96 protein-coding genes, 10 pseudogenes, 4 riboswitches and 1 other annotated feature (1 of these 111 cut by a window edge) are annotated in these 115,343 nt (G+C 38.6%); of the genes and pseudogenes, 32 read left to right on the plus strand and 74 right to left on the minus strand.

Annotation, left to right across the window (positions count from 1 at the left end; genetic code table 11):
• Positions 1–512: 512 nt before the first annotated feature.
• The 4 genes from C0966_RS06470 to C0966_RS06485 all read right to left on the minus strand — a co-directional run bounded on the left by C0966_RS06470 (position 513) and on the right by C0966_RS06485 (position 5,994).
• The gene (locus C0966_RS06470) at positions 513–1,760 is read right to left on the minus strand and encodes a glutamate-5-semialdehyde dehydrogenase (protein ID WP_274854405.1); all 1,248 of its coding nucleotides are present in this window, start codon (positions 1,758–1,760) and stop codon (positions 513–515) included.
• Positions 1,761–1,776: 16 nt separating this feature from the next.
• Complete coding sequence (gene proB, locus C0966_RS06475) at positions 1,777–2,874, minus strand: glutamate 5-kinase (RefSeq protein ID WP_274854407.1); 1,098 nt, start codon at positions 2,872–2,874, stop codon at positions 1,777–1,779.
• Between the two features lie 214 nt (positions 2,875–3,088).
• Positions 3,089–3,310: a binding site (T-box leader), on the minus strand.
• Positions 3,311–3,435: 125 nt separating this feature from the next.
• Positions 3,436–4,803, minus strand: coding sequence for an aspartate kinase (locus tag C0966_RS06480; protein ID WP_274854408.1), 1,368 nt, complete (start codon positions 4,801–4,803; stop codon positions 3,436–3,438).
• 186 nt (positions 4,804–4,989) lie between these two features.
• On the minus strand, positions 4,990–5,994 hold the full coding sequence (locus C0966_RS06485) for an NAD(P)H-dependent flavin oxidoreductase (RefSeq protein WP_274854409.1): 1,005 nt from the start codon (positions 5,992–5,994) through the stop codon (positions 4,990–4,992).
• 432 nt (positions 5,995–6,426) lie between these two features.
• Between C0966_RS06485 and C0966_RS06490 the strand changes: the two genes are divergently transcribed.
• On the plus strand, positions 6,427–7,425 hold the full coding sequence (locus C0966_RS06490) for a MerR family transcriptional regulator (RefSeq protein WP_274854410.1): 999 nt from the start codon (positions 6,427–6,429) through the stop codon (positions 7,423–7,425).
• Positions 7,426–7,559: 134 nt separating this feature from the next.
• On the opposite strand, the gene C0966_RS06495 is transcribed toward C0966_RS06490, so the two are convergent.
• The 5 genes from C0966_RS06495 to C0966_RS06515 form a co-directional block, all read right to left on the minus strand.
• Complete coding sequence (locus C0966_RS06495; protein WP_274854411.1) at positions 7,560–8,633, minus strand: ABC transporter substrate-binding protein; 1,074 nt, start codon at positions 8,631–8,633, stop codon at positions 7,560–7,562.
• The gene (locus C0966_RS06500; RefSeq protein WP_274854412.1) at positions 8,630–9,430 is read right to left on the minus strand and encodes an ABC transporter permease; all 801 of its coding nucleotides are present in this window, start codon (positions 9,428–9,430) and stop codon (positions 8,630–8,632) included. The genes C0966_RS06495 and C0966_RS06500 overlap by 4 nt, the downstream gene beginning before the upstream one ends.
• A complete protein-coding gene (locus C0966_RS06505; protein WP_274854413.1) occupies positions 9,427–10,230 on the minus strand; it encodes an ABC transporter permease in 804 nt (267 codons plus the stop codon). Before C0966_RS06505 ends, C0966_RS06500 begins: the two co-directional genes overlap by 4 nt.
• Before the next feature lie 11 nt (positions 10,231–10,241).
• On the minus strand, positions 10,242–11,327 hold the full coding sequence (locus C0966_RS06510; protein ID WP_274854415.1) for an ABC transporter ATP-binding protein: 1,086 nt from the start codon (positions 11,325–11,327) through the stop codon (positions 10,242–10,244).
• A 301-nt stretch (positions 11,328–11,628) separates the two neighbouring features.
• Positions 11,629–12,588 carry a dipeptidase gene (locus C0966_RS06515; protein ID WP_274854416.1) on the minus strand — a complete coding sequence of 320 codons (960 nt, stop codon included), beginning with the start codon at positions 12,586–12,588 and terminating at the stop codon, positions 11,629–11,631.
• A gap of 568 nt (positions 12,589–13,156) precedes the next feature.
• Here C0966_RS06515 and C0966_RS06520 point away from each other — a divergent pair.
• Positions 13,157–13,666, plus strand: a complete 510-nt coding sequence (locus tag C0966_RS06520; protein ID WP_274854417.1) for a hypothetical protein — start codon at positions 13,157–13,159, stop codon at positions 13,664–13,666.
• 78 nt (positions 13,667–13,744) lie between these two features.
• On the opposite strand, the gene rbsK is transcribed toward C0966_RS06520, so the two are convergent.
• The 14 genes and pseudogenes from rbsK to C0966_RS06590 all read right to left on the minus strand — a co-directional run bounded on the left by rbsK (position 13,745) and on the right by C0966_RS06590 (position 28,349).
• Positions 13,745–14,650, minus strand: a complete 906-nt coding sequence (gene rbsK / locus C0966_RS06525) for a ribokinase (protein WP_274854419.1) — start codon at positions 14,648–14,650, stop codon at positions 13,745–13,747.
• 125 nt (positions 14,651–14,775) lie between these two features.
• Entirely contained in the window at positions 14,776–16,533 is a 1,758-nt protein-coding gene (locus tag C0966_RS06530) for an FTR1 family iron permease (RefSeq protein WP_274854421.1), read from the minus strand.
• A 222-nt stretch (positions 16,534–16,755) separates the two neighbouring features.
• On the minus strand, positions 16,756–18,054 hold the full coding sequence (efeB, locus tag C0966_RS06535) for an iron uptake transporter deferrochelatase/peroxidase subunit (RefSeq protein ID WP_274854422.1): 1,299 nt from the start codon (positions 18,052–18,054) through the stop codon (positions 16,756–16,758).
• A gap of 3 nt (positions 18,055–18,057) precedes the next feature.
• Positions 18,058–18,906: an iron uptake system protein EfeO gene (gene efeO / locus C0966_RS06540; RefSeq protein ID WP_274854423.1), complete on the minus strand. Its 849-nt coding sequence runs from the start codon at positions 18,904–18,906 to the stop codon at positions 18,058–18,060.
• Between the two features lie 307 nt (positions 18,907–19,213).
• Positions 19,214–19,699: a nitroreductase family protein gene (locus C0966_RS06545; protein WP_274854424.1), complete on the minus strand. Its 486-nt coding sequence runs from the start codon at positions 19,697–19,699 to the stop codon at positions 19,214–19,216.
• Positions 19,700–19,872: 173 nt separating this feature from the next.
• Positions 19,873–20,646, minus strand: coding sequence for a Cof-type HAD-IIB family hydrolase (locus C0966_RS06550; protein ID WP_274854426.1), 774 nt, complete (start codon positions 20,644–20,646; stop codon positions 19,873–19,875).
• A 502-nt stretch (positions 20,647–21,148) separates the two neighbouring features.
• Positions 21,149–21,391 (minus strand): annotated as a pseudogene (locus C0966_RS06555) (zinc ribbon domain-containing protein); the annotation flags it as partial.
• Between the two features lie 306 nt (positions 21,392–21,697).
• Complete coding sequence (gene menC / locus C0966_RS06560) at positions 21,698–22,804, minus strand: o-succinylbenzoate synthase (RefSeq protein ID WP_274854427.1); 1,107 nt, start codon at positions 22,802–22,804, stop codon at positions 21,698–21,700.
• Positions 22,805–22,822: 18 nt separating this feature from the next.
• A complete protein-coding gene (locus C0966_RS06565; RefSeq protein WP_274854428.1) occupies positions 22,823–23,653 on the minus strand; it encodes a GNAT family N-acetyltransferase in 831 nt (276 codons plus the stop codon).
• On the minus strand, positions 23,637–24,791 hold the full coding sequence (locus C0966_RS06570) for a M20 peptidase aminoacylase family protein (RefSeq protein WP_274854429.1): 1,155 nt from the start codon (positions 24,789–24,791) through the stop codon (positions 23,637–23,639). The genes C0966_RS06565 and C0966_RS06570 overlap by 17 nt, the downstream gene beginning before the upstream one ends.
• 12 nt (positions 24,792–24,803) lie before the next feature.
• Positions 24,804–25,190 (minus strand): MurR/RpiR family transcriptional regulator, encoded by a 387-nt coding sequence (locus C0966_RS06575; RefSeq protein ID WP_274854430.1) that lies wholly within the window; start codon positions 25,188–25,190, stop codon positions 24,804–24,806.
• Between the two features lie 336 nt (positions 25,191–25,526).
• The gene (locus C0966_RS06580) at positions 25,527–26,132 is read right to left on the minus strand and encodes a YitT family protein (protein WP_274854431.1); all 606 of its coding nucleotides are present in this window, start codon (positions 26,130–26,132) and stop codon (positions 25,527–25,529) included.
• A gap of 551 nt (positions 26,133–26,683) precedes the next feature.
• Positions 26,684–27,175, minus strand: coding sequence for a CBO0543 family protein (locus C0966_RS06585; RefSeq protein WP_274854432.1), 492 nt, complete (start codon positions 27,173–27,175; stop codon positions 26,684–26,686).
• Positions 27,108–28,349, minus strand: a complete 1,242-nt coding sequence (locus tag C0966_RS06590; protein WP_425535935.1) for a DUF2515 domain-containing protein — start codon at positions 28,347–28,349, stop codon at positions 27,108–27,110. The genes C0966_RS06585 and C0966_RS06590 overlap by 68 nt, the downstream gene beginning before the upstream one ends.
• On the opposite strand from C0966_RS06590, the gene shc reads away from it, so the two are divergent.
• On the plus strand, positions 28,341–30,224 hold the full coding sequence (gene shc / locus C0966_RS06595; protein WP_274854433.1) for a squalene--hopene cyclase: 1,884 nt from the start codon (positions 28,341–28,343) through the stop codon (positions 30,222–30,224). The genes C0966_RS06590 and shc overlap by 9 nt on opposite strands.
• 94 nt (positions 30,225–30,318) lie before the next feature.
• On the opposite strand, the gene C0966_RS06600 is transcribed toward shc, so the two are convergent.
• A complete protein-coding gene (locus C0966_RS06600; protein ID WP_274854434.1) occupies positions 30,319–32,550 on the minus strand; it encodes a putative bifunctional diguanylate cyclase/phosphodiesterase in 2,232 nt (743 codons plus the stop codon).
• Positions 32,551–32,942: 392 nt separating this feature from the next.
• Here C0966_RS06600 and C0966_RS06605 point away from each other — a divergent pair, with 392 nt between their 5' ends.
• Positions 32,943–33,881 (plus strand): ABC transporter ATP-binding protein, encoded by a 939-nt coding sequence (locus C0966_RS06605; RefSeq protein ID WP_274854436.1) that lies wholly within the window; start codon positions 32,943–32,945, stop codon positions 33,879–33,881.
• A complete protein-coding gene (locus C0966_RS06610; protein WP_274854438.1) occupies positions 33,878–34,822 on the plus strand; it encodes an ABC transporter permease in 945 nt (314 codons plus the stop codon). Before C0966_RS06605 ends, C0966_RS06610 begins: the two co-directional genes overlap by 4 nt.
• Before the next feature lie 135 nt (positions 34,823–34,957).
• Here the strand turns inward: C0966_RS06610 and ssuE are convergent, their stop codons facing one another.
• The 4 genes from ssuE to C0966_RS06630 all read right to left on the minus strand — a co-directional run bounded on the left by ssuE (position 34,958) and on the right by C0966_RS06630 (position 37,329).
• The gene (gene ssuE / locus C0966_RS06615; RefSeq protein WP_274854439.1) at positions 34,958–35,488 is read right to left on the minus strand and encodes an NADPH-dependent FMN reductase; all 531 of its coding nucleotides are present in this window, start codon (positions 35,486–35,488) and stop codon (positions 34,958–34,960) included.
• 42 nt (positions 35,489–35,530) lie between these two features.
• Positions 35,531–35,701 carry a YezD family protein gene (locus C0966_RS06620; RefSeq protein WP_274854441.1) on the minus strand — a complete coding sequence of 57 codons (171 nt, stop codon included), beginning with the start codon at positions 35,699–35,701 and terminating at the stop codon, positions 35,531–35,533.
• Between the two features lie 45 nt (positions 35,702–35,746).
• Positions 35,747–35,899: a Fur-regulated basic protein FbpA gene (locus C0966_RS06625; RefSeq protein WP_274854443.1), complete on the minus strand. Its 153-nt coding sequence runs from the start codon at positions 35,897–35,899 to the stop codon at positions 35,747–35,749.
• A 202-nt stretch (positions 35,900–36,101) separates the two neighbouring features.
• Positions 36,102–36,202, minus strand: a riboswitch (SAM riboswitch).
• A gap of 179 nt (positions 36,203–36,381) precedes the next feature.
• Positions 36,382–37,329: a carbon-nitrogen hydrolase family protein gene (locus tag C0966_RS06630; protein ID WP_274854445.1), complete on the minus strand. Its 948-nt coding sequence runs from the start codon at positions 37,327–37,329 to the stop codon at positions 36,382–36,384.
• 483 nt (positions 37,330–37,812) lie between these two features.
• Here C0966_RS06630 and C0966_RS06635 point away from each other — a divergent pair, with 483 nt between their 5' ends.
• Entirely contained in the window at positions 37,813–38,580 is a 768-nt protein-coding gene (locus tag C0966_RS06635; RefSeq protein WP_274854447.1) for a DUF3891 family protein, read from the plus strand.
• 147 nt (positions 38,581–38,727) lie between these two features.
• Here C0966_RS06635 and C0966_RS06640 read toward each other — a convergent pair whose 3' ends face one another.
• Complete coding sequence (locus C0966_RS06640) at positions 38,728–40,116, minus strand: LLM class flavin-dependent oxidoreductase (protein WP_274854450.1); 1,389 nt, start codon at positions 40,114–40,116, stop codon at positions 38,728–38,730.
• 109 nt (positions 40,117–40,225) lie between these two features.
• A riboswitch (SAM riboswitch) is annotated at positions 40,226–40,329 on the minus strand.
• 260 nt (positions 40,330–40,589) lie between these two features.
• On the opposite strand from C0966_RS06640, the gene C0966_RS06645 reads away from it, so the two are divergent.
• On the plus strand, positions 40,590–41,180 hold the full coding sequence (locus C0966_RS06645) for a hypothetical protein (RefSeq protein WP_274854451.1): 591 nt from the start codon (positions 40,590–40,592) through the stop codon (positions 41,178–41,180).
• 194 nt (positions 41,181–41,374) lie between these two features.
• Here the strand turns inward: C0966_RS06645 and queE are convergent, their stop codons facing one another.
• Genes queE through queC form a run of 3 tightly spaced genes read right to left on the minus strand, consistent with a single transcriptional unit; the run spans position 41,375 to position 43,242 of the window.
• Positions 41,375–42,103 (minus strand): 7-carboxy-7-deazaguanine synthase QueE, encoded by a 729-nt coding sequence (queE, locus tag C0966_RS06650; RefSeq protein WP_274854452.1) that lies wholly within the window; start codon positions 42,101–42,103, stop codon positions 41,375–41,377.
• Positions 42,096–42,578 (minus strand): 6-carboxytetrahydropterin synthase QueD, encoded by a 483-nt coding sequence (gene queD / locus C0966_RS06655; RefSeq protein ID WP_274854453.1) that lies wholly within the window; start codon positions 42,576–42,578, stop codon positions 42,096–42,098. The genes queE and queD overlap by 8 nt, the downstream gene beginning before the upstream one ends.
• A gap of 4 nt (positions 42,579–42,582) precedes the next feature.
• Entirely contained in the window at positions 42,583–43,242 is a 660-nt protein-coding gene (gene queC, locus C0966_RS06660) for a 7-cyano-7-deazaguanine synthase QueC (RefSeq protein WP_274854454.1), read from the minus strand.
• 51 nt (positions 43,243–43,293) lie between these two features.
• A riboswitch (PreQ1 riboswitch) is annotated at positions 43,294–43,337 on the minus strand.
• Between the two features lie 180 nt (positions 43,338–43,517).
• On the opposite strand from queC, the gene C0966_RS06665 reads away from it, so the two are divergent.
• Positions 43,518–45,548, plus strand: a complete 2,031-nt coding sequence (locus C0966_RS06665) for a molybdopterin oxidoreductase family protein (RefSeq protein ID WP_274854455.1) — start codon at positions 43,518–43,520, stop codon at positions 45,546–45,548.
• A 1,056-nt stretch (positions 45,549–46,604) separates the two neighbouring features.
• A pseudogene (locus C0966_RS06670) lies at positions 46,605–47,769 on the plus strand (oxalate decarboxylase family bicupin).
• A gap of 91 nt (positions 47,770–47,860) precedes the next feature.
• Here C0966_RS06670 and C0966_RS06675 read toward each other — a convergent pair.
• Together C0966_RS06675 and C0966_RS06680 are read right to left on the minus strand one after the other, a co-directional pair.
• Positions 47,861–49,393: a multicopper oxidase family protein gene (locus C0966_RS06675; RefSeq protein ID WP_274854457.1), complete on the minus strand. Its 1,533-nt coding sequence runs from the start codon at positions 49,391–49,393 to the stop codon at positions 47,861–47,863.
• Positions 49,394–49,677: 284 nt separating this feature from the next.
• The gene (locus C0966_RS06680; protein ID WP_274854458.1) at positions 49,678–50,850 is read right to left on the minus strand and encodes a C40 family peptidase; all 1,173 of its coding nucleotides are present in this window, start codon (positions 50,848–50,850) and stop codon (positions 49,678–49,680) included.
• A 437-nt stretch (positions 50,851–51,287) separates the two neighbouring features.
• Between C0966_RS06680 and C0966_RS06685 the strand changes: the two genes are divergently transcribed.
• On the plus strand, positions 51,288–51,422 hold the full coding sequence (locus tag C0966_RS06685) for a hypothetical protein (RefSeq protein ID WP_274854460.1): 135 nt from the start codon (positions 51,288–51,290) through the stop codon (positions 51,420–51,422).
• A gap of 92 nt (positions 51,423–51,514) precedes the next feature.
• Here C0966_RS06685 and C0966_RS06690 read toward each other — a convergent pair whose 3' ends face one another.
• The 5 genes and pseudogenes from C0966_RS06690 to C0966_RS06710 all read right to left on the minus strand — a co-directional run bounded on the left by C0966_RS06690 (position 51,515) and on the right by C0966_RS06710 (position 57,093).
• Entirely contained in the window at positions 51,515–51,844 is a 330-nt protein-coding gene (locus tag C0966_RS06690) for a hypothetical protein (protein WP_274854462.1), read from the minus strand.
• A gap of 441 nt (positions 51,845–52,285) precedes the next feature.
• Positions 52,286–53,614, minus strand: a pseudogene (locus C0966_RS06695) (PD-(D/E)XK nuclease family protein); the annotation flags it as partial.
• A gap of 106 nt (positions 53,615–53,720) precedes the next feature.
• Positions 53,721–56,138 carry a DEAD/DEAH box helicase family protein gene (locus C0966_RS06700; protein WP_274854464.1) on the minus strand — a complete coding sequence of 806 codons (2,418 nt, stop codon included), beginning with the start codon at positions 56,136–56,138 and terminating at the stop codon, positions 53,721–53,723.
• A complete protein-coding gene (locus C0966_RS06705) occupies positions 56,131–56,457 on the minus strand; it encodes a nucleoside triphosphate pyrophosphohydrolase (protein ID WP_274854465.1) in 327 nt (108 codons plus the stop codon). Before C0966_RS06705 ends, C0966_RS06700 begins: the two co-directional genes overlap by 8 nt.
• Positions 56,458–56,652: 195 nt before the next feature.
• The gene (locus C0966_RS06710; RefSeq protein ID WP_274854466.1) at positions 56,653–57,093 is read right to left on the minus strand and encodes a hypothetical protein; all 441 of its coding nucleotides are present in this window, start codon (positions 57,091–57,093) and stop codon (positions 56,653–56,655) included.
• A 628-nt stretch (positions 57,094–57,721) separates the two neighbouring features.
• Between C0966_RS06710 and C0966_RS06715 the strand changes: the two genes are divergently transcribed.
• From C0966_RS06715 to tnpC (C0966_RS06730), 4 genes and pseudogenes are all read left to right on the plus strand, one after another.
• A protein-coding gene (locus C0966_RS06715; protein WP_274855725.1) for an IS3 family transposase occupies positions 57,722–58,863 on the plus strand; the annotation gives its coding sequence in 2 pieces (ribosomal slippage) (positions 57,722–57,953 and positions 57,953–58,863; 1,143 coding nt in all).
• A 508-nt stretch (positions 58,864–59,371) separates the two neighbouring features.
• Entirely contained in the window at positions 59,372–59,698 is a 327-nt protein-coding gene (gene tnpA, locus C0966_RS06720) for an IS66 family insertion sequence element accessory protein TnpA (RefSeq protein WP_274854468.1), read from the plus strand.
• Positions 59,692–60,048, plus strand: coding sequence for an IS66 family insertion sequence element accessory protein TnpB (tnpB, locus tag C0966_RS06725; protein WP_274854469.1), 357 nt, complete (start codon positions 59,692–59,694; stop codon positions 60,046–60,048). Before tnpA (C0966_RS06720) ends, tnpB (C0966_RS06725) begins: the two co-directional genes overlap by 7 nt.
• 70 nt (positions 60,049–60,118) lie before the next feature.
• Positions 60,119–61,660: pseudogene (gene tnpC, locus C0966_RS06730) on the plus strand (IS66 family transposase).
• Between the two features lie 239 nt (positions 61,661–61,899).
• On the opposite strand, the gene C0966_RS06735 reads toward tnpC (C0966_RS06730), so the two are convergent.
• Positions 61,900–63,576: an ATP-binding protein gene (locus C0966_RS06735; RefSeq protein WP_274854471.1), complete on the minus strand. Its 1,677-nt coding sequence runs from the start codon at positions 63,574–63,576 to the stop codon at positions 61,900–61,902.
• On the minus strand, positions 63,569–64,792 hold the full coding sequence (locus C0966_RS06740; protein WP_274854472.1) for an SIR2 family protein: 1,224 nt from the start codon (positions 64,790–64,792) through the stop codon (positions 63,569–63,571). The genes C0966_RS06735 and C0966_RS06740 overlap by 8 nt, the downstream gene beginning before the upstream one ends.
• An 85-nt stretch (positions 64,793–64,877) precedes the next feature.
• On the opposite strand from C0966_RS06740, the gene istA reads away from it, so the two are divergent.
• The 5 genes from istA (at position 64,878) to tnpC (C0966_RS06765) (ending at position 69,739) form a co-directional block, all read left to right on the plus strand.
• Positions 64,878–66,434, plus strand: a complete 1,557-nt coding sequence (gene istA / locus C0966_RS06745; protein ID WP_274854474.1) for an IS21 family transposase — start codon at positions 64,878–64,880, stop codon at positions 66,432–66,434.
• Complete coding sequence (gene istB, locus C0966_RS06750) at positions 66,431–67,201, plus strand: IS21-like element helper ATPase IstB (RefSeq protein WP_274854476.1); 771 nt, start codon at positions 66,431–66,433, stop codon at positions 67,199–67,201. The genes istA and istB overlap by 4 nt, the downstream gene beginning before the upstream one ends.
• A gap of 207 nt (positions 67,202–67,408) precedes the next feature.
• Positions 67,409–67,735, plus strand: coding sequence for an IS66 family insertion sequence element accessory protein TnpA (gene tnpA, locus C0966_RS06755; RefSeq protein ID WP_274853329.1), 327 nt, complete (start codon positions 67,409–67,411; stop codon positions 67,733–67,735).
• Positions 67,729–68,085, plus strand: coding sequence for an IS66 family insertion sequence element accessory protein TnpB (tnpB, locus tag C0966_RS06760; RefSeq protein WP_274853330.1), 357 nt, complete (start codon positions 67,729–67,731; stop codon positions 68,083–68,085). Before tnpA (C0966_RS06755) ends, tnpB (C0966_RS06760) begins: the two co-directional genes overlap by 7 nt.
• A gap of 70 nt (positions 68,086–68,155) precedes the next feature.
• On the plus strand, positions 68,156–69,739 hold the full coding sequence (gene tnpC / locus C0966_RS06765; RefSeq protein WP_274854477.1) for an IS66 family transposase: 1,584 nt from the start codon (positions 68,156–68,158) through the stop codon (positions 69,737–69,739).
• A gap of 733 nt (positions 69,740–70,472) precedes the next feature.
• On the opposite strand, the gene C0966_RS06770 is transcribed toward tnpC (C0966_RS06765), so the two are convergent.
• From C0966_RS06770 to C0966_RS06785, 4 genes are all read right to left on the minus strand, one after another.
• Positions 70,473–71,018 (minus strand): transposase, encoded by a 546-nt coding sequence (locus C0966_RS06770; RefSeq protein ID WP_274854478.1) that lies wholly within the window; start codon positions 71,016–71,018, stop codon positions 70,473–70,475.
• The gene (locus tag C0966_RS06775; protein ID WP_274854479.1) at positions 70,996–71,430 is read right to left on the minus strand and encodes a hypothetical protein; all 435 of its coding nucleotides are present in this window, start codon (positions 71,428–71,430) and stop codon (positions 70,996–70,998) included. The genes C0966_RS06770 and C0966_RS06775 overlap by 23 nt, the downstream gene beginning before the upstream one ends.
• 250 nt (positions 71,431–71,680) lie before the next feature.
• A complete protein-coding gene (locus C0966_RS06780; RefSeq protein WP_274854480.1) occupies positions 71,681–71,848 on the minus strand; it encodes a hypothetical protein in 168 nt (55 codons plus the stop codon).
• A gap of 137 nt (positions 71,849–71,985) precedes the next feature.
• The gene (locus tag C0966_RS06785) at positions 71,986–72,228 is read right to left on the minus strand and encodes a hypothetical protein (RefSeq protein ID WP_274854482.1); all 243 of its coding nucleotides are present in this window, start codon (positions 72,226–72,228) and stop codon (positions 71,986–71,988) included.
• 272 nt (positions 72,229–72,500) lie between these two features.
• Here C0966_RS06785 and C0966_RS06790 point away from each other — a divergent pair, with 272 nt between their 5' ends.
• The 3 genes from C0966_RS06790 (at position 72,501) to C0966_RS06800 (ending at position 76,133) form a co-directional block, all read left to right on the plus strand.
• Positions 72,501–73,694 carry an ISL3 family transposase gene (locus C0966_RS06790; protein ID WP_274854484.1) on the plus strand — a complete coding sequence of 398 codons (1,194 nt, stop codon included), beginning with the start codon at positions 72,501–72,503 and terminating at the stop codon, positions 73,692–73,694.
• 296 nt (positions 73,695–73,990) lie between these two features.
• On the plus strand, positions 73,991–75,061 hold the full coding sequence (locus C0966_RS06795; protein WP_274854485.1) for a DNA cytosine methyltransferase: 1,071 nt from the start codon (positions 73,991–73,993) through the stop codon (positions 75,059–75,061).
• The gene (locus C0966_RS06800; protein ID WP_274854486.1) at positions 75,021–76,133 is read left to right on the plus strand and encodes a hypothetical protein; all 1,113 of its coding nucleotides are present in this window, start codon (positions 75,021–75,023) and stop codon (positions 76,131–76,133) included. The genes C0966_RS06795 and C0966_RS06800 overlap by 41 nt, the downstream gene beginning before the upstream one ends.
• Before the next feature lie 299 nt (positions 76,134–76,432).
• On the opposite strand, the gene C0966_RS06805 is transcribed toward C0966_RS06800, so the two are convergent.
• The 3 genes from C0966_RS06805 to C0966_RS18650 form a co-directional block, all read right to left on the minus strand.
• The gene (locus tag C0966_RS06805; RefSeq protein WP_274854487.1) at positions 76,433–76,669 is read right to left on the minus strand and encodes a hypothetical protein; all 237 of its coding nucleotides are present in this window, start codon (positions 76,667–76,669) and stop codon (positions 76,433–76,435) included.
• Positions 76,670–76,744: 75 nt separating this feature from the next.
• Entirely contained in the window at positions 76,745–76,873 is a 129-nt protein-coding gene (locus tag C0966_RS06810) for a hypothetical protein (RefSeq protein ID WP_274854488.1), read from the minus strand.
• Between the two features lie 119 nt (positions 76,874–76,992).
• Positions 76,993–77,124, minus strand: a complete 132-nt coding sequence (locus tag C0966_RS18650) for a DNA methyltransferase (RefSeq protein ID WP_425535936.1) — start codon at positions 77,122–77,124, stop codon at positions 76,993–76,995.
• 584 nt (positions 77,125–77,708) lie between these two features.
• On the opposite strand from C0966_RS18650, the pseudogene C0966_RS06815 reads away from it, so the two are divergent.
• Positions 77,709–78,829: pseudogene (locus C0966_RS06815) on the plus strand (IS3 family transposase).
• A gap of 277 nt (positions 78,830–79,106) precedes the next feature.
• On the opposite strand, the gene mutT reads toward C0966_RS06815, so the two are convergent.
• From mutT to C0966_RS06870, 12 genes and pseudogenes are all read right to left on the minus strand, one after another.
• Positions 79,107–79,505 (minus strand): 8-oxo-dGTP diphosphatase MutT, encoded by a 399-nt coding sequence (mutT, locus tag C0966_RS06820; protein ID WP_274854489.1) that lies wholly within the window; start codon positions 79,503–79,505, stop codon positions 79,107–79,109.
• A gap of 165 nt (positions 79,506–79,670) precedes the next feature.
• Positions 79,671–80,441 carry a hypothetical protein gene (locus C0966_RS06825; protein WP_274854490.1) on the minus strand — a complete coding sequence of 257 codons (771 nt, stop codon included), beginning with the start codon at positions 80,439–80,441 and terminating at the stop codon, positions 79,671–79,673.
• A 21-nt stretch (positions 80,442–80,462) separates the two neighbouring features.
• Positions 80,463–80,720 carry a hypothetical protein gene (locus tag C0966_RS06830; protein ID WP_274854492.1) on the minus strand — a complete coding sequence of 86 codons (258 nt, stop codon included), beginning with the start codon at positions 80,718–80,720 and terminating at the stop codon, positions 80,463–80,465.
• 278 nt (positions 80,721–80,998) lie between these two features.
• Positions 80,999–81,400: a hypothetical protein gene (locus C0966_RS06835; protein WP_274854493.1), complete on the minus strand. Its 402-nt coding sequence runs from the start codon at positions 81,398–81,400 to the stop codon at positions 80,999–81,001.
• A gap of 2 nt (positions 81,401–81,402) precedes the next feature.
• Positions 81,403–82,254, minus strand: coding sequence for a hypothetical protein (locus C0966_RS06840; protein WP_274854495.1), 852 nt, complete (start codon positions 82,252–82,254; stop codon positions 81,403–81,405).
• A gap of 809 nt (positions 82,255–83,063) precedes the next feature.
• Positions 83,064–84,638 (minus strand): SagB family peptide dehydrogenase, encoded by a 1,575-nt coding sequence (locus C0966_RS06845; protein ID WP_274854496.1) that lies wholly within the window; start codon positions 84,636–84,638, stop codon positions 83,064–83,066.
• Between the two features lie 22 nt (positions 84,639–84,660).
• A complete protein-coding gene (locus C0966_RS06850; RefSeq protein ID WP_274854498.1) occupies positions 84,661–86,607 on the minus strand; it encodes a TOMM precursor leader peptide-binding protein in 1,947 nt (648 codons plus the stop codon).
• The gene (locus C0966_RS06855; RefSeq protein ID WP_274854500.1) at positions 86,604–88,568 is read right to left on the minus strand and encodes a putative thiazole-containing bacteriocin maturation protein; all 1,965 of its coding nucleotides are present in this window, start codon (positions 88,566–88,568) and stop codon (positions 86,604–86,606) included. Before C0966_RS06855 ends, C0966_RS06850 begins: the two co-directional genes overlap by 4 nt.
• 145 nt (positions 88,569–88,713) lie before the next feature.
• Positions 88,714–88,905, minus strand: a complete 192-nt coding sequence (locus C0966_RS18555; protein WP_342456724.1) for a hypothetical protein — start codon at positions 88,903–88,905, stop codon at positions 88,714–88,716.
• A pseudogene (locus tag C0966_RS18560) lies at positions 88,844–89,032 on the minus strand (heterocycloanthracin/sonorensin family bacteriocin); the annotation flags it as partial. The pseudogene C0966_RS18560 and the gene C0966_RS18555, both read right to left, overlap by 62 nt.
• A gap of 390 nt (positions 89,033–89,422) precedes the next feature.
• Positions 89,423–90,337: a nucleoside hydrolase gene (locus C0966_RS06865; protein WP_274854502.1), complete on the minus strand. Its 915-nt coding sequence runs from the start codon at positions 90,335–90,337 to the stop codon at positions 89,423–89,425.
• 349 nt (positions 90,338–90,686) lie between these two features.
• Positions 90,687–91,418, minus strand: a complete 732-nt coding sequence (locus C0966_RS06870; RefSeq protein WP_274854503.1) for a DsbA family oxidoreductase — start codon at positions 91,416–91,418, stop codon at positions 90,687–90,689.
• A gap of 204 nt (positions 91,419–91,622) precedes the next feature.
• On the opposite strand from C0966_RS06870, the gene C0966_RS06875 reads away from it, so the two are divergent.
• A complete protein-coding gene (locus tag C0966_RS06875) occupies positions 91,623–91,880 on the plus strand; it encodes a hypothetical protein (RefSeq protein ID WP_274854504.1) in 258 nt (85 codons plus the stop codon).
• Between the two features lie 118 nt (positions 91,881–91,998).
• Here the strand turns inward: C0966_RS06875 and C0966_RS06880 are convergent, their stop codons facing one another.
• A complete protein-coding gene (locus tag C0966_RS06880) occupies positions 91,999–93,414 on the minus strand; it encodes an amino acid permease (protein ID WP_274854505.1) in 1,416 nt (471 codons plus the stop codon).
• A gap of 614 nt (positions 93,415–94,028) precedes the next feature.
• Between C0966_RS06880 and C0966_RS06885 the strand changes: the two genes are divergently transcribed.
• Positions 94,029–95,381: an amino acid permease gene (locus C0966_RS06885; RefSeq protein ID WP_274854506.1), complete on the plus strand. Its 1,353-nt coding sequence runs from the start codon at positions 94,029–94,031 to the stop codon at positions 95,379–95,381.
• Between the two features lie 270 nt (positions 95,382–95,651).
• On the opposite strand, the gene C0966_RS06890 is transcribed toward C0966_RS06885, so the two are convergent.
• The 6 genes from C0966_RS06890 to C0966_RS06915 form a co-directional block, all read right to left on the minus strand.
• Complete coding sequence (locus C0966_RS06890) at positions 95,652–96,803, minus strand: cation:proton antiporter (protein WP_274854507.1); 1,152 nt, start codon at positions 96,801–96,803, stop codon at positions 95,652–95,654.
• Between the two features lie 340 nt (positions 96,804–97,143).
• Positions 97,144–99,558 (minus strand): heavy metal translocating P-type ATPase, encoded by a 2,415-nt coding sequence (locus C0966_RS06895; protein ID WP_274854508.1) that lies wholly within the window; start codon positions 99,556–99,558, stop codon positions 97,144–97,146.
• Positions 99,559–99,628: 70 nt separating this feature from the next.
• Entirely contained in the window at positions 99,629–99,850 is a 222-nt protein-coding gene (gene copZ / locus C0966_RS06900) for a copper chaperone CopZ (RefSeq protein ID WP_274854510.1), read from the minus strand.
• A 15-nt stretch (positions 99,851–99,865) separates the two neighbouring features.
• Entirely contained in the window at positions 99,866–100,210 is a 345-nt protein-coding gene (locus tag C0966_RS06905) for a metal-sensitive transcriptional regulator (RefSeq protein WP_274854511.1), read from the minus strand.
• Between the two features lie 348 nt (positions 100,211–100,558).
• Positions 100,559–101,875 carry an ammonium transporter gene (locus C0966_RS06910; protein ID WP_274854512.1) on the minus strand — a complete coding sequence of 439 codons (1,317 nt, stop codon included), beginning with the start codon at positions 101,873–101,875 and terminating at the stop codon, positions 100,559–100,561.
• A 5-nt stretch (positions 101,876–101,880) separates the two neighbouring features.
• Complete coding sequence (locus C0966_RS06915) at positions 101,881–102,240, minus strand: P-II family nitrogen regulator (protein WP_274854513.1); 360 nt, start codon at positions 102,238–102,240, stop codon at positions 101,881–101,883.
• Between the two features lie 106 nt (positions 102,241–102,346).
• On the opposite strand from C0966_RS06915, the pseudogene C0966_RS06920 reads away from it, so the two are divergent.
• The 6 genes and pseudogenes from C0966_RS06920 to C0966_RS18565 all read left to right on the plus strand — a co-directional run.
• A pseudogene (locus tag C0966_RS06920) lies at positions 102,347–102,768 on the plus strand (winged helix-turn-helix domain-containing protein); the annotation flags it as partial.
• 213 nt (positions 102,769–102,981) lie between these two features.
• Positions 102,982–103,281 carry a hypothetical protein gene (locus tag C0966_RS06925; RefSeq protein WP_274854514.1) on the plus strand — a complete coding sequence of 100 codons (300 nt, stop codon included), beginning with the start codon at positions 102,982–102,984 and terminating at the stop codon, positions 103,279–103,281.
• Between the two features lie 296 nt (positions 103,282–103,577).
• A riboswitch (cobalamin riboswitch) is annotated at positions 103,578–103,771 on the plus strand.
• Positions 103,772–103,911: 140 nt separating this feature from the next.
• Positions 103,912–106,200, plus strand: coding sequence for a ribonucleoside-diphosphate reductase subunit alpha (locus C0966_RS06930; RefSeq protein WP_274854515.1), 2,289 nt, complete (start codon positions 103,912–103,914; stop codon positions 106,198–106,200).
• Between the two features lie 61 nt (positions 106,201–106,261).
• On the plus strand, positions 106,262–107,308 hold the full coding sequence (locus C0966_RS06935; protein WP_274854516.1) for a ribonucleotide-diphosphate reductase subunit beta: 1,047 nt from the start codon (positions 106,262–106,264) through the stop codon (positions 107,306–107,308).
• Positions 107,309–107,318: 10 nt separating this feature from the next.
• Positions 107,319–107,753: a flavodoxin domain-containing protein gene (locus C0966_RS06940; protein WP_274854517.1), complete on the plus strand. Its 435-nt coding sequence runs from the start codon at positions 107,319–107,321 to the stop codon at positions 107,751–107,753.
• Positions 107,754–107,808: 55 nt separating this feature from the next.
• Positions 107,809–107,999: pseudogene (locus tag C0966_RS18565) on the plus strand (YnfA family protein); the annotation flags it as partial.
• Positions 108,000–108,032: 33 nt separating this feature from the next.
• Here C0966_RS18565 and C0966_RS06945 read toward each other — a convergent pair.
• The 5 genes and pseudogenes from C0966_RS06945 to C0966_RS06965 all read right to left on the minus strand — a co-directional run.
• Positions 108,033–108,713: pseudogene (locus C0966_RS06945) on the minus strand (FAD-dependent oxidoreductase); the annotation flags it as partial.
• Positions 108,668–109,600 (minus strand): hypothetical protein, encoded by a 933-nt coding sequence (locus C0966_RS06950; RefSeq protein ID WP_274854518.1) that lies wholly within the window; start codon positions 109,598–109,600, stop codon positions 108,668–108,670. The gene C0966_RS06950 and the pseudogene C0966_RS06945, both read right to left, overlap by 46 nt.
• 464 nt (positions 109,601–110,064) lie before the next feature.
• Positions 110,065–110,484: an arsenate reductase (thioredoxin) gene (gene arsC, locus C0966_RS06955; RefSeq protein WP_274854519.1), complete on the minus strand. Its 420-nt coding sequence runs from the start codon at positions 110,482–110,484 to the stop codon at positions 110,065–110,067.
• A gap of 31 nt (positions 110,485–110,515) precedes the next feature.
• Positions 110,516–111,811, minus strand: a complete 1,296-nt coding sequence (locus tag C0966_RS06960) for an arsenic transporter (RefSeq protein WP_274854520.1) — start codon at positions 111,809–111,811, stop codon at positions 110,516–110,518.
• 20 nt (positions 111,812–111,831) lie between these two features.
• Positions 111,832–112,164 (minus strand): ArsR/SmtB family transcription factor, encoded by a 333-nt coding sequence (locus C0966_RS06965; RefSeq protein WP_425535937.1) that lies wholly within the window; start codon positions 112,162–112,164, stop codon positions 111,832–111,834.
• Positions 112,165–112,388: 224 nt separating this feature from the next.
• On the opposite strand from C0966_RS06965, the gene C0966_RS06970 reads away from it, so the two are divergent.
• A complete protein-coding gene (locus tag C0966_RS06970) occupies positions 112,389–112,892 on the plus strand; it encodes a DinB family protein (RefSeq protein ID WP_274854522.1) in 504 nt (167 codons plus the stop codon).
• A gap of 175 nt (positions 112,893–113,067) precedes the next feature.
• On the opposite strand, the pseudogene C0966_RS06975 reads toward C0966_RS06970, so the two are convergent.
• Both C0966_RS06975 and C0966_RS06980 read right to left on the minus strand, forming a co-directional pair.
• Positions 113,068–113,496, minus strand: a pseudogene (locus C0966_RS06975) (helix-turn-helix transcriptional regulator); the annotation flags it as partial.
• A 366-nt stretch (positions 113,497–113,862) separates the two neighbouring features.
• On the minus strand, positions 113,863–115,343 hold the 3' portion of the coding sequence (locus C0966_RS06980) for a heavy metal translocating P-type ATPase (protein ID WP_274854523.1). 658 nt of this gene lie beyond the right edge of the window; the window shows 1,481 of its 2,139 coding nt (coding positions 659–2,139); its start codon lies beyond the right edge, outside the window; the stop codon is at positions 113,863–113,865.

The raw sequence follows: 115,343 nt of genomic DNA on the forward strand, positions 1-115,343 counted from the left end.
TTCTTGTTATATGGGCAGTTTTTTATGTTAATAGAATTTTAATATTTTAGAAGAATATTATTTTAGAAGACGAATTAATATTATTCTTTGGTCGATAAATCTTGAATAGTGGTCGTTATATTCGTAATCTGGTCGATATACCTTGAAATGTGGTCATTATATTCAGAAAGTGGTCGTAAACCTGAAAGAAGAAGTCGTTATATTCAAATAAGAGTGGTCAAAGCGTTGGAAAAATCTGATTTTGATAGAAACCCTACAGAAAAATCGTTCATGAATTTAAAACTCCCAACCCTAACATGGAAATAGCTATCCTTATAAAATAGAACCAAAATAATAAGGCGGTGTGAGCGAAGCAAAGCTCTAAATATTTACAAAGCTAAACAAGTATCTTGCTAAAGATAAGTTCGCATTTTTTATTTTTGTTAGCGTAGATCCGCCCCTTTTCCACAGAAAAGCACTGCTTCTCTTTTAAAAGCAGTGCTTTTTTTCTCTATGAAATAGACAATCAATTATTATTTGCGTATCTGGCCATTCCCGTAAATGAAATATTTGCTGGATGTTAAAGCAGCTAATCCCATCGGTCCTCTGGCGTGCAGTTTTTGTGTACTGATTCCGATTTCCGCACCGTAGCCGAATTCAAATCCGTCTGTAAAACGGGTTGATGCATTATGGTAAACGGCAGCAGCATCGACATTGTTTAGAAAAATCGATGCATTCTCGCTGTTTTCAGTAATGATTGCTTCCGAATGCTTCGTTCCATATTTATTAATGTGGCTAACGGCATCCTCAACACTTTTTACAACTTTTACACTGACGGTCAAAGCTAAATATTCAGTATACCAATCTTCTTCCGTCGCCTTTTTCGCGATAGGTAACACATCGCAAACTGCTTGATCCCCAATGATTTCAACCCCGCTCTTGACGAGAGCCTGTAACAAAGATTCTCCATGTCTATCAAACCATGTTTCATGAATTAAAATTGTCTCGATTGCATTGCAGACAGACGGTCGCTGCGTTTTTCCGTTAAGAACAATCTGCTCCGCCATTGCCGGATCAGCTGTCTCGTCAACAAAGACATGGCAGTTGCCTGCACCTGTTTCAAGAACAGGGACGGTTGATTCTCTTACGACCGTTTCAATCAAGTTTTTTCCGCCTCTTGGAATCAACACATCTATATATTCGTTGAGATGGAACAGTTCTTTGGCTGTCTCTCTGCTTGTATCTTCGATGAGTTGGACAGCATCCAGAGGAATCGCAGTTGATTCCAACGCTTGGTGAATCGACTGAATAAGAGCGATGTTTGAAAATTTCGCGGAAGAACTCCCTCTTAAAATGACGGCATTACCTGTTTTAAGCGAGAGCGTCGCCGCATCAACCGTTACATTCGGCCGTGCTTCATAGATCATGCCAATTACACCAATCGGTACACGCTTCTTTTGAATCAAAAGCCCATTTTCTTTTTCGATTGTCTCCAATGTTTCACCAATCGGATCCTTAAGGCCAATTAACAACCGTATCCCTGCAGCCATGTCCTTGATCCGCTTTTCATTTAACAAAATCCGGTCAAGTACAGCGTCTGACAACCCTGTACGTCTTCCTTGCTCAAGATCTTTTTCATTTTCTTGAAGCAAGAAATCCTTATCTTTTAATAATTGAACTGCGATTTTTTCTAATGCTTCATTTTTTGCCTCTGTGGATAAATTCACCAATGAATAGCTTACTTGTTTTGCAGCTTTGCCTTTTCTTTTCACTTCATTCATCTTACTTCCTCCATTTCTATGCTTTTACCCACTTATCACGGTGAATCACTTCGATGGCTATAACTGTATCTTTTTTCAATTCATCACTTCGTTTGCCCATCACTTTTTTCAGTTCCTCTGAGGAATAAAGCACTTCGCCTTTTCCAAGTAAACCAGTTGTGCCAAACACTTCAACAACGTCGCCTCGTTTAAACGTACCTGTTATTTTATAAATTCCTGCAGGAAGAAGGCTTTTGCCGTGAGAAAGAAGCGCATCCTCCGCTCCTTTGTCAACATAGATTTTTCCGGAAACTTCTGAATGAAAAGCGATCCATTGCTTGCTGTTCTTAATTTGTTGTGAGACATTTGTACCGACATATGTTCCATCACCTCTGCCCTCCAATATATCCAGCAGCTTTCTTCTTCCTTTTCCCCTCCCGATAAACACTTTTACACCGAGAGCAAGCGCTGTTTTTGCCGCCGTTAATTTTGAAAGCATGCCGCCGGTTCCCACTTTGGATCCTGTTCCTTCCGCAGCAGCCATCATTTCATCGGTAATCTCATGAAGGATGTTAATCCTTTTGGCAAACCGGTTTTTCTTTGGATTCGAATCATATAGCCCATTAATATCCGTTAAAATAATCAGCATATCAGCATGCACCATTCCGCTGACAAGTGCTGAAAGCATATCATTATCGCCAAATGTCAATTCTTCGACGGAAACCGTGTCGTTTTCATTAATAATCGGCACTATTCCGCGTTCCAACAGCTCCGTAATTGTTGAGTATGCATTTCGGTAACGCTCTTTTTTAGAGAAATCGTTTCGCGTCAGCAAAATTTGTGCCGGAAGGATACCGTATTCTCCAAACTTCTCCATATAAGCTTGGATTAGAAGACTCTGGCCTACTGCTGCTGCAGCCTGCTTCCCTTTAATCGTGACAGGTCTTGACGGGTAACCAAGGCGTTTAAAACCGGCCGCCACAGCACCTGACGAAACGAGTAAAACCTCATGTCCTTCCGAGCGCAAAGCCGCTATTGCCTCTATATGATCCGAAAATTTCTCGTGGTCAATTTCTCCTTTTGAATTTGTTAACGAACTGCTTCCAATCTTAACGACAACTCGCTTTTTATCCATAACGACTTCCTCCCGATTGCAGAAAGTTACGTGAATGAGATTGCTATCACTTTAATGTATTAACACATTAACGCGGAGCGGGCCAGGCCCTCAATGCTTTAATGCGTTAACGCGGAGCGGGCCTGACCCTCACCGCTTTAACGCGTTAACCTGGAGCGGGCCAGGCCCTCAAAAGCTGGGGCCCTCATCAAAAAAAGCCCTTTTTCATCCTTTAGAAAAGGACGAAAAGGACTTCATTTCCATTTCCGTGGTACCACCTTTTTTGGATGCATATGCATCCCGCTCTTCATGATAACGCTCTGGCAGCGCCCGTGTTTTTGCACAGGACTCTGGAGGCAGGTTCTGCGGCTTTGCAGCGGCGAGGTCTTCCAGCTAATAAACCCCGCTCTCTGTCGCACAAAGTGCCCGCATACTAATCCTCCGTCAACGTTCATTTTTTTCTATTATGTAAATGAAACTATGATTCTGTCAATAGAGAAAAGTGTAATTTTTTAAAAAACTTTCGTTAAATTATACCTGTTTTCGTCTAAAATGAAATATTTCACAACTTTATTTCAAAAACTAAACATTCAAAGGAACTGAAGCAAAAAACTCTTCGTATAAAGCTTTCACTGCCCGTTGTTCTTCTTCTGCTTTCACACCGAACATCATACTCACTTCTGAGGAGCCCTGGTTGATCATTTCAATATTGACACCAGCATCGGCCAGCGCCTTTGATGCTCTTGCCATTGTCCCAACATTTTGGCGCATCCCTTCGCCCACGATCATAATAAGAGCCAAATTTCGTTCAATTTTCACTTCATCTGCCTCTAGCTCTGTTTGAATTCGTCTAACAATCTCCTCTTCCAACGCACGATTCAGCTGGCTTTTTCTTAGAATAATAGAGATGTCATCAATTCCGGACGGAATGTGTTCATACGACAATCCATACTCTTCTAAAATCTGCAAAATTTTCCGACCGAATCCAATTTCACGGTTCATCAAATATTTGCTGACGTAAATGCTGCAGAATCCTTTGTCACTGGCAATTCCGATCACAGGACCATTCGAATTTGTCCGCTCATGCACGATTTTCGTTCCGGGTGCCGAAGGATTGTTTGTGTTTTTAATATTAACAGGAATACCGGCGCGGAAGGCAGGAATAAGAGCTTCATCATGAAGCACAGTGAATCCGGCATAGGAGAGTTCCCGCATTTCTCTGTATGTCAATTCACGGATCTCCTTCGGTTTTTCCACAATATTCGGATTGACAGAATATACCGCATCTACATCCGTAAAATTTTCATAAAGCTCAGCCTTCGTTCCATTCGCTAAAATCGCTCCGGTTATGTCAGAGCCGCTGCGCGAAAAAGTTACCAATTCACCTGTTTTTGTAAAGCCGAAAAATCCAGGGAAAATAATAATTCCAGGCAAATTCCGAAGCTCATAAAGCCGTTCATAAGATTCCGGAAGCACTTGTGCATTCCCGGGCTCATCGCTTACAATCAGTCCTGCATCTTTCGGATTTATATAGCGCGCCTCCACTCCTTCATGCTGGAAGTAAGCGGCCATAAGCTTTGCATTGTTGTCCTCACCGCTTGCTTTAACAGCATCCATAAATCGTTCAGGATTGCTCTTATCTCCGTTTAACACTGCAAGAAGATCGTTGCGAATCAAATTTGAAATGCTGCTTGAAAGTCCAAGCTCCCTTGCAATACTCGCATATCGTTCGATGACAGCTTCCACTAAGTCTTCAGCCGATTCGTTTATTAAATATTTTTCTGCGCATGCAATGAGTAAATCGGTTACCTTTATATCACTCGCAAAACGCTTGCCCGGTGCCGAAACGACAACAATTTTTCTCTTTGGATCAGACATTACAATTTTAAATACCTTTTCAAACTGTTCTCCTGATGCTAACGAAGAACCTCCAAACTTCACTACTTTCATGTGACATCCCCTGCTCTTTTAGATTTTCAATAATTATAAACATAATTATTACTCTAAAGGGGAAAAGAATCAAGAACTTTTTCTACACATGGCGCACAAATGTATTTTTACAGTGTACGTTCTTCTTTAATTTTCCATCTCTCTATAAAAAATATTGGGATCATTCAAATATGACCCCAATCTGATCTATTCTTGTTTAATTTCACTCAAAGTCGAACTTTGACTATGTTTTGCAGTTATGTGCGTAAGGGTTTTTTCATAGGATTGCTTGAGCTCTTTCACAATTTCAGCAACTGGCTGAATCTTCTTTATGGAATGTACACCATGCCCTGCCGAACAAATATCTTTCCATGCTTTTGCCCCCGGCTGATTTATTTTTGAAAAATCCATCTCTGCTTTCTTTTTAAGCTTGTCAGGATCATGACCTGCTTTGCGAATACTTGGGATTAAATAATTGGCATTTACACCGCTGAAAGCATCAGTATAAATGACGTCTTCAATGGTGGAATCGATCAGCATGTTCTGGTAGTCTTTGCTCGTTAAGCTTTCCTCAGCTGCGATAAATCTTGTTCCCATATAAACAAAATCAGCACCAAGCGCTTCCGCTGCAACGATATCATTTCCATCCGATATCGAACCGGCAAGAATCGTAATCCCATTCCAAAATTCTTTTACCGCACTGATAAAAGCAAAAGGATTATATGTACCTGCATGTCCGCCAGCACCGCTGGAAACAAGAATTAATCCATCGGTTCCTTTTTCAGCTGCTTTTCGGGCATGGACTAGATTAATAACATCCGAAAATACAAGGCCACCATATTCATGAACAATTTTAACAACCTGGCTCGGATCGCCTAAGGAAGTTATCACGATCGGCGGCTTGTATTTCTTAATTAATTCAAGATCCACTTCATATCGTTTATTTGACCGGTGAACAATAAAGTTTACCGCCCATGGTGCAATCTTTTGGTTCGGTTCTTGGATCCTAGCTTGTTCCAGTTCGTTCGTTATCTGCCGCATCCATTCTTCAAGAATATCTCCTGTCCGCGCATTTAGGAGGGGAAAAGAACCGATAATTCCAGCTTTGCAGCCTTCAATAACAAGTTGAGGGCCGGACACTAAAAACATCGGGGCCATTATCACAGGCAAAGTAGTTTCGTATACAATTTGAGAAAGCAGTTTATTTTGCATCATTTCCTCCTCTATTAGAATCTCTAAGAAGACTTATCATTTAATATTTTTCAAGAATAAGGGAAATCCCTGTCCTCATATAGTCCAAATTTCAAACCCCCATGATTATTTTTAGAAAACGCTTTCATCTTGTTTTTTAAACATGAGCATTCACTTATTCTACTATAAAGTATACCTGCCATTTCTGAGGGAGGTCAAATTTATTTTTGAATATTTTGAAAAATTAATCGAATAAAAGTGCTCAGATTCTGAACATCAAAAAAGGATATGATTCACCACAAGCTTGTTGTTTTTTCAGGTGTTCTGCAGAATCCCGTCTTGTTTTGATAGGTTTTGTCTGCAGGCAGGAAAATGTGATCATCAATGATGAATAATTAACATAAACACTGAAAATCTTTTCAAAACTGTGTTAGAAAGGACTGGATAATAAACATGGATAACCGTTTTATGAGGGCATATACGATAAAGGAAGTTTCGAAAAAGATCAACGTCCCGCCGGGTACGATCAGACAATGGGAGAAAGATTTGGATGGGATTCTCTTCATCTCCCGTACGAAGCAAGGTGCAAGGTATTTTACTGATCAAGAAATCTCACTTTTAATGAAAATCAAGGAAATGCGGGACAAAAATTTAAGCAAAGAAATGATCCGTGAGCTATTGCAAAAACATTTGAATCAAAATTCGGAAGCTGATTCCGAAACAATCGAAACTTCTATGCTGTCTGTTTCTGAAAACAACACCCCTGAACATACAGAAAATTCAGATCCTAGATTCGAGAACTTTTTGGAAGCCATGGAGGCATTTAAAGAAAACTTATTGGAGGAGATCAAGGGTGAAATACGTAATACCGCTCGAAAAGAAATATTAGAAGAAGTGAAAAAAGAAATATCAAAAAGTACCGTTCATACCGTTAAAAGTCTCTCCCACTCTATTTATACATCAAGTGAAAAAACAAAATCGGAAATTCAGGACCTTTCGGGGCGGATTGCAAAAGCTTCGGAACATAATTCCGAAGAGTTCAAAACCTTGAAAAACAGTGTTGCGAAAGCTTCGAAACTCACTTCTGAAACTTTCAGAACCTTATCCAACAGCATTGCGAAAGTTTCAGAAGATGCTTCCGAAGAAATTGCTATACTTTCGAACCGTCTTTCCGAATCATCCGAAGCTTCCGCAGAAGAATTCAAGACCTTGGTTCACTACATTTCTAAGTCAACCGAAGTCACCAATCACGAGATAAACAATCTAATTAACAACATTAATAAAGACCGAGATATCCTGTTAGAAACTTTGAATCAAGAACGGGAACAATACCTCCAGGAAATCAAACATAGAGAAGCAGCTTTTCAAGATTTAATCGCGGGCTTTCGAAATGTAGCCGCAGACGAAGAAAAACCCGCCAAAAAATGGTGGAGGCCTTGGAAAAAACAATGATGAAGGGTCTGGCCCGCATTGCATTAACGCTTTAAAGCATTGAGGGTCTGACCCTCAATATGTTAATGCGTTAACACTTTAAAACAAGAAAGAGTGGCCGGCCATATAACAATGAACCAGTCACTCTTTGAGACTTACTTTTTATGCATTTTAAACTGAAGGAATAGCTCGTTATAGTACGCAAGCATTTTTTTTCCGAGATTCTCATAGACTTCCAGCTTTCCCGTCATTTCTTCGTCGGGATAAAAACGTTTATCATTGACGATTTCTTTATCCATATACTTCAGTGCTTCTTTATTTGGAGTGGAATATCCGACATACTCGGTATTTTGCGCTGCAACTTTTGGATCGAGCATAAAATTGATAAACTTATGTGCTGCCTCTATGTTCTTGGCGGTTTTTGGGATCACCATATTATCAAACCACAGATTGGAGCCTTCTTCAGGCACCACATATTCAAGATTGTCTTTTTTCCACATTAATTCTGCTGCGGTCCCTGACCAGACAACACCGATCGCAGCTTCATCATTTTCCATCAGCATTCTGATTTCATCTCCAACGATGGCCTTGATATTCGGAGTCAGTTTGTCCAGTTTTTCTTTCGCCTCGAGCAAATGGGATTTATTCGTATCATTCAGCGAATAGTGCAAGCTGTTCAACCCCATTCCCATTACTTCACGTGCACCATCGATAAGCAATATCTCATTTTTTAATTCCGGATCCCATAAATCATTCCATTTCGTAATCTTTTTATCTCCCAGAATGTCTTTATTGTAAAGGATTCCGACCGTTCCCCAAAAATAAGGAATCGAATATTTGTTGCCCGGATCAAAAGGTAAATCCAAAAATCTCGGATCAATGTATTTTAAATTCGGTATTTTAGAATGATCAATCGGAAGCAGCAAGTTTTCTTCTTTCATTTTGTGAATGGCATATTCGGATGGAACGGCGATATCATATGCTGTGCCGCCCTGCTCAATTTTTGTCATCATCGCTTCGTTTGAATCAAATGTTTCATAGATGACCTTGATGCCTGTTTCTTTTTCAAACCTGTCAATTAATTTCGCATCAATATAATCGCCCCAATTATAAATGGTTAACGTATTTCCGCTTGTGTACCCTTGGGCTGAATTCAGTTTAAAAACAACATAAAGCAAAAGAAAAGATACTAGCAAAACTGCAGCAAATGCCCGAATAAGCTGCTTCATTTCCGAACCCCCATTCCGTTCGGCCGGTTACGCTTTGCAATGTAATAATAACCGATCACAAGAATCATCGTGAAAATAAATAACAAGGTTGATAAAGCGTTAATATTTAACGACACGCCCCTGCGTGCCAGTGAATAGATTTCAACCGACAGTGTCGAAAAACCATTCCCCGTCACAAAAAACGTAACGGCAAAGTCATCGAGCGAATAGGTCAGCGCCATAAAAAAGCCCGCAAAAATGCCGGGTGTAATATATGGAAGCACAACCTTTGAAAGAACATCCCAGCGACTCGCTCCCAAATCAAGGGCTGCATACATCATCGTCGGGCTCATTTCCTCAATCTTTGGAAGCACCATAATAACAACGATCGGTACACAAAAAGCGATATGGGAAAGCAAGACGGAAATAAATCCTAGTTTTATCCCGATCATCGTAAATAAAATTAAGAAGGAAGCGCCAATAATTACGTCAGGGCTGACAATCAGGACATTATTTAAAGACAAAAGCGTATTTTTTACACGCCGCTTTCTTGAATAAGCGATTGCTAGTGCTCCTGCCACTCCAATAATGGTCGAGATCGCGGCAGACAAAAGCGCAATAATGATTGTATTTAATACAATGATCAACAGCCGGGAATCTTTGAACAGCTCTTTATACCAGTCAAGCGTAAATCCTTCAAACTGATACATCGTACCGCCGCTATTAAAAGAATAAAATATTAAATAGAAAATCGGGGCATAAAGGATAAAAAAGACGACAATTAAATACACAGTTGACCATTTCGACATTTTTTTCATATGATCCCCCGCCTCCTTTTCCCAGTGACAATCATGATGATCACCATGGCAATGATCAAGAAGACGGCAATCGTTGAACCCATTCCCCAATCCTGTGTCACGAGAAAATGCTGTTCAATCGCTGTTCCGAGCGTAATGACCCGGTTTCCGGCAATCAGCCTCGTAAGCATAAAAAGTGATAAAGCAGGAATAAAGACAACCTGGCAGCCCGATTTCACGCCATCAAGCGTCAAAGGAAAAATAACGCGCCTGAACGTTGTCCATGATGAGCCGCCTAAATCATGGGCCGCATCCACAAGTGAAGGATTCAATTCATTTAGTGCATTAAAAATTGGCAAAATCATAAATGGCAAAAAGATATAAACCGAAACAAATACAAAGCTGAAATCGGTAAACAACAGCTGCTTGCTTCCGATGCCAATTATTTCAAGGAAGCTGTTTGCTGCTCCGTATGTACCAAAAATACCCAGGAAGGCATATGCTTTTAACAATAAATTGATCCATGACGGTAAAATAATCAAAAGCAGCCAGAGCTGTTTATGTTTCGTTTTCGTAAGCAAATAAGCTGTTGGATATGCAATAACAAGTGTGATCAAAGTGATTAAAAATGCATACCAGAAAGAACTCAGCGTCATCCTCAAGTAAACGGCTGTAAAAAACTTCTTGTAATTATCCAGTGTAAAATGGCCTTCAATGTCAAAAAATGAATAATATAGAACCAGGAACAGCGGCGTAACCACGAAAAGAAAAATCCACAAAACATAAGGAATCAAATAAAAATTACGGGAATTATTTTTCATGGCCATACCTCTCAATAATTTTCTAACCGTTTGTCAAATTCTTCTTCGGTTTCGCCAAGGCGCATGACGTGGATCGCTTCCGGATCAAAATGAAGGCCAATTTCATCACCGACTTTCACTTTTTTCGTTGAATGGACAAGCCATTCGTTTCCATCCTGGTCATAACAAATAATTTCATAGTGAACCCCGCGGAATAATTGGGAGTCAACTCGCACCTGAAGTTTGCCCTTGTCTTTCGTTGTAATTTCCAGGTCTTCTGGACGGATCACGATTTCAACGGTTTCATTAGGGTTAAAACCTTTGTCCACACAATCAAATGTCTTTCCTGCAAACTCTACGACGTAATCTTTAATCATTTTTCCTGATACAATATTTGACTCACCGATGAAATTTGCAACAAAGCGGTTAATCGGCTCATCATAAATGTCTGTCGGTGTTCCGCTTTGTTCAATTTTTCCATTGTTCAAGACAAATATTTCATCAGACATGGCAAGGGCTTCTTCCTGATCATGCGTGACAAAAATAAATGTAATACCTAACCTGCGCTGCAGTTCACGCAATTCGTACTGCATTTCTGTCCGCAGCTTCAAATCAAGGGCTGATAGCGGCTCATCCAGAAGCAGTACTTCGGGCTCATTGACGATTGCCCGCGCAATCGCCACACGTTGGCGCTGACCGCCGGACATTTCCCTTATTTCTCGATTTTCATAACCTTCAAGATTGACAAACCTTAAAGCTTCTCTTACTTTTTCGGTTATTTCTTCATTCTTCAGCTTTTTTATTCGTAATCCAAATGCGACATTTTCAAATACATTTAAATGAGGAAACAGGGCATAATCCTGAAAAACTGTGTTGACCTGGCGCTTATTCGCAGGAACATGGTTTATTATTTTCCCGTTAAAATAGATGTTGCCCTGTGACGGCTCGATAAAGCCCGCAATTAAACGAAGGATCGTCGTTTTTCCGCATCCCGAGGGCCCGAGCAGCGTATAAAATTTTCCTCTTTCAATTTCAAAGCTGACATCATTCAAAACCGGAGGATCATTGTCATATTGTTTCGTGACATGCTCAAAGCGAATGATAATATTATCTTTCATCTTTCATCTTTCTCCCTCTAACACCTATTTTCTAAGTTAAATCACATCTTTTCGTTGCATTTCAAAGAAAATGCAATCCATGGGTCATTTAATTGCAACTTTCTAACCGTTATCATAACACAGAATACATATTTCTTAACAAAAATGTCAAAAAAATAGGTTCGTTGAATGAGGTGCCGGCACGCACCGCATCACTGTGTTAACGCTTTAAAGGGTTGAGGGCCTGACCCGCACTACGACACCGCGTTAACGCTTTAAAGGATCGAGGGTCTGACCCGCACTACGATACCGCGTTAATGCTTTAAAGGGTTGAGTGGCTGTTCCCCACGGCACGAGGCCCCGGCCGATGATTCAGGAAGTTTTGATAGGCAAAGCCTCTCACTTCTTCTTCGGAAAAATGCTTCAATAATTCATTGATGAGATGTTGGCTTTTGGATGCATCCTCAAGCCCGACGACAAATTTAGAAATGCCGTCAAAATCTGATCCTAACCCAATTTGTTTTTCACCTCCAAGAGAACAGAAATGCTCAATATGTTTGATTACATCCGATATTGCTGCTTCTCCATTTTCCTTTAAAAACGGAGGGTGATAGACAACGTGGATCATTCCTCCTTTTTTAAACATGGCAATCGCTTGCTCATCTTTTAAATTACGAGGATGATCGCACAGTTTTCGAGAATTAGAATGGCTGGCAATCGGATAATCCGCAAGTTCCATCACATCCCAAAAAGCTTTTTCACTTAAATGCGAGACGTCCGTAAACATTTGATGTTTATTGTTAAAGCGAACAATCTCCTCTCCAAACAAAGTAAGACCTGCACCGCGCGGTTCTTCTGCCCCATCTGCTGCCAAGTTGGCATAATTCCAAGTCAATCCGACTGACCTCACACCAAGCTGGTAAAGGATATGAAGCTTCGTCAAGTCATTGCCGATCGCATCGACACCTTCAAGCGTCAGCATAGCTCCGATTTCACCGTCTTTTAAGCTGTCAAAATCAGACCATTCTCGAATCTGCTTCATTTCAGGATTTTTATCAAGCACTTCCGAATAAAATAAATCGACTTGATCGAGAGCAATCGTAAATTTCTCATCTGTGTTTATTTCAGGATCAACAAAGATTGCAAAACATTGGACCTTAATTTTTCCTTGCTTGAGGCGCTGTTTATTAGCATGTAACTCAGGGGCATCTGCAAACCTTAACGTTCTTTTAGATTCTGACAGCTTTAGTAAAACATCGCAGTGCAAATCAATAATGTTCATTGTCTCTCTCCTTGAGTTTATTTTCTCCAAAATAAGGGCAAGATGAGAAATTAGGAAGAAAATTAATTCTTAGATAAAAAGTTTGTGAGTTGATCAAATGAAGTTAGTGATTTTTCTTGATATTACCATTATTTTAATGATAAGCTTTATACTTTCTCGAAAGACTCTGCATATTTTTGAAAATATTTTTTTGTTCTTTGTAAACGACATATTATTTTTGAGTTATATGGCTGTATTATACAATAATACAGATTTTTTGGAACTCTCACAGGAAATAGATCTCCACATTATTTTTCGGGCTGTACGAGGTCATCAATATCCCTTTATTAACCATATGGTACTTTAATAATTATTTGAGCGCATTAAAGAATACATTTGGGAAATGGGTGTTAACGATATGTTATCTTTTCGCAGTATATGCAGTGGAATATTTATTCCTAAAATGGGAAGTTATTTCATACAATGGCTGGAATGCCTGCCTGTCAATCATTGGAATGATCTTGATGCTTCTAATAATAGGCATTTTGAAAAATATCTTTAAACGCACTCTTCGAAAAGAGGAAATACAATGATATCTCTCCCAAAATCTTTTGATGAAAATGAATGGTTTGTTCTTATCTCATTATTCATCATGCTGACATTAACAATGAAATTACCGCGGCGATTACCTATAAGTTTGACAGTTCTTGTTTGTCTCTTTGCAATATTCATTGCAAGTTTGTTCGATCACTTGCTTGCAACGTCAATTACTGATTATTACAACATCATGGACTCGGGCAAATATGAATTTTTTGATTACTTGCTTTATCTATTGTACGCGCCCTTTGCCTACCTGTTTGTCTATCTATATGAAGAATGGAACTTAAAAGGGTATGGTATTTTGCTTTATATTCTTGTATGGTCCATAGTTGGAACGATCTTTGAATGGATTTCCCATTTATTTTACGTATTCAACTATAAAGGTTGGAAAATTGGCTATTCTTTTACGGTATATTTAATTATACAACCGTTAACATTACTCTATTTTAAATTTCTAAAAAACAATTACAGTACAAAAAAGATTCCTAAAATAAAATAGGCCGGCAAATGTTCGCCAGCCTATTCCCTTTCCGAACTATTTAAATCAGGAATGGATTCTTCAATTTTAATTTTACCTTTATCGCCCGTTCTGCATTTCTAAAAATTGGTCCACCTCTTGTTTAGTCGGCATCCCGACTTGAGCTCCCAATTTTGTGACAGATATTGCAGCTGCAACGTTTGCAAACCGGCAAGCTTCTTCCAATTCCATGCCAAGACTTAATGAATAAGCAAGGGCTCCATTAAACGTATCACCGGCACCTGTTGTATCAACAGCTTCTACTTTATAGCCAGAAATTTCTCTTTCACCGTTTTGAAAAATTATTACACCCTTTGAGCCTCTCGTCACAATACATTTTGCCATTAATTCTTTTTTTTCTTGTTCAGACCATTCAAAAGCATAATTAAGTAATTCTTGTTGTTCATGTTCATTAGGAGTCAAATAATCTATTTTTTGAACAAGTTCTTTCGAAAGAGCCTGGATTGGGGCAGGATTCAATATCACTTTCACATTGTGCTTTTTTGCAATTTCAACAGCTTTTTCAACGCTTTTGAGCGGAATTTCAAGTTGAAGCAAGACAATGTCACTTTCCGCAATAACACGTTCATGTTCTTCTACCAATTCCGGGGTTACTTGATAGTTTGCACCCGGAACAACGATAATACTATTATCGCCATCGGAAATGGTGATCGATGCAATCCCTGTAGATTGGTATGAAACTTGTCTCACATAGTCCATATGAATTCCTTGATTTGACAAATGTCTTACCAACTCCTCGCCAAAAGCATCTTGGCCGACGCATCCGATTAAAGTAACATCCGCTCCCAGTCTTGCGGCAGCAACGGCTTGATTCGCTCCCTTTCCTCCCGGAATAGTATGAAACGAATCGCCTAAAACCGTTTCGCCAATTCGAGGAATTTTCCTCGTTTCTGTTACTAAATCCATATTAATACTGCCAATGACTGTGATTTTTTTTCTTGCCATCTCCTTCACCTCAAACCAATTTTCAATTCGCCTTCTTTTAGAACTGCTTGAATTGACTGTGCATTTTCGGTTTTGCTTTTCCCTTAATGGTCCTCGATTCAGTCCAAGGAATCTTTTCCCAATCTTTATTTCGACGCAGCCGCTTGTTCTCCTGCTGCCGATTTATTCAAATAAATCGTCGTGCCGGTAATTATTAATATAAGAAAAAGCTGTGGCACTAATGTTTCCATGGTTGGATATAAGCCGATTAGTTCAACAAAGGGAACATTCGTCAATGAATGTGTTGGAATTGTATTTGCCACTTGCAGTGCATGGATGCTGACTCCAAGCATTTTGAACGATAAAAAGTAGATGAGAATCGTCGCGACTATAAAGAATGGCCGGATTGGAATGGCTGCACTATAGCGGATAATAACAATCCCAAGAACTAATAAAATCATAATTGCGATCCCGATTCCTAGAATTAACTGGCTGAAATCCATCGATGGAGCCATTCCGGCATAGAAAATGATCGTTTCGGCACCTTCGCGAAAAATTGAAAGAAAACTGAGCAAGGCCATGGACAATAAACTTCCTTTTGCCAATGCTTTTCCGAGATGATCCTTGATATATTGGTTCCAGTGGGCAATGTTCGACTTTTTGTGGAGCCAAGCTCCAACTGTCAACATCATCACAACGGCAACGATTCCAATAATTCCTTCGATATATTCACGGCTTTCTGCAGCTGTAATTTTTGAGAAAAATACGTTCATGACAACTGCGAGAATAGCGCTTGCAATGATCCCACTTAAGACGCCGCACCAAATCCATGCTTGTTTGTCCGCATGATTCGTTTTCTTTAAAAATGCCAGCAAACCGGCAATGATTAAAAGGGCCTCAAATCCTTCACGCAACAGAATAAGCAGTGCATCTATATACGAATAGCTTGTTTTTGCTGAAAGCAGTTGAAGGCTTTTAGACAATTCGGTGATCATGGCTTGTGCTTTTTCCACATTTTTATTATCGGATTCTAGTAAACTGATTGCTGCAGGAATTTCATTTTCCATGCGATTGTAAAGAGAGTGGTCTTTTGTCCGTACTTCCCCTTCCACCGCCGGCCATATGATCAATATTTTGTTTAAATACTCCGCAGCCTTAGACGGTTTATTATCTTTTAGTGCCTGTACGCTTTTTTCTAATAAACCTGTAACATCACCCAATGTGTAGTCATTACCTGCGGACTTTTTCACACTTTTACCGCTTATAAAATTGTCAACCGAAGTCCGAAGATCCTTGAGACTCTTTAAAGCTTTCTCTCTATCCGGCGGATTTTGCGTCAGCGAAATTCTTAATAAAGAAAGCTGGGTTTCAATCTCGCCATACGAGACAACGCTTTCGTTTCGGACAATTACTTCATTGGCAGTCCAGGCTGACAGTAATTGCTGATATTTCGTGCTTGCTTTATTAAGTTGATTATTCTGAATCATTTTTTCAAGTTCATCGATAGTTGGAAAAAGCTGTTTCAGTTTTTCTTTTTCTTTCTGCGGATCGGGCGGATTTTGTTCCTCTTGGTACGAAACAAGAGCTTTAGATAAGGCTGACAGGCTTTCGCTTATTTTAGTCGCATCTTTTTCAGATTGCGAGAGAGCGATTTTTACATCATTTAAATTTTTATCGACAGCAGCCGCTTTTTTACTGTCCGCAGCTTTTACTTCTTTCCATTGCTGCGTAAATGTATCCAGGTTAGCCTGTACGGAATCCCAATCCGCTTCCTTTGTTTTCATAATGGCATCGCCAATTTCAATATATAAGTCATCAAGATTTTCCGCTGCCATGGCGGTATACGAAACAAAGCCCATTGTGAATAGAAACACAAGGGCAAGCATGCAAAGTTTTTTATACATCAATGTTAACTCCTAAGAAAAACGTGCATGAGTTTTAAACTGCCAACCCTAACATAGAAATAGACCTCATTTAAAAACATAACCAACATAAAAAGGCGGTGTAAGCGGGGCCAAGTTCAAAATCCATACAAAGTTAAAACATGTATCTTTCTAAAAATAGGTTGCCATTTTTATTTTTGTTAGCGAGCTCCGCCCCTTTTCCATAGAAAAAAGAGAAACGGCTTATGAAAATAGCGTTTCTCCAATATATCCTCCCTTTTTCACTCCCGGCAGACAGGCAAACACGGCACTTCCCCGATGGACAATATATTCATTTAACTCATCCATCTGTGCCAGGCGCTCTTGAATCGGTACGAATTGTTTGCTAATGCTTCTCTGGAAGCTGATAAACAATAAGCCGGCATCAAACGTTCCTGTTTTTACATCCATTCCTTCCGCATACGAAAAAGAGCGCCGCAAGATTTTCTGGCTTCCATCACCGTGTGCGACACGAATGTGCGCTGTTTGCGGAATATAGTATTCTCCTTTCTCATTCTTCTTTTCAAAATCCGGCTTATCGAACTCATTTTTCTGTCCAAGCGGCGCACCAGAATCCCGGTATCGGCCAAAGGTATTTTCTTGATCCTTTAGAGAGGTCCTGTCCCAAACCTCGATGAACATTTGAATCCGTCTTACAACCAAATAAGATCCGTTAATAAGCCAATCAGGTCCGTCACCTGGCTGTACCCAGACGTACTTATTCATTTCAGCAGGATCTTTAACATCCGGGTTTACCGTTCCATCTTTAAAGCCAAATAAGTTACGTGGTGTTTCATTTTTCGGACTGGCTTGCTTTGTGCGCTGGAAGCCGGCTTGGCCCCAGCTAAGTACGGCTTTGCCGCGGGCAATTCTCGCTAAATTTCTGACAGCATGAAAGGCAACCTGCAAATCATCCGCACACGCTTGGATACAGATGTCTCCTCCTGTCCATTGCTCTTCTAACGAATCAAGAGGAAATTTTGGCAAATCTTTTAGTTCAGCCGGCTGTTTTTTTTGCAATCCAAACCTGTCCCGGCCATTTTTTGTAAAAAGAGTCGGTCCAACGCCGAAGGTTAAGGTCAGATTCGATGCCGAAAGCCCGGCAGCTTCCCCCGTATCAACAGGCGGGAGAAATTTATTATCAGATGCATCTCCTACCGATTTGCCTTCCGTCATAGCTGCGGCAGCATCCGTCCAGTCTTGAAAAAGCTGAATAAGATCATTTCTGTCGGTTGCCGTCACGTCAAATGCAGCAAAATATATATGGTTTTGCACTTCAGTCGTGATGCCGGCCTGATGTTTTCCGTAAAACGGCACGATATCATTTGTTTTTTCTTTATTTTGCGAGCTTGGAAACACATCAGCTAGAGCAAACGCTCCTCCGACTCCTGTTGCACCGAGCAGCATGCCGACTCCTCCAATGCCGGCTGCTTTCAAAACATCCCGTCTCGATACTTGTTTCTTCAAGAGTGATGTCATTTCTTGTTTGTTAAGTTCCGTCATTGTCTATCCCTCCAGCACAATCCCTAATTGGGAAAGCGGTTCTGCAAGTTCATTGATCGACTGGCTCAATTCTTTTACTTGCTCCTTGCTTAATTCAGTATATGATACATACCCTTCTCCCTTTTTATATTTTTCAAGCAATCCGTACAATGCATCGAAACGTTGTTCGATTTCATTGGCGAGTTCCTTGTCTTTTTCCTTCAGGGCAGGCTTGAGCAATTCATAAATCTTTTCAGCGCCCTCCACATTTGCAGCAAAATCGTATAAATCTGTATGTGAATAACGATCTTCTTCCCCGGTCACTTTTGATGTTGAAACTTCATTTAATAGGTCCACTGCTCCCGTGATCAACAGCTCGGGTGTCACTTCAACCGTTTCAACCTTTGCCCGCAAAAGCTTTACGTCTTTTATAAGCTGCTCAGCATATTGCTCATAGCCTTTTGTCGTGTTTTCAACCCAGAGACCTTTTTCAATCCGGTGATAGCCTCCCCATTCTGTCTCAGGAACATCACCTTCTCGGGCGTCAATCTTCGGGTCAAGGTCCGCAAACGCCTCGGCGATTGGCTCAGAACGCTCATAATGCATGCGGGCAGGAGCATAAAGTTCTTTTGCTTTTTCTACATCCCCTGCGATCACTGCATTGGCAAACGCTTCTGTCTTCTTAACAAATTCATCAATCTCCGCAATAGCAAATGTGCGATAATCAGCTGACACCTTGCTTAAATCCACCTGAGAGTTCTCCGCAGGAGCCTTTTTCTTAATCGGTTCCGTTGAATTTTCGTCTGTTTTAGAACAACCAAACAACAGACTGCTGGATAATAATAATGCAATAGGCAATTTATAATATTTCATGTAATCAACACTCCCGAAATATGTATATAACATAATGATTTTCATTCTCAATTATAATGAGTTTAAAAATCAATATCAATAGATTTTAAGATTTGTAAATTGTAAGAAATCTTTTGAATCTATATTGTTACCTAAATTACTACGATTAAAAAAGCATCCACAATGCACAAACTGGAATAAAAAAACAGAAAACACAGCTGGATTTTTTCGGCTTAAAGCTACATATGATAAAAGGAGCCAAGCAATCTCGATTGCCGGCTCCTTTTTTTCCTTATGCACGATATTGGCAGGTGTAACAACCACAATATTAAGGAAGATGCTTTATTTTTGTTTCAATCGGAGTCCGGAGCTTTGCATCCGGCACTTCTTCCGGATAGCCGACACCGAAAACACCAATAACATCATAATCATCAGGAACACCGAGAATTTCCCGGTTTTTTGGGCTTGCTCCGATCGAAGACCAAAATGTTCCGACCCCATCGGACCATGCAGCGAGCATAAAGTTTTGAACAAAGCAGGCGGTTGCGGCTGCATTTTCCTCTCTCTCTGCTTCTGATGCGCCATGCTTAGATAAAACCGCCATGAGAACAGGTGCATTTCCAAAATTCGTTTTATGGTTTAGCTTTGCTCTCGTTTCCGGTCCGATAAAAATAATTTCCCATGGTTCTGTCATTCTGTGATTTGGTGCCATACTTGCAGCTTGAAGCCATGTAGCGATCAATTGATCATCGACTGGTTCAGGCTTAAATTTTTTAATAATGCGCCTAGATTTGATGGTCTCGATAATGTTCAACGCGTTTTCCCCCTTTTTCACAAATGTTTATAATTATCCTTGGAGTATGTTTGGAGGTACAAACCTTTACCCGCTCTTTAGTGAAAAACAGGCAAAAAATAGAATACGTTCTCCATCCAATGTAATATTACCACTATCGTTATATGAAAAACGAGTCAAACGCATTCCCTTCGTTAAATCAGCTGCAGCTCTTGGAGACCATATCGTATACCGCCATCATTAATATGCTTTGTGGTAAACTTAGCAAAAGGTTTTAATTCTTCATGGGCATTACCCATGGCAATTCCCATTCCGACATAAGAAAGCATCTCTTTATCATTTAATCCGTCCCCAAATGCTACAGCATCTTCTGGTGACAGGTTTAGGTGCTTAAGCATGACCTCGATTCCGATCGCCTTTGATCCGTCTGACGGAAGAACATCCATCGACAACCGATGCCATCGAATAAAAGTAAGGTCGGAAAATTTCCCTTGATAATAATGCTCTTCATGTTCCTGGCAATAAAGTAAAGCTTGGAAGATCTTTGCTTCTTTCCAATAATGCGGATGATAACCTGGAACCTCTACCTTGACAGACTGGAAAGATTCGATAATATGGGGATGATTGTCTTCATTTGCATAGCATTCTTCATGGCCTAAATAGACAATTGGGTGGTTGAGTTGACGTGCATGATTCTCCAATAATTCCAAACTGGATGGATGAATCGGATGTTCATAGATGACTTTCCCTTTATGGACGACATAAGCACCGTTAAAACTTACATAGGAATCAATCCCCAGTTCTTCGGCGATATTCTTAAAATGAAATGGCGCTCTTCCGGTTGCAAAGCAAACTTCGACGTTCCGTTTTTTCAGCTTCTTTATCGCCTCTATTGAGTCTTGGGGTATTCTTGCTTCTTCGTTGACTAATGTGCCGTCAATGTCGAAAAATACAATTTTATAAGACATAGTTCCTCTCCCTGTATATAAATTATTTGAAATGGCTATATAACTTTATTAACCATTTCGATCATACAAATATAAAAATATACATATCTTCAAATCACTTTACAAAAGGTCGCAGTGAGATGGCAAAAGTCTTTGACGTGTAACTCCTAAGTTTGCAACTTCTTTTTCTATGTAAATTGCATCTCTTTATCTATTTTATCAGCAGACCATGTAATTAGAAGCTATTTTACAGAAAATTATCTAATTCGTTACATTTAAAACCTCCCACATTTTTTGCGGGAGGTTTTTATTATTATGGAATATTACATGGTTTTTTAGTAGATTGCAATAAATTTCACCTGCATTTTGGTGTATTTTTCGCTGGTTAATTCCTTTCCTTCCTTCACTGACGCATAACCATTGCATTCTTCTACGACACGCTTGAACTACTCACCACTTAACGACATTACGGTCTTTTTGAAGCGGGAGATTCCTACGAACACCGAAGTAACCTTCAGTTATCTTAGTAGGCTAGCCCCGTCGCACCGACGGTTAGAAGCCTTATAGCTTCATTATTAAGATTTAAGCTTGCGTTCATATCTCGATCATGATGGGTTCTACAAGAAGGACAGTCCCATTCACGCAATCCCAGATTTTTAACGTCTTTGTTTTGATAGCCACAATTTGAACAAAGCTGACTGGAAGGAAAGTTTTTCGCAACAGTTACTACTTGTTTTCCATACCATTTTGCTTTATATTCAATCATGTTTAATTATTATTTTTATCTAGCTTGTCACAATTTTTCCTAACTAAACTCCTCGTTTAACCTCTTTTGAACAAGTTATCGCCTTTCCCACGAAGCCAGCCTTCTTAACTACACATAAAATATCCTTTGCACTCTCTATTTTCAAAAGGCGACCTTTTATACAAATTTGAAAATTAATGGAAAAATCGGCAAACAACCGTAAAAAATAATGTAAACAAGACTAATCGTTTCAAATGAGTGGAAACTTTGATTTAAAAAAATCCTGTTCACTCAATTTAAAATTTGAACAGGAAATGGAAGTTTATATCATGTAAAAGATTTCTCGAAAACGGTAAATTCTTTAATTGTGTCATAATTTGGCTCGTAGCCGATTCCCGGTTTGTCCGGAACGATTATCCAGCCGTCCTGTACAACAACCTCAGGTTCGATAATATCACGTTCCCAATATCGTGAAGAGCCGGCTGTATCACCCGGCAGAATAAAATTATCCAGTGTTGTCAATGCAATATTATGTGCCCTGCCGATTCCGGATTCAAGCATGCCGCCGCACCAAACAGGAAGTCCGTGTTCCCGGCAAAGATCGTGAATTCTTTTTGATTCGGTCAAACCGCCAACACGCCCTATTTTGATATTGATCATTTTGCAGCTTCCGAGTTCAATCGCTTTCCTTGCATCCTCATAAGAATGAATGCTTTCATCCAGACAAACCGGCGTTTTTATCTCTTTTTGCAGCCGGGCATGGTCGACGATATCATCCGAAGCCAAAGGCTGCTCAATCATCATTAAGTTAAATTCATCAAGCGCCTTTAAAAGATCAATATCCTCAAGGGTATAAGCTGAATTGGCATCTGCCATCAGGGGAACGTCCGGGAAACGTTTCCTTATCTCTCTTATCACGTCAACATCCCATCCCGGCTTGATTTTAACTTTCATCCGTTTATAGCCTTCATTCATATAGCCATCAATCAAACGAAGGAGGTCTTCCACTGTATCCTGGATGCCGATCGAGATTCCGACCTCAATTTTCTCTTTTTGTCCGCCAAGTGCAGCGGCAAGCGAAATTCCCTTTTCCTTTGCGTATAAGTCCCAAACTGCTCCTTCAACAGTTGATTTTGCCATATTATTTTTCCTTATGTATGAAAAAATGACCGACACTTCATCAGGGTGGTTGAATTCTTTATTCAGTATTGCCGGAATCAAAAAATCTTCAAGCATATGCCAATTTGTTTTTACCGTTTCTTCATTGTACCAGGGTGCAGCGAATGCAACCGATTCCCCCCAGCCGCTCAGCCCGTTTTCATCAAAGGCTTCGAGCAAAAGAAATTCTTTATCCTGAAAAGATCCGAAACTTGTTGTAAACGGGGATTTCATTCTCATTTTCAGATGGCGTAAAATTATTTTTGTTAGTTTCATTTCATTCACCTTTTTCGATTAGTCCAGATCCAGTATTTCCCGCTTTGCGAGCAAATAATAGTTAACAGCTGCTGTTTCACCTTTTACAAGTGAAACAGCAGCATATCCGGAAGCAAATAAGGATTGAAAAATTTTCCTTGTCTTCAAACGCCAATCAATCGCCAGTTTATCATCTTGGTTTTTTACCGCTTGAAAATTCGCCGGAACCGGCACAAACAATGGTTGATGGGTCTCTTGAACACCGGATAATCCAGTTTTAAAATCCTTTAGTTTCGGTAAAGAGAGATCCGTCATATCCCATTGAAGTATATGCCGTGCATCTGTAATCTTAAAGGCTTTCGGTTCAGAGACATGAGGGCTATTGATCCACCACTCAACTTTAAAACGGTCGCTCGGAAGTCCGCTGTTTAAACTGTCTTGCATTTCACCGTAGCAATTTTCAACATAGGTTGAGCAGACAGCGTGCAGTTTCGTTAGATTTAAATATGCGTTTCTGCTCTCAAGCGGATCATACGTCCATGTAATTAAATCATACCCCATTTCACTTGCAAATTGCTTTTGTTTTGCTTTCAGGCTCGCACCGATTCCTCGACCCTGATAATCGGGATGTATACCAAGCATATGGGAACACAAATAGCTTTTTCCGTCGCGAAATCCAGGAAAACTGTAATTGAATCCGACCATGTTGCCATCGATAAAAGCCCCAAGTAACAGGCCGCCATTTTGTGAAGCTGTGATCGTTTGGTGAAGTGGGGTCGGGTCTGTGTTCCAAACTTCTTTTTCAAGCACTTGAACTTGCCGTAGTTCATCATTGCTCTTTAGAACCTTGATTTCAACAGCTGACCGCATTATGATGTCCTACCTTCTGCACTTCAAATGTATTGATGATCGTTTTCGTAAGAATCTCAATGCCTGTAAATATAGCTTCCCGATTGAACGTCATATTTGGGTGGTGGAGTCCGGGAAATAATCCGCAGCCTAATCCGAGCATTGTCGCTTTCAAGTGCGGTTTTTTTAGGGAATAAAAGTGGAAATCTTCCCCGCCGGACGTAACTGCCGGTTCTTTCAAGTTCTGTTCACCAATTGTTTCGAGAATCGCTTTTTTCATATTTTGCATTGCTTCCTCGTCTACTTCCGCAGCGGCTACCGTTCCTTTCGTTTCAAGCCGGATTTCAACTCCATACAAGCATGAAACGGCTTTTACAATTTTCTCGATCTTTTCCGTCAGTTCTTCCAATGCTTTGTTCGTCTGTGCCCGCAAATCGATGCTAAACGATGCTTTACCGGGAATAATATTGCTGGAGTCGCATCCCGCATGAAATTTCGTCATCTTCGCCGAGTACGGAATCATTGGATCCAAATAAATGCTCTTTATTTCATTTACTAACGAAGCACCGATTTCGATCGAATTATGACCGAGGTGCGGCCGTGCCCCGTGGGCATCCTCCCCGATGATCACCCCTTCTATAAATTTAGCTGCGCCATGGTAAATGGCAGGACATGCTTCACCATCGCCTAATTCCTGTTCCGGTCGAAGATGAACGCCATATAAATAATCAACATCGTCCAGAACGCCTTTTTCAATCAGTTTTAACGCGCCCGTTCCCTTTTCTTCGGCCGGCTGGAAAATAAACTTCAGTTTCCCGTTTGAAGGAAAACCTATTTTTTGCAAAAGAAGCATTACTCCAATCACTATAGTCATATGAGCATCATGCCCGCACGAATGATTCGCCTGAAAAGTTCCGTTTACTTCCTGCCATAGTGCATCCATATCCGTTCTTAATCCAACACAAACATCCCCGCTTCCTACCTCAACAACGAGTCCTGGGCAATCAGCAAATGTTACGACCCTAAATCCTTTTTCCTCCAATAATGCACGAATAAATTCTGTTGTCTTATATTCCTGCCAGCTGACTTCTGGATTGCTGTGTAAATACTCAAATACCGGATAAATGATTGGTTTTAATTCTTGCACATACTCTTTCATTTTCTTACTCCCCTAAGAATCACTATAATAAAAAAAAGATTCTCCATTTAATTTTTCATAATGCTCTTTCCTTTTTTTAAACCGGTCCGGGTCTCGGACCGTTACGCCGGCAACCATGGCATTAATAAAAGACATCAATGCAGGAGCGGCATCAATCGTGGATCTGTTTGAACGATAAATCGGTAAAACAAGATCGGAAAACTTACGGATCGGAGCGAGCGGTGAATCGGTAATGCCGATCACATATGTCCCTTGCTCCTTCGCCATTTCGGCTATCTTAAGCGTTTCCTTTAAATAACGGTGGAAGGAAATAGATACTAGAAGCGAATGTTGATTCATACTTTTAATTGTTGAGAAAATATCATCAGTTTCCTTTCTGATAACTTTTTCTCGTGCCAATCTATTTAGCTACATTTTGCTGTCCTTTTGATAACTGGTAATAGTTTTGTTGAATGATCTCTTTTATGTTCATCTTTTTCACCTGGTGAAGGCTCAGCTTTTTTGTATTTTAATATGAAGTTTATACTTCATTTTGAGATAATACTATCAAGTTACCATATTTGAATTAGCAATTCAATAACTATTCTGAAAATTTTTAATTTTTTTAAAATTTAATTAGGAATTTTTCTATGTTAAAAGTTTTATAAATTTTGGGCCAAAAAGAAGTTGATCGTCTTCAATAACATCAATACCGTCTTATAATAAACAAAAAGCAAAGAGCCGTAAAGCCCTCTGCTAAAAATAATATGACCGATGATCATTTTTTACTATCATTGATGTTACTACACCAACTATAATAATCGTTAAACATGAAAAGATAAAACTTTTAAACCCCAATGCTTGAAATCCAATTACCGCAACAAGCCCATCAATCAAAAAGATGATAACACCAATATTAATAGTAAAAGTTTTCGATAGAATTTGTGCTAATAAATCAGTTCCGGCTGTGCTTGTTTCATAGCGTAACATAATCCCAAATCCAACGCCATTTATCGCACCGCCCAGTATAGAACTTACTAGAATAGGCAGTGGAAATTGAGTTTGCAACGGTGAGAGCCAGTCAATAAAAAAAGAGGAAACCATCAATCCATGAAAACTGCTGAAAAAATAATTCCGCTCCAAAAACCATGCAGATAAGCAAAGCGGTATGCTCAAAACAATCATACAAAGCCCTGTTTGAACATTGAAGTAATAATGAAGAATTAATGCAATGCCAACAATTCCCCCATCTAATAAATGGTGGGGAACCAAGAAACCATTAATGCCTAAACCAATTAACATGCTTCCAATAAAAATTGCCGCAAATTGTTGAATGATAAGCATCACCTTACTTTTTTTCATTTAGTTCAAGCATTAAGAATTTTTTTTGAGATTTTCATAGGCAGAAAAAAGTATTATTAATCAGCGAAAAGGTCAATTTCCTCTGTTCTGTTCAACACTGCCGCCTCTAAAAAGTCATTTTACCCGCAGATATTGAATGTTTACATGCATGTCCACTTCATTAATAAATATTCAAAGCCAACAAAAAAATTCTTATCCCATTCCCTTCTCAAAAAACTGTCAATTTTCGCCATTTTGATTCATCCGCGGCAAAATATTACGAGCATAAAAAAAGGGAGCTTAGTACTATGTCTAAGCTCCAAATAGTTGGGGGTCAAAACCTATGAATGGATTAACCAGTCTAATTGTACCATTTTCACAATTTTCTTTCAATATAGTAAAGCGTAAAAGTGTTAAAGTATTGAAGAGGACAAATATAAGGCAGTCGAATGATACATAAGCCTTTGCTTGATTTTATGAGCCGTCGTCCTGCGATATGAGCTTTTATTTCGATTTATGAGTCGTCAAGCCTTGGTTCGATTTATGAGCCGCTACATTTTGATATATGACTATTAAACTAACAGAGTGCAAAAAAGATTATAACAATTTTTTGGTATTGCCGGAATTCGTCCATTTAAAACATTCCAAATTATCGCCAAAAACACAAAATAACCGAAGAAAGAACAGCTATGGTTCCATTCTTTATAATGAAGAAACAAACCCCATTGTTCAGACAGCCTTTCGCCCACAGACGCGGCAGCACTTGCAATAACCATTAATCCCCATCTTCTCCATCTTTCCAATCTTTTTGCAAAATAAAGATAGGTTCCCGTTATAAATGGGAGTCCAATCAATGTAAAAGCAATATTAATCGGAAAAATATCAGCCAAAGGCCGTGCGGGAAACTCATAAAGATTCTTCCCTACATAATATAGGTCTAAATAAGTTCCTACCAAGGATGCAAAAACAATCGAAGGAAAATAAGATAAAAGTTTGTTACTTAAAGATCGTTTTCTTGGCGAGTGCGGCAAGTTCGAGTTTTTTAAGTGTTTCGCAGTATTCATGAGTGATCTCTCCATCAATTTTTTCGTCTTGGTCTTGCAAATAATTTATGACTCTCCAATCTTGAAACCAATCTCCGTATTCTGCGTCCGGGTGGTCAATATTTTTCCATGCATACTCGAGTCTCGGGCTATATATCCGGAGCGCGCCTTTCCGTAATTGGCAATTTTTCAACCGGCGTTTAAATCCAACACCCGGCAAACCTTCATTTATATCATTGAAAATATCCGGCCAATAATCTTTGCGGGAACCGGTATGAGGGTGGCTGACCGCCCAGCTTATGACTTTTTCCAATTGATTCTTATTGTGAAAAAGCAATCGGTACAGCCGTTTACCGAGCAAAATCCGTTCGTTTAAAGAACCGAAATGGTGAAGGGTCTGTCCGATGAATGCTGTTTTTCCAGGCAACTTTCCCTCAAACGGAAATAAGATATGATTGAAAGAAAGAAGATCTTGAAGCATGAACTCGGGCGTATGAAAAACCTTATCCTTATATAAAGGATTCTGGACGATCCGTTTTTCTAAATAGCTTTGTTCATTAATAACGAGGGCGATGGCTAAAAGATAGCTGTCTCGGTATTGCCAAAAGTGCTCCCACATCACTTCCATAAACATGGATATATTTAGAAAAGGCAGCAAATAAAACAGATTTTGATTTCGTTTCATGGATTCTTCATATACCAAGAATTGCGGATAGGCATCCTGAAAAATCAGCCAGTTTCCCCTTTCCAAAAACGCAAAGAAGTCTTTCTTAGTCTTTTCATTTAGAAGTCTAGAAAGCATCTCCCCTCTTAAATCTGTCATGTTCCATCCCCCGTTTCTTGAAACCATATGTCCGAGGAATGCCCAGTGAATTTCAGGAAATTTTCGGTAAAAGTCAAGGTATGCCTTCGTTCTTGTTACATTGTTCAAATTCCATTCATTTGTTTTTATCCGGATTTGCTGCAAAAGGATCTCTTCTTCCTTTGCTAAATATAAATTGGCATTTTTTGTTTTTCTCTTTTTTATTAAACATTCCTTAATTTCTTTTAGATTTTCTGAAACCTGCGGTTTTTTCAATTTGTTTTTTAAGAAAAAAATCGATGTTCGCCTCCCCCATTGAATTCTTTTTTCCCGCCAAAATATGTATAGATAAGTATGAATATCAAAAAGGGAGTTGGGTGAATTTTGGTAAATATTGACATTGATGCCGGAATAGGCCGAATTGTTAAAAAGTTAATAAATGACCAGGCTCCGGATGGTTCCTGGCAATACCCGTTTGAAACGGGGATTTCGACAGATGCTTATATGATCATTTTATTAAGGACTCTGGAAATAAATGATGAAGATTTAATCCGTGAGTTGTGCGAAAGAATTGTAAGCAAACAAGAGGAAAATGGTGCGTGGAAGCTCTTTCATGATGAAGAGGACGGAAATTTATCCGCAACCGCAGAAGCCTATTATTCGCTTCTTTATTCAGGTTATTATGAAAAGGAAGACAAAAGGCTTCGGGCGGCAAAACGGTTTATTTTATCAAAAGGCGGCATTGAAAAGTCACACATGTTTACAAAAATCATGCTCGCTTTAACCGGCCAATACCCATGGCCGCCATTTTTTCCAATTCCGGTTGAAATCGTCCTTTTGCCCCTTTCCTTCCCGATCAACTTTTTCGATTTTTCCGTCTTTGGGAGAGCCAATCTTGCTCCAATTCTAATTTTATCCGGCAAAAAATACAGCAAAAAAACGAAGAGGAGTCCGAATCTTATAGATTTGTTCCATTCAAGAGCAGATGATTTCTTTTATTGGAGAAATTCATCTGAATGGAGGTCAATTCTTTCGGTTATTGAAAAGGGAATCAAAAGTTTCATAGGTTTGCCGCTGCATATTCACTCGCTCGCCATCGAACGCACGAAACAATATATGCTTGTCCGAATTGAACCGGACGGAACCTTCAACAGTTATTTCAGTTCCACGTTCCTGATGATTTTTGCTTTGCTGTCTCTAGGTTACTCCAATAGAGACCCAATTATATTAAAAGCTGTCAGAGGTTTAAAAGCGATGAAGTGTCAGATTAACGGTCATACCCACATGCAATATACAACAGCATCATTATGGAATACGTCATTAATCAGTTACGCCCTGGAGAATGCAGGAATGTCCCCTTCTGAACCGGTGGTTGCCAAGGCAAATCGTTATTTACTGGAACGGCAGCATCATAAATATGGAGATTGGATGGTCCATAGTCCATGGAGTTTGCCGGGAGGATGGGGATTTTCACACATCAACACAATGCACCCCGATATAGATGATACGACTTCATCGCTAAGAGCTGTTTCCAAACTTGTCAATCAAGATCCCGTCTTTCACCAAGCTTGGGAAAGAGGCATTCAATGGCTTTTCTCGATGCAAAATGATGACGGTGGCTGGTCTGCTTTTGAAAAAAATGTGAACAAAAAAATATTGAATCATCTCCCGATTGAAGGAGGAAAATTTTTGCTCACAGACCCTAGCACCGCAGACCTAACCGGAAGAACACTGGAATTTTTCGGGGCATACACGAATTTATCGAAAAATCATCCATCAATAAAAAGAGGCGTAAACTGGCTCATCAATCATCAGGAAAAGGATGGTTCCTGGTATGGTCGCTGGGGGATTTGCTATATTTACGGGACATGGGCGGCGATAACCGGCCTGATTGCCTCAGGTGTTTCCCCCCATCACCCTTCCATTCAAAAAGCGGCCAACTGGCTGCATAAGATCCAAATTCATGATGGCGGCTGGGGAGAGTCGTGCAACAGTGATATTATGAATACGTACATTCATCTCGGGGCAAGTACATTGACACATACCGCATGGGCGATCGATGCACTCATTGCTGCAGCAGAACAGCCAACACCGGAAATTCAAGCGGGAATCAGATTTTTGTTTGAGGCTTTCGATAAAAATGATTGGACCAGTTCTTACCCACAAGGACAGGGAATGGCAGGAGGATTCTACATGCACTACCATAGCTACCGCTACATCTTCCCATTGCTCGCTTTGTCTCATTATAAGGAAAAGTTTAAAAGGTAAAAGTAATTCTCGTAATTGATTGAAGAAATGAGGCTGCCTCAAAAACAAGAGGTCAGCCCCAATTTTTTGTTACCTCTATATTAGCATCACAATACTAATTTAATAGATCACCTTTTTCCAACAGCTCCGGAATTTTTTCCGGCGGCAAAGGTTTACTGAATAAAAAACCTTGGCCAATCTTGCATGAATTCTCTATTAAAAACTTCACTTGTTCTTCTTTTTCGATACCCTCTGCAATGACAGTAAAATTCAAATTATGGCCCATATCAATGATTGTCTTCACAATGGCGCCTTGATTCGAATGATGGATGATATCATCCACAAATGATTTATCAATCTTTAGATTGTCGATTGGGAGATGTTTCAAATAGCTTAAAGAAGAATATCCTTTTCCAAAGTCATCAATTGATATTTTGACTCCAAGCGCTTTTAATTGATTTAAAATAAAAGTAGATTTTTCAATATTTTGCATAATACTTTCGGTTATTTCTAATTCCAAATCGTGTGGATCCAAACCAACTTGATCCAATGTATTCATAATAAATTGAACAAATTGTTCATCTTGAATTTGTCGAACAGAAATATTTACGGCAATTGGGATCGGAGGTAATCCAATATTCTGCCAGTCTTTCATCTGTTTACACGCTTCTCTAAGAACCCATTTTCCAACCGGAACAATGAGCCCTGTTTCCTCTGCAAGAGGGATAAATTCGGATGGAGATATCCATCCAAGCTCATGATGCTTCCAGCGAATTAATGCCTCAACACCGACAATTTTTCGGGTCGCTAAATCGACTCGCGGTTGATAATGAAGCATCAGCTGATTCTGTTCCAGCGCTTTTCTTAATCTATTCTCAAGCTCCATCTTACGGGAAGTTAAATCATCAAGATTAGAATTATAAAATTGAAAATTGTTTTTTCCACGTTCTTTTGCCAAGTACATGGCGGTATCCGCATACTTAATTAAAGTTTCTTCGTCTTTACCATCGGTTGGATAGATGCTAATGCCGATACTTGGAGTAACAAAAAATTCCTGCTGATTAATTTTAATTGGCTCGTGAAATTCATCAAGGATTCGTTTTGCAACTTCTGTCACTTTTTTCTTATCGATATCTTCTAATAATATGATGAATTCATCTCCGCCCAAGCGGGAAACAAGCCCATCGGACGGAACGGTGCTCTTTAACCGTTTCGCTACTTTTTGCAATAATAGGTCCCCTGTCGAGTGTCCTTTCGTATCATTAATAATCTTAAATCGATCGAGGTCCAAAAACAATAGAGCCAACATTTGATTTCTCTGTTTCCTTAATAATTTGTTCAAATGCTGCCTCAACTTATTACGATTAGGCAGACCTGTCAGCGCATCATAAAAAGCCATTTTATGGATTGTTTTTTCTGCTTGCTTTCGTTCAGTGATATCTCTGCCGACGATCTGGATGGCACGTCTGCCTTCATACAAGATTGGCATAGTGGACATTTCTACTTCAATCGTATGTCCATCAACTCGAAAGACATGAAATTCAAATCGCCTTGCCAAAAATTTATTATCTTCAATATTCTTAATACGATTTCTTATTTCATCAATCACATTTGGATCCGTGAATGTAAAGATCGATTGTCCAATGATCTCCTCTGGTTTGGAAACTCCAACAAGCTTGCAGCCAGCCTTATTAATATAATCGATCTTCTCATTGCTAATAACCGCTATGAGATCAGGCGACATCTCAACTAAGCTTCGATAACGCTCTTCACTTTCTTTTCGGTCGGTAATGTCAAACAATACACTTGTAAAATCCACAAACTCACCGTGTTCATCCAGCTTAGGAATACCCCGGTCTTGTATCCAGCGCACTTCTCCATCAGGACGGATAATTCGGTATACACTCGTAACCGGTTCACCCGCCAAAAGTTTCTGTTCTCTTTCATCTAAAACATAAAGATCTTCCGGATAAATCACCTTTTTCCATAGATCATGGTCTTGATAAAACTCGTGTAAAGAGCGTCCGTACAGTTTTTCAATACCCGGAGTGATGAGTAGAATATCAGACTTTAAATCGTGGGACCATATCGCTACATCCAAAGTATCAAAAATACTATTTAATTTTTGCTTGCTATGTTGGAGTTCTTCAGTTGTTTTATAAATCATCTTCAGCAAAATCAACAGCAATATGATCATAGTAAGTTTATACAAAATATCAAAGATATGATAGACATTCCCACGGGAAGAAATAAGGATTGATGTTACATCTTCAAGGACCACTAAAAAGATAACCAGACATAAGATCATCATCCAATTCCGTTGATGTAATTGATCCATCTTTTTCATTTGCTTTTCTCCTGTTACATGTATTGCACAGCTGTATTAAATAAAAATTTATCATTATATTTACTAAATTTACAATATAAGATTGAAAGAATTATCTACGTTTTTTTCTGTGGTAAAGGGGCGGAGCTACGCAAATTAAAATAGAAATGCTAACTTTTCTTTAGCTAGATACTTGTTTAGCATTGTAAATATTTAGAGCTTTGCTTCGCTCACACCGCCTTATTATGTTTGTTAACTATATAAATTTAACCTATTTCCATGTTAGGGTTGGGAGTTTAATAATCATGCTAGTTTTTTGGTAAATTTTTTTGCAATTTTCGCAACTTTTCTCTCTTTTTATTCGTATTATTTGTTGGAGGAATATTTAGCCAAAAAGAGAAAGAGGGAGAATCATGTCTCAATATGCACTTGAAGTTCGATCATTAACAAAAAGAATTGGAAAAAAGCTGATTGTGGATGATGTTAGTTTTGCCATTGAAAAAGGAGAAGTATTTGGTCTGCTTGGCCCGAATGGTGCGGGGAAAACGACGATCATCCGCATGATCGTCAGTTTAATCAACCGGACTAAAGGAAGTGTCATCATTAACGGCTATAGCCTCGATGATGATTTTACCTCGGCCATGAGCGAGATCGGTGCAATTGTTGAAAATCCGGAATTCTATAAATATATGAGCGGATATAAAAACTTGCGCCACTATGTAAATATGGCAAAAAGAAAGATTCCTGAATCCCGGATTCAAGAAGTGATCAAATTGGTAGGACTTGAACAATCCATTCATCAAAAAGTGAAAACATACTCTCTCGGAATGCGTCAGCGTTTGGGTGTGGCTCAGGCTCTATTGCACAATCCGTCTATTCTCATTTTAGACGAACCTACAAACGGGCTCGATCCTCAAGGTATCAGGGAGTTCAGGGAATATCTTCGAACACTTGCCAGTGAAGGAATGTCTGTTTTAGTTTCATCCCATTTGCTTTCTGAAATGCAGTTGATGTGTGACCGCTTTGCGATTATTGAAAAAGGAAAGTTGATACATATTTCCAAAATGAATGAGACAGAGGAAGCAGAAAAAACTGCTCAGGAGTATGTTTTTGATGTAAGTGATCCCGCAAAAGCTGTTTCGATCTTAAAAGAACATGGCCTGAACAGAGAATTTAAGGACTTGGAGGATCAAAAGTTTAGTCTTGTGCTTCACCGGGAGGCAGTTGCAAAAGCCAATGAATTGCTTGTCACCAATCAAATTAAGGTATATGAGATAAGCAGTAAAAAGGCTACACTTGAAGACCGTTTCTTAGAAATTACAAATAAAGAAAACAAGGAGGTACCTGTATGACCGGTTTACTTCGGAATGAGCTGATGAAAATTTTCTCAAAAAAAGCGAGCTGGATTTATATGATCATCATTCTGGCTGCTTGTTTGATCGGCGGAATCATTTATCAAAAGGTAGGTCCTGAGCCAAAGGAAAATTGGCGGGAAGAAATTGAGGCAGAAATACAGCAACTTGAAAAACAATTAGAAAGTGCTCCTGACGAAGAGAAAGCATGGATCCAAGATCAAATCGAGCAAAATCAGCAATATTTGGATAAAAATGTGAATCCAAACGCAAAAAGCAACTGGCATTATATGAACAGCGTCGTAACAGGAATCGCCTCCCTTGTCACGTTATTTGCCGTCATTGTATGCAGTTCAAATGTATCTGCTGAATTTACTGATGGAACGATTAAGCAATTGTTAATCAGACCGCACAAAAGATGGGCAATTCTACTGTCCAAATATATTGCTGTACTAATCTACTCCCTGTTGCTTGTACTGACATTGATCGCGTCAGGGTATTTAGTAGGGTTGATTTTATTCGGCAACGGTGATTTTCATGCAAAAATTTTTGAAATGAGCGTCGACGGGCAGAAAGAAGCGATTGTAAGCACCCAATTCTTTTTAAAAATGCTTTATGACCTGCCTGGTTTATTCATCATTACAACCATTGCATTCATGCTGTCAACACTGTTTAAAAGCCAGTCACTTGCAGTCGGTATCGGAATTTTTGTTCTATTTTTCTCTTCCACAGTGGGGGCGTATATCGTTGTATTAGCCGAAAAATACGAATGGACAAAGTTTTTAATCTTTCCTCACCTGGATTTAACGATCTATGCACTCCAGGATAAAATCCTTCAGGATATCACTTTGCCGGAATCTTTAGGAATTTTGGCTGTATACTATGTCGTCTTCATCATCATTACGTTCGTCTTTTTCGAAAGAAGAGATATTAGCATATAAATATTGTAAAGGGCCAGACCCCTCCAAAGGGAGTCAGCCCTTTCTTAAACCAGAATTCGCCGGAGAATTGTATTCAGCGAAGTTGATTTGTGGCAAGATTCAGACATTTTCTGACCTCAGTAATATAAAATAGTTTTATTTGCGAAGGTGTTCGGCAAGGTCGGTTAACGCTTTTTGCAATCTTTCATGAGCTTCAGAATCTAACTCATACTGATTATCTTCAATCCGTTCAACTTGGGTATCCAGCGTGTAGACACCATTCAAAATGGTTGTTGCTCCCAATGCAGACAAGACCGGTTTTAATGCATAATCAATCACGAGAAGATGTCCGAACGTTCCTCCAATAACGAGAGGCAATATGATTTTATTTGCAAGTCCTTTTTGCGGAAGCAAGTCTAAATATGTTTTTAACACTCCCGTAAAGGACGCCTTATAAACAGGTGTTAACACGATGACAGCGTCGGCACTTTCTACTTTCTTATTTGCTATTGCGATTTCAGGACTATCGAATTTTCCGTAAATTAAATCTTCCGGAGGCAACTCTCGCACTTTGATTTGCTCAAACTCGATCTGTTCACGGGTCAAAAAAGCTACAACCTCCTGTTCAATTCCGTTCAATCTTGAATTTACTGATGTTGCCCCTGAAATAATAACTGCTTTTGCCAAAAAGCTCCACTCCTTATTTGATAAATTTTGAAAAATCATTGCTTATTTCTTTACTTCAAGTTTCTTATTTTTCACAAGCGGAAACCGTTTCTTTTCGGTAATATCGATTTGTGTAATATCACTATCATGTACGGTGATCACCACACAGCCATACTCCAGTTTGTCCAGCGATGACAGTATATATTTGATTTTCTCTTCATTTAATTGTTTCATAAAAGCCCCCTTAATAAGATATTATTGACACATGTAAGTCTAATTTCAACCATTATTCTTTAAATCACGGTATTCTTTCTCAAGTTCCGATAAAGTCAGCTCATTCAAAAATTGAAGATCTCCAATATAGCGGCCTGAGTTAACCAAGAACGAAATCAGAAAACCTTTCCTCTTTTTGATTGTTTCATGTAAAATCATTGATATAAAACATTCCTCCTTTTATGGTTATTTTCAACCCATCAAGGACTGAAAATATTTTCTTCGGGCTCCAATAGCAACAAATTTCTGAACGATTTGTTTCATTAATTCTAAGATATCCAATATAAATAGTCGGTTTTATTTTCAAAAATAAAACCTCTTCTTGGATAAGAAGAGGTGAAAGAATGCAATCTTTTTGCTCTTCTTATCTTTCAAGCTTTCGCTTGCTGGAATTGGCACAGTACTTTTAAGTCTGTTGCCGAGGCTTCACCGGGCCAGTCCCTCCACCTCTCTTGATAAGAATTCATATGAAACTATTATACTGTATAAACAAAACATGGTGTCATAATGGGAAAGTTCCCATCCAGTTCATGAACTTTATTTGATATTAATTTAAACCATGGCCAACAATACTGTCAATATAATTTTTTAAAAAATTTTGAATTGGTAAAAAAGAAATGGCAGCCCGTTATTTTGTTCGATTATTCCCATTTTACATTCGTTTTTTCGGCTTCATTTATTGTCAGCTGAAAGACATCAGGCCGAGAATAATGACCATTCACATCAAAATCGAAACGGCTTTTAACAATGTCTTTTAAATCTAAATCCGCAATAAGTATATCTTCTTTTCCGTATACCGGTCCAACGATATATTCACCGAGCGGACCAATAATAGCACTTCCTCCGTTGCTCATGATCTCCGGTTCTGACTCCAATTCATCATAGCAGGCCAAATCTGTCGGGTACATATCTTTTGTCACAAATTGATTGCATGATAAAACAAAACATCTGCCTTCCAGGGCAATATGCCTAATCGTAGATTGCCAAACTTCTCTTGCATCAGCAGTTGGCATAAGATAGATTTCAACGCCCTTGCTGTACATTGCCATCCGGGCAAGCGGCATATAATTCTCCCAACAGATCAAACCGCCCATTTTACCTATTGAAGTATCAAATACAGGAAGAGTGCTTCCATCTCCCTCTCCCCATATAATTCTTTCTGAAGCAGTCGGTTTAAGTTTACGATGTTTTCCTAACAGCGTACCGTCCGGACCGAAATAAAGTACCGTGCAATAAAGGGTGCCGGATAATTGTTCTTTTTCAATCACTCCAATAACAAGATACACGCTATTATCTTTTGCAATGGAACCTAATATTTCCGTTTCTTTACTAGGAACGAAGATCGAATTTTCCCAATACCGATACCAATCTTCCCGTCCTTTTTTCGACCGGCTCCCTACCACCGTTCCAAATGTCATTCCTCTCGGATAGGCCGGAATATACGCTTCCGGAAATAACACTAATTTTGCTCCCTTCTTAGCAGCATCAGTGGTTAACAATCGGACTTTTTCAATGGTTTTATAAAGGTCCATAATAACAGGTGATGCTTGTACAACGGCAACTCTTACTTGATTATTCATGCTTTCCATTCAGAACATCTCCAATCAATTTTATGTATAACAACCTTTCAGCATTTCAATAGGGAATTCGTTGTTTAATTATTTTCCATAAATTCAATTTTTTGAATTTTGATATCATTTTACAATTCCACCTGACACATTTCAACAAAATTGCCTTCCATTAGTTTTCTCACTAGAGTTTAAGAAGGCTATTATTCTATAAAACATAATGCCAATCTAGTAAACAAGAACTTTCTTACATTGATGAACAGGAATACACTGTTGCAACATAGAATAATTATATAAAACGTACATGAGTTTTAAACTCCCAGCGCTAACATGGAAGTAGTTTTCATTATAAAACAGAACCAACATAATAAGGCGGTGTGAGCGAAGCAAAGCACTAAATATTTACAAAGCTAAACAAGTATTTTGCTAAAGATAAGTTGGCAGTTCTATCTTTGTTAGCGTAGCTCCGCCCCTTTTCCACAAAAAAAGAGAAGGGGGTATCACATGATTGTCTATGAAAGAGAAAGTGATTTTGTCATGGTGACCCAGGATGATCATGCAAGAGTCTCAGGTGAATTTGCAAAAGCTTGGCGGAACGAATATTTTGTTGCATTGGATCGAAAAGAAGATGTAGAGCTTGCTGTTTTTGAACATGACCGGGGATGGATCGATCTTGATGAAACACCGTTTTGGAATGACGAAAAACGGCTGCCCTTCTCCTTCCGTGATTTTCCGTTAACCCCTAGGTTTGTTTTTTATAAAAAAGGCATTGACGAAGTTGAAAGCAAAAATAAATATGCTGCATTATTGTGCAGTTTGCAATATACGACCTTGTTTGAAATGATTCAAGACGATTCCGTACCGGCTTTTTTGTACTCTGAATACGAGAGGCAGCAAAGACTCATCAATGATTTGAATCTAACACATCACTCTTCACAGGAAATGATCAAATTCCATTTACAAGTCCTTCGCTTTTGCGATGATCTATCTTTATATATTTGTATGCATGAACCGATGGTACATCATACTGCTTCGGAATGGTTTGCTGAAGGATTCAGCCAACGATTTTCTTTCTTTAATCATGAAAAAATCACTTTCGAATGGGCAGAAAAAGAAAAAATAATCCTTTCTCACTTTCCATTTTCTTCTGAAGTTGTTGTAAAAGTGCCATTAAAAGAAGTCAAAAAAGCAGATATAGCGAATTACGGCATTGCAAAAGCGTACAAACACACACCGAAAAAAGAACGAGTGGTTCAATTCGTACCTAAATGAATATAGTCACAACTGGCTGTTGGAACATTTGAAAGCGGTTGCAATTATTTAAACTAGATCCAAGCTAATGTTTAGGTGCCTCTTCAGCAAGCAAAAGGCTGTGCAATCCTTCACTTGTTGAAGAGGAATATTTTGCTTCTTTTCCGTTTAGTTATTAACAGTGATCCTTCTATATTGGCTGCCAGGATGATCTTCTGGCAATAAACTGCTTCCATGGTCAAAGAGCTTTTGCCTTAATGTACCATTTTTATATTCTGTTTTGTAAAGGCCTCTCTTTTGCAGGATTGGCACGACTAAATCGATAAAATCCTCAAGGCTTCCCGGTGTAACAAGGTGGTTTAGGTTAAATCCGTCAACACCGGATGCTTCAAAATGATATTGAATGGCGTCTGCTACTTCTGTTGGATTTCCGACAATCACTTGCTCCCTGTCAATATTTTCGAGCCTGGAAAGTGCTTCACCGATTTTTAGTTTTTTCGATGCATCCTTTGTTAAGGATGCTGCCTTATAATGTCCGTGTTCTGTTGGTTTAAACTCAAAAGGCTGATCCAAATCTGATTTTTCATATTGCGACAAATCATAACCGCTCGCCCCGCCAAATTGCGCTTTTGCTGCATCCGGGCTCCAAAGGCGGTTTAATTCCTGATATTTTTGCTCCGCTTCCTCAGTGGTTTCGCCCACAATAACTGTAAGGAAAGAAAACACTTTAATATTGTCAGGGTTCCGGCCATATTTTTCGGCACGTTTCTTAATATCTTCTGTATAGAACCTGATCCTCTCCGGAGTTGGACCTCCCACAAATACACATTCCGCATGCTTCGCAGCAAATTCCCTTCCCCGTTCAGATACCCCGGCCTGATATAGTACTGGCGTACGCTGCAGAGAAGGTTCACTTAAATGCGGGCCCTCTACATGAAAAAATTCTCCAGAATGGTTGATTTCATGGACTTTTGCAGGGTCTACCAAAACTCCATTCTTAACATCCTCTATGACAGCCCCATCTTCCCAGCTTGATTCCCATAATTTATAACAAACCTCCAAATACTCATCCGCTATATCATAACGCCGGTCATGTTTGATCATCTCATGCAGACCGAAATTCCTTGCTGCATTAGGCAGATAGGAAGTAACAACATTCCACGCGATTCTTCCTTTCGTCAAATGGTCCAACGTAGAAAAACGTCTTGCATGGGCAAAAGGAGGTTCATATGTCGTACTAACCGTAAAAGCAAACGATAAATGTTTTGTCACGCTTGCCATAACCGGGATCACAAGTGCAGCGTCAATTAAAGGAATTTGCATACCATCACGTATGGACGGTTCCTTGCTTTGTTTATATGTATCATAGACTCCCAATACATCGGCAAAAAAAACAGCATCAAACTTTCCCCGTTCTAACAGCTTAGCCATTTCAATCCAATAATCAAGTTCTTTGTAACGTCTCTGCCTTTTGCTTTCCGGATGTTTCCACAGCCCATGAGAATTATGCATCGCACTTGTCATTTCAAAGGCATTCAAAATAATTTGTTTTCCCAATATCTTCTCCCCGCTTTCGATTCATTTTTACTGTGTCGTTTACCATCTGACTAAATAAAAAACCCCTTCTTTGAAAAAAGAAGAGGTTCATGATTGAAACTCACTTCTTTTCTCATCTTTCAAGCATTTTGCTTGCTGGAATTGGCACAGTACTTTGAAAAGCCTGTTGCCGAAGTTTCATCGGGCCAGTCCCTCCACCTCTCTAGATAAGAAAACGAAGATCTATTAAGTTGCAATAAAAATTTTGATGCACGTATATTCCCAAATATTCTATAGATTTTGTTGGTTTTTAATTTAAACGATTCTTAATAAACTGTCAATATTAATTTGTAAAATTTAAAAAATTTATAAAAAGTCGGTTTAAGAATATTCAATTTTCAACTGGAGCTAATTTATTTCTAGTTATTATCGAATTCAATTTGATAAACTGCAACCTAATTATGATACAATAGTGATCAAAGGAGGTGAGAAAAATGACAAAGAAAATTTTAGGAGATATTTTAAAAGAGCTTCAATCGCTGAAGGCTGATATTACTGAGTTGAAAGATGGACAACATAGAATTGAAACGAAGGAACTAAAAACCATAAGATCAGACATCACAGTGTTGAAGCAAGGACAAACTGAGATGAACGCTGACATTTCTGAGTTGAAGCAAGGACAAATCGAAATGAGGTCTGATATTGCCCAGCTTAAAGAAGGACAACATCGATTGGAGCAAGGGTATACTGAACTGAAGTCTGATGTTGCCGAGTTAAAAGAAGGACAACTTAGATTAGAGCAAGGCTATAATGAATTGAAGTCTGATGTTGTCGAGTTAAAAGAAGGACAACATAAACTGGAGCAAGGACAAATTGAATTAAAATCTGATTTTGCCTTGCTAAAAGAAGGACAACATAGATTGGAACAAGGACATATAGAATTGAAGTCTGATGTTGCCCAGCTTAAGGACGGACAACTTCAACTGGAAAAAGGTCAAGATGAGATCAAAGATACTTTGAGACACTTTGCGACTTTGACGATTGAGAACTTTACGAACTTAGAAAAGAACTTAGAATGGCAGTAAACGAAATTAAATCGGATGTGGAGGATATTAAACGACAAACAAATTAGAAGATCACTGTTACAAGACAGGATTTTATCCACATGTCTATCTTACGAGATTTCCTCTGGTTGAATTCGTTATTAACCCATACCTGCTTAATCCCTTTTGCAAAATAAAAAAATGAGCCAATGTTTTGGCCCATTTCAAAAAGTGTACTAAACACCTCGTTTATTACCCCAAACATACGTATGCAATTGCGGGAGAACTTTCACATTTTTTAAGTCAGAATCCATCATAACTTTGTTGATAAGCCATTCATATTTTCCTAAAAGATAGGAAACTAGTTTTTGATTTTCGGTCGAAGTAATGTCTTCATTTCCCACCTGCAAAAAGAATGAGACATCAGGGTATCTTTGATGAACTTTCTTCGCATATTCATAATCTTGATCATCAAAAACGACGATCTTCAAACTAATATTCTGAGAAGAATTTTTTCGGTCTAAGTTTTTTATGATCATATCAAGTACGTCAAAATCGGTGACCATGTTTGAGCTTGGCGGTTTCGGTGAAAGTGTTAATTCATCAATATAAAAGAACCAATCTTGCCACTTGCTTCCTTGTGTTTCTAAACAAATTTTGATGTTATTCTCTTTTAAAAGCTGAATCAAGGATCGTAAATTTTTTAATAATGCCGGATTGCCGCCTGAAATTGTTACAAACGAAAAACCATCCCCGCCAAGCTTTTTAAGCTCAGACCAAATTTCTTCAGCTTCCATTTGCCTCACTAAATCCTTGCCTGTTCCGTCCCACGTAAATGAAGAATCACACCAGGAACATGAATAATCACAACCCGCAGTTCTTACAAACATTGTTTTTTGTCCAATCACCATTCCTTCTCCTTGGATGGTAGGACCAAATATCTCCATGACCGGGATTTTACTCAACTTCCATCCACTCCCGTCTAGCTTCCGCATAACTGGTAGGAGTTTCATAAAGCCGCACAAACTCCACTCTGGCCCCGAGATATTTTTGCTGTCTGTCTTCTTTTTCCAACGCTTCTTTCATTTTTTCAAAAATCCAGACGACCATGTTTTCTGCAGTCGTATTCATAGGCGGAAGTGTTTCATTTAAGTATTTATGATCAAGATAAATTTCAATTTCCTGTTTCCAAATATCCTTTATATCACTGAAATCAATCAGTAATCCTCTTTCGTCCACATATCCGCTCAAGCCAAAGATAACTTTATACGTATGGCCGTGAAGATTTTTGCATTTGCCTTCATAACAATGCAAATGATGAGCTGAATCAAAGGTAAATTCCTTGCTGACAAGGACACGCTTCGAATGGTACTTTAACTGATCGCGGCGGATATCTTCATCTATTTTTTGGAGTTTATCAACAATTCGAAAACCGTACATTGTTTTACAAACCCCCTCGAACCTTTAAGTATTCTTCAAGTCCTTTTTTTCGAAGCTTGCACGCAGGACACTCCCCGCAGCCATCAGCAATGATGCCATTATAGCAAGTTAACGTTTTTTCCCTCACAAAATCAAAAGCACCGAGTTCATCTGCCAACTTCCAAGTTTCTGCTTTATTTAGCCACATTAAGGGTGTATGAATGACAAATTGGTAATCCATCGAAAGATTCAATGTTACATTTAAAGACTTGATAAAAACATCTCTGCAATCCGGATATCCGCTAAAGTCTGTTTCACAAACACCGGTTACGATGTGTTTTGCCCCTACTTGATTTGCCAGCACTCCGGCAAATGAAAGAAATAATAAATTTCTGCCGGGAACAAACGTTGATGGCAGTTCGCCCTCTTCCCCATCTTTTACAGGAATTTCATCCCTTGTTAAAGCATTCGGAGCCAATTGGTTTAACAAAGACATATCTAAAATATGATGTTTAATACCAAGTTCTTTTGCGATGTTTTTCGCACATTCAATCTCCGTTTTGTGTCTCTGATTATAATCAAAAGTAACTGCGATTACTTCTTCAAATTGCTTCATCGCCCAGAATAAACAAGTAGTGCTGTCCTGGCCTCCGCTAAACACGACAATGGCCTTTTCTTTTTTCATTTTCCAATCTTCCTTTCAAAGAAAAAACAGCACTACTAAGAAAGTAGCACTGTTTTCTTAGTTTTTTTAAAGAGGGTAGCTAGAACCTCTACCGTAATAAACGGATTTTTTATTCACTTACTCTTATTCTAACATAATTTTATTGAATCGGAAAATGATCTTTCTGCCAAATGAGAAATTGACTTTTCTAGGTTAATTATTGATAGACTATTAGAATTATTTTATTATTTTCATTAAACAATAGTAACTTATCTTATGATTAAAGGAGACTAATTATGCACTCTTATGTGAATCAACGAACAGGTGTATTTCCATCCGTTTGCCCCTTGGATTGCCCGGATCAATGCGGCTTGCTTTTACATAAAAAAGACGGAAAAATCGTAAAAATAGAGGGAGACCCTAACCATCCCGTGACAAAAGGGAATATTTGCAACAAAGTGCGAAATATGACTGAACGAATTTATGATGAAAAGCGCTTGAGGTATCCATTAAAACGTACCGGAGCTAAAGGAGAAGGAAAATTTGAGCGGATCAGCTGGAACGAAGCGATTAAGACGATTACTTCCCGTTGGAAAGACCTTATTCAAACATATGGACCTGAAAGTATTCTTCCCTACAGCTTCTATGGAAACATGGGAAATCTTAGCGCTGAAGGAATGGACCGGCGTTTCTTTCATCGGTTAGGCGCCTCCCAGCTGGATCGATCCATTTGTTCATCCGCCGGTAATGCGGGGTATAAATATACGATGGGCGGCAGTTTTGGAATTGACCCCGAAGATACCATTCATTCAAAATTAATTATTTTTTGGGGGATAAATGCTGTTAGCACAAATATGCATCAAGTGGTTCTTGCCCAAAAAGCCCGAAAAAACGGAGCGAAGATTATTGTCATTGATGTACATAAGAATCAAACTGGCCGATTGGCCGACTGGTTCATTCCCGTTTTGCCTGGAACCGATAGTGCTCTCGCGTTGGGGATCATGCATATTTTATTTGCCGAAGACATGGTAGACAACGATTTTTTACAGAAATATACAGTCGGATATGAAGAATTGCGTGAGCATGTTGTTCAATATGATCCCGTTACTGTTTCCGGCATTACTGGTGTTCCGGTTGAAGATATTTATAAACTTGCCCGGATGTATGGTCAAATGTCACCTTCCTTTATTCGAATCGGTAATGGGCTTCAGCATCATGATAATGGGGGTATGTGCGTTCGAACCATTTCCTGCCTTCCTGCTCTAACCGGACAATGGCTTGTAAAAGGCGGCGGAGCAATCAAGTCAAATAAAGGTTATTTAGCCCATAATACAGGAAAATTACAACGCCCGGATTTATTACAAAATAAAAATACACGCATCATAAATATGAATTTGCTAGGCCAAGCATTACTAGAATTAGACCCGCCTGTAAAGTCTTTATTCGTGTACGGTTCGAACCCTGCGGTTGTTGCTCCTGAAGCCAATAAAGTAAGAAAAGGACTTGCACGAGAAGATCTCTTTGTCGTCGTGCATGACTTATTTTTAACAGAAACGGCAAAATACGCTGATATTGTACTTCCTGCAACATCATCATTTGAAAATACTGATTTTTATACATCCTATTGGCATCATTATATTCAGATTCAGCAGCCGGTCATTGAACATTATGGAGAGTCTAAATCAAATACAGAAGTGTTCCGATTGCTTGCAAAAGAAATGGGATTTGATGACCGCGTTTTTCATGAGACAGATGAAGAGATGATTATGCAGGCACTTGATTTCCCAAGAAACCCTTATTTGGAAGGAATCGATTATGAAACATTGGTTGAAAAGCAGTATGTAAAAGCAAAGGTAAAACCTTTGTTCCCTGGAAAACTTCCAACACCAAGCGGGAAAATTGAACTTTATTCAAAAAAGATGGATGTAGACGGGTTTCCCCCGCTGCCAACCTATACACCTCTAGTTGACGATGGGGACTTTCCGTTTTTATTTGTTCCCGGACCAAACCATAATTTCTTAAACTCAACTTTTTCAAATAATGAAAAACACATTTCTTTTGAAAAAGAACCGCGCTTGCATATGAATGTGAAAGATGCATTATCGAAAGGTATTAAGGATGGTGATCAAGTCCGAGTGTGGAACGACCGCGGAGAATGTGAAATGAAAGTTTCAGTAGGTGAAAACGTACTTCCGGGCGTCGTCGTTACTCAAGGACTATGGGTGGGTGCGAAGCAGCTTGTAAACTCACTTACCCCGGACCGAGTAGCAGATATGGGCAACGGTGCGACGTTCTTTTCCGGCCGTGTAGATGTAGAGAAACTATAAGATTGCTATGCTAATAGATTGAAAGAACGAACCAGAGTCAGAAGGCTCTGGTTTTTTTGACTGTTCAGGGTTGTATATACGGATTGCCTAGTTTAAAAATCAATCAATGGCTCATTTTAATCTGCAAAATACTGAGCCATCAATCACTAACCTGATAGCCTGATAACACTTTCGAACAGACAGACTGCTCTTAATGAATATCGACTATTTTTTGAATATATCGACCAGTTTTGGTGAGATATCGACCACTTTTCAGAATATATCGACCAGTTTTGGTGAGATATCGGCCCCTCTATGAATATATCGACCACCTTTCAGGATATATCGGTTACCGATAACGCAAAAGCCGCCCGAAAGGCGGTTTTTTTAAAGATTTGAAAATATAAATCGATCAAGCATAAAACCGAATCTAGCAAAATTATTCTATAGTATATCCATTCATCCGTAATTCGTCTTGTGTTTGTCGTGTCTAAAACGAGGCGTTTAAACAGTTATTTTATTCTAATTAATTTATTATAGAAATTTTATCGTAAAAGAGCTGTTTATTAGTATGAACATGAGGGGGTTACCCGCCCTGAGTCACGGATCAAGTGAAGGATATGAGCCTTTGTTTCAACTTATGAGCCTTCGTTTTGATATATGAGCCTTTGTTTCGTTTTATGAGCCGTCATTTTGATTTATGAGCCTCTGTTTCAATTTATGAGCCGTCATTCTGATATATGAGCCTTAATTTCAATATATGAGCCGTCGATCACATATCTAGGCTTCCGTTCTAATAAATTAATAAAATGCCTGTTTTTCGAATATCCGGTTTTTCTATGGTAATTTTAAATTCGTGCGAAATGACGCCAAGGGGTTTATTTTTGTTTTGATTATTTACACCTCACATGTAAAGAGTATGCAGCAGCTTTACCTCACCTTGTTCTCTATTCAGTATGTTGACATATAAAACGAAATTTCCCTCATATATTGATACAGACACCCTATATGTTACGTAAACTAATAATTCTGTTATTACAGTATCGTTTATCTTTTACAAAGAGAGAAGAATGTTTTATGGAATCACGGCCTTCGAAAAGAATTGTGTACGAAAATATACCGCAACCCATTAGGGATGATGGTGCTGGTGCGACCGATTTCGGTCCTCGAGACGTCATGAGGGACCATGAGAACCCCGACATGCTAGTTCCGCCAGCCACCGACGCCGGAACGATCCCCAATTTAAAGTTCTCTTTTTCCGACACCCATATGCAGTTAAATCACGGCGGTTGGTCACGGGAAGTAACGGTTAGAGAGCTGCCGATCCGCTACCACGCTTGCAGGGGTGAACATGCGTCTGACGCCTGGCGGTGTGCGTGAGTTACATTGGCATAAGCAAACAGAATGGGCCTACATGATTTTGGGCCTTGCACGAATCACCTCGGTCGACCAGGACGGGCGGAACTTTATAGCCGATGTCGGCGCAGGGGATTAGTGGTACTTTCCCGCCGGAATTCCACACTCAATTCAAGGACTGGAGGAAGGCTGCGAATTTCTGCTCGTTTTCGACGACGGCAGCTTCTCCGAGTTCGACACCTTCACTATTACCGATTGGTTCGCACACACACCAAAGGACGTGCTGGCTGCAAATTTCGGTGTACCAAAAAGCGCCTTTGCCCACATCCCTACAAAACAGCGATACATTTTCCAAGCAAAGGTGCCCGGCTCACTGGAAAGCCAGAAGGTGTCGGATCCTTACGGTACTGTGCCTAAGAGCTTCACACATCGGCTGCTTGCACAGGATCCAATCGTAACTCCGGGCGGGACAGTACGTATAGTTGATTCCACCAACTTCCCCATTTCAACTACAATCGCGGCGGCGTTGGTGGAAGTCAAGCCAGGCGGAATGAGAGAAATGCATTGGCATCCGAATAACGATGAGTGGCAGTATTACCTCTCGGGAACCGGGCGAATGACAGTATTTGCGGCGAGTGGCACGGCCCGAACTTTTAATTACCGGGCCGGTGATGTAGGATATGTACCGTTCGCCATGGGCCATCACATCCAAAACACAGGCCACCAAAGCCTTTGGTTTCTGGAGATATTCAAGAGTAATCGCTTTGCCGACGTGTCATTGAACCAGTGGATGGCGCTGACTCCAAAAGAGCTAGTAGAGGACCACTTGCATGTAGGGCCGGAATTGATGAACTCATTGCGGAAGGAGAAATGGCCTGTCGTCTAATAAATGATTTTATAAACTACTAATCCAACTTCCGATAAACACTGATTTTGCTAACCTCTCTTGTTTCAAGGGAGGTTTTTTATGGACTGTATTATCGGATAACAATATACGGTCTCATCATCTCATAATCTTCGTGCTCCAAGATATGACAGTGCCATACATACAACCCTTCATAAGGGCCAAACTTCATAATAATTCGAGTAACCTGGTTAGGATTAGCTCTTACTGTATCCTTCAATCCTCGTTCTTGTGGTTCGGGAGGCATCGCCGGACCCGTATAATGGATAATTCTCTCCTTGTTATACTTTTCTACATCGAAATCTCTCCGGTCTAATATTTGAAAATCAATTAAGTGAAGATGAATTGGATGTGTATCCGTAGTTAAGTTAATTAGATACCATATTTCGGTTGATCCCAATTTTGGATTTTCTGTAATGGGGGCATCCCACTGTTTATTATCCAATAGCATGAATTCACGACCGTACTTATCCATATTATCATTTAATGTTAAGTATCGTATCTTTGAAGCTGACTGTTCTTTCATTTTTGGAAGAGGCATCATATAAGCCGGAATAACACTCGTATCAATACTTGAGAGCGGAAGAGTCACTCTAAACTGCATTACAGTACCTGTATTTTCATTTGCCGGATCTCCGGTTGGAAAAGGCGCAGGTGCATCGTTTGTCATGATTATATTCTTGCCCTCTAAATTGGAAAAATCAATGATCACATCTGCTCGTTCTGCAGGTGCCAACATGATTTCTTTGACTCCTATCGGGTGTTGTATTAATCCCCCATCCGTCCCGATTTGATAAATAAGTTGTCCCGAATCAAGCTTTAGCCTATAGAAACGGGTGTTAGATGCATTTAACAGCCTGAATCGATATTTACGGGGTTCCACTTTTAGAAACGGCCATACTTTTCCGTTTACCAAGATGGTATCCCCAATAAATTCAGGAATGATCGACGTTTCTAATTCCGGAACTGGTTTATCTGGTTGTTTCGGGTAATAAAGAGAACCATCTTTATTAAAAGTCTTGTCTTGTATCAAAAGAGGGACCTCATATTTTCCACTTGGTAAATTCAATAAACGTTCCCGATGATCTCTTATAAGATAGAATCCTGCCAATCCAGCATACACATTGAGCCTCGTAATACCAAGCGTATGGTCATGATACCAGAGGGTGCAAGCATGATTGCAATTATCATATCGATATACTTGCTTTCTAAAATATCGACCGACTTGTTTAAATCCCTTTGTAAACCAAGCCTCCGGGTAGCCATCGCTTTCCCATTCAACACAAGCACCGTGTACATGTACCACCGTTCGTACTTCCGGTACATCCATATGGGCACCATGCACCGTATTGTCTACCGGCAAAAGATGCTTATCTGGAAGATTGTTGATCCATTTAATAAACACTTTTTCTCCACTCTCTACTTCAATTGTAGGTCCTGGATAGCTGCCTTCATAGCCCCAAACCGTTGTATCATTTAACTCACTATGGAGTGATTGCTTAAATTCCGTCATCTTCACTTCATAATAAGTATGAAACTGATCTTTCCATCGAGGTTTTAAAATAGGAGGAATGGGGAGTTCATCTACGAATTTAGAGATAATCATATTTCCGCTCCTTTATAACCTGCTGATTATAATTACTTTTTTATAAAGGTTATAAATATTACAAGCCCTGTATGACAAATTCAAATGGTTTGTGTGGTTGAAAATAGTGCGATTGCGTGAGGAAATCAAAGAAAACAAAAGAGAAGTTCATAGCTGAACATATAGTGCGTACTATTCTGAATCATTGGAATAGGTTCTTCTGTTAGCATGACATACCGATCACGCAAAAGCCGCCCGAAAAGGCGGTTTTTGCTAATTCTTCCTAAACGAGGTACGAAAAATAACTAAATTCGTATAACACGCCCATTGAACTTTTGTTTCCAATAACCGGTTGACATATCAGCAATTGCGACGCCGGTGGAGCTTTGCGATCCGATGAATTTCCCGTTTCCTACATATATGCCAACGTGTCCATCCTTTTTATATGTATCAAAGAAAACGAGATCTCCCGGCTGCATTTCTTTTACTGAAATTTGGCGCCCTGAATTTTTTAAGGAATCTGTAGTGGAACCCACTTTAATGCCTGCTTGAGAAAATGCCCAATGAACAAAACCGGAACAATCAAATCTTCCATTCGCAATATCATAAGCGTTTCTTCCGCCGCCAAACACATAGACTGAGTTTCCGATATATTTGTATCCAGCCGTAATAACAGTGTTTTTGTTTCCATTCGTTTCTTCATTCGTATTTTGAGCAGCAGCTCCGTTTGTTAAATTGGCCTGACTATCTAATTTTTGCTTCGGAACCGCAAGATTACTAGCTTTTATATGTGATTCTGCCTTTGAAGCAATATTTTTTTCTTCTATTTTAGCAAGCTGTTCCCTTCTCAAATCGTATTGTTTTTGTTGTTCTTCGAGTTGAACCTGCATTCCTTCAAGCTCTGCTTTCTTTCTAGTCAAATCGGTAAGTTTTTGTTGTAAAGAATCTTGTTTGTTTTTATGATCCCTTTTATCAGCTTCGTACTGTTCCAAAAGCTCCTTATCAGCTTCTGCAATCATAACCACTGCTCCTACCCGATCTACAAAATCACTAAAGCTCTCAGAACCAACCAGTACTTCCAGATAGCTGACATCACGGCCGCTTGCCTGATAAGATTTTGCACGCTCCTTTAATAGTTCATTTCGTTTTGCGATTCTTTTTTCTATTTCAACAAGCTCTTTTTCCAGCTGTTTGATTTGTGAAGTTGTTTCAACAATATCTGCTTCTGCCTTCACAATCATGTTTTGATTATCTCGTATTGCTTGATTAACTTGCTGTATTTGTTTATTTAATCCGGTAAGTTCATTCTTAACCTGGGAAACTTCTTGATCTTCCTTTGATATGTTTGCTTGAATCTGCTTCTTCATTTCCGATTTTTGATTTTCTAAATCACTAACAGTTTCTGCATGTACAAATGGAGCCACAAATCCCATTGCAAACATTACAGCAGTGCACAGCACCATCACCATATTTTTCATCACTCATTGCACCTTCTTTCTCTTTTTTGAAAATAAAAAAGATTTTCCAGTAAACCGCCAACATAATGACAACTTGTAAAAAACTCTTCTTAACAATGAAATTTCTCTCTACCGAAAATCCACAATCAATATTGAGTGACAACATTCAGTTCGAAAATATTTTCAGACTATTTGTACATTTAGGAGTATAGCACCCAAATTTGTCACGTTGATAATAGGAACATTACAATTAGATTAAACCGCTTTTTGTAAAATTTTACACATATATTTAGAACAAGGATTTTTCTCTCGTCCGCATTCTTTACAAGATGGACTGTTTCTTGATATGACATAGAAAACTGAGGCGATTGATTATTTTAAAAACAAAGTCAACGAAGTAATAAAAAACACTCGTTTGTAAAAAATAGATCAGAATTGTAACGAAAGGAGGTTTGAAAATGACCAACCGTAATGATAATCGGGAACGACGAAATAAATACCCGAATAACCAAAAGCAAGAAACTGAATTCTCGAAAGAAACGAATATTCGAAGTGACATTACAAAAAGAGATTTACAAAATAAATCTAAATAATAAAGAAAGGATCGATTGTCGTTGAACAAACAATCGATCCTTTTCCTCTCTTTTGACAGTGCCAAATAATTTTCAGCCCAAAAAGAAATGTTTTAGATCTCCTGGCTAATCTCTTTTCTATATTGAATGGCTGAAAGTAGTTTAAGACCTCTGAGCTTTGGTATTTGTTCGTCAAGTATATTCAAAGCTTCCGTTTTCTTGCCCTCGCGAACCTTTTCCTCTGCTTCAAGCCAAGTTCGATAAACGGGGTCCTTTACTCTTGCTTTGTAATGCTCATATGTGCTGTGATCGCCTAGTTGAAGGGCAATGGCTGCACCATAATACCACTTGTAAACGTTATCTTTCATTTGATAAAGCAGTTCTTTTGCTTCATTGTACCGTTTTTGTTTCGAAAGCAGCATCAAATAAGAAATTACTTTCATTTGATTGGAACGGATCCGAAAAAGTTCTTTTTCAGCCTCCTCTGCATCTCCATTGAAAAAAATGGTATATAAACCGGTAGTGCGCTTGTTTCGATTTTCTTAAGAAATTCATGATCTTATCGACGTCTCTCTCAAATAAAACCGGATAATACGACATGTAAAGCAAAGCTGAAACAAAAGGAATAAAGACTAAAAGAAAAATCCATTGAGGAACATCAAAGACCCCCATGAAAAAAGATGCGATGAGAAGTAACAAAAACAGCCAGACCAATTCTAACACTCCAATATATTTTCACATGCATATAAACTGTGTAATTTTCCTTGTTTTCCACAATCACTAAAAACTGAAATCTATCAATCGAAAACTTACTGCTTTAAAGTTGCTAAACTTACTTGTTATCACAGCAGCTTTTTCAGAAAGAATCATTTCGTCATCGGATTTTGTCCATAAACAATATCATGAATAGTTCCGGAAATAGCTGCGATTATAGCGTGGAAATCTTTTTTATTATAAAGTCCGTTCATTGCCTCTACAATTTCTCTCTTATCAGCCCAATTTTCAATTTTCACAGCAGAAGAATAGATTCGGGTATACTTAGCTCCATTTTCTTTCGATTTTTCCTTTATTTTAACACCTTTATTTTCCAGTGCATTGAGAAGTCTTAATCTTTCTTCAAAATCTAAAGGTCCAACCTCGACTGTAAGCTTTAATCTGTTATTCCAAATCCGCTCAAACCAAATAATAAAGGCATTGTTTAACCACCATTCCTCTTTTGGAACGCCTAATATCTCATCAAACTGTCTCCATTCCGGAAAAATAAAGTTAGGTACTCTTATATGATCTCGGTAGCATTTTTCAGGAATTTCATTTTGAAAAACAAACTCTAAGAAAGCTTCCCTGATAATGCTGTTACCGACCGAATAAATGAAGTTAATCGTTTCTTGATAGTTCAAATAAATTTTATCGATTGCAAATTTATCTTCAGGACTAAGGGCTGATATTTGAGATAATACTTCGTTACTAATAAACTTGTCAGTTTTTTCATTATGAACCGCATAAAGAAAATCAATGGCATCTTTATGTTTTTTGTATATATGTAGGGCCAATTCAATATCCTCTTCATCACGGACAAGCTCGTCTTGTAATATAGAAATATAGTAGTTAATAAATTCTTTGATTGGCTCAAAAATTTGGTCTCCATTCACGTCCATATATACTTTCAAAATATCTAAAATATCATTATAGTCCAAAATAAAGTACTCTTTGTTCGTAGGAACAGAGCTGTCCAAGCTTAAAAATATAGGAATAATCGTATATCCGCTGTATTTTTTACGGACAAAGTTTAAGTAGTTATTCAACTGGCCATCGGACTCTGAAGACTTGTATTTATTCTCAATTAAAATAACAACTTTCTGTGATTCTGAAACAGCCAAAATATCAATTCGTTTATTATTGGATGTTTGAACTTCCCGATATACTTCTAAATCATGAAACGAATGTTTGTGAAGCTGAATTAAATTGTAGCTTTCCAGCAAATGTTCATTCTCTGCTTTTACAAACGTTTTGGCTAAAAGTTTTTTCACAAAAAACGATCCGAGATTGTGATTTTCACTTGGATTCAAAAGCCAAGAAAGAACATTTGAATGCCGTATCTCAAATTTATCGACACGCAATATTTTAAAGGGATTAAAACGGCTAAATTTACTATGTAACTTTTCAAATTCGAGGGAATTATCTAATAATGATAAAATTTCATAGTTGTAGTCCATTATGTCTAAACCTTTCTGAGATTGTTATTCTTAAATTCGGAGCATTGTGTCTAATACCCAAATGATAAATATTTTTTCACGATGAATCAAAATGAAATTTTTGGAATTATTTCTTCACCTTCCGCTCAAAATGATAATGCAGCCGGTATTCGCAAATTTGCTTAGTCCAGTCATACAAAATTACTTCATCTTCTTTCAAAACATCAAAATTTATCCGAAAAATCCCATTCTCAAAAGATACCAATCCTTTAGAACTGCTACTCCATTTTGTCATCGGCATCGTAGCGATCAGTTTGCTGACAGCGCCCTCATTATAATCCCACAACTTTTTGGATGCCTTATCAGAAAAATCGATTCGTTTCCGGTATTCTTTTTCCATTAAATAATGGTGAAAAAATGGTGCCACTTCTACTGGACTGATTGGCTTGTACCATTTTGACGGACCGCGCTCAAGCATACATAGTAAGACAATCATCTTATAGCTCTTTGACATCGACGTTCTTTCTGCTTCAATCAGCCAGTTTTCATATCGATTAATAACTTCTTTCTCCTTATCTGAAAGCTCATTTGCCCAATCCAGGAAAACAAAGTAAGTCTTAAATTCTTGTCTGTATTGAGCTGAATCTGAAGCTCCTTTCAAGTGAAGTTCCAAATAAGTTGGCCTTCTGCCCAACTCCTGTTTCAGCTTCATATAGTCTTCAAACAGTTTTTCTTTTCTCGGCTGTTTTTTTCGAGCCATTTCTTCCAATAAATTTATGACTTTGAGATCAAGATCGATTTCACAAAAATCCGGAACTTTCGGCACAATCTTTTTTGATTTTGAATCAATGGATTCAGTATCAAACAAACTGAGCTTAATATCAGCATTTCGGTAGTTTCCAATTAAATCTATAATGACACAATGCTCTTTCCCAGGGTGCAGGCGCAGCCCCCGGCCGATTTGCTGTGTGAAAACGGTCAAAGATTCCGTCGGACGCACAAACAATAAAGTATCTACAGATGGAATATCCACACCTTCATTAAATAAGTCCACTGTAAAAATGACATCAAGTTCCCCGGCTTCGAGCTTTTCAATCGCACTCTGCCTGCCAATTTCAACTTGTTTGGAATGCAGGCTGACTGTTTTATATCCCTTTCGATTAAAAAAATCGGATAAAAAATCAGCCTGTCTTATTGAGGAACAAAATCCAATTGTTCTAGTTTGCTTTTTCTCTTTCCAAACATTAAGGATTTTTTCCGCCATTTCATCCCTTAACTGAACCTGCAGCAATTCCTCTTCATCATATCGATTGCCGAGCCAAGTGATCTGGCTGTAATCCGTATCATCGTATACCCCAAAATATTTAAAAGGAGATAACCACTTTCGTTCAATCGCATCTAAAAAGTCGAGCCGGAATGCAACGTTTCCATCACAAATGGCATAAACATCTTTATTATCATTACGTTCAGGTGTGGCGGTAATTCCAAGTAAAAACTGTGGCTTAAAATATTCGAGAACTCTCTGATAAGAATCAGCCGCAGCATGATGAAATTCATCGACAATGATCAAATCGAACTCATCAGGCTGGAATTGATGAAGATGGTGTTTCATGCTTAAGGTGTAAATAGACGCAAATACTGTATCTGCTTTTCCTTCTTTTACTTTGCCATTATAAATCCCGTATGATCTCTCCGGCGTAATTGCCTGAAACGATTTCTTTGCCTGATGAAGAATTTCTTCCAAATGAGCAACGAAGAGGACACGCTGAAAATTTTGGGCAAAAAAACCGGCTAGATAAGTTTTCCCTAACCCTGTCGCCATGACAACAAGGGCCTTATTATAATCCTCTTCAAGCGTCTTGTTTAATTCCTCAAGTGCCTCCACTTGTGCAAAGCGCGGCTTAATCTCCCCATATGGTACCGTCTTTTCTCTGATGACTTCAGCCGCAGCTTTATCATCTGTTTCAGATGGAAGCATTAAGTCCAGTTCTTCTTTCTCCGACCATTCCTTTACAAACCCCGGAAAGCGTTTGTGGTATTCCTCATAAGCACTGTTATATTCTTTAAGCGTTTCTCCATTTAGAGGCACCGTCTGCTCAGCGTAGAACGTTTTTAAAAATTGCTCTAGCGCCTCTTCGAACACGTCTTTTTCATTGCTTATGGAAAGATTCCACTCCACCCCATTGCTTAGAGCTGATCGGGACAAATTAGAAGAACCGACAACTAGACAGTCATTTTCTTCTGTTTGAAAAAGATACGCCTTTGGATGGAAAGAAGTCCCGTTGCTTTTCCAAAGTCGTATCTCAATATTGCCACTTATATTCAGCAGCTCTTCAAGAGCTTCAGGCTGGGTCACATATAAATAGTCCCCCGTGCAAATCTTAATATCTGCGCCTCTCGTAGCTGCCGTTTTAAGAGATTTCTTTAAATATTCGACTCCGGATTTCATTGTAAAAGATGTCAAGATGCAAATTGACGAAGACGCATCAATTTGCTTTATTAAGTGATCCCCTAGTCTTTTTGTAATTAACTGAACCTTACTCATCCTCAACCTCAATTAAAAAGATTTTTTCCTTGAAGCCTCCTCTTTTTTCCGCCTTCCGTTTACGAACTTCTTCTACTTTTTCGAAAGTGGCTCCATGATACTCGGCAAGTGCATGGATAATTTCCAATAGATCTGCCAGTTCTTCAATGGCATCCTCGTTATTTGTTGTGTTTACGTACTCTTCAAGTTCTTCAAAACTTTTTTTCTTTAATTCTTTTATGTATTCCTCATTACTTAAAATTCTGGTAGAGAACTGTTTTCCGGCAGATTCAATTATTTCCGGAATACGGTCGCGGACGAGTTTGTTGTAAATTGGCATATTCTTTCCCCCTAACAGATTATATATATAATATATCAAACTCGGCTTACTAAAAGATCGTAATGGTGGAAACAATTATTCTATCACTGAAAGAAGAACCCAGCCTTATTAGCTAAATTCCTCATTTTGTACTAAATCTATTAATGATTTATGAAAAAGCTTTAACCCATTTCCTTAGTCAAAGACTTTTTTTCATTAAATATATTCAATTTTCATTATGGCTTCCATTGGTATAGTTGTACCGTTGGCATCAAAGCAAGTATTACAATGAATAGAAAGTTCCATATTGTAATATTTATGATACAAATAATTCAATACAATTCCTAAATGTCCTATGTTAGAGTCCTGAACTTGAAACTTGATAATACACGGATAAGTTGATTGTCTTAACTTGGTCAACAAGTCGTAATTGTATTTTTCTTCAAACGTATAACATATGTATTCCACTATTTCAGGAGCGTTCAAATAATCGTGTTTACCGATTTCTTCAACGGAAAAAGCAACTTCCTTAATTAACATCGCAAAAGAACCCCAATGAAATGAATCTGAAACCTTTATACGATAAAGCCACTCATAATAAACAAGCGATTGTTTCTCCAAATATTTTTTGAAATTTTGCCATTCTTCTTGAGGCAAAAAGCCTTTTTGGAGATGAAACCATAAATCCCATATAATTCGAATGATTTACCCAACTGCAGAATACCTTCTTTAAAGTCATTTCCTTTAAACGTTCTTGTCAGATGAAACCAAGTCGTACATTCAAATTGTAGATTGGTTCTTGCCATTGTCTTTATTTTGTTGAGAAACAAGTCCTCCGCTGGTTCCAAATAATCAGGGTTATCTTCATAATACTTTTCTAAATCAAACTGATTAAAGAAAGATAGCAGTTCAGCTTTTGTAACGCCTGTAATTGGTTCTAATGTTCAGGCAAAGCTTTATATCTAGATGTTCGAATGGCTTGATAATAAACGACTTTGTATCTTCATCTGTGCTGATAATTGTTGCATTCATAGGTGAGAGGTGTTCATCTATTTCAGGTAACAACGACTCAATAAAATTTTGTTCGAGAATGTTTGGGGCTAGGGGATATGTGACATTGCCTGTTTCTTATAACTTTTCAAGAATCGCACTTTGATTCGTTTTGTTCAACCAATTGATAATTTTACGAGTGGTGCTAGTATAAATCCATGGACACATCTTAGTTAAGTTTTTAAAAATTTGACTAGAATGAAAATGAAAGGATGTGTCCTTGATGGGTAACCAAATCAGTAATAAAAAATTCAATGAAGATTTCCGAAAGATGGTGGTTGATCTCTATAGCTCCGGTCAAACAGTCAGAGATTTAAGCAGCGAATATGGCGTATCTGAAGTGACAATTTACAAATGGATTAAACGATATTCTCCAATGGATATAGCAGATGGAACAACTGTAACTCCTGATGATTTCGTCAAATTAAAGAAACAGATGCTCCGCTTGCAGGAGGAAAACGAAATTTTAAAAAAGGCTATGGCCATATTCGCCAAAAAGTAAGTTTGACCGAACTATCCAACGTAATTAATCAACATAAAGATCAATATCCCATTCAAACCCTATGTGAAGTGTTGGAAATCCCTAGAAGTACGTATTATCAATCCACTGATATAGTGGAATGCAGCCGCGTTCGTGAAAACAAAGAATTAACAGAAGGAATTAGAGAAATTCACGCAGAAAGCAAACAGCGTTATGGTGCTCCTAAGATCCATTTTCTCCTCAAACAGGAGGGCTATTTGGTGAGCCTCAAAAGGGTGCAGCGTTTGATGAAAAAAGCTGGGATGCGAGCCATTACCCAGAAAAAATATCGTCCGCAAGTAAGCAAGCATCAAGTAGAAGCACGCGATAATTTGTTAAACCGTGACATCTCCACTACGACGATCAACGAAAAATGGGTGGCAGACATTACTTATATTCATACACTTCGAGATGGTTGGTGTTACTTAGCTTCTGTACTAGATTTACAAACAAAAAAAGTAGTTGGATATTCATTTTCACGGACGATGACGACGGAATTAGTCACAAAAGCATTTGATAATGCTTTTGAAACACAGCAGCCGGCAGAAGGGCTTGTGCTACATACGGATTTAGGCTCGCAGTATTCAAGCGAAGACTTTCGAAACCATGTTCAATCAAAAGGTGTGAAACAATCATTCAGCCATAAAGGTTGCCCATATGACAATGCCTGTATCGAATCATTTCACGCCATCTTGAAAAAGGAAGAAGTTCATCATGTTACTTATGTGGATTATGCCTCAGCTAAAATCGCATTATTTCAATACATCGAAGGCTGGTATAATCGCAAAAGAATTCATTCCAGCTTGGGATATAAGACTCCCCAAGCGATAGAAGACCAAATACGGCAAATTGCATAGGTCACCTCATTGCCGACTGTGCACTCGCTTTATATGGAGTGGCGGGCATGATAGCCTAGTGTGGCGATGCCGATGTTTGCGACATCTGGCTTCTCGGCAGGAAACTCATGCCCGCAGAGGCTTCATGTCAAGCGCCATGGCCCAACTTATATTTAATCGGGCATGGCTGAAGAAATAGTTAATTTTTTTGTATCCGGAAATTTGACTTAGATCCAGAGTGACAACAAATTTTTTGTTTTTATGGAATTCATTATATTGTTTCATTTCGTTTAGAAATTGCTGTTGTTTTTGAAGATATTCCGCAAATATTTAAGCAAGGATATTTCATCCCGCTTTTACTTTACTTCAATTAAATATATAAGAGCTTTTTTTTGTACATAACCAAAAAATAGCCCCCCTATCCCTTTATTTTATTGGTAAATTTGTAACCGTAAAATAGTACCCACCTATTAACCTAGATGACACTTTGAGATAATCTCTTCAAATCAATATTTGAGGAGGTTTTTTGATGTCTCGAGCAGAATTGCGAAAAGAATGGGAACTTCGGATCGCTGAGTTTAGGGCAAGTGGACAGACCCAATCCAAATGGTGTGCTGACAATAATGTGAAGCTCCATCAATTAAAATATTGGCTTAAGAAAATTGAAAACACAAATCGGATCTCAACACCATCAACTAATTGGGTCTCAATCACAATGGATGAACAATATGCCGAATCAAAAGACACTTCATTATCCTTACAGATTAAAATAGGTCAAGCATCCATAGAGGTTAAACCAGGTTTCGACCCATCTTTCCTTGCGGAAGTCGTCAGGACGTTAAGATCGCTATGTTAAACGAAACAATGATCGCGAATGTTTACCTCGCCCGAGGGAGCACAGATTTGCGCAAATCCATTGATGGATTGGCTGCGTTGGTGACAGAAGGGTTTGATCTAGATCCCTTTTCGCCTAGCTACTTTGTCTTTTGTAATCGTAATCGGGATAAACTGAAAATCCTTCATTGGGAGCACAATGGCTTTTGGCTCTATTATAGACGTTTAGAGCGCGGAAAATTTCAATGGCCAACGGAAGAAAGTGATGTACCGCTAAAATTAAGCCGCCGCCAGTTCCGTTGGTTACTTGATGGACTTCCACTTGAACAGCGCCAGGCTCATCCTGAAGTTACCGCGAGGACAGTCATATAAAATCATATTTTTTTTATTTACACACCAATTTTTAAAAGGGATTGATCATAATTTGTCGAATAGATAAAGTATGAAAAAGACAACGAAAACACCCACCCAACCAACTGAAAATCTTCAAAAACGATGTGAATCCCTTGAAAAGCAAGTCGCTGAACTGACTGTAAAACTAAAATGGTATGAGGAACAGTTTCGCCTCAGCCAAAAAAGACGATTCGGCTCTTCAAGTGAAAAAACACATTCCGATCAACTAGAGCTTTCGCTCTTTAATGAAGCAGAGGTAGAAGCAGCCTCCAATTTAGAGGAGCCTGCTTCTGAAACCATTACCTACCGTCGTCGTAAAAAACGTGGTCAACGTGAAACGATGCTAGAAGACCTGCCTACGGAAACGGTTGAATACCGCCTTTCCGCAGAAGATCAGGTCTGTTCGTGCTGCGGTGGATCTTTACATGAAATGAGCACGGAAGTGCGTCAAGAAATCAAAGTCATTCCAGCTGAAGTAAAAGTGGTTAAGCATGTCCGTTATGTCTACGCCTGTCGCCGTTGTGAACGTGAGGAGATCCATACACCGATTGTCACAGCGTCTATGCCGGCACCTGTCTATCCGGGCAGTTTAGCTTCTCCTTCAAGTATGGCGTATGTGATGAGTCAAAAATATGTGGAAGGGCTGCCTCTTTATCGCCAGGAAAAGCAGTTTGAGCGATTTGGGTTTACATTATCCCGGCAGACGATGGCGAACTGGATGATCTATGGCGCAGATCAGTGGTTACGTTTAATTTATGATCGGATGAAGGATCATTTACTTAAACAGGAGATTCTCCATGCGGATGAAACCACTTTGCAGGTGCTCCATGAACCAGGTCGAAAGGCAACATCCACTTCTTATATGTGGCTTTATCGCACTGGAAGAGAAGGTCCGCCGATTACTCTTTATGATTACCAACAGACACGGGGAAAGGAACATCCTCGCAAATTTCTGAATGGTTTCAAGGGCTACCTTCATGTGGATGGCTACTCTGGTTATCAAGGGGTGCCTCATGTGACCCTAGTAGGTTGCTGGGCGCATGCAAGGCGTAAGTTTGATGAGGCCTTAAAGGTTTTACCGGCTTCAAAACAATCCGCTTCGGTAGCTGCCAAGGAAGGGCTCAATTTCTGTAACCAACTTTTTGCGATTGAGCCTGACTTAAAGGATTCAACTCCTGAAGAACGCCATAAAAGTCGTTTGGAACGCAGCCAGCCAGTGCTGGATGCTTTTTCAGCATGGCTAAAAACGCAAAGGTCAAAAGTCCTCCCAAAAAGCGCTCTTGGCCAGGCAATCCAATATTGCCTGAACCAATGGGATAAATTAGTGGGCTTTTTAAAAGATGGTCGGTTAGAAATCGATAATAACCGTAGCGAACGTTCAATCAAGCCATTTGCAATAAGCCGCAAAAATTGGTTGTTTGCCAAAACCACAAGAGGCACTCAAGACAGTGCAACAATTTACAGTATTATTGAGACAGCTAAAGAGATTAACTTAAACCTATCCTTTTGAGAAGCTACCAAACTTGGATACCCATGATAAAGATCTAAGGATCAATTAATGTCATTGTCATCAACGATCCCATTTATTTGAGTGTGTTAAAATGATTACTTAAATAAAAACTAAATCCCCATCTACTTGTAAGTAGGGATATTTGACCCGTACGGTCCTATAAACGGAATATCTGCAATTCTTCTTACAAATCTTATTGATCCTATAATATCTATTCTTACGGATAATGTAATCATTCTATTTAAGAGATATATAAAATCAACTGATAATATAATAAGTGTGCATTATTTATCTTATATGAGTTTTATATTACTCAAAATTTATACTCCCCTATTATCAATTTCAATTTCTAAAGGGACAGGAATTGCATCGCCCAGAATTAATGCTGTTCCAGTTGGTAAAGAAGATAATCTAGAAATTTGTATATCAGTAATAAAAGGGTTACTCTTCTTAATAAATTCTAAATCTAAATTATTTTTCAATCTATGTAAAATAAAATTACTACATTGAGAGACAACGGTTGAGGAAAGTTCATGAGGTTGTTGGCTAATAATACAAATAAAAACCCCAAACTTCCTACCTTCACGAGCAATTGTTTCAAATATATCCATAACTAAGCTTTCAGTAAATTGTTCTTTCTTAATATATTTATGAGCTTCATCAAAGATAAAGTTAATTTGACTAAATTCATGATTAGTACGTTGCTTTTGAAAACCAACTCTTAATATTAAATGTGTAATAAATTTTAATTTTGTATCTGACAATTCATTAACCTTAATAATTTTTGATTTTTTATCAGTAAATATTTTTTCAAAATTATTTCTTTTTTCTTGGTCTTCAACAAAGAATGAATTATATTCTGATAACAAAAAATCTAATCTAGTTATCATAGTCTGACAATGCGATCTCACATGTAAATTTCCCTTTGATTCTTCAAGGGTTAAAGCAATATTGATTCCATCTTTAATATTTTCTGGTTTCACCACAGGGGAATTGTGTCCTAGATATTTTTCTACAATATATTCTTCTGCATTAACGATTTTTTTTTCTGTTAGTTCTAAAAATCTTTCAGAAAGTCCACTTAACAATTTTTCAGAATCTTTAAATACACCATAAGATAAAGTAAAGTTTATTAGCGCTTCTTTTACATTTTGATTATTAACCAGACTTGCATATTTTTTCACAAAAACTAACTTTGTAGAGGCTTCAACATTAGAATGGTATGCAGAAAAGCTAATATACGCAGCAAGATCTTCCGAAATACCATTAGTTAAGTAGTGGGCTATTTTAATTCCATTAATTAATATTGGTAGTTGAGTTAGAGATGAAGGATTTATTAGATTTATCCAATCATCAATTGATAAATACCTTGGATCTATTGATATTTGATCTATTAATACTTGTTCAACATTATCTAAGTTATATTCATTATGTACATCAAAAACAATTGCTTTAAAATCTGAATCAATTTTTAATTTTTCTTGTAGAATTTTTTTTGCTGTAGTAGATTTCCCTGAATTAGTATTACCAAATAGAGATAAATGGCCACAAAAGAGTTTGTCTTTATCCAACCTTGGTATAAATTTAACATTTGAATTAATAATGCCAATCTTTAGACCATCTTTTTTACTGGAAAGACTTTTTTCAATTTCCTCATTTGTTGAGATATAAACTAATTCTCCAACCATTGGAAATTTCCCTACACCAAAATCTACTTTATTTGCATTAATTTGTGCAAGAGGAACCGCCTCAAAAATAACAATGTTTTTTATCTTTGAACTCTCATTTTTTACTAATATTTGTTCTTTTTCATATACCTTTGTAACTTGATAAATAGATATGTATGATTGAAATTTATCATAAATGCTTATTAAACTACCAACTCCATTAAAATCAAATATATTACCTTGAGAAATAAAGGGGATAGGATCCCTTGTAATTTCGCAAACAATTTTATTTGCTGTTACTTCGATAATTTTTCCTATTTTTCTAGACATTAATATCAACCTTTTCTAATTCGAAAATGTTCTCAACCAAGTATGAAAAATAATGTATCATTTGTCCATCTAACGTATCTCCACCAATTACATGCAGGTTTTGCTTATTACAATTTTTTTTATAAAATTCCCTTAATCCTTCCTCTCTAATATCACCCATAACTATCAATGAGAATGTCTCATTAGACAGAGCCTGCTGCATTAATTGATTAATATGTTCGTCTGGAAACCCGTAACCCATAACGATTAATGTCATATTTGGCTTTTGCAATTGCAAAGAAAATTCCCTGAATAATTCTGAAAATGGGGATTGTAAAGATTGCATATGTTTATTTACTGTAGGATAAATTACAGTATTACTTTGATCTGCGCTTACATCATATCCTATTTTTTCAATTACCCTATCATTTTCGATAAACCAATTTATTGAACCATGTAACTTAAACAGTCTACAAAATCGTGAAATAGGGTCCCATTTATCCTTATACCTATTTTCATCATCAACATATCTAATTCTAAACATAGATGGATCAAACTCCCTATTTATTATTCCATTAAAACCATTAATAAAATGAATTTTTACATTTTCTAGTGCTTTCTCAATAAATAAATCATAATTTGTTGTAAATATGTTTAATGGATAAAAGTGATTTTCTTTTCTGATACTAAAGACATAATTAAAAAAATTGCAATAATCTCTAAGAGTTAAATCAGATTTCGTAGGATCTAAACTAATAATAGAATCCTTAAGCTTTGATAATATTGTATAATATAATGCTTGGTAAGATGGAAATTTATCATCATCTTCCTTTAAGAACTGTAATCCAGAAATTAACCAATCTAAACATTTTTCAATATTATTGTTATTTTCATCTAAATATTCTCCCAGTAAGTGTTTATCTTCTAATTCATTTTTAATTCTTTTAAAAGTATTTCCCATTAAAGGAATTGAAGAACAGGAACAACCCGAACCTATAAATATACTTAAATTCGTACTCATGAAATATTCTTGCAATTTTATTTTTATATTTTCAATAGCATTTAAGTAATTATCATCATTTTGTTTGTAAAAGTTAAGGTAATTTAAATCTTCTAATTCATATTTAGTTCCATCCATAATTGTAATTAAGTTTTTATTACCTTTAATGTAATAAGGGAAGATTTTTGACATAATGTACCCTGTAACTGCTAAATTATAATCAACAGTTTCCGCCAAATAAGATTGAACACTTTTTTACCAATTTTCCTCTCGGCTAAGATATGATAGTTTTAATCATTTGTTTAGCTGGAGGACATGAAAGGTGGAAAAATTACTATTGTTTGTGGAAATACAACAACTAAAGAAACAAGGCTTTAAAGTCGCAGCCATCGCAAAAAAATTAGAGATTTCTAGAAACACAGTTTACAAGTATTTGGATATGAGCTTAGAGGAGGCCTCTGAGTGGATTACATCTTTAGGAAGCAGGAGAAAAAAATTAGACCCGTATCATAATCAGATATTAAGCTGGCTAAAGGAACATCCAGACCTATCTTCTGCTCAAGTGGAGGACTGGTTAAAAGAACGATATCCAACATTGGACGTTGGTGGAAGTACCGTTCGCTCTTATGTAAGTGAAATGAGAGATATCTATCATATCCCTAAAGTAATTCGTGTTCGAACGCATGAAGCTGTGGAAGAATTACCAATGGGGCAACAAGTTCAAGTAGATTGGGGGGAAATCATCATAAAGAATTCTGAAAATAAAGATGTGAAACTTTACTTTATTACTTTTGTTCTCTCCCACTCTCGCTATAAATATGTAGAATGGCTTGATCGACCTTTTACAACGAGGGATACGATCAGATGCCATGAAAAAGCATTCCAGTTTTTTGGGGGAATACCAGAGGAAATCGTATATGATCAAGATCATCTTATAACTGTAAGTGAAAATGCGGGTGATATCATCCTAACTAGTGAATTTCAGGCTTACAAGCAAGAACGCGGATTTCGAATCTACCTATGCAGAAAAGCAGATCCTCAGAGTAAAGGGAAAGTTGAAAATGTTGTCAAATTTGTAAAGAAGAACTTTGCGAAAAATAGAGTATATGCCAATCTAGAGGCTTGGAATGAAAAGTGTCTAGCATGGCTAGAAAGAACAGGAAATTTCAATGTACATCATACAACGAAAAAAAGACCGGTAGAAGTGCACGCCCTCGAAAAGCAACACTTAAAACCAGTCTCTTCCCTGCTCTCTTTTGAGAACACTCTTGTAACAAGTATAACAAGAACAGTTCATAAGGACAACGTTATAAAATATAAATCCAATCGTTATTCTCTTCCATTAGGGACTTATCGCCCAAGGGGAGACAATACGGTGTATGTAGAAACCCAAGAGGAAGAGCTCATCATAAGAAGAGAACCACATGGAGAAGTCTTAGCCAGACACCCACTATGCCACGGAAAAGGAGAATTGATAAAGAACCGTCAACATACAAGAGATCGCTCAAAAGGAATTCATGCATACAAAGAAACCGTAATTCGGCAGTTTAAGGATCAAGAAAAAGCAGAGCAGTTTATCCATGAGGTTGGAATCCGTTATCCAAGATACATTCGGGACCAACTACAAGTCATTCAATGTGCCATCACCCAATATCGACAAGATATAGATGAGGCCCTAGCTGTTTGTATCAAAGATCAGTTATGGAGTGCCAATGATCTTCGGGATATTGCCCAACATTTTACTCGATTAAAAGAAACAAAAACTTCGAAACCAAATTCAATTCAAGAACCTAAAAATATCAACCCGGCAATAAAAGCCACAGCAGCAACTAGGGAAATGGATGATTATATCAAGATATTAGGGGGTGCTTCATCATGACGAAAACAGTACAGATCCTTCAAGAGTATTTCCGCCATCTTCGGATGACGGAAACGGCTAATGAACTGCCCGCGTTACTTCGTAATGCAGAAAAAATGTCGTGGACTTATCAAGAGTTTCTACAGAAGCTTCTAATGTATGAGTTAGAACGAAGAGAAGAAAAGAATGTGGAAAAGAGATTGAAATGGGCACAGTTCCCGTATCAAAAGACACTAGATGAATTTCATATCGAAGAGCAGAGATCTCTTAGTACGCGTCAATTAAACCAATTAAGAGAACTCAATTGGCTAGAGCAACAATACAATCTGATTCTATTAGGACCCCAAGGAGCTGGAAAAACTCATATTGGAATTGGATTAGGGATAGAAGCCATTCATAAGGGTTATAAGGTTGCTTTTTCAACTATGGGAGAGCTTGTACACTTTTTAAAAACGGAAGAGTATATAAGGAAGTCGCAAATCCAGCTTAAAAGAATAAGAGAATCAGATTTAGTCATCATTGATGATTTAATGTACATGGCTATCGATCAAAGGGAAGCAAATTTGTTCTTTCATCTAGTAAATCATCTATACGAACGTAGCTCCATTATTCTAACCTCTAACAAAGGACCAGAAGAATGGAGTGAATTGATGGGAGACCAAGGGATCATGATGGCTATTTTGGATCGTTTGCTTCATCGAGTAGAGGTCATTCAGCTAAATGAAAATGACAGTTACAGAATGAAGCATCGAACTACCATTTTTGAGAAACAAAGTGTTCAAAATTAACGAGCAAAAAGTGTTCAAAACTACTTGACGGTTACAACCCCCATTAAGAATCTTTATTTTAACTCTATTTAGAATTAAATACTTGTATGTAAATACAAAATAATCTAAATTATCATTTTAAAGGTAACCGTAAAATAGTACCCACCTATTAACCTAGATGACACTTTGAGATAATCTCTTCAAATCAATATTTGAGGAGGTTTTTTGATGTCTCGAGCAGAATTGCGAAAAGAATGGGAACTTCGGATCGCTGAGTTTAGGGCAAGTGGACAAACCCAATCCAAATGGTGTGCTAACAATAATGTGAAGCTCCATCAATTAAAATATTGGCTTAAGAAAATTGAAAACACAAATCGGATCTCAGCACCATCACCTAAATGGGTCTCGGTCACAATGGATGAACAATATGCCGAATCAAAAGACACTTCATTATCCTTACAGATTAAAATAGGTCAAGCATCCATAGAGGTTAAACCAGGTTTCGACCCATCTTTCCTTGCGGAAGTCGTCAGGACGTTAAGATCGCTATGTTAAACGAAACAATGATCGCGAATGTTTACCTCGCCCGAGGGAGTACAGATTTGCGCAAATCCATTGATGGATTGGCTGCGTTGGTGAAAGAAGGGTTTGATCTAGACCCCTTTTCGCCTAGCTACTTTGTCTTTTGTAATCGTAATCGGGATAAACTGAAAATCCTTCATTGGGAGCACAATGGCTTTTGGCTCTATTATAGACGTTTAGAGCGCGGAAAATTTCAATGGCCAACGGAAGAAAGTGATGTACCGCTAAAATTAAGCCGCCGCCAGTTCCGTTGGTTACTTGATGGACTTCCACTTGAACAGCGCCAGGCTCATCCTGAAGTTACCGCGAGGACAGTCATATAAAATCATATTTTTTTTATTTACACACCAATTTTTAAAAGGGATTGATCATAATTTGTCGAATAGATAAAGTATGAAAAAGACAACGAAAACACCCACCCAACCAACTGAAAATCTTCAAAAACGATGTGAATCCCTTGAAAAGCAAGTCGCTGAACTGACTGTAAAACTAAAATGGTATGAGGAACAGTTTCGCCTCAGCCAAAAAAGACGATTCGGCTCTTCAAGTGAAAAAACACATTCCGATCAACTAGAGCTTTCGCTCTTTAATGAAGCAGAGGTAGAAGCAGCCTCCAATTTAGAGGAGCCTGCTTCTGAAACCATTACCTACCGTCGTCGTAAAAAACGTGGTCAACGTGAAACGATGCTAGAAGACCTGCCTACGGAAACGGTTGAATACCGCCTTTCCGCAGAAGATCAGGTCTGTTCGTGCTGCGGTGGATCTTTACATGAAATGAGCACGGAAGTGCGTCAAGAAATCAAAGTCATTCCAGCTGAAGTAAAAGTGGTTAAGCATGTCCGTTATGTCTACGCCTGTCGCCGTTGTGAACGTGAGGAGATCCATACACCGATTGTCACAGCGTCTATGCCGGCACCTGTCTATCCGGGCAGTTTAGCTTCTCCTTCAAGTATGGCGTATGTGATGAGTCAAAAATATGTGGAAGGGCTGCCTCTTTATCGCCAGGAAAAGCAGTTTGAGCGATTTGGGTTTACATTATCCCGGCAGACGATGGCGAACTGGATGATCTATGGCGCAGATCAGTGGTTACGTTTAATTTATGATCGGATGAAGGATCATTTACTTAAACAGGAGATTCTCCATGCGGATGAAACCACTTTGCAGGTGCTCCATGAACCAGGTCGAAAGGCAACATCCACTTCTTATATGTGGCTTTATCGCACTGGAAGAGAAGGTCCGCCGATTACTCTTTATGATTACCAACAGACACGGGGAAAGGAACATCCTCGCAAATTTCTGAATGGTTTCAAGGGCTACCTTCATGTGGATGGCTACTCTGGTTATCAAGGGGTGCCTCATGTGACCCTGGTAGGTTGCTGGGCGCATGCAAGGCGTAAGTTTGATGAGGCCTTAAAGGTTTTACCGGCTTCAAAACAATCCGCTTCGGTAGCTGCCAAGGAAGGGCTCAATTTCTGTAACCAACTTTTTGCGATTGAGCGTGACTTAAAGGATTCAACTCCTGAAGAACGCCATAAAAGTCGTTTGGAACGCAGCCAGCCAGTGCTGGATGCTTTTTCAGCATGGCTAAAAACGCAAAGGTCAAAAGTCCTCCCAAAAAGCGCCCTTGGCCAGGCAATCCAATATTGCCTGAACCAATGGGATAAATTAGTGGGCTTTTTAAAAGATGGTCGGTTAGAAATCGATAATAACCGTAGCGAACGTTCAATCAAACCATTTGTAATTGGCCGCAAAAATTGGTTGTTTGCCAACACCACACGGGGCGCTCAAGCCAGTGCAACGATTTACAGTATTATTGAGACAGCTAAAGAGAATGACTTAAATCCATTTACCTATCTCACCTATCTTTTTGAGAAACTACCAAACATGGATACCCAAGATAAAGAGGCCTTGGATCAATTAATGCCTTGGTCATCAACGATCCCATTAGTTTGTCGAGTGTTTAAAAAGAATACTTAAATCATAACTAAATCCCCATCTACTTATAGGTGGGGATTATTTGACGCTTACTTTTAAAGTAGTTTATTGTAATATTAAAATGACAATGTTTATTTGTTTTTGGCAATTAAAAAATGTATTAACTGGCAATTAACGATAGTCGTTTGAATGTATAAACAATTATTTCAAGTACGCTTGATATAGAGCTTTCTTCGGGTATAATTTTTTGCTAAGGAACGAGCAATAAGGCTTTGCTTAGGCAATCAAGCCTATCATACCCGCTACTCCATGTAAACCTGCGAATATGCACTAAACAATGTATACTCTTAATTGTAAAACACTACATTATTAGATTGCCATAAACACCTTAATTTATTAACTAAAAATGATTTTTTTCTTAGATATAAAATTTCCTCCAATTTGATGTAATTCATTTCTTGGCTTACTAATTTAATAACATTGAAATATCTTTATTCTTAACGTCATATCCCTGTTTATTTAATTTATTAGCAAGCTTTTCAATACTAACCAAAATTTCATATTCTTTAATCACCTTTTGCTCAAAAGAATCTATTTATAATTTTCTGTTAATTCAATATAACAAGATAATTCTTTTACCGTTTTTTTGCTCTTTTAATATTCATTATTGTCACCTCAATATAAAATCCTAAATAATAACAATATTCTTCAACAAATGACAATATTCCTTTTTATTTTTCTATTATCTACTTTAATAAATAAAACAACTGACAATCTAAAAATCGTGAAAAAAAGAGGCTGTCTGATAAGTCCCTAAAATAAAGCAAGTGGAGAAAACGAGCCGTTTTTCTCCACTTGCTTTTGTATTTTTTCGATTTTTCTCTGAAAGTAGCTGGCGGATGCCTGCTACTTTCAGTATGTTGTGGGCCAATGCCACAATCCCAAACTCGACATATACCTTATCGAGACCCCGCAGAGAAAATCTGCGGAACGACCGATTGCCCTTGATGTGACCGAACATACTTTCTACATCGACTTTGCGCCGAGGGTAGATTGCGGCTTTCTCTTCACATTCAAGGGCTGTTTTTGCCTTCGCTTTCATTTCTTCGAAGACGGTATTCCAGTGAACTTGACGATTTCCCTTTGCTTTCGTCCACTGCGCTTTCAATGGGCAATCTGAACAATTTTCACATTCGTATATTTTGAAGCTTTGCTCATAACCAGACGGATTCTTTTTGTTTTGGTATTTCTTAAACGTAACTTTCCTTCCATTCGGGCAAATAAAACAATCCTCTTGCTCATGATAGGTCCAGTTTTTCACGTTTTTGATGTCCTTTTTGTATTTGCGTGTCTGTTCTTGTACATAGGATCCATAAAGGAATCAGAAAATCAAATCGAGGCTCTTTCTCATCACCAACCGCATATACATAGTTTTCTTCACTGCCATATCCTGCATCCGAGATGACGGTTTTGGGCATCGGTAAAGAAGCAGAGGCCAGTTTCTCCATATTTGGTACAAAACAACGCGTGTCTGTAGGTCGTTGGTAAATGGTATAAAACAAGCTAAACTGGTTCTCCGTCCCCATTTGCACGTTATAACCTGGCTTGATCTGACCGTTTTTCATATGATCTTCCTTCATGCGCTTAAAGGTTGCGTCTTTGTCCATTTTGGAATAGCTGTTACGGTCGCCAAAGATTTTGTTCTGTTCCTTGTATTTAGCTAGTCGCGGCAAGAAATTTTCCTGAATCAGCTTTAAAGGTTTTTTACTTTTACTGCGTTCTTGTCGCTTCTCCTTACGAATCTTTGTATCTGTTTCCTTTTTGAGTTCCTCTGTTAGTGTTTCTACTTTTTCTTCTATTTAGCGACTGCCTCTAGATGTTGTTCAGTGATCTCTGTATTTTGTTCGGTTTCCTTTTCTACCGTTCCAGCTTCTATTTCTATTAATTCATGAATGTGCTGTAGCGTTTCTTGAATTTTTTCTTTTAATGTTGCTTCAAATTTCGCTTTGTGCCATCCAAAAAGTAGCTTTCCATCGTGATGTACTTTTCTTCAATCAAATTCAGAATCATGGCTTCGAATAACTCATCTTTAAAGGCTTTCATCCGTTCCCCACGAAACTCATTGAGCGTACGGAAATCTGGTTTTTGCATAGCTGCCAACCACATGGACTGGAATATTTTCTTTTCTCAACTTTTCGATTCCTTTGCAGGAATAATCCTTTTGGGAATAACCAAATAGAATGATTTTAAGCATCATTTTGGGATGAAAGGGACTTTGGACACTACCCTTAACACTTATAATGAGAAAACAATAGCTCATCTAGTATAGCTTTTTCCATTTCATCCACCACACGTGCGACATGATGTTCTGGTATGAGGGATTCAATATCAAAGATAACTTGAATTTGACGGTTGTTATAGGGTTTAAAAGTAGGGGCTAATTGTCTTTTAGAGGTCTTTTTTTCCTCTGTCTCTGGAAGAAGAGTCAACTGCGTGTTATAATTTTCTTTAGTAAGCATTTGATTACTCATTAAAATCGTCCTTTCTGGAATGTTGTGGGGTAACTTCATTTTACTAGAAAGGACGATTTTTTTGTGTACTTTTTTAAGAAATGAAAAAAATGAGAGGGGCTCCAAAAAGTCAGTTACCCTGACTTTTTGGACAGCCCCTATTAGTTTTATAATATATTGTAATATATTGGATTCATCACCACATTTTGTGATTTAACCAATAAAAATGAAAACACTCACAGATTCCTGGCAATAATGTTAGCGCCTACTTAACATAACAGGAGGTTCTGTAAGTGTTTTCTGTATCACTAGATTTGCCAGAATTTGAAGTTGTTAAACAAGTATTTCTTGAAGATTGCAATCTGTTACATGTTGAGAAAAATACGATGGAAGAACGTTGTACTTTTTGCGGCTTTTTTACCAGTAATGTCCACGACTGGCGGACAAGAAAAGTTCGTGATCTATCTATATTAGGCAAACCCCTTTTCTTATTTGTCAGAGTGAACAGATACCGTTGTCACAACTGTAATGAGGTATTTTCCCAAACATTTGAATCGATTAGCCCTAAAAAACATCAGACCAATCGATACAGAGAATATCTGTATCAAATGTGCAATGGATCCACTATTCAAGAAGTAAGTCGAAAGGAAAAAGTTCCTTATACGACAGTAGAAAGAATTTTTTATTCCATCGCTAAAGAAAAAGAAATGGAGCATTTAGAACATCTTGATAGTGCTTTAGAAAACAATGAGCTAGTCCTTAGCCTTGATGAAGTCGCTGTTCGAAAGGGTCACCGATATGAAACCGTTCTAATGGATGCCCAATCCGGCAGTGTTCTTGGTATGGAACATCAACGTAGTTATGATTCTACTCTAACCTTACTCTCCAAGGAGATCCTGGCTAATAAGTGTGTTCAAACCGTTGTCATGGATATGTGGGATCCCTTTCATAAAGCTGTTAAATCCGTATTTCCAGAGGCCTGTATCGTCATTGATAAGTATCATGTAGTGCAAAAAGTTACCCAAGCACTTGATCAAGTAAGGAAGAATATTCCTGGCCTGAAAAAAGAACGGTTTAAGCTCTTGAAAGGTTCTGAAAAGCTAACGGCTAATGAAAAACAACAATTAGACGAAATGCTCGAAGAGCACCTAGAGTTGTCATATGCCTATTTTCTAAAAGAGCTATTTAGAGAAGTTTACCAAGCACCGGACTTTGATACAGCTGAGTCACTCTTGGAAGAAGGGATCCAACTTGCATGGAGCAGCCCATTTCCGTCATTCCATCAAGTAGCCAAGACCTTAGAAAATTGGAAAGCACAAATTTTGCAATACTTTCTTACACCCTTTACAAATGGCCGGATTGAAGGCACAAACAATAAAATCAAGAATATCAAAAGACGTGCATTTGGTTTTAGGAATTTAGACAGATTTAGACTCCGTGTATTTTTAGAATGTACAGGTAAAACTTATAAAAATCAGGCTGCCTGACCTTATCCTTCATCAGCTTTCCACAGTGTAGTTGGTAGAAAGGAAGCCGTCAAGGAAAGCACTTGACAGCTTCCTTTCTACCAACTAAGTGGTCACTAAGCTGATGAAGGGGCTACTAGATTGAGTACCAATCTAGCTAACTTATTTCAGGAATTGTGTGGACATCACAGAATATGGTGAAGAGACATATATTGTATTTAAGGAACTTGTCGTTTTGTGTCAAAAACAGAACATTTTTTCGTTTTTTAGTATATAATTATGTTTATAGATTAATAGTGCAACTGAGGTGATTTAAAGTGACAAATAATGTTAAATTTATTGACCTTTTTGCCGGGATAGGTGGGTTCCGTTTAGGACTTGAACAAGCGGGAATGGAATGTGTGTTCTCTTCTGAAATTAATGATCATTGTAAAGAAACCTATTTTGCAAACTTTGGAGAAAGACCATATGGTGATATCACGAAGATTAATGCAAATGATATAGAAGATTTTGACGTATTAAGTGCAGGGTTCCCGTGCCAGCCTTTTAGTATTTCAGGTAAACAATTAGGATTTGAAGATACAAGAGGCACTTTATTTTTTGACATACTTAGAATAATAAAAGAAAAACAGCCTAAGGTTGTTTTACTTGAAAATGTTAAACATCTTATTCATCACGACAAGGGAAATACATTTAAAGTTATTATTAATAAATTAGAAGAATTAGAGTACCTTGTTAGCTGGAAAGTACTTAATGCCAGCGATTTTGGTGTTCCTCAAAATAGAGAGAGAATAATTATTATTGCAACAAAAGAAAAAACATTTGACTTTAGTAAACTTCAAAAGAAAAAAAGGGTTTATCTGAAGGACTTTTTAGATAAAGATGGAGATTTCGAATATTTAGATCCAAGTGAATATACATTAATTGACAATCCTACAATACAGAAATCTGGATTGATTTTTGCTGGTTATAGGAATAAAAAAATTAGAAAAAATGGAGTAAGACCTAATACCGAACATTTATCAAGAGTTCATAAGCAACCAAATAGAATATATTCTGTTGAAGGCGTACATCCTACTTTACCTTCGCAAGAAACCTCAGGGCGTTTTTACATTCTAGTAGACGGTAGGGTAAGAAAATTAACGATAGATGAATGCTTTAGAATAATGGGATTTCCTGAAACATTTAAGAAGGTTAGTCCTCTTGGAGAATTATATAAACAAATAGGTAATTCCGTTTGTGTGCCAATGGTTTATGAATTAGGAAAAGAGATACTTAATCAATTTTTTATTGAAAATACCCAAACAACAAGAAGGGGTAAGGTACAAGTAAAGGAGGAACTTCAAGGTGACCTTGACTCATACAGACGTTTTGCAGTCAACTTATAAAGAAGCTTTAATGTTAGCCGCTGAAGAAAATACTTTATTTGAACAACAACTTTCTCAAGAAGAAATTGAATATTTAAATAAAATAATCGAGCGTGCCGAAGCTTCAAAAGGAGTTCTTACTGTACTAGTTACGAGTCTTACACATAAAATTGTTCAGCCTAATCAAGACGTAAGATATCACCAGGAAAATCTACCAAATGGCTATTCAGGAAGAGGAATCGATACACGCTTTATAACTCCCTTTATGAAGTCAGTTAGCTTTCCTGCCATGGCTGAAAGTGGTTGGTTAACTCGTTCTTTAGAACAAAATTCTCCCTACACATTAGATTATTTAGGACGAATTACACCCGCTTCTTTAAAAGAGGCATTTCTGAGAATTTTAGATTTCATTGAAACAAAAGGGAAAAACCCTGAAATATATCTAAAATACTTATTCAAAAGGCTTATTATCGAAAGAGACAAAAAAAGAATTGAATTAGCAAAACCTACTTCCTTGCCTATTGCTACAATAATTGAATATTTAGAAAAGCATTTTAATAGTAAGTATACCTCTAGAGGGGCGTCTCGGCTTCCGACACTTGCAATTTATGCCGCTTATCAATGCATGATGAAAGAGGTAAAGCGATTCGAAGATAAGACTTTATTACCTCTAGAAGACCATACTTCCGCTGATGCTCAATCAGGAAGGATTGGTGATATCGAAATTGTTGATTCGAACCAGAGAGTGTTTGAGGGAGTAGAAATTAAACATGGAATTAAAATTACTGCGCAACTAATCAGAGATGCCTTTGAAAAGTTTAAAATCCATCCAATTCAAAGATACTACATTTTATCTACAGTTGGATGCGAATCAAGTGAAATTGAAGAGATTGAAAAAGAAATTGAAAAAATTAGAACTTTACACGGTTGTCAAGTCATAGTAAATGGGGTTAGTTCTTCTATTAAGTATTACTTAAGACTTCTTGATGACACATATGAGTTTATTGACTTCTATGTTAATAATATTGAAGTTGATTCAACATTAAAATTTGAACATAAAGAAAAATGGAATGAAATTGTAAGTGGAGAATAGTTAGTTGGGTACTCATTTTTGAGTACCTTTTACATTTAAATAAGGCCTGAATTTGGCATCCTTGTAACAACAAAATTATAATAACTAGAAATAACTAGACATTATAAAAAAGAATTAAACAGAAAATAACCTCTTTAAAATAAAGCTAATATCTGATTTGTAACAATATTTATGAATCCAATCTCATTATTATCTATAACTTCAATTGAAGATTTGGAATTATCTGTAAGTATATACTAACTTGGATTTAAACAATAACCTCTTACCCGTTAAATAATAAATAGTATAAAAAAGCATTCCTAACATAAATTGACTTTTAAATCTTTAATTGCTCTCCTTATAGCTTTTTCCTTATTAAAGTAGTCAACACCTACACCAACGGATTCTTCAAAACTCTCAAATGTTTCAATCATAAACTGAACCCTCTTCTTACAAAAAACTTTAATCATATCATAAAAATAAAAGATCTCAAGATAATAATATTCTCCTCCATATTCATATAACTCATAAATCTCAATATCCTTTAAATCTTCCAATCTTTCACCTCATTTCTCCTTGATTAGAAAGTATAATTATGTAAACAAATTAAATACGTTCTCTAGGCATTCGTGTTATATATAAAAGGTAAGCTTTACTTCATCCAGAACATCTGCGACTTCCCCTTCAAAGTCGTAGCCTTCAACGACAGCCTTTAGTTTTAAATAGATGACTTTACGACATACTCCTTCATTTTGAAACACCTCACTGTCTCAGAAACCCCTCTTCGGAGGAGGGCTTAGCAATTCTTTACTTTCATTTGTTGTTTATGCTAAGGAAAAAATTTAAGTGTTTATTTCGTTTTCTGTTTATTGCATAAAACTTAACCTGTTGTTCCACTACCCGCAAAGAAATCCAATACAATTCCTTCGTCCTTATTAAACATCACAAGATCGATCAAATATTCCGTAACATCAATCGGTTTTGTTGTATCAAAAACTTTTCTCCCAAAAATTCGCTTTAATTCTTTCGTTCTGTAGAAGCGGTACTTTTATCCAAAATAAGTGAGCCAACTTCGGTTTCAGTTACATTTCCTTCTGAATATAAACGATATGGTTTAAACCTATCTCATTCTGGCTCAAAAAAAATTCATCTTTTTCCAATGGATTTTTTGCTGATTCCCAACCAACTCGCCATCTTCCAAAACCATCATCCCGAATAGGGAGAATATAGTGTCCTCCTTTTTCTTCATATTTCTTTTGTAGTTATTTACCCAATAACCTCTTTTAATATTGAAAACTCCTTAAGTCAGTATACATAAAATATGAATCGGCTACACTTAACTGGACAAAAAAATTAAGGTCAGGTAGACTAACCATCCAATCTGGGTATACTGCTAATCAAGCATAAGAGATCCCATACCAGCAACTTTACTAGGAGAGGCGGGTATGCTAGCCTGTTTGGCAAGCCAGATGTTTTCATCATCTGGTTTCCTGGCTGGGAAAGCATGCCCGTAGAGGCTCCTTGTCAAGTTGCGGTGTTTACCCTCTAAATCTGGAAGTCTACTTCATCTCATTCAGTTAATGGAGGTACGCCGATATGACGAGAGCTAGAAGAACATTTACTCCCGAATTTAAAGCTCAAATGGTCAAACTATATGAAAGTGGTAAGCCTAGAAAAGACATTATAAGTGAATACAATTTAACGCCTTCGGCATTAGACAAATGGGTGAAACAGAGCCAAACATCTGGTTCATTTAAAGAGAAGGACAACCGAACACCTGAAAAAGAAGAACTGATCAAGCTTCGTAAAGAAAATCAGCGTTTACTGATGGAGAATGATATTTTAAAGCAAGCTGCGCTGATATTAGGACGAAAGTAAATGTGATTAAAAATAATCGTCACAAATACTCGATATCAGCAATGTGCGACGTCCTACAACTCCCAAGAAGTACCTATTATTATGAAGCAAAAGAGCAATCTAAATCAGATGATGAACTTACTGTTACCATAATCGATATTTTTCATAAAAGCCGCCAGAACTATGGCACTCGTAAGATAAAACATGAGTTGAAAAAACTCGGTAAAATTGCATCCAGAAGACGTATTGGCCGAATCATGAAAGAAAATGGGCTAATATCAAAATATACAGTTGCCAGTTTAAGCCACATGTGGATAAATGTAATGAATCTAAAGTTGAAAATGTGTTGAATAGGGAATTTGATCAACAAAAGGAATTAACGGTTGTAGTCAGTGATTTAACATACGTAAGGGTCCAAAAAAATTGGCATTACATATGTCTATTTGTTGATCTTTACAATAGAGAAATTGTTGGACATAGTGCCGGTCCTAATAAAGATGCTGGACTAGTCTACCAAGCCTTATCAACGATTAAAGCTGATTTAAGACAAATTCAACTATTTCACACAGACCGAGGAAACGAGTTTAAAAACAAGACAATCGATGAAGCTTTAGATACATTCGAGATTAAACGGTCGTTAAGCATGAAAGGTTGCCCATATGATAACGCAGTAGCCGAAGCCACATTTAAAATTATCAAGACAGAATTTGTAAAAGGTAAATATTTTGAAAGTTTAGAACAGTTAAAGTTGGAATTAGACGGATTATGTTCATTGGTTTAATCATATAAGAATTCACGGATCACTGGGGTATTTAAGCCCAATTGAATACAAAATAGAACACCTTAAAAAAATTGTCTAGTCTAGTGTTGACATACCAATATAGGAACCTATGGCTGTTTCCTTCTAAAGACAAATATTCTTAAAGATTGTTAAACACTCCTGTCTATTTGGAATCTTACATTTGCCATCAACACAGCTAGCATCTTTAGCACCGTCTGCTGAAAGATCCTAAAAAAATTGGGTTAGAAGATCCCCCTTGCCTTACTTTATTGTTTCAGTTGCCTGAGTACTAGAGATCACAATTTTTGACAAAATACGGTATCTTACGAATACCATATTACTGAGCAATTGCCTAATTAAGGACAAATCCCTCTTAAAGCCTCTACGGTTGGAATATCAGCGGGTGTCCATTCAAGAGTATGTAATTCTTGAATCGGAACCCATCTTAATTGCGCATGCTCTTTCGCTTTCGGCTCACCTTCAATGATTTTTGCTTTGTATGTAAGTAAATTAACAATCACGTTCGGATATTCATGATGTACTTCTTCAATTTTTTCATACACTTCAATCATACACTCTAATTCTTCTTGAATTTCTCTCACTAACGACTCTTCTGGAATTTCACCCTCTTCGATTTTTCCTCCTGGAAATTCCCAAAGATTCGGAAGTGACATTTCCGGAGAGTGCAGCGCACACAAAATTTCATTTTGCTCATTATAAATGACCGCACCAACCACACGTACTGTTTTATTCACAGCAATATGCTCCTTTTTCATTGTCATATTCTCGTTTATTTTAACAAACAATTTTAACAATTCGATTGGTGGGAACGGAATTGTCGGCACATGTATTATAATGAACCCAAATATTTTGTGAACCAACTTGGTCACCACTCATCACTTGCAGGGAAGAATATTCAATTAAACCATTCCTTCTAATTTTCGAATTACTTTGTCAAGTGTACTAATTACATTCCTTTCTCTTTCATCTGTGTTATGTGTATTTATTTTCGACGGAAATAATGATGCAACAATTATTGGCTTTTTTGGCATTGAAACTAAAGCTTTTTGATGTACTTCCAAACTTGTATCTTCTTTGTCTACAATTTTTGTTATCTTTGGATTTTTTGTCTTTAGAAGATATGTTAAGCCTCTATTTCCTAAACATAAAATAACATCGGGGTTTACAATTTCAATTTCACGTTCAAATAATTCTTCCCAATTATTTTCAACTTTTTGGGCATCTGTCACATAACCAAAATCATAATTTAAATTACATTTTTCAAAAAATTCTTTAATCAATTCAAATGAAACAAACGGATCCCAATGTGAATAAGAATTGATAATTCCTCTTAGTTCATTTACTCTCCGCTTATCTTTTAATAAAGGCATATAGAACGTAACACTTCCCCCATTAGGAGTTCTTGAATCTTGACCAACGATCATTATTCTAATTCCTTTATCGTCTGTAAAATAACGGTTACCCCACCAAGGTAAATCTGCCCCATTCCCAGAATGATGTTCAGGTTGATATCTTAGGAATTCTTCAATTTGTTTTGAGTAGACATCTTCAGGATATATTTTTTGAAAAACTCTTAACGGACAATTACTTGATGCAAATCTATTTTTAGAGTAAATTCCGTGTTCAACAAATATATTTGCTAGTTTCGCAATAGTATTATTGTTTCCCATACTCTCTTTCCTCCATATTTATTATAAATGTTTACAATGAAGGCAATCGTCACTGTCTTTCCATCTAGCTCTTAAATTATTTAGACTAGGTGCCCAGTAATAGCTTCCATTTTTTCTATTATTCTCAATAACTTTTGTACGGAAATAATAATAATCAACATTTGAACATTGGACATGATGTATACGACACTTGCTCCCATCTGTAATAGCAATATATCCTATTCCTTCTTTTTGAATACTATGAAAATCTTCTTCTAACAATATTTCTTTTAATGACATTTATATTTAGCCTCCTTCTATTAAAATTTGTGTATATTTTGCAGCATAAGGAAGATTTTTGATCTTACTAGAAGATTTAAAGAGCAGGTTGCTTTTAAGTTGCTTACAGAACAATGTATATAAACGTCTCCATGTATCAATGTCTTTAATAAGCAGTCCCTTCTAATGTGATTCCATATGGTTGTTATTAAGAAAAATCTACTTTTACTATTTTTTGGTTTATTAAATTTTCTTTATCCGACTTGTTTCTTCCTTCTCATTCAGCCGGAGTCACCCCTTTAATCCAAGAAGTTACGGACCGATTGATTGAGAAAGCTTAACTGAGTATCATTAGAGATATCTTTAAATCCATCGAGAGGACTTTTATTGTAAATATTAAGCATACAATTAGAGGCAAGTTTTAACATCTCAATATCATTATTCTCCAAACCTCTTTGAATCAGTTTGTCGAAAGTCTTATAGAGTCGCTCACGCTCTGCAAAACTTTTTTCCATAAAATTTTCGAACTTTTTTCGTTCTGTATGTATCTTGGCGGAAATTGCATTTAAACATGCAACAATTCTTTGTCTCTCTGTTTTTTCAATTTCCTTACTTTTTAAATAATCTGTTGCCGCATCGATTGTATGGGTTATTAATTTTGAAATCTCAATAGTTCCTAATAAGTTTACTGGTGTTCCCATCTTTATACATTCCTTTCATTGATTTTCTCTTCATAATCGACTAATTGACGATAGATTTGGTTGTATTCATTGGTAATCTGCCCATCATTATTAACAAAACGAGTTGTAAGTATTTTTTCAAAAAGTTTAAAGATCTCAACAACATTTTCTGCTTCCTTAATTTCTTTTTGATCAAAAACATTCCGACCTTCTAAGTTTTTAATCCTAATGATTACTATTTCTATTGGATTTGTAAGACGTTCTATTAGAGTCCTTTCTTCTTTTATGTGTTTTTCTATTAATGTTAAATTGGCTTTTATGTATCGAAGCTTTTCCATTTCCAAATGCAATTCAGCTCTATACTTTTTTGCTTCCTCCAACATCTCATCAGCTTCAGCAACACGTTTTCTTTGCCTTAAAAAGTCACCTAAGAATTCAAATCCTAATGCACTAGTAAAATTATTCATTAATTTAAGATCTAAGCTATTTGAAAATCCTGAAGAAAAAACGTAGTTTTGCAAATCAAGTTTCTTTTGTTCCATAAATGCGGTGAATCGAGCTACTGATGGAACATACTCCTTTAAAATTCTCTCAAGAACTGAGCTTTTATACCTATAATGATCTTCGACTAATGACATTACCCTATAATAAACGGACATAACATCATTAACTACATTTCTATAGCTTGATTCCGCACATGTTACAATTTGGTTTACCTCATCTCTTTTTTCATAGGATGTTTTATAATTACTATTGCCCTTTATAACTATCTCTTTGAATCCATCTGTCGCTATTTCTTTAATTTCGTCTGCGGTTTGCTTTGTAATATAAGCAATTTCTTTAGCAGTTTGCCACAAGTCACGTAGGAATCCCATATTTACCACCCAACCTTGTCCCCAAAAACTATTAGGATAAATGCACTATAACCTTATTATACCAAGTAATCTAATATTTTTTAAACATGTTATTTTATTACATCTCTGGTCTACACATTTGAGGTATTAAAAGCGTCTCAACCGATTAATATTGAGAACGTTTTAATCGTGCCGCTAAGATGCTTCATGATGAGCAATGTCAACTTAATTTTATAAATACACCAAGAGCCAAAGCCTTGTGCGGAAAGGGGATATGGGCATCAGGAAATCCGAGCAGAAAGCAGGAGGAACCCCTGGGTTCTGCAAAGGTTTTTGGCATATTAAGAATATAATGGGCAAATAAATTATCGCTAAATTTAAAGTCCAGTCAAAAAAATTTACATAGATTTTGCAACCAATATTACACCCTTAAAATATCTACAATCCTTAATCGCAAATATCAACAACATAAAAGCACACCACTTTAGTTATTGATACAACTAAAAGATAGTGTGCCTTCTTGAAGAAAACGTGTTTGTAGTCAACAACAATCTTTTCCCTAACCCTTATAGTCCTACAAACCCTGATATTTGAACGTATGGTGATCCGGACTTGGTTCGAACTGACTGAATTTGTTTCAAGTTTCATCAGTAATTCTAGCTGTTCATGATTAACCGTTTAAAAACTCATTGAATTTCCATCCTAAAATTAAAATAGCCTCAACTCCTTAAAAGGAATTGAGGCTTTATATTACTAAGGATGTACATTCTATAATACATGATTCTGGGGTTGTTTAATACAGGTTATAGCAAACTGTAAACTTATTGTACTTAACTATGCAACCCCCCCCTCAACCAAGGGCGAGGTCGAAAGTGACCGATCGGAATTTTGATTAGGCTCGTTTTTCCTTGTGGATCCATCTTGTAAATTTCATCACACAAGTTCGCATCAAATCCTAGGAGTGGGTGCCCACCCATATCGATGGCTGACGCCGCTAACAGTAATCGTTGCACAAGCATACCCGCTTCCATTTGCTGGATCCGGTATCCTCTGTATCCAAGTTCCGTTTTGAAGTAATCCTTGTCTCCTGCCACATGCAGGCAGAGCGGTACTTGAATCAAATTTACATTATCCATTGACATTCCGTATTGCAGCCGGAGTCGATGATCTCCGGGATGTACGTGCCGCAGCGCATGAGCAGTGCTATCATAATGATAAGCACCATCCGGAATGCCTTCAACATTATACAAACAGCCATATATTGAAACACGGGGCTCGTTTTTATGTGCTCCATCCAAGTCATTTCGATACGAGAAAGAAGCCGTCGCCTCCTGCAGCAGAGTGGCCAGTTGTCGTTGACTTACCTTTCCCAAAACAAAATCCATGTCCGGTGAATATCGCTTACGGCAGACCGACGCCAGATCATATGACAACCGCTCCACGTGAGGAAGAGCTACCGCTTCACCCTCACTATCCATACTCTCCTTTGCCTTTATCTGCGGAAACGATCGCGTTGATTCCAGCATAGACGCTTCATTCATCTTGGTTAACGACGGATACTCTTTGACCCTCTTTGACCGGACGTAGTGATTAGGCTGAACCGCTGGCAACTCTCGGCACAATTCGGCGGCAGTGGCAATCTCGTCTCTGTCACTCCCGTTAGAAAACCAGCTTGTAGGTTCCACCGATAGAGGGATTACCGAATATACGCTCTCCTCCTGTTCGGGTAGCCCAAGCAGATGGTTGATGGCCCGATCAAGAAATTGGAAGTACACCCCTGACGCGAATCCAAACCGTTTCGCCACTTCAAGCAACTGTCCAATCAATACACCGGCATCCAATCCTTGCAGACGATAGGCAAAGTTATTGTATTTAAAGAAATTTTTCCAAAACATTGTCGATACAAAAACAGTGCCAAAACAAGCGGACATGTCACAACGGTTGCCAAGAGCCCGGGCTATAAATGAATCAAAATTGCCTTCTCGCAACAATACCAAACGGTGGTGTGCCACATCATAATGGTACACACCAGAAGGCAAATCATCGATCTTCAGATACACGTACAATTCGTTTGGATACAGCGCTCCACCGGAAGGAGCAAACCGCCGATACGACTGCATTAGGTTTGCCGCTTGTTCGGTGGAATCCAAGGAAAAGACGGACTGGCAAAATTGAGTAAGGCCGAATACATACCAGAGAAAATGACCGATTCTGCGAAGGTCAGGCTTTGCGGGCGGATCCTGTCCTTCAAGTGTCAGCGGTACTTCCGGAGTCAATGGAACCACAGGCAAATCTCGGTAAAGCTTATACGCAAGCGGTGCATCTTCCCAATCCACTTCCCAGTCCGGCGGGCTTGCCTTTTCAATGTCAAAATGCAGATTGTGCAGAAATTCCTCTAGATTCATCCTCCTGCCTCCTAGTCGCCGCTTATGGAAACGGATGCGGATGTGGATTGAGTTGTTCCAGTGTCAGCGGTTGTTTTGCATACCCGAGTTCCATTGGTACCCGGAGCACCCTCTCGAGCCCTGTTATGCGGGTAAGGTGATGTCCGAATGTCATCGGCAGCATCCCCGGAATCAGCACTTTCACGCAATACAGTCCGTTCCGTCTGAGTTCTGGTGTCGTCTGGTCCACCACAATCACATCGAGGTTCAATCGACGAAACACCTGAAGAATGTCCTGCAGATCATCGGTCAAGTCTGCATGATTTGACTTCCACTTGAATTCCTCGTCAAACGTTCGCAGCGGACGATGATCATCCAACAAAAACTGCAGGCGCTCTTCGGCTTCCGGCAAACCGTACAGCATGCCATGGTCATCCATCGTCTGTACCAGGGAAGAATCTTGCAGCATTCGCACATACTCCTCCCGGTTCGACTCAAATTTCTCATCAAGCGTCTGCATCATGGCAGCCAACTCGTGAACCGCACTTTTCACCGCCCGTACCGGCTCCAAATGAGCTCCGGCCGCACAAATAATATTCAATCCTTTTTGCTTCCTGTTTTTCGCCAACGCCCAAATGCTTGGAATTCCGTGCTCCATCGTTGAGTTAAAGAAATACAAATCATATCCCGCCACCGCCCGCACACGGTCGATCATCAGCTGAAGCTCTTGGTCGTTGGCCGAATAAGGGTCAAGACGCGGAAGGGTCAGCTGCGCGTACCAAGTCATCAGGAACGAATCACGCTCCGCCACTTCCAAAATACCGTAGAAAATGGCCTCCTCCAAACTTCCGCCTAACGCGCATCCGTTGGAAGTTTCATAGACAAACCCCTGCTGTCCACAGCCCAAACTGTAATAGGCAAGCAACTCCGGAACCAAAATCGGACGCTTTTGCAAAAACGAATAGCCCCATACCCAATTGATTGGGCGATCAGGATCAAACGGTTTAAATGGAAAACCAGGCCTCGCATACTGTTCCTTTGCGTGCACGCCTACCTTGACAGGATTGAGCGCTTGATCTTCCAGATTGCGGTAACTATCATGCACCACTGTCCGTTTGCCACGGGGCTCCAGACCGCAGTACCGCTCCAACCCCTCTAAAATAGCAGTCAACTCACTAACCGCGTATGAATGAGTCCGGCCTGCTGCTCCCTCGTCTCCCGTGAACAAAGGCAGATTGACACTTACATCGGCAAATGGCGGCACGAGGTCATACATTTTTCCATTCAAAAAGCCAGTCCGTTGGTCCAGATAGTCTTTGACTAGAACTTTACTTAAGTCATCCATCGAACGGCAGCGGTAACTGTCGGTGCTGATCTTTGGACTTGGTTTCAGCGAAATTCGGGCCGCAGCCGGTGAATCGTCGGGTAATCCACTACAGACCGAACACAACGGGTCGGGAAGAAAGGAATGCCATGAACTCTTCATTGTTTTCATGTTGATTAAACATACCCGTCCTTCCGAATGAACCTGATCCCCTTGCAATACCCTCTGTACCTCTGCCCCGAGCAAGTGAGCCATCTGCAAAAGTCCCGTGCGCGATGCCCACGCGTCACTCGGCATTCCTCCGTGCGCTTCCAGTCTCTGTTGTATCTCCCACGACTCTTTACGATCGCGTCCTGCCATGAGATGTCGCAGGTCCGCACACTGGGAGCACCCCGGTGTACCCGGACGAACGAGCGGTCCGACTACGCCCTCGCCAAATGAAACGAAGCCTCGCAGCCAAGGAATGCCGGTTGGTCGCAACACCTCTTCCGCTTTTTTATGAACAGAGGGATTCCAGGCATCGTGCAATACCAGTGCCAAATCAGTCGTTTCCTGTATTCCTGCCTCGAAATCGATCTCACGAACTACCTGGTATTGGCTTGACAGTTCTCCGCACACGCGGTCCGCCAACAGCCCTTCACCTACAACCGCCACGACAGCACTCACCGGGATTCCTCCTCTCGCAACAACACTCCAAATACCCCTGCCAGTTTCTCTTTCAAAAATGGTTCCAGCGCTAGTTCGAAAACCAAGAGCCGCTTGCCGTTCCTTTCCAAGACCTGCATAGCGGACTGCAAAACCTCGGATTGGGTCGTCTCTTCACACGTAGGGATTACAAGGTTTTGCGGCACCTTTTCTTCCAGAAGCACGGACGAAACTTCCAACGCTTGCGCCGTGAAGTTAGCAGCTTGGTTTTGTGCCTTCATAAGCGCCTGTTGCAACGCTTTCCGCAGCGCCATTGTTATATTCAAACCTGCACTGCCATACCAGCCGTCACTCGTACCGACCCATACCACAGGGAAACCGGACACTTCCTCTCCTAAGCCGATCATCGGTGCTCCCTGCATCGTGGTCAGTGCCTGCAAATAAAACCGGCAACGTTCATCTTTTACCGCACCCAACTGCACCCGAACAACAACATTCTTCTGATTGATCTGTTGCTTTCTCAGCTCCTCTTCCAAACACCTTTGCAACCCGCGGCAAACACTTTCTGCAAACGTTTCCCCAGATCCAACCCCAACAAATTCCTGCGGTTCTACCATGCTACTCTCTACTTCCTGATGTGGAGGCAGAGTCTTAACGAGCAAACCGGCCATTCGTGACACATACGCTTCAATCCCGGCCAGACCCGCTTCCCTTCGTGCCTCCTCATGCGTCAGACCTGTACAGACAATGTCCGGCAACAGCTCAGCCGGTCCCTCCGACAACGGGTCGACTGCTTGAACGCGGCACTGAGCTAACGGCAGCTGCCTTAAATCTCCCTCCTCCCAAATATGGAAAATCCCTGATTCCTCTGATGTCAACTGGTTGAAGTAAAGGAGCAATTCACCCGGCTCACCTCTGCTAAAACCCTGTTCGAGCCGCATTTCGAAATCTTCAACCCATTTAGCTGATGTACGTCCGGTCACCAGTGGATGTGGCATGAACGAATGCCAGTTTCCTTCCAATGTATCAAGATCAAGCAGAAAGAATTGATTCTTCGGTTCCAGTTCGGTCACTCCTGAAACCTCTTTAAACAATTCAAACACAATCACATTGGCCAACATTGCTCCTGCAGTGGAAGAGAAGGCGGGTAATTGCTCGTCTTTGCATAGCACAGATTGATGCATGCGGCGCCACGCAGACTCCCAGCACCCATCAAAGTCCGGATGCACTAATGGACCCGCTAAACCCACTTGCTGCAGGAATATAGCGGGGAGAAACACCTTCTTCTCTTCCCTGCAAACCTTATGAAGAAGCCGCAGTTCCTCTACTGCGCCCTCCTGCGACACAAATAAAATCGAATCAAACGGTTCCACAATCTCCCGCCAAGAATTTACCCCCTCCTTTTTCAGTGTGACTTCCTCTACCGCCACCTCAGGGTCTGTTTTACGGGCATGTGCCACAAGTTCCATCAACCGCCGTCTATTGGTCTTTACCGTGTCCGTGATTAGCACTTGAAACTTGGGCAATCCGGATTCAAGCAACGAAGAAACCAACGAAACAAAAAAAGGACCGGAGCCGACTGCCAACACTTTGGACTGGCGATAGGCTTGAAAACGGTACGCCCCTGAATCAACAAAACTGTCCACAAATTCAATTTGAGTAGCATACTTTTTAAGAATCTGATTTGCCAATTGATGCGGACGGTCTTGGCTCACATCTCGAACAAACCCATTTCGATACAGTACTTCTGCAATTTCATACACCCTATCCCGGTATGGGCCAGGCAATCCGTCTGTCAAATTCCCCAACGTGTACTCCCCATTGAACATCGGTATCAGCTTTTCTATCCACTTATCGATCGTACTGCCTTCCATACGGAACGAACTTAAGTTGTTCCGAAAATACACACCGCTGTTTGGATCAGGGAGAAAAAACGTATCCCTTTTCACTTTCAGACGCATAGAAGGGTTCAAATTTGTCATTTCGCTCCTCCTTAGCCGTAGCTGTTCTTAAATCAGCATCATCACCACTTTAATCCTATGTACTGCTATTTGTCCCTTATGACTAATCTTATAGAGAAGAGCCCCTGCAACAACTCATGCAGAGGCAGTCTCTTCCCTTAGACAATCACGGTTTCGTTAGAAAACTAGAACTATTAACCGCCGCAACGTCCGCCGCCACAACGTCCGCCGCAATTAGAACAACGAGAGCAATTAAAGCAATTCGAGCAACGGAAACAATTAGAGCAACGGAAGCAGTTAAAGCAGCTAATAAAGCAACTAAAGCAACTAAAACAACGACCAAAACCACCAAATCCACCAAATCCACCGAATTGTCTATCCTGATCTACATAGTACAGGTTTTGGTCAAAGGGAACTGCCTCGTTCGCATAAAAATCACCAACATTTAACATTTGTAGTTCGTTTTGGAAACTATTCATTTTCATTACCTCCTAAAATAAGTTAACAAGGGCCGCCAGCAACATCAAAAGGGGAACAGAACGAGCATCATCACAAAAACAACTGTGTAATAGGTGGATCCATTACTATTTCAAATACTCTCCCCAACAAAATATGAACGAACATTGGGTATTGTTACTGTTTCAATTGCCCATATTATTGGGTCTTCGCAAAACCATTCAAAACGAAACAAGCTGTCCTTTTCCATAAAAAAAACCTACCGATGATTCGATAGGATCTGAACTCATTTATTTATCTTTCCTAACAAGCAGTGAACAGCACTCCACATGATCCGAATGAGGAAACTCTCTTCTCTGTGTTACTCTTTTAACATATCAACAACTGTTTGGATAGGTAAAAGAGCTTTTTAACATTCCTTATTTCAATTTTTTGATTGCCTTATAAATCATCTCAACCAGTCTTTCTCTGTCCACTTCAAACGCGACATTCGCATTTTTTTGCTTACCTGTTATGTTTTGTTTGTCTACGACGGTTTGCCCCCTCGTAAACTCACCTTTTGTTTCAATTTCAACGTTGCAAGGTACTAACGTAAATAACGTCGGATCGATAAGGTAGGCAACAGCACAAGGGTCATGAATGGCGTCAACGCGATCGTCTCTAAAATAGAAATCCAACATGCCCGCAACGATTTCACCTGTTTGATTGCCGATATGGCGAATTCGTTCAATTTCCTCTTTAAACATCGGAACTTGATGTGTGACGTCCAGCCCAAACATTGTAATCGGAATTCCCGATTTGAAAACAATCTGAGCGGCTTCCGGGTCTACATAAATATTGAATTCTGCTACAGGCGTACGATTTCCGCCAAAACAAGCCCCTCCCATGATCGACAGTTGTTCGATTTTGTTAATGACCTCTGGATAAGACTTTACTAAAAGAGCAACATTGGTGAGCGGTCCAATTGCGACAATGGTCACTTTTTGATCGGAAGTTAAAATCACATCCTTCATCGCTTCCAGTGCCGAACGATTGCTTACTGAACAGGAAGGTTGTCCCAACTCTATTTCCCCTAATCCTGAGTCGCCATGGGCTTCAGGAGCAACGACCAAATCTCTAAGTAAAGGCTTGTCCGCCCCTTTTGCGACTTCAATTTGTTCCTCGCCGATAAAACTCACTAACTTTAAAGCGTTACTTGTAATCTTCTCTATCGTTTGATTCCCTGCACAAGTTGTAATGAGTTTAACGTCCAGCTCCTCAGAAGCGACTGCAAGAAGAATTGCCAAAGCATCATCTATCCCTGGATCACAATCAATAATAATTGGTTTCGACATTCAAATTCCCCTTTACTTCTAGTTTTCTGGTACTCTCCCGAACAAGTAAAGCTTGTTCAAAATGTTCAATCCTCGTTTCAAGGTTAACGTAAAACTTTTTTAGAAAACGTTATTCTTAAATTATAAAATAATTTGATCTTTTATAAATATTTTATTTCATTCATTTTTCCTATAAATTCTGACTTCCTTTCGCATAAAGATTTAGAAGCGGACTGCTATAACATTCTATATACAAATAAAACAAAAAAGTGCCCCAAAAGTTATTCTTTCAGGACACTCTTCATCAAATGATTTAATCACGTTTTCCTTTGCCACGCTTGTCACTTTACACCCTAACTATACGCAGTTTCTACTCCTGTCTATTCGGAATCGCACAGTTGCCATCAACGCAGCTGGCATCTTCCGCTCCTTCTGCAGAAAGATCCTGGAATTTTGGGGCAGAGGATTCCTCTTGCCATACTTTATTAAGTGCATTCACAAACGTTTCTGCTGGCTGGGCACCTGAGATCGCATATTTTTGATTGATGACAAAATACGGTACCCCACGAATGCCATATTGCTGTGCGATTGCTTCGTCAATTCGTACGTCATTTGCATAAGCGGTCTTATCTTGAAGGACATTTAATGCCTCTTTTCGGTTTATTCCGGCTGATTCTGCGATATCAGCCAGTATTTCATGATCCCCTATATGCTTTGATTCTGTGAAGTACGCATAAAGCAGTTTTTCTGTGATTTCGACTTCTTTTCCATGGGTTTTCGCAAATTTGGCCAAGCGGTGGGCATCAAATGTATTTGTCGGCTTCATTGTATCGAAGTGGTAAGTCAATCCGACACTGGCTGCATGCTGTTTGATACCTTCATTCGATTGTTTTGCTTGTTCGACACTCATTCCATATTTCGATGCAAGTAATTCGTGAATATTTTTATCACTATCCTTTGGTGCATTCGGATCAAGCTCAAAGCTTTTATATTCAATCTCTACTTGATCTTTATATGGAAATTGAGCCAGCGCCTGTTCTAATCTGCGCTTCCCTATATAACAAAACGGACATACAAAATCAGACCAAACATCAATTTTCATTACAACACCTCATTTATTCGTCATTACCTACTATAGTAACACACCCGATGATGAAACCCATCGAAGAATGCTCAGTCGTTTCATTTGCAAAGTTAGGAAGATTTTCCACATTCGCCTTGTGTAATCAACTATTCATACATCAACGATTGGACATAACCTATTAATGTTAGGAAATTCACTTGTATATTGGAGGTGTATGTATAAATGTCTATTTCACGTTATTACCATATGTGTAATCGCGGCATTGGAAGAGCTGTACAAATTAGAACGCGTGACGGCCGTATTCATCGGGGAATTATTGAGCGTGTTTCTCCAAACAGAGTGTTTCTTCGTCCGTTTGGCAGACCACGGAACTACGGGGGCTATGGAATGCCTTGGGGCTGGGGCGTTGGCGCCGGGTTTGCTTTTGGAGTAGCCTTAGGTGCGATCGTCTCATTGGCTTTCATTCCATTTTTCTTTTAGAAAAATTTTTGAAAACCTAATAGAATTTAATGATAACCGGATTTTGTTCTTTAAAAAAACAGAGAAGCTGGCTCATAAGCAAAGGGTCAGACTTTTATGAGTCAGCCTCTAAAGCGTATTAGGCTGCTTTACTATTTTCACTTACTTTCGGTGTGTTTTTCATGATTAATGGATATAGCAGCAAACCAAAAATAAACAAACCAATCCCTAATAAAAAGGTTTTCATGTCACCGGTTCCTGTTTTAATAACCCATAAAGAATAAAGCAAAGCCAGAATCGTAATCACACCATCCAACTTTCTTGAACCCTTTATTTTGTCGTATGTTTCTCCTGTCATAACGATCTTTAATTGATAGATGGCAGATACAAGATATGGGATTAAATAGGCTAGTGTTGCAACGACGATCGCAAAATTATAGGCTTCTGCAATTGTTTTTGATACCGTTGAAAAAAGGAAAAGCTGAGTCATTATGTTTGTTAGTGTCAGGGAATTGACAGGGCTTCCTTTTTTGTTCGTCTTTCCAAAAAATGCCGGAAATAATTGCACCTTTGCTGCTTGGTATGGAACCTCTGAACTCACAACGATCCAACCAACTGTTGATCCGAAAAGTGAAATAAGAGCAATCAATGCCATAATCGCTGCACCGTTGCTTCCAATGACAGCCTCTAAGGCATCCACTAATGGTTTTTGTGATTCTCTAAGCTGATCTTGCGTTAATGCTCCCATCGTTAATAAAGTGATTCCAATATAAATAATTATGGAAATCATTAACCCGATGATGGTTGCTTTCCTGACATCGCTTTGAGATTTTGCACGGTTTGACAGCATGACAGCCGATTCGATGCCAATAAATGCCCAAAGGGTGGCAATCGCGGCTGCATTGATTTGATCGCCTAATAAAACTTGATTTCCTGCTGAATCGACAAATTCTTTTCCATTTCCGAGATTCGCTGCATCAAATATAAAAATTGTCAAAACAATAAATAAAGCAAATCCAAGTACTTTTGTGAACGTCGCAAGAAGATTCATTTTTCCTGCATGATGAAAGTTTTGCGTGAGAATCCATTGAATTCCCCATAGCATGATCGTGCAAACAAGGAACGTGATCGTTTTCCCTAACTCTAATTGAAATGAACCGATCGAAAACAATGTCTTCCCGCTCTGCATAATTGGAAAAAAGGTTGATAAATATCCGGCAAATGTGATAATCACTGAAGCAGTTGCTGCCCAATTGGCAGCCCAGTATCCCCAAGCCATACTATATCCGGCGATTTTTCCTGCTTTTGGAGAAGAAAACATTGCTTGAGCATAACTCTGAGGTCCTGCCTTTAAATCTTTTCTTCTTATGGCTAAATTCCCGAATACAAGAGCGATCATAAACACACCTAACCCGGTAACTCCCCATGCAAGTGTGGAACCAAGCGGGCTTGAGACTTGTGCTAAATTAGCCGGAAGCATAAATATTCCGCCGCCTACCATATTTCCTATGACAAATGTTGTCAGAATCAATAATCCCCACTTTTTGCTACTCATTTCAAGTTTCACCTTTCTTTAGTCGTTCATAATAATTTGTTTCAAAAAAATACATACATGGTTTAACAGAAATTCAAATGCTCCTGCCGGAAATTTTAAGGTTAAACAAAGGATTAATTATTATGACAATAATGATTAAAGGATAACAAACTCTCCTTCTTTCTTTTTCTAAATAATATTCTACAATAATACTTTAGTTTAGTAAATTGGTAAATTACTAAAGATTTATTTAAAATATTTCGATAAAAAATAGTTAAGAAAATTCAAACCTTCCTCAAAAATAGATTTGACAAACGCGAAAAAAATACTAGAATAAGTATTGTCACTTATTTGATATAAAGCTTTAAAGGGGTAAAGCAAAGCTTGTTTTCAAGAGATGATTATTTTTGTCAACGGGCAGATAAGTACAATAACACTTTGGCAGTGAATAGTTTTTTGTAGGAAAATGGAAAAATACTGACATAACATTGAATCGATAATCATCTTAGTAACAGTCTGGCGGTACCCGCGAATGTTATTCGTCCCTGCTGGATTCTCAGCAGGGATTTTTAAGTGCATTTTTCATAATTTTTTGTACAAAAGCTTTAATATTGTGAGAGAAAGGCAGGAGCATCATGGAAAAAAGTCATCAAGATTTAAAAAGAGGTTTATTGCCAAGGCACGTCCAGTTAATTGCTTTAGGAGGCATGATTGGAACGGGTATTTTTAAAGGAAGTTCAGATACGTTAAATATAGCGGGTCCGAGTGTCATTTTTGCCTATCTTTTAGGGGGGCTGCTATTATTTATCGTCATGGCCGCGTTGGCCGAGATGGCAATTGTTTATCCAAATATGAACGTTCAGCATCTGATCTATAAAGCTTTCGGGTTTCGCGTTTCCTTTATCGTCGGATGGCTTTATTGGATCAACTGGATTATTGTGACCATTGTCGAAATACTAGCGGCTGGAAGTTTCTTAAAATTTTGGTTTCCTTCCGCCCCGTTATGGCTTTTAAGTTTCCTATGCGCAGTTGTGATCGTGGGGATTAATTTGTTTCAAGTGAAATATTATGGTGAGCTTGAGTTTTGGTTTGCGGGAATTAAAATCATGGCATTAATCGCCTTTATTTTATTAGGATTTTTTATTTTATCAGGAATGATCCCGAGTTCCGTTCAGGATCCTTTGGCTAATTACACTGCAAACGGAGGATTTTTTCCTCATGGAATTGGAGGAATTTTGAGTGCTTTATTGGTCGTCATGTTTTCATATGGCGGAGCAGAATTGATTGGTGTAGCCGTTACCGAAACAAAAGATGCCAAACGTGTATTACCGAAAGTGATAAAAGGGGTCGTATGGAGAGTCATCCTTTTTTATATCCTTCCTATTCTTATTATTTGCGGCTTAATGCCTTGGAATAAAGTTTCAGGCGAAGATAGTCCATTCGTTCAAGTGCTCAGCATAACAGGACTTCCCGGAGCTGCTCACATTATGAACTTTGTCCTTTTAACAGCTGTATTATCAGCCGCAAACTCTGGTATGTATGCTACATCAAGAACATTATACGCCATGGCTCAAAGCGGTGATGCTCCGAAAAATTTATTAAAAGTTTCGAAGCAAGGAGTACCGATCAACGGCATTATGATTACCGGTATCTGCCTTATGGTTGGTGTCTATTTGGCCTATATGACTCCTGATCAAGTCATCAGTTATCTTATGTCAATACCGGGTTTTACAGTGATGTTAATATGGATGGGTATTTGTTTCGCTCAACTAAAGCTCCGTTCCCGTTATGAAGAGAAGCCATTTTTCCAGGTAAAATGGTTCCCATTCACAACGACATTTGCAATCGTTTCTTTATTGCTTATCTTCATCTCTTTTCTTTTCAATAAAGAAAATATTATCGGCACTACCGTTTGCCTTTCAATATTATTGATCCTGACAACACTCTCTTTCATTACTAGAAACCGAAAAGAAAAAACGATGATATAAATGATATATGAGGTTGGCGATTTATTCGGCAACCACTTTTTTTATTGGTAGGAAAGTATAAAATTTTGATATATGAGTCTTTATTTCGATTTATGGGCCTTCGTTTTGGAATATGAGCCTACATTTCGATTTATGAGCCGTCATTTTGATATATTAGCCTTTATTTCAATTTATGATCCGTCGATCACATTTATAATCTTCCGTTCTATTACATTAAAAAAGACCGGGTTTTCGGATACCCGGTTTTTCTTATAAGATCAAAATATACAACTACATGCCTCTAGATGCTGTTTGCATTTTCCGGTTAAAAATCCACTTCATCATCGGCGGAGTGACAATGGTTGTAACGAGGATCACGACAACAATTGCTGCAAACATATCTTGACTTAAAAGTTTAGTTTCTAGTCCGATTGAAGCAATAATTAATGCTACTTCACCACGAGAAACCATCGCTGCCCCTATCCCGAACGAGCTATTCCAAGAAAATCCAGCTATTTTTGCACCGATTGATGCACCGATTAACTTTGTTAGAACAGCTAATATACTTAGTAGAAAAATAAGCCCTAAATTTTCAGCAATACCGGCAAACTGAGCAGAAATCCCAATGGATGTGAAGAATACAGGAACAAAAATGGAATAACTAACGATTTGAATTTTTTCGAACACTTCATGTTTGTAATCTGTTAAACTAATCGCAACTCCTGCTATATAAGCTCCGATAATCGCGGCAACCCCTGTATATTCTGCCAAGTACGCATAAGCAAAACAGATAATTAAAGCTGACGAAATAACAGTTTCCGAAACTTTTATTGATGCAAACTTTTTCAAAAACCAAGGAACGACTTTCCATCCAATAAGGATGGCTCCCGCGAAAAATAACACCTTCTTTAATACAACCGTGCCTAAGTTAACGTCTTCGCCGGCAAAACTCATTAAAAACGCCAATGCAACAATAACGACTACATCATCAATAACGGCTGCCCCTAAAATGGCTGCCCCTTCACGAGACTTTAATAAATTCATCTCTTTAAGAGTTTGAACAGAGATACTTACACTGGTAGCTGAAAGCAATAACCCCAAAAACCAAGATTGTGTAGGTGTAAGATTCAGCATCATTCCTGAGAAAAATCCTAAAACAAGAGGAACAATAATCCCGGCAACACCAACAAAGGCGGAAGCTTTTCCGGTTCGTTTAAACTCATTAATATCTGTTTCTAATCCGGCTATAAACATAAGCAAGATGACGCCAATTTGACTAAACTGTACCAGAGTATCTGTATTCGTTACTAATCCTAATACAGATGGTCCCAGAATAATTCCAATCAGGAGTTTGCCAAGAACAGAAGGCTGCCCTAATCTTGCACTTACTCCCCCAGCAATTTTGGAAGCAATTAAAATAATTGCTAATTGTAGTATGAACATTTAAATACCACCTTTCCTAAAAAATACAAAAGAGCCTGTCATCAAGGACATAGCTATCCCTTGATGACAGGCTCCACCAATAAATCTCAGTATTTTGTTAGTTGATATATTATCATTTTTTGACATTTAAGACAACAGGTTTTATTTTTAAGCTTATATTTTGGTGCTATTTTGTTGCTATATTTCCTCATGTCGAGAAGTATCTGATTGTTAATTATACTGTTGTTAGCCGATATGATTTATCTCTTCTACAGGTGGTCCGGCAAATGCGTCAATTTGCATAATAATCACCAACGACAACGATAAGCTAGATAATAGCTGATAAAGCCATAGTACTCTTCTATAATTTTACCCTTTGAAGTCGGAGTGCGTTTAACACAACGGACACGGAGCTGAATGCCATTGCAGCGCCTGCGAGCCATGGGGCCAGAAAACCGATTGCGGCAACCGGAATTCCAAGAGTATTATATGCAAACGCCCAGAAAAGGTTTTGCTTAATATTCCGAATTGTTATCTTGCTCATAAAAATGGCATCGGCAATGCTGTTTAGGTCCCCTCGGATCAGCGTAATGTCGGCAGCTTCCATGGCAACATCCGTTCCTGTACCGATGGCCATCCCTATGTCAGCAATCGCGAGTGCAGGTGCGTCGTTGATACCGTCCCCTACCATCGCTACTTTTTTGCCCTGTTGCTGCAGCTTCTTCACCTCTTCTGCTTTTCCATCCGGCAGTACTTCTGCAATTACATGTTCAATCCCTGCCTGTTTCGCAATAGCCCGGGCAGTCTGCTCGTTATCGCCTGTAATCATAATGATTTCAAGCCCCATCTCTTTCAAACGCTGAACAGCTTCCGCAGAAGTTTCTTTTATTGTGTCTGCTACCGCAACAATTCCGGCAAATGACCCATTAATTGCTGCAAGCATGGCTGTTTTGCCCTGTTTTTCAAGACTGTCCATTTGATCCAGCACATGTTCTATATTTACATTGTATTGATTCATCAAACGTCTTGTACCGATTATGACTTCTTTCCCATCAACCATTGCTTTAATGCCGTGGCCGGGAATCGCCTCAAAGTCTTCGGCATCCTCGAGAGCGATCTTCCTTTCTTTAATCCCATCTATGACTGCTTGGGCAAGCGAATGTTCAGACTGCTTTTCGGCAGAACCGACTAACGTTAAAAATTCCGCTTCGTCCATTTCTGTTATTACATCCGTCAAAACAGGGGCACCGTTTGTGATCGTACCCGTTTTATCTAACACTACGGTATCAATCCTGTGCGTCATTTCGAGGTGTTCTCCGCCTTTAAAAAGAATTCCATATTCAGCAGCCCGGCCTGAGCCCGCCATAATGGACGTCGGAGTTGCCAATCCAAGTGCACAAGGGCAAGCGATGACAAGAACGGCAATTAATTTTTCTAATGCTTCGGGAAAATCTCCGGGTGCTACCCATAAATACCAGACAAAAAACGTAAGAACCGAAATTCCAACAACAATCGGTACAAAAATTCCGGAAATCGAGTCGGCCAAACGCTGAATCGGTGCCTTTGAGCCCTGAGCTTCTTCCACTACTTTAATAATTTGAGCAAGAGCCGTGTCCTTACCGACTTTTGTTGCTTTTATTTTAATAAAACCATTTTTATTGATTGTGGCACCGATTACCGTATCACCGATTGTTTTATCAACCGGTACGCTTTCCCCCGTGATCATCGATTCGTCAAGAGCGGTGCGGCCCTCCAAAATTTTACCGTCAACCGGAACTTTCTCACCCGGCTTTACTAATAAGATATCACCGGTAACGACTTCTTCGAGCGGAATTTCTTTTTCTACACCGTCGCGCAATACTGTTGCCGTTTTGGCCTGCAACCCCATTAGTTTCTTGATTGCTTCGGAAGACCGGCCTTTCGCCTTTGCTTCGAACAATTTCCCGAGAATGATTAATGTAATCAAAATCGCACTTGTTTCAAAATACAGATCTACAGAATGAGTCTTGTTCTCTATCGATTCAATTGCCAAATACACACTGTAGAAATAAGCAGCTGACGTACCGAGTGCGACCAGTACATCCATATTTGCACTTTTGTTTCGAAGAGCTTTAAATGCACCAACATAAAACTGTTTTCCGATAAAAAACTGTACTGGTGTGGCTAAAGCCATTTGCACCCACGGATTCATAAAGGCTTCCGGAACGTAAAGAAAAGATGTGAAGCTAAAATGGCCAACCATGGCCCAAAGAAGCGGGAGCGATAATATCAATGAAAATATGAATTTTCCTTGCTGAGTTTTAATTTCTTTCAAACGATGATCGACTGCTTCTTTGTCGTTATCTTCACTTTTTACACTAGCGCCATAGCCAAGTTTTTCAACCCTTTGAATCATGTCTTTAGGTGAAACAATGGATGGATTATATTCGACCGCTGCTTTTTCCAGGGCAAGGTTAACGGTGGCATTAATAACCCCCTCCATCTTATTAAGCCCTTTTTCAATCCTTGCGGCACAAGCAGCACATGTCATCCCGGTCAAGATCAACTCAGTTTTATTCGTTACAACATCATAGCCAAGATCTCTTACTTTTTTCTGAATATCCGCCGGCCCCGTCACGGTAGGGTTATACTTTACGGTGGCTTTTTCGAGTGCCAGATTTACGTTCGCATCCTGAACGCCTTTCATTTTTTTTAAACCTTTTTCAATCCGGGTGGCGCAGGCTGCACAAGTCATACCTGTTATTTGAAATTGGCTTTCTAAAATTTTTTCACTCATCGCCAAGCACCTCATACCTATGTAGGGTATATTTTTATGAAAAAGAGAGCGTGCTGCACTGTCAGCACGTTCACACGTTCACTACTTGGACAACTTCATAGCCTTGATCATCAATGGTTTCTTTTATTTGATCAAGAGTCACTTCATCTGCATTGTATTCAACATCTACAGTACCGTTTTCAAGATGAACCGTTACATTTGATACACCTTTAAGCTCACCGACACTGTCTTCGACCGCTTTTACGCAGTGACCGCAAGACATGCCTTGTACATGTAATGTTACTTTTTCCATGCTTGTCGTCTCCTTTTACAGCTTCGTTAATTTTTGGATCGTAACAAGGACTTCATCTAAAACTTCCATGTCGCCTTCCTGGATCCTTTCGACAACACAGTTTTTTAAATGTCCTTCCAGAAGAATTTTTGCAACACTGTTTAAGGCTGATTGCGTTGCTGAGATTTGTGTAATCACATCATCACAATAAGTATCTCTCTCAATTAACCCTTTAATTCCGCGAATTTGCCCTTCAATCCGATTTAAGCGGGTAATGAGATTTTTCTTCACTTTCTCGGAATGATGGCTTTTCCTGTCACTAGTAACCATGCAGCAGCCCTCTTCTTCTTGGAAGGGATCATTTTCTAATTCAAATTCCATATGATTCCCTCCTTTACTTAATAAATATCATACCCCTGTATGGTATGTAAAGGGAAGTGTTTTTCAATTTTTAGAGTTTCAAATTTTTTTTGATCTCAACATGTCTCCCTCATCCGGTTTTTAAAAGGGTACGATCCTTGGAAAACTTCCTTTTTTAGCTTGACGCTAATCTTTTGTTAATTGCTGCAGATTTTTGTTATGATTTGATTTGCAACTATTTATATTAAAAATGAGCCTGACCTATAGAGATCTATGATCCCTTAGTAACAGACTCCTCAAAAAATTTATTAATTTGAACCAATATAGCCTAAAGTATTATTCACATACACAGTAGAAGTCTTTTCCCTATTAAACTACTTTACTGCTAACTTTTTCTTTGCTATTAACAGGGGCAACAGTAATACCTGTTGTTTCTTCAAAATTATATAAACTTACAGGCAAGTCCATGAACCGTTCTAATTCGTTATAAGCAGGAATTCCATGATAGGACATATCAAGACCTTCTTCTTCTTCACTTTCGCTTACTCGGAAACCGACTGTCTTTTCACATACTTTTGCGATAAAAGCACCTCCGATAAGACCCCAAATAACTACCATTACTGCACCTAATACTTGTATTTTGAAAAGGGAGAAATCACCAGTCGTCAAAAGACCTTGTGATGTATCAAACAATCCGACCGCAATGGTTCCAAATACACCATTGAATCCATGTACAGCTACAGCACCAACTGGGTCATCAACCTTTAAATGGTCAACGAATAAAGTAGCATAAATTACAATCACACCACTGATAGCTCCAATGATAATTGCACTCCATTGAGAGACGAAGGCACATCCTGCCGTTACTGCAACCAAGCCGGATAACACGCCATTGATGGTCATACTTGGGTCGGCTTTTCCGAATTTTTTCATTGTCAGGAACAGAGCAGCGGTCCCCCCGGTCGCACCTGCAAGCATCGTATTAATGGCAATCGATGAAAGGGCTGCATTAGAAGCATCTAATGTACTCCCTGCATTAAAAGCAAACCAGCCAAACCATAATATGAATGCACCGGCTGAAGCTAAAGGAATGTTACTAGGTGCAAAAACATTGGCACTGCCATCCGAATTAAATCTACCTTTTCTAGGTCCCAACAGTTTTGCCATTGCAAATGCAGCAAAGCCGCCTACTGCATGTATCGCAGCAGAACCGGCAAAATCCTTCATTCCTAATTTTGCCAACCATCCATCGCTGTTCCAAATCCAATGACCTGAAAGTGGATAAACGATGATACAAATAAGAGCTGCTGTTAAAACGTAGGCTTTAAAATTCATACGCTCGGCTACCGCACCCGACACAATAGAAATACAAGCTACCGCAAATCCCATTTGAAAAAGTACAAAAGCTGTACTAGGTAATTCAATAGAAAGAGCAATCTTTTCAGGGCTGCCAAATAAGGTCGTTCCAATGATTCCGAACGCATCTTTCCCATACATTACTCCAAAGCCAACCATCCAAAAAGCTAAAGCACCTACCGTTAAATCGACAATTATTTTCATTGTTACATTGACAGCGTTTTTCGTACGAACCAAACCGGCTTCCAGTAAACTAAAACCACCTTCCATAAACAGCACCATTGCCGCTGCTAACACAATCCAAACCGTATTTAAATACATCAGCTCCATGAAAGTCACCCCTCCTGATTAAGTAAATCATCAATATCAAAGTCTGCTTTACCTGTTCGAATGTTATAAGCTTCCAAAATTGGATAAACGTAAATTTTACCGTCACCATCTTCTCCGGTTTGAGCTGATTCATATATCTTTTTAATCGTAGGCTCCACCATATAATCAGAAAGAATAATCTCCAATTTAACTTTTGGATGGAGAGTCACTTGATAATTTTTTCCGCGATAGACACCTTGAGTATCTTTCTGTTTCCCTCTCCCAACTACCTGGGACACGGTAAAACCTGTAATTCCTATCTTCTTCAAGCCTTTAATCGTCTCAGTGAGTCTTTCCGGTCTAATAATCGCTTCAAGTTTTTTCATTTAAACCACCTATTCATGTGAGGTTTTATAACATCTTATGATAAGCAATATGACAATATATACAATATGTCAATAGCACATTAAATTGGAAATATTATGAATAAATGACATAGTGAAAGGATTAAGAATTGGTGCAGATGATTATGTGACAAAACCATTCAATGAGGAGGAACTATCGAAGCAGTGATGAGAAGGTGCGAAAATCAAAATCAAGAGAAAGTCACTTTTAAAGGCTTAATATGGGATCACGACTCTTTTGAATTAAAATATAAAGAAAATCATATCACAGTCACACCAAAGGAATTTGCTTTAATAGGTTTGTTTTTACGAAATCCCAACAAAGTGTTTACACGGGAGCATTTACTTTCTAACGTATGGGGCCAGCTTGCTGAAACAGAGGACAGAACCATTGACTCACATATCCGAAATATTTGAGAAAAATTGCGCAAGGCTGGCTTCCCGATCGATGATCAACTATTGACTGTTTGGGGAATTGGCTATAAGTGGAGAGTTGATGATAATAAGTAGTATGCCCACTACATTTTTCGTAATATCAACTCACGGTTCTGCGCGTTGGCTTCATAATTTGTAACTATTTTGATGCCACAACAAGTGCAATATAAATATGTAGTGGCTACCTTGATTATAAATTTTTATGGATAATAGTGGTTGGACAAATCACCTAATTCGTTATTAAACATAAAATGGAACAGAATGAAAAGAGGAAGGAAGTCTAATTTAATGAATCATTATCAACAACATTATTATCCAGTTAATCCTTATAATCAGTTCCCACAGTACCCTTATTCAGAGATGATGGCCCATCAAGTGACTAAACAAGTGCTATACCCTCAGTTCAAGAATGCTACTTTAGCAGCAATTAGCCCTTTTGTAAACTATGGTTTAAAGGAAGGAGCACAAACTTCTTATAAACATGCACTTCAAGAAGTGGCAGCAATGGCGTATTTACTTGGCAAAGGATTTGATCCTCAAACCGCTTATCTAACAGTTGAATCATGGGAAATAAACGAGCATTTTTAGATTGATTTAACGAACATACGATCATGTATGTTCGTTTTGTTAACGATCGTCATAATAGTTTTTTAAGGCTTGTAAAATAAAAACTAATTGCTATTGTATTACGAGTGCGTCAGCAAAATAAGCAGAGTAGAAAACTGATTTCAGAAGGGATTTACGTCTGCGAGTCATTAAATTTTACATAAAATAAAACCCTCATTTAAATTTGTCAAATAATACTTGAAAAAATAAAGCTGTTACTTTAGTATTGAACTTAACGTCTATATATTGAATAATCAAAAACGACAACAACTATATATTGTGTTGCCTTAAAATAAGATGCCATTAGGCTTAATAGGGAATCTGGTGAGAATCCAGAGCTGCCCCCGCAACTGTAATTGCTGACGAAATGAGCAGACCACTGTATAAGTAAGCTTTGTAGGTGCTTATATGGGAAGGGCTCAAAGTAGGAGGAAGCATAAGTCAGGAGACCTGTCTTATTTTAAGATGTTTCAACTTCTTCGGGGATTGAGAAGATGAAACGGTGGCAACAGAAGGCATAGGACTGGTCTTTTCTTTCCTACATACCTTTTGATGTTATCGTTTCATCCGCTCAAAAACCTTGAGCGGATTTTTTATTTAGGAGGGAAAATTTTGAGTACTGAAACCTATTCAGATCTTCATTACGTGTTGGAAGCTGTCAACCAGGCTGCAAACAAATATGATATCGATGCTACTGAAATCACGAAACGAATAAAAGAACTGAACGCAACTGAGTCTGAAGCAAACCAACAAGCTTTATTTTATGCTTTAAATCACATAGCGATGGATCAGCCTAATTGGACGTTTGTCGCGGCCCGTTTATACCTTAATGAATTATATGAAAAGGCAGCAACCAATCGATGCTATGACCGCTCTTCAAAGTATGGTGATTTTTATCAGCTCATCAAAGTATTAACCGAAAAAGGGATTTATTCTAGTGATCTTCTGTCCTTTTATACGAAAGATGAAATCGATGAGTTGGGAAAAGAGATAGATCCTGATCGCGATCATTTATTTAATTATATAGGACTTTTTTTGCTTGCTGACCGATATCTTGCAAAAGATCACGATCGGAATATTTATGAGCTTCCACAGGAGCGTTTCATGATTATTGCCATGACCATTATGAAACTCGAAAACCAGTCTATCCGATTAGACCTTGTTAAGGAAGCGTATTGGGCATTAAGTAATCTTTATATGACAGTAGCTACCCCTACACTATCAAATGCCGGTAAAAGTTACGGCCAACTTTCATCATGCTTTATTGATACGGTCGATGATTCTCTCGATGGCATTTATTTGAATAATTGGGATATCGCAAGATTAAGTAAAGACGGGGGCGGCATTGGAATCTATTTCGGAAAGGTACGGGCACTTGGTTCCGATATCAAAAAATTTAAAGGGAATTCTTCCGGGGTTGTGCCATGGATTCGATTAATTAATGATACTGCCGTTAGTGTCGACCAATTGGGGCAGCGGCAAGGGGCCGTGGCTGTTTATCTTGACATATTCCATAAAGACATCATGAACGGATTTCTTGATTTAAAAACGAATAATGGAGATGAACGCCGAAAAGCACATGATATTTTCACAGGTGTGACAATACCAGATTTGTTTATGGAAAAATTGCAGGAAATAGATGAAAACGGAAGAAGCATCGGGCTATGGCATACATTCTGTCCTCATCAAGTCAAACAAATCATGGGATGGAAAGATGAACATGGTAATCCCCTCGGACTTGAAGATTTTTATGATGAAATAGATAAAAAATATTTTACGGAGAAATACGAAGAAGCTGTCAATCACCCGCTTCTGCCCCGTAAAACCTATCGCGCAATGGATATAATGGCCCGTATTATGATCGCGCAGTTGGAAACAGGAACGCCTTATATGTTCTACCGTGATGAAGTGAACCGGCAAAACCCGAACAAGCATTTATTAAGTGAAGGACGCACTTCCATCTTTTGCAGTAATTTATGTACAGAGATTGCTCAAAATATGTCGACGACAACGATCATAAAAGAATATCAAGATAAGGATGGAAATATCGTTATCGTTCGGAAACCAGGGGATTTCGTTGTTTGTAACCTGTCCTCTATTAATCTGGCAAAAGCTGTTCCAGCAAATGTGTTGGAGCGTTTAATCCGTATTCAAGTCAGAATGCTGGATAATGTCATTGACTTAAATACGATATCGGTAGGTCAGGCACAACAAACAAATAAAAAATACCGAGCAGTCGGTTTGGGTACATTTGGCTGGCATCACCTTCTTGCTCTTGAGGGGATTCATTGGGAGTCTGAAGAGGCTGTTCGATACGCAGATAAACTTTATGAAGAGATTGCATACTACACCATCTGTACTTCCATGGAACTTGCAAAGGAAAAAGGACCATACAGCCAATTTATAGGTTCGGAGTGGCATACTGGTCTTTATTTTGAACGAAGAAACTATGTTTCAAGCCGCTGGATCGAATTAAAAGAAGCTGTAGCCAAACATGGAATTCGGAACGGCTGGCTGATGGCGATTGCACCTAACTCATCAACAGCGAAAATCGGCGGTTCAACAGATGGAATCGATCCTTTATACGCAGTAGAATACGCTGAAGAAAAGAAAAATTTTAAATTTAAAGTAACAGCCCCAGATTTGAATCATGTCACCTACAATTATTATCGCCGCGCGAGACATGAATTAGATCAACGATGGAGCATTAGACAAAATGCGGCACGCCAGCGCCATATTGACCAAGCGATCAGCTTTAACTTATATGTGCGGCACGATATTAAAGCAAAAGATTTATTAAACCTCCATCTCGAAGCATGGAAGCAAGGGTTAAAAACTACTTACTACGTAAGGAGCACATCCCAAGCTGAAATAGAAGAGTGCGAAGCCTGCCAAAGCTAAAACGGGGGAACAGGCCACCGTTTCTTTAAAGTGCTAAAATGATTTTCAGGAGGGTGCTTTGATGAACATACATTCACCATTAAAAAGAATTAAGCTGCTTAATCCACAGCATCCAAATAAATCGACAAGTATAATAAATGGGGAATCTTCCGGGTTATTAAACTGGAATGATATCGCTTATCCTCAAATGTATAATTTATATCAAACCTTACTATCGAATTTTTGGAAAGCTCAGGAGATCAACATGCAAGATGATATCAAACAATGGGATCTCCTCAGTAAAATTGAACAGGATGTTTTTTTGCGCATTAACACACAATTGGCTTCTCTGGATAGCTTGCAAACACCTACAATGTTCCAGGTAATGGATTATGTGACAGATTCCAGCTTTAAAGCTATTTTTGCCGTTATTTCTCAACAAGAAGCAGTTCACAATGAGTCATATTCTTATATCTTAAGCTCGCTTGTCCCGTTAAGTGAACAAAACCACCGCTTCAATCAAGCAAAAAATGATCCAATTGTCCAAAAGCGAAACCAACTTATATTAGATGTATATGAAGATTTTCGCGAAAATCCTACACCGCTAAATCTGTTTAAACTTGGTGTAAATTCTATTAATCTTGAAGGCATTTATTTTTATGCAGGATTTGCCTTTTTCTATAATCTGGCCCGACAGCAAAAAATGTTGAAGACAAGTACAATGATTAGCTATATCCAACGGGATGAAATGCAGCATGCCTATTTTATATCCCAATTTATACGAATTCTATTAACGGAAAACCCAGAATTAAACACAGCTGAAAATATTGATTATATCTACCATACAATTGGACAGGCTGTTCAGCTTGAAAAAGAGTGGGCACATTTCATCTTAAAGGATATAGACGGTATTGATTTGTATGAATTCGACGGCTACATCGAATATTTGGCAAATAAACGTTTGCGTCAGCTTGGATTGCAAAATTTTTATAAAGACAGGGACAACCCAATGCCATGGATCCACGTATTTAGTGATGAGATGATCAATGAAACAAAATCGGACTTCTTTGAACAAAAGTCTAGAACATATACAAAAGTGACTCAGTCAAACGGTTTCGATGAATTATAGGGGTTAAAAGATGAATATAGCCATCGTTTATACTTCTATAACAGGAAACACAAAAGAACTGGTGAGTATACTCCACCAGTTCTTTCTGAAATATCCTTTAAATATTGCACTATATTCTATTGATCAGTTTCCAATCGGTCAGTTAAATCAATTTCATGCAATTATAGTTGCAACCTATACATGGGGAAACGGAGATATCCCTCAAGAGATGAAAGAACTATATCGAGCCTTTGAGAACCAAGATGTAAAAAATGTGATTACAGGCGTGGTCGGGACCGGAGATCGGTTTTATCCTAAATTTTGTGGTGCAGTGGATGTATTCAGAGATATGTTATATGTTCACACAAATTTAGCTGCTACTTTAAAAGTAGAGCTGATGCCGCAGTCGCAAGACATCGAAAGGTGCATAAAGTTCGTTGACTGCATTGTAAAACGATTAATTTAACATAATTTTTATATTCTGCAAAAAGATGTTTTAGATTCTATCCATACCTTGTCCTGGCGTCATTGCTACTTTCCAAGCGTTTTCTTCTTTGGACGGGTTTATGCATCTTTTGGAGGTGTATTTATTGTTCTTTCCGTTTTATGAGGATGGTGGATCAATAAGAAAACACCTGATTTGTATGATAGGATAGTCGCAAGTATTTGTTTAATTGGTGTTGCCACTATGTTATGGGGTCCTAGACATTGAAATAGAGAGAATATGACGTTCTCCCATGGTTATTTATCCTGCACAGCAAGAAAGTTTAGACACATCCTTATCGATAGTAAGAGCGACTAATTTTAATCCTTCTGCCATCGTTAAATATGGTGCCAGAGTCTCTTGCAGGTCTTCTACTGTTAACCCAAATTTCACAGCTAATGTGGCTGCATAGATCACATCTCCTGCATTTTCTGCTACTACATGAACTCCTAATACTTTCAATGTTTTCGCATCTGCTATTAATTTAAAGACACCAGTGGTTTCGCGATTGGCAATAGCTCGTGGCACAGCTTCTAATGGTAAGACCGATGTTTTGACTTGAATTCCTTTTTCTTTTGCCTGTTGTTCCGTCAAACCCACAGTGGCAATTGATGGAGTAGTGAATGTGGCACCTGGAACCACTTCTAAATTTAATTTGCGATTCATCGCACCAATCGCATTATCCGCAACAATTCCTCCTTGGTAAGCAGCTGCGTATACAAATTGAGGGCCCATTATTACATCTCCGGCTGCATATATGCGAGGATTTGTTGTTCTCGAGTATTCATCAATAACGACTTCTCCTCGAGAACCTACCTCTACATGAGCTGCTTCCAAATTAAGGGATTCAGTATTCGGTTTTCTCCCTGTAGCAATCAATAGTTGTTCTGATTTAATCACTTTCTTTTTGCCGTCGACCTCAACATAAACTTTTTTGGCTTCATTTCTAACTTTTTATACGCCAACACCGATGCAAACATAAATACACATGTAATCAACGACCCTAGCGGCAACATTGCTACGAGATCATCAGGGAAGACAAACGGGAGCAGTGGAAATGCGTACACTGCCGGAACACGAATGCCAACAATTTGTAACAGTATAAGCATCAAAATCATATCTAACAGCGTTACCAATACCCACGAATCAATCGCAAAGTACAACAGTGTTCCGACAGTCGCAGATATTGTCAGAACAAGCCCTTGTTTAAAAGCCATTTTTCCGTTATACATCGGCTTTTGAAGTGACTCATACACAACAACAAGGATAGGCGGGATAGCGATCAATTCATAGCCAAACGACCAGCATAGACCAATCCACGCAAAAACGATTCCTAAGTACACTAGCTTGTACTTATACTGTATGTTCACTTTCTTCTCAAGTCCTTTGTTCAAACCAAATACGAGAACCCCAAGCATCAATATAAAAGTAAAAACGAATACCGATATAATAAATGACCATTCGTTTGCATCTGTCACGACCGGAAGCAAACCCGTTGCAATGGAGGGGCCCAAGTTCGATCGTATGATACGCAAAAAGAGCATCATTAAGATAAGTGTAAGGATTACTTTTCCTACTAATGCAATGTGTAATTGATTAACAAGAAAACCGATCACAGCAGTGAAAGACGGTGCGAGAAAAATCTTCGATGGCTGCCTGATCCATCCCGCTTCCCGGTATACCCACATGGCAATCGCCATTGCCGCAATTTCCGGCAAAATAATTTCAGGATCTTTCAATAATACGGAAGTTGTAATCATCGCAAGAATGATTGCAAAGGCAATAATATAAGAAAAAATGGTTACTTTCTTTGAAACAGCTGAATCCATGTTAATCCTTCCTTTTACTCGTGTTATTTCCATAAATAATGTTTATATGATTCCCGCAAATTTTTTAAATAAAGAACTAGTTGAATTACACAATGAACATGACAAATGCAGCGAAACAATCGTTGGAAAGTATATTTGCATAATGAAGGAGATTTTTTTCATAATTTTAGCAGAAATATCGACACTTATATAATATTTTGCTTATATTTAATATTTGTTTATAGATAGGCATTCTGTTTATGCGCAGGAGACAGATATTGAAACAAGAGAAAGAAAAATGTAGTCGACTAGGTTTGTTAAAGAAACTAGTAAATCCAGATGTCTTAAAGTGGCTGCGATCACTGTAACACGTTTAATAAAAAGACGCTTGGATAATAAAGTTTATCCAAGCGCTTCTGTGTGCTATTTTGTTTTTATTTTACCTTCTGCTGTTCGCCAATTTCCAATCTTTTGGTTTTTAAAGATTATTCACCAGTTTCCGCAAAGCGTTTAATACGCTCTCCAATTTCATCACGGACTCGTTGGAAAACTGCCCATTTTTCCTCTTCTGTTCCTTCTGCTCTTGCCGGATCGTCAAATCCCCAGTGTACCCGTTTCACACGAGGAGGAGTGGTTGGACATTTATCAGCTGCATCCCCGCATAATGTTACGACTAAATCTGCATGATTTAAGATTTCAGGATCAATGAGATCTGAAGTTTGGTTCGAAATATCGATTCCTACCTCTTTCATTGCTTTTACTGCATTTGGATTTAAACCATGAGCTTCAATTCCGGCACTATATACATTCCACTCATCACCTAAATATTTCTTTGCCCATCCTTCTGCCATTTGGCTGCGGCAAGAGTTCCCTGTACATAAGAAGTAGATTGTCTTTTTCGCCATGTTTCATGTCTCCTTAGTTGTAAAATATGTATTACAAAATCAATAACCAAAGATAAAGTCCTAAAAGGGTGATGAATAAAGTAGGAATTGTTAAAACAATCCCAGTTTTAAAGTAAGTACCCCAAGAGATTTTCACTCCTTTAAGGGACAATACATGCAGCCAAAGAAGAGTTGCAAGGGATCCGATCGGTGTAATCTTTGGTCCTAAGTCAGAACCAATGACATTTGCGTAAATTAACGCTTCCTTCATCGTACCTGTTGCATTCGTCGTATCAATAGCCAATGCGTCAATCATAACCGTCGGCATGTTGTTCATAACGGAAGAAAGAATGGCTGCGATAAAGCCCATCGCCATTGTTCCAACAAACAATCCTTGATCGACGCCCAATTGGATCACGTCAGCTAAGACGTTCGTTAAACCAACATTTCGCAATCCATAAACAACAACATACATCCCAATCGAGAAAAAGACGATGGCCCAAGGTGCTCCTTTCAGCACTTGCTTCGTATGAACCACAGGGCTTTTTCTAGACACGATTAAAAAGAAAATAGCTATAATGCCTGAAATAATGGAAACCGGAATACTGAAAAATTCGCTGATAAAATATCCTATCAGCAAGACACCAAGAACAATCCAAGATAAGCGGAACATTTTTTCATCTTGTATCGCCTCTACAGGCTTTTTCAACTGAGCTAAATTGTATTGTTTTGGAATATGTCGTCGGAAGTATAAATACAAAACAACAATACTTGCAAACAATGAGAAGAAGTTCGGAACGATCATACGAGAAGCAAATTCCGAGAATTGGATTCCAAAGAAGTCAGCTGAAACAATGTTCACTAGATTACTTACTACCAATGGCAAGGATGTTGTATCCGCAATAAATCCACTAGCTATAATAAATGGGAATACTTTTTTTTCATCAAAATTCAACGCCCTGACCATGGCAAGGACGATTGGCGTTAAGATTAAAGCTGCCCCATCGTTGGCGAAAAATGCTGCCACAAGAGCTCCCAAAATCGAAACGTACACAAACATGCGTATACCATTTCCTTTAGCTGCTCTAGCCATATGAAGAGCTGACCATTCGAAGAAACCAATCTCATCCAGAATTAATGAAATGATAATAATAGCAATAAATGCTAAAGTGGCATTCCATACAATTTGTGTAACATCTAAAACATCCTGAAAGTCAACAACACCAGCTAGTAAGGCCAGTAACGCTCCCCCGCAGGCAGACCATCCGATGGATAAATTTTTAGGCTGCCATATCACTAAAATAAGGGTCACCAAAAAAATCAATGATGCCAATATAATCGATATCAATGTACAAACCTCCGCTGTTCTTACTCACAAGAAATGCGCAACCCTTGTTTTTCCAGCTCTTCTAAATATCCCTCCTGACTTGGAAGATAATCTAAAATGCATTGTACAACGTCATGAACATCACTTTCTTTATTCATAGAATAGTAAATCCATTGTCCGCTTCGTCTTTCTTTCACAAGGCCGGCATCCTTCAGCTTACGCAAATGTTGGCTGATGGCTGGTTGACTCGTCTTAAAAATGGCTACAAATTCACATACACAATACTCATTCTCTTGCAGCAATTTCATCATTGTGAGTCGAGTCTTATCGCCAAGTAATTTCAATACTGTTGCGGCTTTCTCGATTTCAACCATAGATTTTACGTTCACCTTTCCTGACACCTCCAATGTCATTAATTATCATATAATAATAAGCTTATATAAGCAACCACTTTTATATTTCATATCTACTTGTAGTACTTATTAATGAATATTAAGGAGCAAGGGTATATATAATGGGGAAAGTAATCCGTAAATTGTGGAAGGTAACTCTAAGAATTTAGCGAATCTATTATTAACAAATCTTAGGAGGGATTTTTTTGTTCCAAACATTAGACAATTTTTTTAGATCTTGGGAATTCGAAGAAAGGGCAACTCAAAGAATATTAGATAATCTCACTGATGATTCACTTAGACAGGAAGTTACTTCACAGAACTGGACATTAGGACGTATTGCATGGCATACCGTAACCGCAATTCATATCATTTCCTCACATTCAGGACTAACGTTTGAAGCCCCATCTGAAGATTGGCCCATCCCTGCTTCTGCTCAGTTTATAGCTGAAAGCTATCATCAAGCCAGTGCTGCATTTATACAGGAAATTAAGACCCAATGGACCGATAATAACCTGAAAGACTTAACCGCCTTTTTTGGCCAACAAATGCCAAACGGGCTACTTTTGCTGTTTTTGATTCAGCATCAAGTCCACCATCGGGGACAGATGACGGTTCTTATGAGACAAGCTGGATTAAACGTTCCCGGCATTTACGGCCCTTCAAAAGAGGAATGGGCCAATTTAGTTATGGAAGCTCCAAAAATGTAAACTAGTTATAACAAAAGGTTTAGCCAACATTTGTTGGCTATTTTTGTGTCAAATAAGGAAATGAAGCAAAACAAAAGACGGAAACTGTCCAATAATTAAAAATATATTCCGACCAAACTGTGAAGCAATGCAAATCGCAAAAGAGACTCTAAAAAGAGCCCCTTTTGCGTTTATATAATCCTGTCACTTGGAAAGCATCTCTTTCAACAATACGATATTTCATTGGTACTGCTCCTTTCAGACTTACCTGTATGGTCAATCGGTTATAGGATTGTAGTTTTCCAATCCCTTTTCTTGATTCGCTTGGTGTGACACCATGTTGTTTACGAAAAGCTTTTGAAAAAGACTCCGGTGTATCGTAGCCATATTTAAAAGCAATGTCGATTATTTTGCTATTTGTACTAGACAATTCTTGAGCTGCTAATGTTAAACGGCGATGACGAAGATATTCTCCTACAGAAATATCAGTCAATATCATAAATATACGCTGCAAGTGAGAGGGAGATATATTGGCTTGTTTAGCTATCTCTTCTATAGTGATATGATCCAATAAATGTTCTTCCATGTAGTCGATCGCCTTCTGTAATGATTCAACCAATGCCATATCTCCCAACTCCTTGAATATATTCTATCAATGCTATTTATTTCATTCCTGTCATTTTTTGCTCTGTGTAGACAGTCTTATTTTACATCAGATGTAGTCTAAAAACCCATATTGATTTGAGACTAGTTCGCGATTATTTGCTTGAAATGAAAGACATATTATTAAAAATTTTTTGCTTTTTCAACTAAAAAATGTATATGTTGAACATAACAGACAAAAATACTGATTTATTTCAGTCTGTTTCCTATGTGTTAAGAATTAGCCCAATAATTTAACAGAGCTAATATTAAAAAGTGGGAGTTAGCTATCTCCTACCGGATCGTACTGCATTAAAAAATGGCTCCCCATATCTCAGGGGAAGCCGTTCTATTTATCCCTAACTCTTAATAGACGCAGCCCATTTAATGTTACTAACAAGGTTGCTCCCATATCTGCAAATATTGCAATCCATAGAGTCAGCCAGCCCGGAATGACAAGCAGAAGGGCCAATAATTTAACACCTATCGAAAAGGTAATGTTTTGTTTTATGATTGCCAAGGCTTTTCGGCTAAGTTTTACCGTAAACGGAAGTTTTCGTAAATCATCCCCCATTAAAGCGATGTCAGCTGTCTCCAATGCTGTATCCGTCCCGGCTCCACCCATGGCGACACCTACTGTGGCTGATGCCAGGGCAGGTGCATCATTGACTCCGTCTCCGACCATTGCGACTTTACCGTAATCTTTTCGAAGCTTTTTAATAAACTCCAACTTATCTTGCGGCATTAACTCTGCTTGGATTTCCGAGACGCCTACTTGTTCGCCAATGGCCTTTGCAGTGCCTTTATTGTCGCCGGTAAGCATGATCGTTTTTTCAATTCCAAGAGAGTGAAGTTTTTCAATTACATCTTTGCTGCTTTCTCTGATTTCATCTGCGACTGCTACAACGGCTTGAACTTCTTCATCTGTTCCGAATACCATTACAGTTTTTCCCTGTTCCTGAAGAGCCCTTATTTCTTCCCGAATGCGTGGGACGATACCTTCTTTAAGGACTTCTTCAAACAGATTTGGACTTCCAATATAGTATGCAGCTCCGTTAATAGTTCCTTTGATTCCTTTCCCGGGAATGGATGAGAAACCATCTACTTGCACTTCTTTAAATGCAATGCCATCTTCTTCTGCTTTTTTCATTATGGCAGAAGCAAGTGGGTGCTGCGACCGATATTCAAGTGCCGCGATAATGGAGAAGAGTTGTTGGTCCTCCATTGTTGTTAGATTCTTAAAATCTGTCACAACTGGGATACCCTTCGTCAGCGTTCCCGTCTTGTCAAAGGCAATTGCTTTTAAAGCCCCGGTTTCTTCAAGATAGATTCCGCCTTTAATCAGTACTCCATTTCTGGCTGCATTACCGATCGCTGTCACAATCGAGACTGGGGTTGAAACAACTAATGCACATGGGCACCCAACGACTAAAACGGCTAATCCTTGATAAATCCATTCATTCCAGCTTGCGCCGAAAAGAAGCGGAGGAATGATCGCAACCAGCGCAGCGATTATCATGATTACAGGCGTATAATACTTGGCAAATCGGTCTACGAATGCTTGGGAAGGTGCTCGTTCAGTTTGAGCCTCCTCGACCAGGTGGATAATCTTCGCAATGGTTGTGTCATCCACACGTTTTGTTACCTTTACTTCCAATATTCCTTCTTCATTTAATGTTCCGGCGAAAACTTCATCATCCACCGTTTTCTCAACAGGTACAGACTCTCCGGTTATAGCCGCTTGATTCACCGAAGATCGCCCTTTTATTACTACACCATCCATGGCGATTTTTTGCCCGGGTTTTACAACCATGATGTCGCCAACTTCAA

The sequence above is a fragment of the Bacillus methanolicus genome, from assembly GCF_028888695.1.
Classification (GTDB): domain Bacteria; phylum Bacillota; class Bacilli; order Bacillales; family Cytobacillaceae; genus Bacillus_Z; species Bacillus_Z methanolicus_B.

Bases quoted from the DNA above. Each gene is read 5' to 3' on its own strand.
- C0966_RS06470 (WP_274854405.1), bottom strand. From the start codon at position 1,760: ATGAATGAAGTGAAAAGAAAAGGCAAAGCTGCAAAACAAGTAAGCTAT.
- proB (WP_274854407.1), bottom strand. From the start codon at position 2,874: ATGGATAAAAAGCGAGTTGTCGTTAAGATTGGAAGCAGTTCGTTAACA.
- C0966_RS06480 (WP_274854408.1), bottom strand. From the start codon at position 4,803: ATGAAAGTAGTGAAGTTTGGAGGTTCTTCGTTAGCATCAGGAGAACAG.
- C0966_RS06485 (WP_274854409.1), bottom strand. From the start codon at position 5,994: ATGCAAAATAAACTGCTTTCTCAAATTGTATACGAAACTACTTTGCCT.
- C0966_RS06490 (WP_274854410.1), top strand. From the start codon at position 6,427: ATGGATAACCGTTTTATGAGGGCATATACGATAAAGGAAGTTTCGAAA.
- C0966_RS06495 (WP_274854411.1), bottom strand. From the start codon at position 8,633: ATGAAGCAGCTTATTCGGGCATTTGCTGCAGTTTTGCTAGTATCTTTT.
- C0966_RS06500 (WP_274854412.1), bottom strand. From the start codon at position 9,430: ATGAAAAAAATGTCGAAATGGTCAACTGTGTATTTAATTGTCGTCTTT.
- C0966_RS06505 (WP_274854413.1), bottom strand. From the start codon at position 10,230: ATGAAAAATAATTCCCGTAATTTTTATTTGATTCCTTATGTTTTGTGG.
- C0966_RS06510 (WP_274854415.1), bottom strand. From the start codon at position 11,327: ATGAAAGATAATATTATCATTCGCTTTGAGCATGTCACGAAACAATAT.
- C0966_RS06515 (WP_274854416.1), bottom strand. From the start codon at position 12,588: ATGAACATTATTGATTTGCACTGCGATGTTTTACTAAAGCTGTCAGAA.
- C0966_RS06520 (WP_274854417.1), top strand. From the start codon at position 13,157: ATGATATCTCTCCCAAAATCTTTTGATGAAAATGAATGGTTTGTTCTT.
- rbsK (WP_274854419.1), bottom strand. From the start codon at position 14,650: ATGGCAAGAAAAAAAATCACAGTCATTGGCAGTATTAATATGGATTTA.
- C0966_RS06530 (WP_274854421.1), bottom strand. From the start codon at position 16,533: ATGTATAAAAAACTTTGCATGCTTGCCCTTGTGTTTCTATTCACAATG.
- efeB (WP_274854422.1), bottom strand. From the start codon at position 18,054: ATGACGGAACTTAACAAACAAGAAATGACATCACTCTTGAAGAAACAA.
- efeO (WP_274854423.1), bottom strand. From the start codon at position 18,906: ATGAAATATTATAAATTGCCTATTGCATTATTATTATCCAGCAGTCTG.
- C0966_RS06550 (WP_274854426.1), bottom strand. From the start codon at position 20,646: ATGTCTTATAAAATTGTATTTTTCGACATTGACGGCACATTAGTCAAC.
- menC (WP_274854427.1), bottom strand. From the start codon at position 22,804: ATGAAACTAACAAAAATAATTTTACGCCATCTGAAAATGAGAATGAAA.
- C0966_RS06565 (WP_274854428.1), bottom strand. From the start codon at position 23,653: ATGCGGTCAGCTGTTGAAATCAAGGTTCTAAAGAGCAATGATGAACTA.
- C0966_RS06570 (WP_274854429.1), bottom strand. From the start codon at position 24,791: ATGAAAGAGTATGTGCAAGAATTAAAACCAATCATTTATCCGGTATTT.
- C0966_RS06580 (WP_274854431.1), bottom strand. From the start codon at position 26,132: ATGAAAAAAAGTAAGGTGATGCTTATCATTCAACAATTTGCGGCAATT.
- C0966_RS06585 (WP_274854432.1), bottom strand. From the start codon at position 27,175: ATGAATACTGCGAAACACTTAAAAAACTCGAACTTGCCGCACTCGCCA.
- C0966_RS06600 (WP_274854434.1), bottom strand. From the start codon at position 32,550: ATGAAAAAGATGGATCAATTACATCAACGGAATTGGATGATGATCTTA.
- C0966_RS06605 (WP_274854436.1), top strand. From the start codon at position 32,943: ATGTCTCAATATGCACTTGAAGTTCGATCATTAACAAAAAGAATTGGA.
- C0966_RS06610 (WP_274854438.1), top strand. From the start codon at position 33,878: ATGACCGGTTTACTTCGGAATGAGCTGATGAAAATTTTCTCAAAAAAA.
- C0966_RS06620 (WP_274854441.1), bottom strand. From the start codon at position 35,701: ATGAAACAATTAAATGAAGAGAAAATCAAATATATACTGTCATCGCTG.
- C0966_RS06625 (WP_274854443.1), bottom strand. From the start codon at position 35,899: ATGATTTTACATGAAACAATCAAAAAGAGGAAAGGTTTTCTGATTTCG.
- C0966_RS06630 (WP_274854445.1), bottom strand. From the start codon at position 37,329: ATGGAAAGCATGAATAATCAAGTAAGAGTTGCCGTTGTACAAGCATCA.
- C0966_RS06635 (WP_274854447.1), top strand. From the start codon at position 37,813: ATGATTGTCTATGAAAGAGAAAGTGATTTTGTCATGGTGACCCAGGAT.
- C0966_RS06645 (WP_274854451.1), top strand. From the start codon at position 40,590: ATGACAAAGAAAATTTTAGGAGATATTTTAAAAGAGCTTCAATCGCTG.
- queD (WP_274854453.1), bottom strand. From the start codon at position 42,578: ATGTACGGTTTTCGAATTGTTGATAAACTCCAAAAAATAGATGAAGAT.
- queC (WP_274854454.1), bottom strand. From the start codon at position 43,242: ATGAAAAAAGAAAAGGCCATTGTCGTGTTTAGCGGAGGCCAGGACAGC.
- C0966_RS06665 (WP_274854455.1), top strand. From the start codon at position 43,518: ATGCACTCTTATGTGAATCAACGAACAGGTGTATTTCCATCCGTTTGC.
- C0966_RS06675 (WP_274854457.1), bottom strand. From the start codon at position 49,393: ATGATTATCTCTAAATTCGTAGATGAACTCCCCATTCCTCCTATTTTA.
- C0966_RS06680 (WP_274854458.1), bottom strand. From the start codon at position 50,850: ATGAAAAATATGGTGATGGTGCTGTGCACTGCTGTAATGTTTGCAATG.
- C0966_RS06685 (WP_274854460.1), top strand. From the start codon at position 51,288: ATGACCAACCGTAATGATAATCGGGAACGACGAAATAAATACCCGAAT.
- C0966_RS06690 (WP_274854462.1), bottom strand. From the start codon at position 51,844: ATGAAAGTAATTTCTTATTTGATGCTGCTTTCGAAACAAAAACGGTAC.
- C0966_RS06700 (WP_274854464.1), bottom strand. From the start codon at position 56,138: ATGAGTAAGGTTCAGTTAATTACAAAAAGACTAGGGGATCACTTAATA.
- C0966_RS06705 (WP_274854465.1), bottom strand. From the start codon at position 56,457: ATGCCAATTTACAACAAACTCGTCCGCGACCGTATTCCGGAAATAATT.
- tnpA (WP_274854468.1), top strand. From the start codon at position 59,372: ATGTCTCGAGCAGAATTGCGAAAAGAATGGGAACTTCGGATCGCTGAG.
- tnpB (WP_274854469.1), top strand. From the start codon at position 59,692: ATGTTAAACGAAACAATGATCGCGAATGTTTACCTCGCCCGAGGGAGC.
- C0966_RS06735 (WP_274854471.1), bottom strand. From the start codon at position 63,576: ATGTCTAGAAAAATAGGAAAAATTATCGAAGTAACAGCAAATAAAATT.
- istB (WP_274854476.1), top strand. From the start codon at position 66,431: ATGACGAAAACAGTACAGATCCTTCAAGAGTATTTCCGCCATCTTCGG.
- tnpA (WP_274853329.1), top strand. From the start codon at position 67,409: ATGTCTCGAGCAGAATTGCGAAAAGAATGGGAACTTCGGATCGCTGAG.
- tnpB (WP_274853330.1), top strand. From the start codon at position 67,729: ATGTTAAACGAAACAATGATCGCGAATGTTTACCTCGCCCGAGGGAGT.
- tnpC (WP_274854477.1), top strand. From the start codon at position 68,156: ATGAAAAAGACAACGAAAACACCCACCCAACCAACTGAAAATCTTCAA.
- C0966_RS06780 (WP_274854480.1), bottom strand. From the start codon at position 71,848: ATGCAAAAACCAGATTTCCGTACGCTCAATGAGTTTCGTGGGGAACGG.
- C0966_RS06785 (WP_274854482.1), bottom strand. From the start codon at position 72,228: ATGAGTAATCAAATGCTTACTAAAGAAAATTATAACACGCAGTTGACT.
- C0966_RS06825 (WP_274854490.1), bottom strand. From the start codon at position 80,441: ATGGGAAACAATAATACTATTGCGAAACTAGCAAATATATTTGTTGAA.
- C0966_RS06830 (WP_274854492.1), bottom strand. From the start codon at position 80,720: ATGTCATTAAAAGAAATATTGTTAGAAGAAGATTTTCATAGTATTCAA.
- C0966_RS06835 (WP_274854493.1), bottom strand. From the start codon at position 81,400: ATGGGAACACCAGTAAACTTATTAGGAACTATTGAGATTTCAAAATTA.
- C0966_RS06840 (WP_274854495.1), bottom strand. From the start codon at position 82,254: ATGGGATTCCTACGTGACTTGTGGCAAACTGCTAAAGAAATTGCTTAT.
- C0966_RS06845 (WP_274854496.1), bottom strand. From the start codon at position 84,638: ATGAATCTAGAGGAATTTCTGCACAATCTGCATTTTGACATTGAAAAG.
- C0966_RS06855 (WP_274854500.1), bottom strand. From the start codon at position 88,568: ATGACAAATTTGAACCCTTCTATGCGTCTGAAAGTGAAAAGGGATACG.
- C0966_RS06865 (WP_274854502.1), bottom strand. From the start codon at position 90,337: ATGTCGAAACCAATTATTATTGATTGTGATCCAGGGATAGATGATGCT.
- C0966_RS06870 (WP_274854503.1), bottom strand. From the start codon at position 91,418: ATGAAAATTGATGTTTGGTCTGATTTTGTATGTCCGTTTTGTTATATA.
- C0966_RS06875 (WP_274854504.1), top strand. From the start codon at position 91,623: ATGTCTATTTCACGTTATTACCATATGTGTAATCGCGGCATTGGAAGA.
- C0966_RS06880 (WP_274854505.1), bottom strand. From the start codon at position 93,414: ATGAGTAGCAAAAAGTGGGGATTATTGATTCTGACAACATTTGTCATA.
- C0966_RS06885 (WP_274854506.1), top strand. From the start codon at position 94,029: ATGGAAAAAAGTCATCAAGATTTAAAAAGAGGTTTATTGCCAAGGCAC.
- C0966_RS06890 (WP_274854507.1), bottom strand. From the start codon at position 96,803: ATGTTCATACTACAATTAGCAATTATTTTAATTGCTTCCAAAATTGCT.
- C0966_RS06895 (WP_274854508.1), bottom strand. From the start codon at position 99,558: ATGAGTGAAAAAATTTTAGAAAGCCAATTTCAAATAACAGGTATGACT.
- copZ (WP_274854510.1), bottom strand. From the start codon at position 99,850: ATGGAAAAAGTAACATTACATGTACAAGGCATGTCTTGCGGTCACTGC.
- C0966_RS06905 (WP_274854511.1), bottom strand. From the start codon at position 100,210: ATGGAATTTGAATTAGAAAATGATCCCTTCCAAGAAGAAGAGGGCTGC.
- C0966_RS06910 (WP_274854512.1), bottom strand. From the start codon at position 101,875: ATGGAGCTGATGTATTTAAATACGGTTTGGATTGTGTTAGCAGCGGCA.
- C0966_RS06915 (WP_274854513.1), bottom strand. From the start codon at position 102,240: ATGAAAAAACTTGAAGCGATTATTAGACCGGAAAGACTCACTGAGACG.
- C0966_RS06925 (WP_274854514.1), top strand. From the start codon at position 102,982: ATGAATCATTATCAACAACATTATTATCCAGTTAATCCTTATAATCAG.
- C0966_RS06935 (WP_274854516.1), top strand. From the start codon at position 106,262: ATGAACATACATTCACCATTAAAAAGAATTAAGCTGCTTAATCCACAG.
- C0966_RS06940 (WP_274854517.1), top strand. From the start codon at position 107,319: ATGAATATAGCCATCGTTTATACTTCTATAACAGGAAACACAAAAGAA.
- C0966_RS06950 (WP_274854518.1), bottom strand. From the start codon at position 109,600: ATGGATTCAGCTGTTTCAAAGAAAGTAACCATTTTTTCTTATATTATT.
- arsC (WP_274854519.1), bottom strand. From the start codon at position 110,484: ATGGCGAAAAAGACAATCTACTTCTTATGTACAGGGAACTCTTGCCGC.
- C0966_RS06965 (WP_425535937.1), bottom strand. From the start codon at position 112,164: ATGGTTGAAATCGAGAAAGCCGCAACAGTATTGAAATTACTTGGCGAT.